The 115,343-nt window shown below is 73.4% G+C and carries 88 protein-coding genes and 1 riboswitch (2 of these 89 running past the window's edge); of the genes, 37 read left to right on the top strand and 51 right to left on the bottom strand.

Going from position 1 to position 115,343, the window contains the following annotated elements:
- Nucleotides 1-120 carry the final stretch of a DedA family protein gene (locus ABEA04_RS10795; protein WP_345458131.1) on the top strand. Its footprint begins 570 nt before the window's first position, so 120 of the gene's 690 nt are visible here — the last part of the coding sequence; the start codon falls outside the window, past its left edge; it ends in the stop codon at nucleotides 118-120.
- On the opposite strand, the gene ABEA04_RS10790 is transcribed toward ABEA04_RS10795, so the two are convergent.
- The 11 genes from ABEA04_RS10790 to ABEA04_RS10740 form a co-directional block, all read right to left on the bottom strand.
- Nucleotides 91-1,374 (bottom strand): thymidine phosphorylase, encoded by a 1,284-nt coding sequence (locus ABEA04_RS10790; RefSeq protein WP_345458129.1) that lies wholly within the window; start codon nucleotides 1,372-1,374, stop codon nucleotides 91-93. The genes ABEA04_RS10795 and ABEA04_RS10790 overlap by 30 nt on opposite strands.
- Nucleotides 1,371-1,784, bottom strand: a complete 414-nt coding sequence (locus tag ABEA04_RS10785; protein ID WP_425577006.1) for a cytidine deaminase — start codon at nucleotides 1,782-1,784, stop codon at nucleotides 1,371-1,373. The genes ABEA04_RS10790 and ABEA04_RS10785 overlap by 4 nt, the downstream gene beginning before the upstream one ends.
- Nucleotides 1,781-3,103, bottom strand: a complete 1,323-nt coding sequence (locus ABEA04_RS10780; protein ID WP_345458127.1) for an ABC transporter permease — start codon at nucleotides 3,101-3,103, stop codon at nucleotides 1,781-1,783. The genes ABEA04_RS10785 and ABEA04_RS10780 overlap by 4 nt, the downstream gene beginning before the upstream one ends.
- Nucleotides 3,100-4,395, bottom strand: a complete 1,296-nt coding sequence (locus tag ABEA04_RS10775) for an ABC transporter permease (protein ID WP_345458125.1) — start codon at nucleotides 4,393-4,395, stop codon at nucleotides 3,100-3,102. The genes ABEA04_RS10780 and ABEA04_RS10775 overlap by 4 nt, the downstream gene beginning before the upstream one ends.
- The gene (locus tag ABEA04_RS10770) at nucleotides 4,392-5,912 is read right to left on the bottom strand and encodes an ABC transporter ATP-binding protein (RefSeq protein WP_345458123.1); all 1,521 of its coding nucleotides are present in this window, start codon (nucleotides 5,910-5,912) and stop codon (nucleotides 4,392-4,394) included. Before ABEA04_RS10770 ends, ABEA04_RS10775 begins: the two co-directional genes overlap by 4 nt.
- 184 nt (nucleotides 5,913-6,096) lie before the next feature.
- Nucleotides 6,097-7,224: a BMP family lipoprotein gene (locus ABEA04_RS10765; RefSeq protein WP_345458121.1), complete on the bottom strand. Its 1,128-nt coding sequence runs from the start codon at nucleotides 7,222-7,224 to the stop codon at nucleotides 6,097-6,099.
- Nucleotides 7,225-7,390: 166 nt separating this feature from the next.
- A complete protein-coding gene (locus ABEA04_RS10760; protein ID WP_345458119.1) occupies nucleotides 7,391-8,605 on the bottom strand; it encodes an amidohydrolase in 1,215 nt (404 codons plus the stop codon).
- Nucleotides 8,606-8,722: 117 nt separating this feature from the next.
- Nucleotides 8,723-9,811 (bottom strand): ScyD/ScyE family protein, encoded by a 1,089-nt coding sequence (locus ABEA04_RS10755; protein ID WP_345458117.1) that lies wholly within the window; start codon nucleotides 9,809-9,811, stop codon nucleotides 8,723-8,725.
- Between the two features lie 180 nt (nucleotides 9,812-9,991).
- Nucleotides 9,992-10,987 (bottom strand): methylmalonyl Co-A mutase-associated GTPase MeaB, encoded by a 996-nt coding sequence (gene meaB / locus ABEA04_RS10750; protein ID WP_345458116.1) that lies wholly within the window; start codon nucleotides 10,985-10,987, stop codon nucleotides 9,992-9,994.
- Between the two features lie 129 nt (nucleotides 10,988-11,116).
- Entirely contained in the window at nucleotides 11,117-13,276 is a 2,160-nt protein-coding gene (scpA, locus tag ABEA04_RS10745; RefSeq protein ID WP_345458115.1) for a methylmalonyl-CoA mutase, read from the bottom strand.
- The gene (locus ABEA04_RS10740; protein ID WP_345458114.1) at nucleotides 13,273-15,018 is read right to left on the bottom strand and encodes a methylmalonyl-CoA mutase family protein; all 1,746 of its coding nucleotides are present in this window, start codon (nucleotides 15,016-15,018) and stop codon (nucleotides 13,273-13,275) included. The genes scpA and ABEA04_RS10740 overlap by 4 nt, the downstream gene beginning before the upstream one ends.
- A gap of 98 nt (nucleotides 15,019-15,116) precedes the next feature.
- On the opposite strand from ABEA04_RS10740, the gene ABEA04_RS10735 reads away from it, so the two are divergent.
- Nucleotides 15,117-16,994, top strand: coding sequence for a sulfatase-like hydrolase/transferase (locus ABEA04_RS10735; RefSeq protein ID WP_345458112.1), 1,878 nt, complete (start codon nucleotides 15,117-15,119; stop codon nucleotides 16,992-16,994).
- Between the two features lie 1,019 nt (nucleotides 16,995-18,013).
- Here the strand turns inward: ABEA04_RS10735 and ABEA04_RS10730 are convergent.
- A complete protein-coding gene (locus ABEA04_RS10730) occupies nucleotides 18,014-19,732 on the bottom strand; it encodes a glycoside hydrolase family 13 protein (RefSeq protein ID WP_345458110.1) in 1,719 nt (572 codons plus the stop codon).
- A gap of 87 nt (nucleotides 19,733-19,819) precedes the next feature.
- Here ABEA04_RS10730 and ABEA04_RS10725 point away from each other — a divergent pair, with 87 nt between their 5' ends.
- Together ABEA04_RS10725 and ABEA04_RS10720 are read left to right on the top strand one after the other, a co-directional pair.
- On the top strand, nucleotides 19,820-20,284 hold the full coding sequence (locus ABEA04_RS10725; RefSeq protein WP_345458108.1) for a hypothetical protein: 465 nt from the start codon (nucleotides 19,820-19,822) through the stop codon (nucleotides 20,282-20,284).
- A 74-nt stretch (nucleotides 20,285-20,358) separates the two neighbouring features.
- The gene (locus ABEA04_RS10720) at nucleotides 20,359-23,589 is read left to right on the top strand and encodes a response regulator (RefSeq protein WP_345458106.1); all 3,231 of its coding nucleotides are present in this window, start codon (nucleotides 20,359-20,361) and stop codon (nucleotides 23,587-23,589) included.
- A gap of 170 nt (nucleotides 23,590-23,759) precedes the next feature.
- On the opposite strand, the gene ABEA04_RS10715 is transcribed toward ABEA04_RS10720, so the two are convergent.
- Genes ABEA04_RS10715 through ABEA04_RS10705 form a run of 3 tightly spaced genes read right to left on the bottom strand, consistent with a single transcriptional unit; the run spans nucleotide 23,760 to nucleotide 27,241 of the window.
- Nucleotides 23,760-24,536: a succinate dehydrogenase/fumarate reductase iron-sulfur subunit gene (locus ABEA04_RS10715; RefSeq protein ID WP_345458105.1), complete on the bottom strand. Its 777-nt coding sequence runs from the start codon at nucleotides 24,534-24,536 to the stop codon at nucleotides 23,760-23,762.
- A gap of 17 nt (nucleotides 24,537-24,553) precedes the next feature.
- Complete coding sequence (locus tag ABEA04_RS10710; protein ID WP_345458103.1) at nucleotides 24,554-26,416, bottom strand: fumarate reductase/succinate dehydrogenase flavoprotein subunit; 1,863 nt, start codon at nucleotides 26,414-26,416, stop codon at nucleotides 24,554-24,556.
- Nucleotides 26,417-27,241 (bottom strand): hypothetical protein, encoded by an 825-nt coding sequence (locus ABEA04_RS10705; RefSeq protein WP_345458101.1) that lies wholly within the window; start codon nucleotides 27,239-27,241, stop codon nucleotides 26,417-26,419.
- 191 nt (nucleotides 27,242-27,432) lie between these two features.
- On the opposite strand from ABEA04_RS10705, the gene ABEA04_RS10700 reads away from it, so the two are divergent.
- The 4 genes from ABEA04_RS10700 (at nucleotide 27,433) to ABEA04_RS10685 (ending at nucleotide 32,177) form a co-directional block, all read left to right on the top strand.
- A complete protein-coding gene (locus ABEA04_RS10700) occupies nucleotides 27,433-28,509 on the top strand; it encodes a glycosyltransferase (protein WP_345458099.1) in 1,077 nt (358 codons plus the stop codon).
- A gap of 100 nt (nucleotides 28,510-28,609) precedes the next feature.
- Entirely contained in the window at nucleotides 28,610-29,332 is a 723-nt protein-coding gene (locus ABEA04_RS10695; RefSeq protein WP_345458098.1) for a succinate dehydrogenase cytochrome b subunit, read from the top strand.
- Nucleotides 29,333-29,364: 32 nt separating this feature from the next.
- Complete coding sequence (locus tag ABEA04_RS10690) at nucleotides 29,365-31,386, top strand: fumarate reductase/succinate dehydrogenase flavoprotein subunit (RefSeq protein WP_345458285.1); 2,022 nt, start codon at nucleotides 29,365-29,367, stop codon at nucleotides 31,384-31,386.
- Between the two features lie 47 nt (nucleotides 31,387-31,433).
- The gene (locus ABEA04_RS10685; protein WP_345458283.1) at nucleotides 31,434-32,177 is read left to right on the top strand and encodes a succinate dehydrogenase/fumarate reductase iron-sulfur subunit; all 744 of its coding nucleotides are present in this window, start codon (nucleotides 31,434-31,436) and stop codon (nucleotides 32,175-32,177) included.
- 549 nt (nucleotides 32,178-32,726) lie between these two features.
- Here ABEA04_RS10685 and ABEA04_RS10680 read toward each other — a convergent pair.
- The 4 genes from ABEA04_RS10680 to trpS are packed head-to-tail and all read right to left on the bottom strand — an operon-like array spanning nucleotide 32,727 to nucleotide 35,759.
- Nucleotides 32,727-32,951 (bottom strand): SCO4848 family membrane protein, encoded by a 225-nt coding sequence (locus ABEA04_RS10680; RefSeq protein WP_345458097.1) that lies wholly within the window; start codon nucleotides 32,949-32,951, stop codon nucleotides 32,727-32,729.
- Nucleotides 32,952-33,005: 54 nt separating this feature from the next.
- The gene (locus ABEA04_RS10675; protein ID WP_345458096.1) at nucleotides 33,006-34,103 is read right to left on the bottom strand and encodes a YihY/virulence factor BrkB family protein; all 1,098 of its coding nucleotides are present in this window, start codon (nucleotides 34,101-34,103) and stop codon (nucleotides 33,006-33,008) included.
- 18 nt (nucleotides 34,104-34,121) lie between these two features.
- Nucleotides 34,122-34,646, bottom strand: a complete 525-nt coding sequence (locus ABEA04_RS10670; RefSeq protein ID WP_345458095.1) for a 2'-5' RNA ligase family protein — start codon at nucleotides 34,644-34,646, stop codon at nucleotides 34,122-34,124.
- 9 nt (nucleotides 34,647-34,655) lie between these two features.
- Nucleotides 34,656-35,759, bottom strand: coding sequence for a tryptophan--tRNA ligase (gene trpS / locus ABEA04_RS10665; protein ID WP_345458092.1), 1,104 nt, complete (start codon nucleotides 35,757-35,759; stop codon nucleotides 34,656-34,658).
- A 56-nt stretch (nucleotides 35,760-35,815) separates the two neighbouring features.
- Between trpS and ABEA04_RS10660 the strand changes: the two genes are divergently transcribed.
- Both ABEA04_RS10660 and ABEA04_RS10655 read left to right on the top strand, forming a co-directional pair.
- Nucleotides 35,816-36,583, top strand: a complete 768-nt coding sequence (locus tag ABEA04_RS10660; RefSeq protein ID WP_345458089.1) for a maleylpyruvate isomerase N-terminal domain-containing protein — start codon at nucleotides 35,816-35,818, stop codon at nucleotides 36,581-36,583.
- A gap of 51 nt (nucleotides 36,584-36,634) precedes the next feature.
- A complete protein-coding gene (locus tag ABEA04_RS10655) occupies nucleotides 36,635-37,750 on the top strand; it encodes a GNAT family N-acetyltransferase (RefSeq protein WP_345458086.1) in 1,116 nt (371 codons plus the stop codon).
- On the opposite strand, the gene ABEA04_RS10650 is transcribed toward ABEA04_RS10655, so the two are convergent.
- Both ABEA04_RS10650 and ABEA04_RS10645 read right to left on the bottom strand, forming a co-directional pair.
- Nucleotides 37,711-38,970, bottom strand: coding sequence for an MFS transporter (locus ABEA04_RS10650; RefSeq protein WP_345458083.1), 1,260 nt, complete (start codon nucleotides 38,968-38,970; stop codon nucleotides 37,711-37,713). The two genes, ABEA04_RS10655 and ABEA04_RS10650, sit on opposite strands and share 40 nt — an antisense overlap.
- Before the next feature lie 143 nt (nucleotides 38,971-39,113).
- Entirely contained in the window at nucleotides 39,114-39,578 is a 465-nt protein-coding gene (locus tag ABEA04_RS10645) for an SRPBCC family protein (protein ID WP_345458080.1), read from the bottom strand.
- Nucleotides 39,579-39,871: 293 nt separating this feature from the next.
- On the opposite strand from ABEA04_RS10645, the gene ABEA04_RS10640 reads away from it, so the two are divergent.
- Nucleotides 39,872-40,843, top strand: a complete 972-nt coding sequence (locus ABEA04_RS10640) for a DUF559 domain-containing protein (protein WP_345458078.1) — start codon at nucleotides 39,872-39,874, stop codon at nucleotides 40,841-40,843.
- A gap of 106 nt (nucleotides 40,844-40,949) precedes the next feature.
- On the opposite strand, the gene ABEA04_RS10635 is transcribed toward ABEA04_RS10640, so the two are convergent.
- Complete coding sequence (locus ABEA04_RS10635) at nucleotides 40,950-44,525, bottom strand: ATP-binding cassette domain-containing protein (RefSeq protein ID WP_345458076.1); 3,576 nt, start codon at nucleotides 44,523-44,525, stop codon at nucleotides 40,950-40,952.
- 90 nt (nucleotides 44,526-44,615) lie between these two features.
- Here ABEA04_RS10635 and ABEA04_RS10630 point away from each other — a divergent pair, with 90 nt between their 5' ends.
- Nucleotides 44,616-45,248, top strand: coding sequence for a DUF402 domain-containing protein (locus tag ABEA04_RS10630; RefSeq protein ID WP_345458074.1), 633 nt, complete (start codon nucleotides 44,616-44,618; stop codon nucleotides 45,246-45,248).
- Here the strand turns inward: ABEA04_RS10630 and ABEA04_RS10625 are convergent.
- The 3 genes from ABEA04_RS10625 to ABEA04_RS10615 all read right to left on the bottom strand — a co-directional run bounded on the left by ABEA04_RS10625 (nucleotide 45,218) and on the right by ABEA04_RS10615 (nucleotide 49,256).
- Nucleotides 45,218-46,453: a hypothetical protein gene (locus tag ABEA04_RS10625; protein ID WP_345458072.1), complete on the bottom strand. Its 1,236-nt coding sequence runs from the start codon at nucleotides 46,451-46,453 to the stop codon at nucleotides 45,218-45,220. The two genes, ABEA04_RS10630 and ABEA04_RS10625, sit on opposite strands and share 31 nt — an antisense overlap.
- Entirely contained in the window at nucleotides 46,450-46,962 is a 513-nt protein-coding gene (locus ABEA04_RS10620; RefSeq protein WP_345458070.1) for a SigE family RNA polymerase sigma factor, read from the bottom strand. The genes ABEA04_RS10625 and ABEA04_RS10620 overlap by 4 nt, the downstream gene beginning before the upstream one ends.
- A 65-nt stretch (nucleotides 46,963-47,027) precedes the next feature.
- Nucleotides 47,028-49,256 carry an NADP-dependent isocitrate dehydrogenase gene (locus ABEA04_RS10615; protein WP_345458068.1) on the bottom strand — a complete coding sequence of 743 codons (2,229 nt, stop codon included), beginning with the start codon at nucleotides 49,254-49,256 and terminating at the stop codon, nucleotides 47,028-47,030.
- Nucleotides 49,257-49,438: 182 nt separating this feature from the next.
- Between ABEA04_RS10615 and ABEA04_RS10610 the strand changes: the two genes are divergently transcribed.
- Entirely contained in the window at nucleotides 49,439-50,539 is a 1,101-nt protein-coding gene (locus ABEA04_RS10610; RefSeq protein WP_345458065.1) for an MIP/aquaporin family protein, read from the top strand.
- Between the two features lie 21 nt (nucleotides 50,540-50,560).
- Here the strand turns inward: ABEA04_RS10610 and ABEA04_RS10605 are convergent, their stop codons facing one another.
- A complete protein-coding gene (locus tag ABEA04_RS10605) occupies nucleotides 50,561-51,262 on the bottom strand; it encodes a hypothetical protein (RefSeq protein ID WP_345458062.1) in 702 nt (233 codons plus the stop codon).
- Between the two features lie 121 nt (nucleotides 51,263-51,383).
- Here ABEA04_RS10605 and ABEA04_RS10600 point away from each other — a divergent pair, with 121 nt between their 5' ends.
- Together ABEA04_RS10600 and ABEA04_RS10595 are read left to right on the top strand one after the other, a co-directional pair.
- The gene (locus tag ABEA04_RS10600; protein ID WP_345458059.1) at nucleotides 51,384-52,373 is read left to right on the top strand and encodes a malate dehydrogenase; all 990 of its coding nucleotides are present in this window, start codon (nucleotides 51,384-51,386) and stop codon (nucleotides 52,371-52,373) included.
- Nucleotides 52,374-52,665: 292 nt separating this feature from the next.
- Nucleotides 52,666-56,958, top strand: a complete 4,293-nt coding sequence (locus ABEA04_RS10595) for a collagen-binding domain-containing protein (protein WP_345458056.1) — start codon at nucleotides 52,666-52,668, stop codon at nucleotides 56,956-56,958.
- Between the two features lie 1,586 nt (nucleotides 56,959-58,544).
- Here ABEA04_RS10595 and ABEA04_RS10590 read toward each other — a convergent pair.
- The 5 genes from ABEA04_RS10590 to ABEA04_RS10570 all read right to left on the bottom strand — a co-directional run bounded on the left by ABEA04_RS10590 (nucleotide 58,545) and on the right by ABEA04_RS10570 (nucleotide 63,412).
- Nucleotides 58,545-58,871 carry a DUF3017 domain-containing protein gene (locus ABEA04_RS10590; protein ID WP_345458053.1) on the bottom strand — a complete coding sequence of 109 codons (327 nt, stop codon included), beginning with the start codon at nucleotides 58,869-58,871 and terminating at the stop codon, nucleotides 58,545-58,547.
- A gap of 5 nt (nucleotides 58,872-58,876) precedes the next feature.
- Nucleotides 58,877-59,740, bottom strand: a complete 864-nt coding sequence (locus ABEA04_RS10585) for a bifunctional methylenetetrahydrofolate dehydrogenase/methenyltetrahydrofolate cyclohydrolase (protein ID WP_345458050.1) — start codon at nucleotides 59,738-59,740, stop codon at nucleotides 58,877-58,879.
- Between the two features lie 46 nt (nucleotides 59,741-59,786).
- Complete coding sequence (gene purH, locus ABEA04_RS10580) at nucleotides 59,787-61,364, bottom strand: bifunctional phosphoribosylaminoimidazolecarboxamide formyltransferase/IMP cyclohydrolase (protein ID WP_345458047.1); 1,578 nt, start codon at nucleotides 61,362-61,364, stop codon at nucleotides 59,787-59,789.
- A gap of 27 nt (nucleotides 61,365-61,391) precedes the next feature.
- Nucleotides 61,392-61,470, bottom strand: a riboswitch (ZMP/ZTP riboswitch).
- Nucleotide 61,471: 1 nt separating this feature from the next.
- Nucleotides 61,472-62,116, bottom strand: coding sequence for a phosphoribosylglycinamide formyltransferase (gene purN / locus ABEA04_RS10575; protein WP_345458044.1), 645 nt, complete (start codon nucleotides 62,114-62,116; stop codon nucleotides 61,472-61,474).
- A 21-nt stretch (nucleotides 62,117-62,137) separates the two neighbouring features.
- Nucleotides 62,138-63,412 (bottom strand): cell division protein PerM, encoded by a 1,275-nt coding sequence (locus ABEA04_RS10570; protein WP_345458041.1) that lies wholly within the window; start codon nucleotides 63,410-63,412, stop codon nucleotides 62,138-62,140.
- A 217-nt stretch (nucleotides 63,413-63,629) separates the two neighbouring features.
- Here ABEA04_RS10570 and ABEA04_RS10565 point away from each other — a divergent pair, with 217 nt between their 5' ends.
- Nucleotides 63,630-63,929: a hypothetical protein gene (locus ABEA04_RS10565; RefSeq protein WP_345458038.1), complete on the top strand. Its 300-nt coding sequence runs from the start codon at nucleotides 63,630-63,632 to the stop codon at nucleotides 63,927-63,929.
- An 18-nt stretch (nucleotides 63,930-63,947) separates the two neighbouring features.
- Here the strand turns inward: ABEA04_RS10565 and ABEA04_RS10560 are convergent, their stop codons facing one another.
- The gene (locus ABEA04_RS10560) at nucleotides 63,948-64,661 is read right to left on the bottom strand and encodes a LuxR C-terminal-related transcriptional regulator (protein ID WP_345458035.1); all 714 of its coding nucleotides are present in this window, start codon (nucleotides 64,659-64,661) and stop codon (nucleotides 63,948-63,950) included.
- Nucleotides 64,658-65,932: a sensor histidine kinase gene (locus tag ABEA04_RS10555; protein WP_345458032.1), complete on the bottom strand. Its 1,275-nt coding sequence runs from the start codon at nucleotides 65,930-65,932 to the stop codon at nucleotides 64,658-64,660. The genes ABEA04_RS10560 and ABEA04_RS10555 overlap by 4 nt, the downstream gene beginning before the upstream one ends.
- A gap of 69 nt (nucleotides 65,933-66,001) precedes the next feature.
- Here ABEA04_RS10555 and ABEA04_RS10550 point away from each other — a divergent pair, with 69 nt between their 5' ends.
- Nucleotides 66,002-67,927 carry a SigE family RNA polymerase sigma factor gene (locus ABEA04_RS10550; RefSeq protein WP_345458030.1) on the top strand — a complete coding sequence of 642 codons (1,926 nt, stop codon included), beginning with the start codon at nucleotides 66,002-66,004 and terminating at the stop codon, nucleotides 67,925-67,927.
- A 72-nt stretch (nucleotides 67,928-67,999) separates the two neighbouring features.
- Nucleotides 68,000-68,824 (top strand): hypothetical protein, encoded by an 825-nt coding sequence (locus ABEA04_RS10545; RefSeq protein WP_345458029.1) that lies wholly within the window; start codon nucleotides 68,000-68,002, stop codon nucleotides 68,822-68,824.
- A gap of 111 nt (nucleotides 68,825-68,935) precedes the next feature.
- Here ABEA04_RS10545 and sucD read toward each other — a convergent pair whose 3' ends face one another.
- Both sucD and sucC read right to left on the bottom strand, forming a co-directional pair.
- Complete coding sequence (gene sucD / locus ABEA04_RS10540) at nucleotides 68,936-69,820, bottom strand: succinate--CoA ligase subunit alpha (protein ID WP_345458028.1); 885 nt, start codon at nucleotides 69,818-69,820, stop codon at nucleotides 68,936-68,938.
- A gap of 10 nt (nucleotides 69,821-69,830) precedes the next feature.
- Complete coding sequence (sucC, locus tag ABEA04_RS10535) at nucleotides 69,831-71,009, bottom strand: ADP-forming succinate--CoA ligase subunit beta (RefSeq protein WP_345458025.1); 1,179 nt, start codon at nucleotides 71,007-71,009, stop codon at nucleotides 69,831-69,833.
- Between the two features lie 368 nt (nucleotides 71,010-71,377).
- On the opposite strand from sucC, the gene ABEA04_RS10530 reads away from it, so the two are divergent.
- Nucleotides 71,378-72,343 (top strand): M23 family metallopeptidase, encoded by a 966-nt coding sequence (locus ABEA04_RS10530; protein ID WP_345458023.1) that lies wholly within the window; start codon nucleotides 71,378-71,380, stop codon nucleotides 72,341-72,343.
- 83 nt (nucleotides 72,344-72,426) lie between these two features.
- On the opposite strand, the gene pcrA is transcribed toward ABEA04_RS10530, so the two are convergent.
- Nucleotides 72,427-74,883: a DNA helicase PcrA gene (gene pcrA / locus ABEA04_RS10525; RefSeq protein WP_345458021.1), complete on the bottom strand. Its 2,457-nt coding sequence runs from the start codon at nucleotides 74,881-74,883 to the stop codon at nucleotides 72,427-72,429.
- Nucleotides 74,884-75,178: 295 nt separating this feature from the next.
- On the opposite strand from pcrA, the gene ABEA04_RS10520 reads away from it, so the two are divergent.
- Nucleotides 75,179-75,922, top strand: a complete 744-nt coding sequence (locus tag ABEA04_RS10520; RefSeq protein WP_345458019.1) for a hypothetical protein — start codon at nucleotides 75,179-75,181, stop codon at nucleotides 75,920-75,922.
- Nucleotides 75,901-76,611 carry a sortase gene (locus ABEA04_RS10515; RefSeq protein WP_345458017.1) on the top strand — a complete coding sequence of 237 codons (711 nt, stop codon included), beginning with the start codon at nucleotides 75,901-75,903 and terminating at the stop codon, nucleotides 76,609-76,611. The genes ABEA04_RS10520 and ABEA04_RS10515 overlap by 22 nt, the downstream gene beginning before the upstream one ends.
- A gap of 10 nt (nucleotides 76,612-76,621) precedes the next feature.
- Here the strand turns inward: ABEA04_RS10515 and ABEA04_RS10510 are convergent, their stop codons facing one another.
- From ABEA04_RS10510 to ABEA04_RS10490, 5 genes are all read right to left on the bottom strand, one after another.
- The gene (locus tag ABEA04_RS10510; protein WP_345458015.1) at nucleotides 76,622-76,981 is read right to left on the bottom strand and encodes a hypothetical protein; all 360 of its coding nucleotides are present in this window, start codon (nucleotides 76,979-76,981) and stop codon (nucleotides 76,622-76,624) included.
- Nucleotides 76,982-77,765: 784 nt separating this feature from the next.
- Complete coding sequence (locus ABEA04_RS10505; protein ID WP_345458013.1) at nucleotides 77,766-78,683, bottom strand: M15 family metallopeptidase; 918 nt, start codon at nucleotides 78,681-78,683, stop codon at nucleotides 77,766-77,768.
- Nucleotides 78,684-80,087, bottom strand: coding sequence for an APC family permease (locus tag ABEA04_RS10500; RefSeq protein WP_345458010.1), 1,404 nt, complete (start codon nucleotides 80,085-80,087; stop codon nucleotides 78,684-78,686).
- A 104-nt stretch (nucleotides 80,088-80,191) separates the two neighbouring features.
- Complete coding sequence (locus tag ABEA04_RS10495) at nucleotides 80,192-80,842, bottom strand: LuxR C-terminal-related transcriptional regulator (protein ID WP_345458007.1); 651 nt, start codon at nucleotides 80,840-80,842, stop codon at nucleotides 80,192-80,194.
- Entirely contained in the window at nucleotides 80,839-82,194 is a 1,356-nt protein-coding gene (locus ABEA04_RS10490) for a PspC domain-containing protein (protein WP_345458004.1), read from the bottom strand. The genes ABEA04_RS10495 and ABEA04_RS10490 overlap by 4 nt, the downstream gene beginning before the upstream one ends.
- A 156-nt stretch (nucleotides 82,195-82,350) precedes the next feature.
- Between ABEA04_RS10490 and ABEA04_RS10485 the strand changes: the two genes are divergently transcribed.
- From ABEA04_RS10485 to ABEA04_RS10465, 5 genes are all read left to right on the top strand, one after another.
- On the top strand, nucleotides 82,351-83,601 hold the full coding sequence (locus ABEA04_RS10485) for a PspC domain-containing protein (protein ID WP_345458001.1): 1,251 nt from the start codon (nucleotides 82,351-82,353) through the stop codon (nucleotides 83,599-83,601).
- Complete coding sequence (locus tag ABEA04_RS10480) at nucleotides 83,598-83,933, top strand: hypothetical protein (protein WP_345458000.1); 336 nt, start codon at nucleotides 83,598-83,600, stop codon at nucleotides 83,931-83,933. The genes ABEA04_RS10485 and ABEA04_RS10480 overlap by 4 nt, the downstream gene beginning before the upstream one ends.
- Entirely contained in the window at nucleotides 83,930-84,478 is a 549-nt protein-coding gene (locus ABEA04_RS10475) for a YbaK/EbsC family protein (protein WP_345457998.1), read from the top strand. Before ABEA04_RS10480 ends, ABEA04_RS10475 begins: the two co-directional genes overlap by 4 nt.
- A gap of 295 nt (nucleotides 84,479-84,773) precedes the next feature.
- Nucleotides 84,774-86,504, top strand: a complete 1,731-nt coding sequence (locus tag ABEA04_RS10470) for an ABC transporter ATP-binding protein (protein ID WP_345457995.1) — start codon at nucleotides 84,774-84,776, stop codon at nucleotides 86,502-86,504.
- Entirely contained in the window at nucleotides 86,501-88,252 is a 1,752-nt protein-coding gene (locus ABEA04_RS10465; protein ID WP_345457992.1) for an ABC transporter ATP-binding protein, read from the top strand. Before ABEA04_RS10470 ends, ABEA04_RS10465 begins: the two co-directional genes overlap by 4 nt.
- A 129-nt stretch (nucleotides 88,253-88,381) precedes the next feature.
- Here the strand turns inward: ABEA04_RS10465 and npdG are convergent, their stop codons facing one another.
- Entirely contained in the window at nucleotides 88,382-89,050 is a 669-nt protein-coding gene (npdG, locus tag ABEA04_RS10460) for an NADPH-dependent F420 reductase (RefSeq protein WP_345457989.1), read from the bottom strand.
- A 24-nt stretch (nucleotides 89,051-89,074) separates the two neighbouring features.
- Between npdG and ABEA04_RS10455 the strand changes: the two genes are divergently transcribed.
- The gene (locus ABEA04_RS10455) at nucleotides 89,075-90,112 is read left to right on the top strand and encodes an LLM class F420-dependent oxidoreductase (protein WP_345457986.1); all 1,038 of its coding nucleotides are present in this window, start codon (nucleotides 89,075-89,077) and stop codon (nucleotides 90,110-90,112) included.
- Between the two features lie 110 nt (nucleotides 90,113-90,222).
- Here the strand turns inward: ABEA04_RS10455 and ABEA04_RS10450 are convergent, their stop codons facing one another.
- Nucleotides 90,223-91,176 (bottom strand): type IV toxin-antitoxin system AbiEi family antitoxin domain-containing protein, encoded by a 954-nt coding sequence (locus ABEA04_RS10450; RefSeq protein ID WP_345457983.1) that lies wholly within the window; start codon nucleotides 91,174-91,176, stop codon nucleotides 90,223-90,225.
- Nucleotides 91,177-91,474: 298 nt separating this feature from the next.
- Between ABEA04_RS10450 and ABEA04_RS10445 the strand changes: the two genes are divergently transcribed.
- Together ABEA04_RS10445 and ABEA04_RS10440 are read left to right on the top strand one after the other, a co-directional pair.
- The gene (locus ABEA04_RS10445; RefSeq protein WP_345457980.1) at nucleotides 91,475-92,623 is read left to right on the top strand and encodes an acyl-CoA dehydrogenase family protein; all 1,149 of its coding nucleotides are present in this window, start codon (nucleotides 91,475-91,477) and stop codon (nucleotides 92,621-92,623) included.
- Nucleotides 92,624-92,670: 47 nt separating this feature from the next.
- A complete protein-coding gene (locus ABEA04_RS10440) occupies nucleotides 92,671-93,501 on the top strand; it encodes a class I SAM-dependent methyltransferase (RefSeq protein ID WP_345457977.1) in 831 nt (276 codons plus the stop codon).
- Here ABEA04_RS10440 and ABEA04_RS10435 read toward each other — a convergent pair.
- The gene (locus ABEA04_RS10435; RefSeq protein ID WP_345457974.1) at nucleotides 93,488-95,035 is read right to left on the bottom strand and encodes an acyl-CoA synthetase; all 1,548 of its coding nucleotides are present in this window, start codon (nucleotides 95,033-95,035) and stop codon (nucleotides 93,488-93,490) included. The genes ABEA04_RS10440 and ABEA04_RS10435 overlap by 14 nt on opposite strands.
- Nucleotides 95,036-95,213: 178 nt before the next feature.
- On the opposite strand from ABEA04_RS10435, the gene ABEA04_RS10430 reads away from it, so the two are divergent.
- From ABEA04_RS10430 to ABEA04_RS10415, 4 genes are all read left to right on the top strand, one after another.
- The gene (locus tag ABEA04_RS10430; RefSeq protein ID WP_345457971.1) at nucleotides 95,214-97,364 is read left to right on the top strand and encodes an MMPL family transporter; all 2,151 of its coding nucleotides are present in this window, start codon (nucleotides 95,214-95,216) and stop codon (nucleotides 97,362-97,364) included.
- Nucleotides 97,365-97,587: 223 nt separating this feature from the next.
- Entirely contained in the window at nucleotides 97,588-100,110 is a 2,523-nt protein-coding gene (locus tag ABEA04_RS10425) for a bifunctional FO biosynthesis protein CofGH (protein WP_345457968.1), read from the top strand.
- 1,066 nt (nucleotides 100,111-101,176) lie between these two features.
- Complete coding sequence (locus ABEA04_RS10420) at nucleotides 101,177-101,332, top strand: GPGG-motif small membrane protein (RefSeq protein WP_345457965.1); 156 nt, start codon at nucleotides 101,177-101,179, stop codon at nucleotides 101,330-101,332.
- Between the two features lie 101 nt (nucleotides 101,333-101,433).
- Nucleotides 101,434-101,922, top strand: coding sequence for a DUF5709 domain-containing protein (locus ABEA04_RS10415; RefSeq protein ID WP_345457962.1), 489 nt, complete (start codon nucleotides 101,434-101,436; stop codon nucleotides 101,920-101,922).
- Between the two features lie 3 nt (nucleotides 101,923-101,925).
- Here the strand turns inward: ABEA04_RS10415 and ABEA04_RS10410 are convergent, their stop codons facing one another.
- A complete protein-coding gene (locus ABEA04_RS10410) occupies nucleotides 101,926-103,188 on the bottom strand; it encodes a calcium-binding protein (protein ID WP_345457959.1) in 1,263 nt (420 codons plus the stop codon).
- A gap of 165 nt (nucleotides 103,189-103,353) precedes the next feature.
- Here ABEA04_RS10410 and ABEA04_RS10405 point away from each other — a divergent pair, with 165 nt between their 5' ends.
- Nucleotides 103,354-104,703, top strand: coding sequence for a cation:proton antiporter domain-containing protein (locus tag ABEA04_RS10405; RefSeq protein ID WP_345457956.1), 1,350 nt, complete (start codon nucleotides 103,354-103,356; stop codon nucleotides 104,701-104,703).
- A 39-nt stretch (nucleotides 104,704-104,742) separates the two neighbouring features.
- Here ABEA04_RS10405 and ABEA04_RS10400 read toward each other — a convergent pair whose 3' ends face one another.
- Nucleotides 104,743-105,366 carry a superoxide dismutase gene (locus ABEA04_RS10400; RefSeq protein WP_345457953.1) on the bottom strand — a complete coding sequence of 208 codons (624 nt, stop codon included), beginning with the start codon at nucleotides 105,364-105,366 and terminating at the stop codon, nucleotides 104,743-104,745.
- 190 nt (nucleotides 105,367-105,556) lie between these two features.
- Here ABEA04_RS10400 and ABEA04_RS10395 point away from each other — a divergent pair, with 190 nt between their 5' ends.
- A complete protein-coding gene (locus tag ABEA04_RS10395) occupies nucleotides 105,557-106,372 on the top strand; it encodes a hypothetical protein (RefSeq protein WP_345457950.1) in 816 nt (271 codons plus the stop codon).
- A 42-nt stretch (nucleotides 106,373-106,414) separates the two neighbouring features.
- Here ABEA04_RS10395 and guaA read toward each other — a convergent pair whose 3' ends face one another.
- From guaA to ABEA04_RS10370, 5 genes are all read right to left on the bottom strand, one after another.
- Complete coding sequence (gene guaA, locus ABEA04_RS10390) at nucleotides 106,415-107,998, bottom strand: glutamine-hydrolyzing GMP synthase (protein WP_345457947.1); 1,584 nt, start codon at nucleotides 107,996-107,998, stop codon at nucleotides 106,415-106,417.
- Nucleotides 107,999-108,441: 443 nt separating this feature from the next.
- Nucleotides 108,442-110,211 carry a GMC oxidoreductase gene (locus ABEA04_RS10385; RefSeq protein ID WP_345457945.1) on the bottom strand — a complete coding sequence of 590 codons (1,770 nt, stop codon included), beginning with the start codon at nucleotides 110,209-110,211 and terminating at the stop codon, nucleotides 108,442-108,444.
- A 103-nt stretch (nucleotides 110,212-110,314) separates the two neighbouring features.
- Nucleotides 110,315-110,722: a hypothetical protein gene (locus tag ABEA04_RS10380; RefSeq protein ID WP_345457942.1), complete on the bottom strand. Its 408-nt coding sequence runs from the start codon at nucleotides 110,720-110,722 to the stop codon at nucleotides 110,315-110,317.
- 10 nt (nucleotides 110,723-110,732) lie between these two features.
- Entirely contained in the window at nucleotides 110,733-111,587 is an 855-nt protein-coding gene (locus ABEA04_RS10375; protein ID WP_345457939.1) for an LLM class flavin-dependent oxidoreductase, read from the bottom strand.
- Between the two features lie 54 nt (nucleotides 111,588-111,641).
- Nucleotides 111,642-112,064: a hypothetical protein gene (locus ABEA04_RS10370; protein ID WP_345457936.1), complete on the bottom strand. Its 423-nt coding sequence runs from the start codon at nucleotides 112,062-112,064 to the stop codon at nucleotides 111,642-111,644.
- 179 nt (nucleotides 112,065-112,243) lie between these two features.
- Between ABEA04_RS10370 and ABEA04_RS10365 the strand changes: the two genes are divergently transcribed.
- Together ABEA04_RS10365 and ABEA04_RS10360 are read left to right on the top strand one after the other, a co-directional pair.
- On the top strand, nucleotides 112,244-113,854 hold the full coding sequence (locus ABEA04_RS10365) for a sulfatase-like hydrolase/transferase (protein WP_345457933.1): 1,611 nt from the start codon (nucleotides 112,244-112,246) through the stop codon (nucleotides 113,852-113,854).
- A gap of 20 nt (nucleotides 113,855-113,874) precedes the next feature.
- Nucleotides 113,875-115,343, top strand: the 5' portion of a protein-coding gene (locus ABEA04_RS10360) for an acyl-CoA dehydrogenase family protein (protein ID WP_345457930.1). Its footprint extends 169 nt past the window's final position; only the first 1,469 of its 1,638 coding nucleotides appear in the window; its start codon is at nucleotides 113,875-113,877; its stop codon lies beyond the right edge, outside the window.

Genomic DNA, 115,343 nt, shown 5'->3' with positions numbered 1-115,343 from the left:
GTGATCGTCGTGGTGGTGGTCGCCGTGGCCTGGTTCGTCAGCCACCGCTGGCGCCGCTCGCACCGCGAGCGCAAGCGGCGCCGTGCCGCCTCAGCCGATGCGGTCGATGACCAGGGGTGAGTCGGGCGCCTCGTCGGCCTCGCCGATGTCGTAGCCGCCCTCGAGCGAGGCCAGCGCCCGCTCGAAGCGCGCCGGCTCGTCGGTGAGCAGGGTGAGCAGCGGCTCTCCCTCGCGCACCGGGTCGCCCGGGCGCGCGTGCCACACCACGCCGGCCCCGGCCTGCACGGGGTCCTCCTTGCGGGCCCGGCCGGCACCGAGGCGCCACGCGGCCAGGCCCACGGCCATCGCGTCGAGGCGGGTGAGCACGCCGGAGCGCGGCGCGCTGACGACGTGCGCCTCCTTGGCCTCGGGCAGCGGGGCATCGGGGTCGCCGTCCTGGGCGGAGATCATGGCCCGCCACGCGTCCATGGCCGAGCCGTCGGCCAGCTTGTCGGCGGGGTCGACGTCGTCGCGCCCCGCGCCGGCCAGCATCTCGCGGGCGAGGGCGAGGGTGAGCTCGACGACGTCGTCGGGCCCGCCGCCCTCGAGCACCCGCACCGACTCGGCCACCTCGATGGCGTTGCCGGCGGTGTAGCCGAGCGGGGTCGACATGTCGGTGAGCAGCGCGACGGTGTGCACCCCGGCGTCGGTGCCGAGGGCGACCATCGTCTCGGCGAGCTCGCGGGCGCGGTCGACGTCCTTCATGAACGCGCCGGTGCCGACCTTGACGTCGAGCACGAGCGCACCCGTGCCCTCGGCGATCTTCTTGCTCATGATCGACGACGCGATCAGCGGGATCGCCTCGACGGTGCCGGTGACGTCGCGCAGCGCGTAGAGCTTCTTGTCGGCCGGGGCGAGGCCGTCGCCGGCGGCGCAGATGACGGCGCCGACCGACTCGAGCTGGCTCATCATCTCCTCGTTCGACAGCGCCGCCCGCCAGCCGCGGATCGACTCGAGCTTGTCGAGGGTGCCGCCGGTGTGGCCGAGGCCGCGGCCCGAGAGCTGCGGGACGGCGACGCCGCACGCCGCGACGAGCGGCGCGAGCGGGAGGGTGATCTTGTCGCCCACGCCGCCGGTGGAGTGCTTGTCGGCGGTGGGCCGCGAGAGCGAGGAGAAGTCCATGCGCTCGCCCGAGGCGATCATCGCCCGGGTCCAGCGCGCGATCTCGGGCTGCTCCATGCCGTTGAGCAGGATCGCCATCGCCAGGGCCGACATCTGCTCGTCGGCGACGTCGCCCCTCGTGTAGGCGTCGACGACCCAGTCGATCTGCGAGTCGCTGAGGACGCCGCCGTCGCGCTTGGCGCTGATGACCTCGACCGCGTCGTGCCCGCTCATGCTCGCGCCCTCTCGAGGTCGTCGGGACCGAAGGCCTGCGGCAGCACCTCGGACATCGGCAGGACGCCGGCCGGCGTCTCGACCAGCAGGTTGGCGCCGCCGTTCTCCCAGAGCAGCTGCCGGCAGCGGCCGCACGGCATGATGACCTCGGCCTCGCCGTTGACGCACACGAAGTGGGTCAGCCGGCCGCCGCCCTCGGCGTGCAGCTGCGAGACCAGGCCGCACTCGGCGCACAGCGTGACGCCGTAGGCGGCGTTCTCGACGTTGCAGCCGACCACGGTGCGGCCGTCGTCGACCCGCGCGGCCGCGCCGACGCGGTAGCCGCTGTAGGGCGCGTAGGCGCGCGCGTTGATGGCCACGGCCTCGGCCCGCAGGGCCGCCCAGTCGAAGTCGTCCACGGGCCCGCTCACGACTTCACGTACGGCTCGCCGTCGGCCGCCGGGGGCCGCACGCGCCCGACGAAGCCGGCCACGGCGATGACCGTGGCGATGTAGGGCATGGCCTGGATGAAGGCCGGCGGGATGCGGTCGAGCTGGCCCAGCTGCACCTCGATGGTGAGCATGAAGCCGAAGAACAGCGCCGCCAGGGTGCCGCCGACCGGGTGCCAGCGGCCCATGATGACCGCCGCCAGCGCGATGAAGCCGTAGTTGGCGCTGACGCCGTTGTCGAAGGTGCCGTTGGAGCCGACGGTGAAGAAGGCGCCACCCAGGCCGGCGAAGACACCGCCGAGCAGCACGGCCTGCCAGCGCACCCGGTTGACCTTGATGCCCACGGTGTCGGCGGCCTTCGGGTGCTCGCCAACCGAGCGGACCCGCAGGCCCCACTTGGTCTGGTAGAGCAGGAAGGTCACCAGCCCGATGGAGACGTACATGATGTAGACCAGCAGCGTCTGGTTGAAGAACGTCAGGCCGATCACGGGGATGTCGGACAGGCCCGGGATCGCGATGCGCTCGAGGATGAGCGGCGCGTTGAGGTACTGGCGGATGTCGGGGTCGCTCGGTATCTGCTTGAGCAGGAAGCTGGTGAAGCCTGTCGCGAAGGCCACCAGCACCACGCCGAGCACGACCTGGTTCACGTGGTAGCGCATGGCGAAGACACCCAGCATGGCCGCGATGCCGACGCCGGCGATGATGCCGCCCACCAGCCCCATCTCGGCGCTGTAGGCCAGGCTCGAGGCGACGGCGGCGAAGAACGCGCCGGCGATGAACTGGCCCTCGATCGCGATGTTGATGACGCCGGCCCGCTCGCACAGCACGCCGGCGAGCGCACCGAGCACCAGCGGGGTCGAGCGCCGCATCGCCTCGGGCAGCGGGTTGAAGAACGTGCGCGCGACGGCGCCGTCCTGGTCGGTGAAGTTCCAGATGATGAAGGCCGCCAGGAACGCCACGCCGACCAGCACGAACAGCACGCCGGCCCAGGCGTTGCGGGGCACGCGGTTGACCAGGGCGAGCACCAGGGACACCACGACGACCACCAGGCAGACGATCATCATCAGCTGGGTGTCCCACGGCTGGGGCCGGTCCTCCTTCGTGATCCGCTCGGCGAGCGAGTACTGGATCTCGAAGTCGTCGATGTCGAGGTAGAAGTAGCCCACCAGCAGCGCGACGATGCCGAAGACGACGATCAGCCGTCGCTGGCGGCGCACGTCGGCGCGGTCGCGCACCTGCGGGCCGGTCCCGGACGACGGCGCCGGGCCGCCCGGCTCGGCGGTCTTGTCGAGGAGGCTCACGATCCCCATCCCTTCGCCATGACGGTGGCTCCGCCACCGGACTCCTTGACCCGCATCAGCCCCTTGACCAGGGCCGGCGCGGCCACGAACAGCACGATCAGCGCCTGCAGCACGTCGGTCAGCTCACGCGGCGTGCCGGCCGCCTCCATCGCCCCGCCGCCGACGCTCATGGCGCCGAACAGCAGTCCCGCGAGCACGGTGCCCAGCGGGGTGGCACGGCCGAGCAGCGCCACGGTGATGGCGTCGAACCCGGTGCTGCCCACGACGCTGAGGCTCAGCGAGTCGCCGCGGCCCAGGACGCCGCTCAGCGAGGCGAGGCCGGCGAGGGCGCCGGCCAGCAGCATGGCCAGCGTGTAGACCTTCGGGATGCTCATGCCGGCGGTGCGCGAGGCGTCGGCGTTGGCACCGACGGCACGCAGCTCGAAGCCGAGCGTGCTGCGCTCGAGGATCCACCACACCAGCCCGGCGGCGAGGAACGCCAGCAGCACGCCGATGTGGACGCCGAAGATCTCCGGCAGCCGTGCCGAGTCGGCGACCGGCAGCGACTGCGGGTTGTCGCTGCCCGGCCGCTGGAAGGCGTCCTTGCTCAACGCGTAGGTCAGCACCGCCACCGCGATGTAGTTGAACATGATGGTCGTGATGACCTCGTGGGCGCCGGTGCGGGCCTTGAGCAGGCCGACGATGCCGCCCCAGACGGCGCCGCCGAGGATGCCGGCCAGCGCGGCGGCCACGACGTGCACGCCGCTGGGCAGGTCCCAGGTGAAGCCGACGTAGCCGGCGCACAGCGCGCCGATCGTCAGCTGGCCCTGGCCACCGATGTTGAACAGGCCCGCGCGGAAGGCGAGGGCGACGCTGAGACCGGCGCAGATCAGCGGCGCCGAGCGCTCGAGCGTGGTCGAGATGGCGGCACCCGAGCCGACCGAGCCGCGCACCAGCGCGGAGTAGGCCGACCAGATCGCGTCGCCGGAGCGGGTGAAGAAGTCCCACGGGTAGGAGGTGAAGTACGACAGCGACTCGATGACGCCGTCGTCGCTGATCGCGATGAGGACGGCGCCGATGACGAGCGCGATGAGGATGGCGCCAGCGGTGACCTTGGCGGTGGGCAGGTAGACGCTGAGGTCGAGCGGCCCGCCCGGTCGGTCGGCCGCCGCCATCGAGGCCTGCACCTGCTTGGCCGCGTCCTCACCACCGACCGCGTCGGGGTCGAGGACGTCGACGTGCTCGGCGTCCGGGTCGTGGGGCGTCCCGCGCCGCGGCTCGCGCGGCTCGGGCCCCTTCTCGAGGTCACTCATCGGGCGGTGCTCTCCTCGTCGGTCGTGGCGCCGGCCATCAGCAGCCCGATGTCCTCACGCGGCAGGTCGGGGTCGACGGTGGCCACGATGCGGCCGTCGTACATGACCGCGATGCGGTCGGAGAGGGCGTAGACCTCGTCGAGCTCGGTGGAGACGATGATGACCGCGGTGCCCTTGTCGCGCTCGCTGACGATGCGCTTGTGGATGAACTCGATCGAGCCGACGTCGACGCCGCGGGTGGGCTGCGAGGCGATGAGCACCTTCAGTGGCCGGCTGAACTCGCGGGCCACGACGACCTTCTGCTGGTTGCCGCCCGAGAGCGCCGAGACCGGCGTCGAGGCCGACTCGGTGCGGATGTCGAACTCCGCGATGCGCGCCTCGGCGTTGGCGCGGATCTCGTCGAGCCGCAGCGCGCCGCCGCGGGAGAACTCCTCGTGGCGGTAGAGGTCGAGGATCAGGTTCTCGCGCACGCTGAAGCCGCCGACGTAGCCGTCGTGGCTGCGGTCCTCGGGGATGTAGCCGATGCCGTCCTCGAGGCTCTGACGCGGGCCGTGCCTGCTGATGTCGCGGCCCTCGAGCAGGATCTGACCGGCGTCGGGCCGCACCAGGCCGAGCAGCGACTTGATGAGCTCGGTCTGGCCGTTGCCCTGCACGCCCGCGATGCCCAGCACCTCGCCGGCGCGGGCCTCGAACGAGACGTTCTTGACGACCTGGTGGCCGCGGGGGTCGATGACGGTGACGTCGCGCACCTCGAGCACCGGCTTGCCGACCGAGGCGGCCTCCTTGGTGACCCGCAGCGAGACCTCGCGGCCGACCATCATCTCGGCCAGCTCGGCCTCGCTGGCGGTGGGCGCGGCGGTGCCGACGACCTTGCCGCGGCGGATGACGCTGATGCGGTCGCCGACCGCGCGCACCTCGCGCAGCTTGTGGGTGATGAAGATGATCGAGGTGCCCTGCGCCTTGAGCTCGCGCATGATCTCCATGAGCTCGTCGATCTCCTGCGGCGTGAGCACCGCGGTGGGCTCGTCGAGGATGAGCACCTTGGCGTCGTTCGAGAGCGCCTTGATGATCTCGACGCGCTGCTGGACGCCGACCGGGAGGTCCTCGACCATCGCGTCGGGGTCGACGGCGAGGTGGAAGCGCTCGGAGAGCTCGCGCACCAGGTGCGAGGCCTTGCGGCGGTTCAGGACGCCGAGGCCGCGGGTCTGCTCGCGGCCCAGCATCACGTTCTCGGCCACGGTGAAGACCGGCACGAGCATGAAGTGCTGGTGGACCATGCCGATGCCCGCCTCGATGGCGTCGCCCGGCGAGCTGAAGCTGACCGGGACGCCGTCGACGACGATCTCGCCCTCGGTGGGGTCGAGCAGGCCGTAGAGCATGTTCATCAGCGTCGACTTGCCGGCGCCGTTCTCACCGAGCAGGCAGTGGATCTCGCCCGGCTCGATGGTCAGGTCGATGCCGTCGTTCGCCGTGAACGACCCGAACCGCTTGGTCAGGCCTCGGATCTCGAGCTTCATCGCGCTCCCCTCGCGCAGCGCAGCGACGTGCGCCTCACATCGTGGCGGTCCCGCCCGGGCTGGCTCACGCTAACCGATCGGGCGGACCGCAGGTCCCGGTGGACGACGAGGCCGGGCGGCGTGTGCCGCCCGGCCCCGTCTGGCGTCGTCGCCGACGCCGGTCACTCTGGTGGTGCGTGGTGCGTCAGCTGGTGGTGACCTCACCGGCGATGATCTGCTGGGTCAGCTCGTCGAGCCGGTCCTTGGTCTCCTGGTCGATCTCACCGTCGAAGTCGTGGAACGGCGCGAGGCCGACACCGTCGTTCTCCAGCGTGCCGGAGTAGAGCTCGTTCGAGAACGTGCCCTCGGCCGACTCCTTGATCGCCTCGGTCACGGCCACGTCGAGGCCCTTGACGACCGAGGTCAGCAGGATGTCGCCGTACTCGGTCGACTCGTAGCCGTCGGTGTCGACCCAGATGCCGAGCGCGCCGCCGTCCTTGGCGGCCTGCAGGCCACCGAGGCCGGCCGGACCGGCCACCGGGAAGATGATGTCCGCACCCTGCTGGATGAGGTCGGCGCCGACGCTCTGGCCCTTGCCCTTGTCCTCGAAGTCCTCGGTGAACGCGCCCTCGGAGCCGTCCCAGCCGAGCAGCTGGACCTCCTCGCCGGTGTCCTCGTTGTACTGCTCCACGCCGAGGCGGAAGCCCTCCATGAAGACGGTCACGGTCGGGATGTTCAGACCGCCGAAGGTGCCGACGATGCCCGACTCCGACTGGGCCGCGGCCAGGTAGCCGGCGAGGAACGACGGCTGGTCGGTCGCGAAGACGAGGCCCTTGAGGTTCGGGGCCGGCTTCTCGTAGGCGAAGTCGACGATCGCGAAGTCGACGTCCTTGTTCTTCTTGGCGGCCGCCTCGGTGGCGTCGCCGAGCAGGAAGCCGACGGTGGTGATCTCGTTGCAGCCCTCGCCGATGAGCTGGTCGATGTTGTCGCCGTACTCGGTGTCGCTGTTCGACTCGACCTGGGCGGTCTGGACGCCGAACTGGTCGGCGGCGTCGGTCTGACCCTTGAGCGAGGTCTGGTTGAACGACTTGTCGTCGAAGCCGCCCGAGTCGGAGACCATGCAGGCCTTGAAGTCGGGGTACTGGTCGCCGGTGGGAGCCGCGGTGTCGCTCGCGCTCTCGCTGGCGGAGTCGCTGCTGCCCGGCTCGGCCGGTGCCGACGACTCGGTGTTGTCGGCGCCGGTCTCCTCGTTGTCCTCGTCACGCTCGCCGCACGCGGCCAGCGAGAGCGCCAGCAGCGTGCTGACCGCTGCAATAGTCGCCGTCTTCCTCACGGACTTCCTCCTGATGTCTGGATGTCGCACCGCCCCGCGGCACGTCGCGACACCCTAATGGGACGATTCGCCGCCCGTGGCCGGCATCGGAAGAAAAGTTGCGACTGTTACCTGCCGGTGACCTGAGCGACGCGCGGCGCGCCCGCCACCCCCCGAGGAGGGGACCTCAGTCGCGCTGGTGGGCGGTCGCGGCGGCGACCGCGAGCACCCGCGCGCCGACCCCGATCGCCCGCTCGTCGACCCGCAGGTTGCCCTGGTGGAGGTCGTAGGTGGGGCCGCCCGGCGTGCGGGTGCCGAGCCGGAACATCGCCCCCGGCACGCTCTCGAGGTACCAGCCGTAGTCCTCGCCACCGAGGCTCTGCGGCACGGTGGTGACGCCGCCGGAGCCGAGCGTGGCCCGCACCGCGGAGGCGAGCACGGCGTTGCAGCCGGGGTCGTTGACCACCGGGGGCACGCCCTGCAGGTAGTCGACGGTGGCGGTGACCCCGTAGGGCCGGACGATGTCGTGCACGGCCTCGCGGATGATCGGCTCGCAGCCGGCCCACGCCTCGGCGTCGAGGATGCGCACGGTGCCCGCAGCCAGGCCGTGGCCGGGGATGACGTTGGGGGCCGACCCGGCGCGCACCACGCCCCACACGACGCTGACGCCGGCGCGGGGGTCCATGCGGCGGCTCAGCACGGCCGGCAGCTCGCTGGTGACCTTCGCGAGGGCGAAGGTGAGGTCGCCGGTCAGGTGGGGACGCGAGGTGTGGCCGCCGGTGCCCTCGAAGCGCACCTCGATGCGGTCGGCCGCGCTGGTCAGCGAGCCCGACCGCAGCCCCACGCGGCCGACGTCGACGCCGGGGTCGCAGTGCAGCGCGAAGACCCGCTGGACGTTCGCGAGGTGGCCGTCGGCGATGAGCGCCTTGGCGCCGCCGGGCATGACCTCCTCGGCGGGCTGGAAGAACAGCCGGACGCCGCCGGGCAGCTCGCCGCGCTCGTGCAGCTCGGCCAGCGCCATCGCGGCGCCGACCAGGCAGACGGTGTGGACGTCGTGCCCGCAGGCGTGCGCGACGCCCGGCACGGTGCTCGCCCAGGCCTCGCCGGCGACGTCCTGCACCGGCAGCGCGTCCATGTCGGCGCGCAGCGCCACGAACGGCGCCTCGCCGATCTCGGCGACGACGCCGGTGGAGCCGGTGGGGCCCGGGTGGGTGACCCGCCACCCGGCCCGCTCGACCCACTGCGTCACCAGCTCGGTGGTGCGGGTCTCGGCCCACGACAGCTCGGGGTGGGCGTGCAGGTCGCGGCGCAGGTCGACCAGCTCGGCGTCGTACTTGGCCACGACGTCGGTGGCGACCGCGGCGAAGGTGTCGGTCGCGGAGGGTGGGCTGGTCTCGGACATCGCCCTCCAGGCTAGTCCCGTTCGTCGGGTGCGGCGTCCGGGCGGGGGTGGGTCCGCGGCCCGGACGCACGCTGACCCGTCCCTTGCAAGGAACGGGTCAGCGTGATGGGTGTGCGGTCAGCGCTTGATGCGGACCAGGCGGCCGCCGTTCTCCTCGTCGAGGGCCTGGTCGGTGGCGTACAGGACGCCGCCGGCGATCTCGACGTCCGCGGGCAGGGCGGTGCGGGCGAACGGCTTGGCGGTCTTCTGACCGGGCAGCGCCCGGCTGACCTGCCCGCGGAACAGCTCGGCCACGAAGATGGTGCGGTTGGCCGAGACGGCCAGGCCGGTCGGGCTGACGAGGCCGGAGACGACCTTCTTCACGCTGCGCGTGGCAGGGTCGACGCGGTAGACCGCGCCGTTGGCGCCCAGGCTGCCGTCCTCCGGGCCGCCGGGCAGCGAGGTGACGTAGAGCGCCCCGTCGGGGCCGACCTCGACGTCGGTGGGCACGCTCTCGAACCAGTACGACTTGCCGACCACGCACTGCGGCATCTGGTTCGCCTCGGCGAAGGCCTGGGTGATCTTCACCGCGGTCGGCGGGATGACGGCGACGGTGCGCACGACGCCCGGCCGCGGCACGGTGAGGATCGCGTTGCCGCCGGCGTCGGCGACGTAGGTGCGGCCACCGGCCACCTGCGCGGTGGCGTAGGGGTGGCTGAAGGCCTCGCCGGTGTAGCGGCCCGGGATGCCCTCGGGCACCTTGGCGAGGCACTGCTTGCTCGCGAAGCGGAAGCCGTAGGTGACGCGGCCGTCGGGGTTCTTGGCGAGCTCGTGGGCGCGCAGGTCGGCCAGCTGCACGGCCTTGCCGCTGTCGCCGATGCCCATGAGGACGGCGCGGTTGCGGCCGCTGACGGCGAAGCGGACGTCGCCGCGACGCACCGAGACGGCGCCGACCTCCTGGCCGCGCTTCTTTGCCTGGAAGACGACCTCGGGCTTGCCCTTGCCCTGCTGGCGCAGGAGCGAGCCGGCGAAGTTCTGCGCGACGTAGCGCGTGCCGTCGCCGGAGACGGCGAGGCTGAGCGGGGTGACGAGGCCCTGGGCCAGCACGACGGGCTTGGCCGGTGCCGGGGCGGGAGCGGCGGACGACGGCGCCAGGCCGGTGCCCGCGAGGGCGAGGCCGGCGAGGGCGGCGGAGGCCGCGGCGAGGACGAGCGGACGACGAGGCATGGTGGACACTCCGATGGGTCGTTGACGGAACGAGGACGACCTTCCGCGGCTCGGTGTCCCGGGCGCGAGGGACGTCGGTCCCCCACTGTCCGGGCGCGGGTGTCCCGCCGACATGGCCCGGTCGGGCCATCCCGCACCGCCCGGGCGGGCTCGGACCGGTCGGGCTCGGACCGGCCGGGGTCAGGCTCGGTCGCCGTCGAAGGCGGCGAGGATGCGGTCGGCCGCCACCGTGGCCGGCAGCTCGCCGGCCAGCACGGCGTCCCGGACGTCGTCGCGCACCGCCCGCACGCCGGGCGAGCGCCGCAGCCGCTCGTCGAGGGTGTCGCGCACCAGCGCCCAGGTGAAGTCGAGCTGCTGCTCGGCCCGCCGGGCGGCGAGGCCGTCGGCGCCGAGGTGGTCGCGGTGGGCGAGCACCTGCTGCCACAGCTCGGCGATGCCGACGTCGTGCAGGGCCGAGCAGGTGACCACGGGCGGCGTCCAGGCATCGTGGCCGCGCACCAGGCGCAGCGCACCGGCCAGCTCGCGGGCGGCCGCGCGCGACTCCCCCTCGTGCTCGGGGTCGGCCTTGTTGACCGCCACGACGTCGGCGATCTCGAGGATGCCCTTCTTGATGCCCTGCAGCTGGTCGCCGGTGCGCGCGAGCGTGAGCAGGCAGAACGTGTCGACCATCCCGGCCACGGTGATCTCGGACTGCCCGACCCCCACCGTCTCGACCAGCACGACGTCGTAGCCCGCGGCCTCGAGGACCGCCATCGCCTGCACCGTGGCGCGCGCGACGCCGCCGAGGGTGCCGGCCGACGGGCTGGGGCGCACGTAGGCGTGCGGGTCGGCGGCCAGCCGCGGCATCCGGGTCTTGTCGCCCAGCACCGAGCCACCGGTGCGGACGCTGGAGGGGTCGACGGTCAGGACGCCGACCCGGTGGCCCTCGGCGGTCAGCCGGGTGCCGAGCGCCTCGAGCAGCGTCGACTTGCCGACGCCGGGCACCCCCGAGACCCCCACCCGCACCGATCGCGCCCCGGACCCCGAGCCCGTCGACGGGCGGGCCAGCTCGGTGAGCAGCTCACGCGCGGCCGCGCGTCGCTCGGGCTTGCCCGACTCGACCAGCGTGATCGCCTGCGCCACCGCCGCCCGGCGTCCCTCGCGGACGCCGGCGACGAGCGCCTCGACGTCGGTCACGGGACGCTGGTCGAGGTGCGAGGCCGGCCACGGCCGAGCCTCGAGACCGCGCAGCGGCGACGCGGACGCTCCCGAGACCGGCTGCGGAGGTTTCGAGGCTCCTGCGCTCGTTCCTCGCTCCGGAGCACCTCAACCACCGTCGTGACCCAGTGCCTCGCGCAGCGCGGCCAGCAGGTCGAGGGCCGACTCGGCGATGACGGTGCCGGGCAGGAAGACCGCGGCTGCGCCCATCTCCCGCAGCCGCGGGACGTCGTCGGGCGGGATGACGCCGCCGATGACGACCATGATGTCGTCGCGGCCCTGCTCGGCCAGCGCGGCCCTGAGCGCGGGCAGCAGCGTGAGGTGGCCGGCGGCCAGCGAGCTGACCCCGACGAGGTGGACGTCGTTGTCGACCGCCTGCTGGGCGACCTCCTCGGGCGTGGAGAACAGCGGGCCGACGTCGACGTCGAAGCCCATGTCGGCGAAGGCCGAGACGATCACCTTCTGGCCGCGGTCGTGGCCGTCCTGGCCCATCTTGGCGACGAGGATGCGGGGCCGGCGTCCCTCGGCCTCCTCGAACGCCTCGGTCTCGGCGAGCACCTGGTCGACCTTCGAGCCGTCGCCGCCGGACTCGTCGCGGTACACGCCCGAGATCGTACGGATGACGGCCTGGTGGCGGCCGTAGACCTTCTCGAGCGCGCCGGAGATCTCGCCCACCGTGGCCTTGGCCCGGGCGGCGCCGACGGCGAGCTCGAGCAGGTTGCCGGTCTCGCGCTCGGCGGCACCGGTGAGGGCGTCGAGGGCGGCGGTGACGGCGTCGCCGTCCCGCTCCGCGCGCAGCCGCTCGAGCTTGGCGATCTGCTGGCGGTAGACGTCGTCGTTGTCGACGCGCAGCACGTCGAGCGGGTCCTCGGCCTCGAGCCGGTAGGTGTTCACGCCGATGACCTGCTGCACGCCGGAGTCGATGCGCGCCTGGGTGCGCGCGGCGGCCTCCTCGATGCGCATCTTGGGGATGCCCTGCTCGATGGCGGCCGCCATGCCGCCGGCCTCCTCGGCCTCCTGGATGTGGCCCCACGCCCGCTCGGCGAGGTCGTGGGTGAGCCGCTCGACGTAGTAGGAGCCGGCCCACGGGTCGATGACCTGCGTGGTGCCGCTCTCCTGCTGCAGGAGCAGCTGGGTGTTGCGGGCGATGCGGGCGCTGAAGTCGCTGGGCAGCGCGATCGCCTCGTCGAGGGCGTTGGTGTGCAGGCTCTGGGTGTGGCCCTGGGTCGCGGCCATCGCCTCGATGCAGGTGCGGCCGACGTTGTTGAACACGTCCTGCGCGGTCAGGCTCCAGCCGCTGGTCTGGCAGTGGGTGCGCAGGCTGAGCGACTTCGGGTTCTGCGGGTCGAACTGCCGCACCAGCCGGCTCCACAGCGCCCGGGCGGCGCGCAGCTTGGCGACCTCCATGAAGAAGTTCATGCCGATGGCCCAGAAGAAGCTGAGCCGGGGCGCGAACGAGTCGACGTCGAGGCCGGCGTCCAGTCCGGCGCGGAGGTACTCGACGCCGTCGGCGAGGGTGTAGGCGAGCTCGAGGTCGGCCGTCGCCCCGGCCTCCTGCATGTGGTAGCCGGAGATCGAGATCGAGTTGAACCGCGGCATCCGCTCGCTGGTGAAGGCGAAGATGTCGCTGACGATCCGCATGCTCGGCGCCGGCGGGTAGATGTAGGTGTTGCGGACCATGAACTCCTTGAGGATGTCGTTCTGGATGGTCCCCGCGAGCTGTTCCGGCTTCACCCCCTGCTCCTCGGCCGCGGCGATGTAGAGCGCGAGCACCGGCAGCACGGCGCCGTTCATGGTCATCGACACCGACATCTGGTCGAGCGGGATGCCGTCGAACAGCGTGCGGGTGTCGTAGATCGAGTCGATGGCCACGCCGGCCATGCCGACGTCGCCGCGCACGCGCGGGTGGTCGGAGTCGTAGCCGCGGTGGGTGGCGAGGTCGAAGGCGACGCTCAGGCCCTTCTGGCCCGCGGCGAGGTTGCGCCGGTAGAAGGCGTTGGACTCCTCGGCGGTCGAGAAGCCGGCGTACTGCCGGATCGTCCACGGCTGCGTGGTGTACATCGTCGGGTAGGGCCCGCGCAGGAACGGGCTGAGGCCGGGCCAGGTGTCGAGGCCGTCGAGGCCGTCGAGGTGGTGCGGGCCGTAGACCGGCGCGACCTCGATGCCTTCCGGGCTGGCCCAGGACGGACCCTGAGCCTGTCGAAGGGCCGGCGGCGCCTCCGCATGACCGCCGAGGGCGAGTCCGGCGAAGCTCTTCGGAACGCTCACGACAGCGCCTCCCGGGTGCGGGTGAGGAACGCGTGGGCGTCGACGCCCAGCGCACAGGAGTCGTCGGCCCACTCGGCGGGCTGACCGGCCACCACGACGTGGCGCACGCCCGCCTCGCGCAGGGCGGAGGCGGCCGCCTCGCCCCACTGCTCGTAGGCGGCGTCGCTGCCCGCGAGGACGGCGACCGGCTGGCCCGCGTGGACGGCGACCAGGTCGTCGGGGCCCTCGGTGACCCCGGCCGCGTCGGCGCCGATGCCGCCGGCGGCGAGCAGGTTGGCGGCGAAGGTGGCGCGCGCGGTGTGCTCGGCGACGGTGCCGAGCGTGGCGAGCAGCACCCGCTCACGTGGCGGGTCGTCACGCAGCGCCTCGAACGCGGCGCCCCAAGGGCGCACGTCGTCCCACCCGGTCGACGGGGCGCGCTCGGGCAGGGTCTCGTCGACGACGGGGAACTCGGTGAGGCCGGTGATCGGACGGCGTCGGGTGGCGATCTCGGCGGTGCGGCGCTCGACCGTCTCGGCGATGCGCGCGTCGACGGCGGCGTCGAGATCGGTGCTCTCGTCGAGCTCGCCGAACAGCCGCCACGCGGCGACGGCGAGGTCGTCGGTCAGCTTCTCGACCGCCCACGCGCCGCCCGCGGGGTCGACGACCCGGGCGAGGTGCGACTCGCTGACGAGCAGGGCGCTGGTGTTGCGCGCCAGCCGCCGACCGAGCCGCTCGGGCCGGCCGAGGGGGCTGTCGAAGGGCAGCACGGTGACGGCGTCGGCGCCGCTCACGCCCGCCGCGAACGCAGCGACCGTGGTGCGCAGCAGGTTGGTGTAGGCGTCGTAGCGGCTCATCATCGGGCGACTGGTCACCGCGTGCAGCCGCATCGGCACCTGCTCGACGCCGCTGTGCTCGAGCACGGCGTGCCACAGCCGCCGGACGGCCCGCAGCTTGGCGATCGTCGGGAACTGCTCGTCGGTGGCGGCCAGGCGGAGCTCGACCAGCGCGGCCGCGCGGGCGACGTCCACCCCGTCGGCGGCGAGGCGGCGCAGGTAGGTCGCGACCGCGGCCATGGCCCAGGCGAGCTCCTGCACGTCGGAGGCGCCCCGGTCGTGCACGCCGGTGGCGTCGACGACGAAGCCGAGCACGCCGGCGTCGGCCGCCAGCGCCGCCTGCTCGCCCGTCGCGGCGCGGGCGTCGAGGCCGAGGTTGGAGCGCGGGTGGAGCGCCTGGCCGGTCTGCTCGGCCTGCTCGAGGAAGGCCTCGGCGAGCGCGGCGTCCCCGGGCAGCACCACGGGCGCCAGGTCGAGCAGCACCCCACCGAGCACGGCCGGCCACTCGACGGCGTCCGGCTCGACGTCGTGGGCGGTCAGCCAGAGCGAGGTGACCCCGCCCTCGAGGTCGGCCAGCAGCGCCTCGTTGTCGGCGCGCGGGTCGGTGCCGAGGTCGAGGTGCGCGCGCACGTCCCACTCCCCCGGGCCGTCGGGCCGGCCAGCGGTGACGACGTCGTCGAGCAGGCCGGGGACGCCGAGCGGGGCGACCTCGACGCCGTCGAGCGTGGTGCGGGTCAGCCTCGGCCAGACCAGCGCGTCGTCGTCGTCCTCACGCAGGCGTCGGGCCTTGCGCAGCACGGCCGCCGCGGCGGACTCCCACTCGGCCTGCGTGTGCTCGTCGCCCGGCTGCACCAGGCGCAGCGCGCCCTGCTCGGGCTCGAGGCCGGTGGGCTCGTCGAGACCGCCCTCGACGCTGACGTCGGTCATGGGCCCGAGACTAGGAGCGCCGTCCGCACGCGGCCCAGGGGGTGTGAGCCGTTCGGCGTTGTCGATCATCCCAATCGTCTTTGTATAGGTTGCTGGGCATGACCTCCCCCTCCCCCCGTCCGCTCTCCCGGCGCGGCGTCCTCGCCGGCGCCTCGGCGGCCACCGCTGCCACCGGCCTCGGCCTGCTGCCCGGCGACGCGGCCGCCGCACCCGGGCGCCCCCGCGTCCGGCCCAACATCGTCTGGCTCGTCAGCGAGGACAACGTCCCCGCGCTCGGCTGCTACGGCGACGCCGTGGCGAGCACGCCGAACCTCGACGCGCTCGCCGCCGACGGCGTCCGCTTCGAGCACCACTTCTCCATGGCGCCGGTGTGCGCGCCGTCGCGCTTCGGGCTGCTGACCGGCCTGTGCCCCGAGTCGTCGGGCCCGGCGCACCAGATGCGCGCCCAGGGCGAGCCGCCGGCCGACGCCGACACGCTCCCGCAGCTGCTGCGCGAGCAGGGCTACTACTGCACCAACAACGCCAAGACCGACTACAACGCCCCCTTCGACCCGGCGGCCATCTGGAACGAGTCCTCGAACAAGGCGCACTGGCGCAACCGGCCCGACGGCGCGCCGTTCTTCGCCGTCTTCAACGACAACACCACCCACGAGTCGCAGCTGTTCGGCGCCTACGCGGGCGGGCCGACGTCGCCCGCCGACGTCGTCGTGCCGCCCTACCTGCCCGACACCGACGTCGTGCGCCGCGACCGCGCCCGTTGGTACGACAACATCGCGACGATGGACGCCAACGCCGGGGCGCGCCTGGCCGAGCTCGAGGCGGCCGGCGTCCTCGACGACACCATCGTCTTCTACTACGGCGACAACGGCGGCGTGACGCCGCGCACGAAGCGGTTCTGCCTCGACTCCGGGCTGCGGACGCCGCTGGTCGTCTGGTTCGGACGCCGGGTGCGCCACCTCTCGCCGTACCGCGCGGGCGGCACGGTGCGACGCCCGGTCATGGGGGTCGACCTGCCGGTGACCGTGGCCGCGCTGGCGGGCGCGCGGCGGCCGCGGCACACGCACGGCACCTCGGTGCTGGCCGACCGCCGTCCGGGCGGCGACCACGCGTTCGGCATGCGCAACCGCATGGACGAGACCCACGACATGCAGCGCACGGTGCGCGACGAGCGCTACCGCTACGTGCGCAACTACCACCCGCACCGCATCTACGGGCAGCACAACGCCTACCAGTTCCAGCAGGCCGGCTACCGCGACTGGCGCGACCGGTTCGTGGCCGGCGGGCTCGACGAGACCCAGAGCCGGTTCTGGGGCTACAAGCCGTTCGAGGAGCTCTACGACCTGCGGTCCGACCCCGACGAGATCAACGACCTCGCCGGCGACCCGCGCCACCGGGGCACGCTGCGCCGGCTCTCGCGGGTGCTCGACGACCACCTCGTCGAGGTCGTCGACAACGGGTTCATCCCCGAGGGGCTGCCGGTCGAGGGCTACGACGACAGCCGGGCCCGGGGCGCCTACCCGATCAAGCGGGTCGTCGAGACGGCGAACGTCGCGGCCCGCGGCGACCGGCGTGACCTGCGCCGCCTGGTCAAGGCGCTCGACGACCGCGACGAGGTGGTGCGCACCTGGGCCGCGCTCGGCTTCGCCGTCCTCGGTGCGGACGCCGCCCCCGCGCGCGACCGGCTGCGGCGGGTGCTCGACCGCGACCCGTCGGTGCACGTGCGCATCCAGGCCGCCGAGGCCCTGGCCCGGCTCGACGAGCCGGGTGCGGTGCAGGCGCTCGCGCAGGTGCTGCGCACCGACCCGGGCGAGCGCACCCGCCTCGTCGCCGCCAACGTGCTCGCCGCGCTCGGCGAACGCGCCCGGCCGGTGATCGAGGACCTCCGCGCCGCCACCGCCGACCCCGACAACTACGTCGCCACCAAGTCGACCCACGCCCTCGACGTCCTCGAGGGCCGCTACCCCGCCCTCGGCTGACCACACACCCTGAGCCTGCTGAGGGGCCGCGCCGGTGGTTGAGCAGCGAGCGTCGTCGAGACCACCGGCCCTCCACGCTGACGCCACCACGGACCCTGAGCTCGTCGAAGGGCCACCAACGGTGGTTGAGCAGCGAGCCCCAGCGAGCGTCGTCGAAACCACCGGCCCACCACGCGAACGCCACCACGGACCCTGAGCTCGTCGAAGGGCCTGGACGTCGCCCGCGAACGTTCGCGTGATCCTCGCGGGGTCTCGACGACGGCCTCGCGCAGACGCTCGGCCTGCTCGACCACCGGAACTGCCGGTGGTTGAGCACCGAGCCCCAGCGAGCGTCGTCGAAACCACCGGGCGTCCACGAGAACGTTCGCGAGCGCTGTCCCTTCGACAAGCTCAGGGTCCGTGTGGGCGCGTTCGCGTTGACCTTCCGTGGTCTCGACGACGGCCTCGCGCAGACGCTCGGCCTGCTCGACCACCGGAGGTGCCGGTGGTTGAGCAGCGAGCCCTCGGCGAGCGTCGTCGAAACCACCGGCCCTCCACGCGAACGTTTTCGCGGGGGCCCTTCGACAAGCTCAGGGTCCGTGCGGGGGCGTTCGCGTTGACCTTCCGGGGTCTCGACGACGGCCTCGCGCAGACGCTCGGCCTGCTCGACCACCGGAACTGCCGGTGGTTGAGCACCGAGCCCCAGCGAGCGTCGTCGAAACCACCGGCCCTCCACGCGACGTTCGCTCTGGGCGCCCTTCGACAAGCTCAGGGTCCGTGTGGGCGCGTTCGCGTTGACCTTCCGGGGTCTCGACGACGGCCTCGCGCAGACGCTCGGCCTGCTCGACCACCGGTGGTTGAGCAGCGAGCCCTCGTCGAGCGTCGTCGAGACCACCGGCCCTCCACGCCGACGTTCGCACGTGGCGCCCTTCGACAAGCTCAGGGTCCGTACGGGGACGTTCGCGTCGAACGTGCGAGGTCTCGAGGCTCGGCCGTGGCCGGCCTCGCACCTCGACCGCCGTGAGTCGTCGTCGCCGTCCTCAGCGGCGGATCAGGACCGCGGTCTCCCAGGGGGTGAGGGACCACGTGCCGGCGGTGGGGTGGGCGGTGGTGGCGAGGAGGGGCTCGGCGTCGTCCCAGGTGGGGTCGAACCGGGCGGTGGCGGGCTGTGACGACAGGTTCGCCACGACCAGCAGCACGACGTCGTCCAGGCGGCGCGTGAAGGCATAGACCTGGGGGTGGTCGGGCAGCAGCATCGTGAAGTCGCCGTGGGCGACGACCGGCTCGTCGTGGCGCAGCGCGATCAGCGCACGGTAGTGGTGCAGCACCGAGTCGGGGTCCTCGCGCTGGGCGGCGACGTTGACCTCGACGTGGTCGGGGTTGGCCGGCAGCCACGGGGTGCCGGTCGTGAAGCCGGCGTGCTCGTCGGCGTCCCACTGCATCGGGGTGCGGGCGTGGTCGCGACTCTTGGCGCGGATCGCCGCCATCGCCTCCTCACCGGTCGCCCCGCGGGCCAGCAGCGCCCGGTGGGCGTTGACCGACTCGATGTCGCGCAGGTCGTCGACCGTCGCCAGCGGCGCGTTCGCCATGCCGATCTCGTCGCCCTGGTAGACGTACGGCGTGCCGCGGTGCAGGTGCAGCACGGTGGCCAGCGCCTTCGCCGAGGCGGCGCGGTACTCGGGCGAGTCGTCGCCGAACCGGCTCACGCTGCGCGGCTGGTCGTGGTTGCCGAGGTAGAGGCTGTTCCAGCCGACGTCGGCCAGGCCCTCCTGCCAGCGGCCGAGCGAGGCCTTGAGGTCGAGCAGGCTCATCGGGACGACGTCCCACTTGCCGCCGGGGCCGCTGTCGAGGTCGACGTGCTCGAACTGGAAGACCATGTCGACCTCGCGCCGCTCCGGGTCGGTGTAACGACGCGCCTCCTCCACCGAGGTCGCCGGTGTCTCGCCCACCGTCAACAGCCCTGCGGGCCGGTCGGCGAAGACCTCGCGGTGCATCTCCTGCAGGAACTCGTGCACCCGTGGCCCGTTGAGCACGAACGGGCCGGGGTCGCCGTGCGTCGTGGTGTCGATCGGTCCACCCGGGCCGCCGAGCTCGCCGTCCTCGAGGCCGGCCTTGCTGATCATGTTGATGACGTCCATGCGGAAGCCGTCGACCCCGCGGTCGAGCCACCACCGCATCATCGAGTACACCGCCTCGCGCACCTCGGGGTTCTCCCAGTTGAGGTCGGGCTGGCTCGGGGCGAACAGGTGCAGGTAGTACTCGCCGCTGTCGGGGTCGTAGGTCCACGCCGGACCCGAGAACGCCGAGCCCCAGTTGGTCGGCTCGGCACCCGGCTCGCCGCCGACGTGGCCCTCGCGCGGCGGCCGCCACCAGTACCAGTCGCGCTTCGCGCTGTCGCGGCCCGACCTCGACTCCTGGAACCACGCGTGGGAGCTGCTGGTGTGGTTGACGACGAGATCCATCACGAGCCTGATGCCGCGCTCGTGGAGGTCGGCGATCAGGCCGTCGAGGTCGTCGAGGGTGCCGAAGAGCGGGTCGACGTCGTGGTAGTCGCTGATGTCGTAGCCGTTGTCGTCCATCGGCGAGCGGTAGACCGGGCTCAGCCACACGACGTCGACCCCCAGCCAGGCCAGGTGGTCGACGTGCGCCCGGATGCCGGGGATGTCGCCCACGCCGTCGCCGTCGCCGTCGGCGAAGCTGCGCGGGTAGACCTGGTAGACCACGGCCGACTTCCACCAGTCACGGGGTGTCTCGCTCACGCGGGCGACGCTACTGGTCTGGTCAGCCCGGGCCACTGCTGCCTGATCCGCGGACGACGGTCCCCGGCCCGACCTACGCTGCGCGCCGTGATGACCCGCGACGCCCACGGCCGGCGCTGGCTCGTGCACCGCCGCTGGGCCGCCTGGCGCATGCGCACGCCCGCGCTCACGCGGCTGCTGCTGGCGCTCGTGCCGTCCCTGCTGTTCGGCGTCGGCGAGGGGGTCCTGCTCGTCGTCGGCGCCGTGCTCGCCGCCCTCGCCACGGTGCCGGCCGGTCTGGCGCTCGTCGCCTTCGTGGTCGAGACGCTGCTCGTCGTGGTGGTCACCCCGTTCTCGCTGCTCGGCCGTGCGCTGCTCGGTCGGCCCTGGACGGTGCAGGTGCGGCGCGGGTTGCTCGTCATCCACTACGAGGAGCGCGTCGGCCCGTGGGCGGACGCCGGACGGCGGGTCGCCGAGCTGGCGCACGACGTCCGGCTCGGGGCGGTGCCGCCGTGCAACGTCGACCCGCCGCGGGAGCCCGCCGAGCCGGCCGCCGCTCCCGGACCGGCCTAGAGCACCGACGACGACAACCCGCCCGGACCGGCGCTTTCCGCCCACGGTCGGGGTGGCTGCGCCACGATGACCCGGTGACGACCGACGACGGTGGCATGGGGGCCGCCGACGCCACGGGGAGCGGCGACGCGTCCTCGCCGCTGCCACCCGCCTGGATCCTCGACGCGGTGCCCGACGGCCTGCTGATGATCGAGGACGACGGCCGCGTCACCTACGTGAACCAGCCGATGGCCGACCTGCTCGGCGTCTCGCGCGAGGACGCAGTCCTGTTCACCGTCTACGACGCGCTGGGCGAGGAGGGGCAGGCCGAGTTCCGGCGTCACATCGAGCGCCGCGGCTCGGTCGCCGAGGACGGACACGACCGCGCCTACCAGCTGACCCGCCCCGACGGGACGCCGCTGTGGGTGCTGGTGCGGCACTCCCCCGTCGTCGACGGCGACGGCACGCTGCGCGGCTGGCTCTACCGCGTGACCGACCACAGCGACCAGCGCGCCCTGCTCGACGACCTGCGCAGCCGCGAGGCGCAGCTCACCGAGGCCCAGGCCATCGGTCGCATCGGCAGCTGGGAGCGCGACCTGCGCACCGACGACGTCGCCTGGTCGGCCGAGGCGCTGCGGCTGTGCCGGCTCGACCCCGAGGGGCCGCCACCCGAGGCGGGCCGGTTCTCCGAGCTCGTGCACCCCGACGACCGTGCCGCGGTGCGGCAGGCGTGGGTGGCGATGGTCGAGGGCGGGCCGGGCATCGACGTCGTCGTCCGCCTCGACGACGGCCCGCCCACGCGCTGGCTGCGGGTGCGCGGCCAGGTCGCGCGCGACGACGACGGCCGGCCGCTGCGGATCGGCGGCACGCTGCAGGACGTCACCACCACCCACGAGCAGGCGCAGGGCCTGGAGTTCCTCGCCGCCATGTCGTCGGCGGCCAACGAGGCGCGCACGCTGCAGGACGTCATGGTCGCCTTCGACACCGACGTGCGGCCGTTCGCGGTGTGGCCGGGCGTCGCCGTCGCCGTGCTCCGCGCGGTCGACGGCCCGGAGACCGATCTCGTGCACCTCGACCTGACCGCCCCGGCCGACCCGGCCGACCGCTCGGTGCCGGACGCCGCCCGCGCGCTGGTCGAGCAGGCCGTCGCCGCCCGCCGTCCCGTGCTCGGCCTAGGCCCCGACGGCACCCTCCTCGTCGCCGGCCCCGCCTACGCCGACGACCGGCTCGCGTGCGTCGTCGTCTCCGACACGCTGTCGTCGGCCGAGCCCGACGAGGCCCACCTCGCGGTGTTCCGCCAGATGCTGGCGCTGCTCGGCCACGTCGCCGAGCGCGAGCGCAGCGCCCACGACCTCGCCCACGCCCGCGACGAGGCGCTGAGCGCCTCGCGGGCCAAGTCGGAGTTCCTGGCCACCATGAGCCACGAGATCCGCACACCGCTCAACGGCGTGATCGGCCTGAGCGAGCTGTTGCGGCGCACCGAGCTGAACGGGCACCAGCAGCGGCTCGCCTCGGGCATCGACCAGGCCGGGCGCACCCTGCTGTCGCTGGTCAACGACATCCTCGACCTGTCGAAGATCGAGGCCGGCCGCCTCGACCTCGAGGAGGTCGACTTCAACCCGCGGCTGATCCTCGAGCAGAGCGTCGGCCTGGTGGCCGACCAGGCCCGCGAGAAGGCGCTCGAGCTCGTCGTCTCGAGCAGCGGCGACATGCCGTTCGCGGTGCGTGGCGACCCGGTGCGCTTCGGCCAGGTGATCACCAACCTGGTCTCGAACGCGGTGAAGTTCACCGCCACCGGCGAGGTCGTCGTCCGCGCCCGCGCCGTCGAGCGGGACGACGCCGACGACCTGCGCGTGCGGATCGAGGTGCGCGACACCGGCGTCGGCATCAGCGCCGAGGCGCAGGCCCGGCTCTTCGACGCCTTCACCCAGGCCGACAGCTCGACGACCCGCGAGTACGGCGGCACCGGGCTCGGCCTGGCCATCAGCAGCCGCATCGTCGCCGCGATGGCCGGCGAGATCGGCGTCCAGAGCAGCCCCGGCGAGGGCAGCACGTTCTGGTTCGAGGTCGACCTCGCCGAGCCCGTCGGCGAGCGCTCCCCCCGCGACCTGGCCCGCGAGAACGCGGTCGGTGGGCTGCGGGTGCTGGTGGTCGACGACAACGCCACCAACCGCTACCTGCTCACCGAGCAGCTGACGGCCTGGCGGGTCAAGGTCGCCGCGGTGGCCTCGGCCTACGAGGCGCTCATGGAGCTCGACGCCGGCGTGCGGCGGGCCGCGCCCTACGAGGTCGCGCTGCTCGACTTCATGATGCCCGGCGCGGACGGCGGCCAGCTCGCCCGCATCGTGCGCGCCGAGGAGCGGCACGCCGGCACCCGGCTCGTGCTGGTCTCCTCCGGCGCCGACCCCACGCCGCAGTGGCTCCGCGAGCGCGGCCTCGACGGCTACCTCCTCAAGCCGGTGCTGCCCTCCACGCTGCTCGACACCCTCGCCACGCTGGGCGGTCGCCTCGAGGCCGCTGGTGCCGAGGCCGGTGACCGGGACGGCGAGGAGCCGGCCGTCGTCCCGCACCTGGGGCGGGTGCTCGTGGTCGAGGACAACCCCATCAACCAACTGGTGGCCGAGGGCGTGCTGACCCGGCTCGGCTACGAGGTGGTGATGGCCGACAACGGCGCCGAGGGCGTGGCGGCCGTCGCCGACGACCCCGGCGGCTTCGCGATCGTGCTCATGGACTGCCAGATGCCGGTGATGGACGGCTTCAACGCCACCCGCGCCATCCGGGCGGTGCAGACCGACGGCCCGCGCACCCCGATCATCGCGATGACCGCCGCCGCCGTCGCCGAGGAGCGCGACCGCTGCCTCGAGGCCGGCATGGACGACTTCCTCACCAAGCCCATCGACGTCGAGCTGCTGCAGCAGACGCTGGCCCGCTGGCACCCCGGCACCCCGGCGCCCCCGCCGGCCCCGGCCGTCGTCCGCTCCGGGGCCGGGGCGCGGCTCGGCGAGCTGCTCGACACCGACGGCATGGACGCCGGCCTCGTCGCCCGCATCGTGGCCCACTTCCGCGACCAGGCACCCGCGGCGCTCGCCGAGGTCGAGGACGACGTGCGCCGCGGCGACGCGGCCGGGCTCGCCGCCCACGCCCACACCCTCGGCGGCAGCGCCGCCAACCTCGGCCTCACCGTGGTCGCCTCCCGCTGCGCCGAGCTCGAGCGGACGGCGTCCACCGGCACGCTGCCGGACCAGCACCGTCTCGCCGAGCTGCGCGACGCGCTCGCGCTCGCCGACGCCGAGCTGGCGGCCTTCACCCGCGACAGGCTGGGCTGAGGTCGGAGGCCCTTCGACAGGCTCAGGGTCCGTGCGAGCGACCTGGCAACGACGGGCCGGCGGTCTCGAGGCTCGTCGCCAGGGCTCCTCGCACCTCGACCATCGTCAGGACGATCTCAACGATGGTCGAGGGGCGAGGCCGGCCACGGCCGAGCCTCGAGACCCTCGGCTCAGACCTCGGTGCGCCCGTCGTTGTCCTTGGTGCGGAGGCCGATCTTGCTGCCGAGCCACACGAGCGGGTCGAACTTGCGGTCGACCACGCGCTCCTTCATCGGGATGATCGCGTTGTCGGTGATGTGGATGCCCTCGGGGCACACCTCGGTGCAGCACTTGGTGATGTTGCACATGCCGAGGCCGGCGGCGCCCTGGGCGAGCTCGCGGCGGTCGTGGGTGTCGAGGGGGTGCATGTCGAGCTCGGCGTAGCGCAGGAAGAACCGCGGTCCGGCGAAGGCCGGCTTGTTCTCCTCGTGGTCGCGCACGACGTGGCAGACGTTCTGGCACAGGAAGCACTCGATGCACTTGCGGAACTCCTGGCCCCGCTCGACGTCCATCTGCGCCATGCGCCGCTTGCCGTCGGCGTCGCGGGCCGGCGGCGCGAACGACGGCAGCTCCTTGGCCTTCTCGTAGTTGAACGAGACGTCGGTGACCAGGTCGCGGATGATCGGGAAGGTGCGCACCGGCGTCACCGTGATCGTCTCGGCCGGGTCGAAGTCCGACAGGCGCGTCATGCACAGCAGCCGCGGCCGGCCGTTGATCTCGGCGCTGCACGAGCCGCACTTGCCGGCCTTGCAGTTCCAGCGGACGGCGAGGTCGCCGGCCTGGGTGGCCTGCACCCGGTGGATGGCGTCGAGCACCACCTCGCCCTCGGAGACCTCGACGGTGTAGTCGGCCAGGTCGCCGCCGGCGGCGTCACCGCGCCACAGGCGCATCTTCAGGTCGTAGCTCATGGGAGTAGGTCAGCCCCTCACGTGGCCTGGAAGAAGGTCTTGAGCTCGTCGGGCATGATCGGCAGCTCCTGGTGGGCGAGCGTGACCTCCCGCGTCTCGGGGTCGAGCCGCAGCACGAGGTTCTTCGCGCCCCACGAGTCGTCGGTCATCGGGAAGTCGTCGCGGGTGTGACCGCCGCGCGACTCGGTGCGCTCGAGCGCCGCCGTCGCGATGCACTCGCTGACCAGCAGCATGTTGCGCAGGTCGAGCGCGAGGTGCCAGCCGGGGTTGTACTGGCGGTGGCCCTCGACCGAGAGCCGCTCCGCGCGACTCTTGAACCCCTGCACCTCCTTCAGCGCCTGGGTCAGCTCGTCGCGGGTGCGGATGATGCCGACGAGGTCGTTCATCTGCTGCTGCAGGTCGCCCTGGATGGCGTAGGGGTTCTCGCCGCCCTCGAGCTCGAACGGCGCCAGCGCCTCGCGCTGAGCGGCCTGCACGTCGTCCTCGCTGATCGGCGTCCGCTCGGTCGTGCCGGCCGCCCGCGCGGACGCCGCGTCGCCGGCGCGTCGTCCGAAGACCAGCAGGTCGCTCAGCGAGTTGCCGCCGAGCCGGTTCGAGCCGTGCATGCCGCCCGAGCACTCGCCGACGGCGTACAGCCCCGGCACGGCGCTCTCCTGGGTGTCGGGGTCGACCTCGACCCCGCCCATGACGTAGTGGCAGGTGGGGCCGATCTCCATCGGCTCCTTGGTGATGTCGACGTCGGCCAGCTCCTTGAACTGGTGGTACATCGACGGCAGCCGCTTGCGGATGAACTCAGGACTGCGGCGCGAGGCGATGTCGAGGAAGACGCCGCCGTGCGGTGAGCCGCGACCCGCCTTGATCTCGGAGTTGATGGCCCGCGCCACCTCGTCGCGCGGCAGCAGCTCGGGCGGACGCCGGTTGTTCTTCTTGTCCTCGTACCAGGCGTCGGCCTCCTCCACCGTGTCGGCGGTCTCGGCCTTGAAGAACTCCGGGATGTAGTCGAACATGAACCGCTCGCCCTCGGAGTTCTTCAGGATGCCGCCGTCGCCGCGCACCGACTCGGTCACCAGCAGCCCCTTCACCGACGGCGGCCACACCATGCCGGTCGGGTGGAACTGCACGAACTCCATGTTGATCAGGCTCGCCCCGGCCCGCAGCGCCAGCGCGTGCCCGTCGCCGGTGTACTCCCAGGAGTTCGAGGTGACCTTGAACGACTTGCCGATGCCGCCGGTGGCGAGGACGACGCTCGGGGCCTCGAAGACCACGAACCGTCCGGTCTCGCGCCAGTAGCCGAACGCGCCGCTCACCGGCGCCGGGCCCTCGCCCGTGGCCGGACCCTGCAGCAGCTCGGTGATCGTGCACTCCATGAACACGTCGATGCCGAGCGCGACGGCGCGCTGCTGCAGCGTGCGGATCATCTCCAGCCCCGTCCGGTCGCCGACGTGCGCGAGGCGGGCGTACTTGTGGCCGCCGAAGTCGCGCTGGCTGATCAGCCCGTCGTCGGTGCGGTCGAACAGCGCGCCCCAGTCCTCGAGCTCCATGACCCGCTCGGGCGCCTCCTGGGCGTGCAGCTGCGCCATCCGCCAGTTGTTGAGCATCTTCCCGCCGCGCATGGTGTCGCGGAAGTGGACCTCCCAGTTGTCCTCGGGCCACCGGTTGCCCATGGCGGCCGCGATGCCCCCCTCGGCCATCACCGTGTGGGCCTTGCCGAGCAGCGACTTGCACACGATGGCGGTGCGCGCGCCGGCGTCGTGGGCCGCGATCGCGGCCCGCAGCCCGGCGCCGCCGGCGCCGACCACGACCACGTCGTAGGAGTGGCGCTCGAGGCCGCCGGACGCGGCGCCCGACATCTCGTTGCCGGTCATCTCGTGACGGGACATCTAGAAGAACCTCAGGTCGTCGATGGTGTGGGTGGCGAGCAGCAGCACGTAGAGGTCGACCGCGGCCACCGAGAACAGCGAGTACCAGGCGAAGCGCCCGTGGTGCTGGTTCAGCCTCGAGACCCAGGTCCAGAGCCGGTATCGCACCGGGTGCTTGGAGAAGTGCCGCAGCCGGCCGCCCACCGCGTGCCGGCAGGAGTGGCACGAGAGCGTGTAGAGCCAGATGAAGACGATGTTGACGACCATCAGCAGCGTGCCGAGACCCATGTGGACGCCGCCGCCGGAGTCGCCGTCGCCCAGCGCGTACTCGTCGGGCATCGCCCGGAAGGCCAGCACCGTGTCGAAGGTGAGCACGAGGCCCACGACGATGGCGGCGTACCAGAAGTAGCGGTGCGCGTTCTGCACGATCAGCGGGAAGCGCGACTCGCCGCTGTACTTCTGGTGCGGCTCGGCGACACCGCACGCCGGCGGGCTCAGCCAGAAGGCCCGGTAGTAGGCCTTGCGGTAGTAGTAGCAGGTCATCCGGAAGCCCAACGGGAAGATCAGGATGATCAGCGCCGCCGACAGCGGCCACCAGCTGAACGGCTGCCCGAAGTCCGACGCGCCCTCGACGCAGTCGCCGAGGCACGGCGAGTAGAACGGCGAGAGGTAGGGCTTGGCGTAGTAGGCGGTGTCGCTGAAGGCCCGCACCGTCGCGTAGACGACGAACGAGGCGAAGACCACGAACGTGGTCAGCGGGGGCAGCCACCACCGGTCCTGCCGCAGCGTCCGCGCCGTGATCCGTGCTCGCGAGGGGCTGCGCACCCCGGTCTGCGTGTCCGTCATCCGCGCTCTCGCACCTCTCGCTGGCCGGTCGACACCCGGCGGCGAGCACCCGTGCGCGCCGTCGTCGGGCCGAGTCTGCACATTCGCGGCGCGATGAGGAAGGGGTCGGCCCGTCCAACGTTCACGTCGTGGTCACCGAGGGTAGGCCCGCCGCTGGGCCCGCCGTCGGACGACGCCGCGAGTGTCGGGGCGTGCGGATCGCACTGGTGACCGAGACCTTCTACCCCGCGGTGGACGGCACCACGACCACGCTCAAGGCCGTCGCCGACCGGCTCGTCGACCTCGGCCACACGGTGCGGATCGTGGCCCCGGGGCCCGGGCTGCCGACGTACCGCACCTGCACCGTGGTGCGCGTGCGGCCGCTCGAGCCGGCCGGCCCGCAGGTGCGCGCGGCCCTCGACTCCTTCCGGCCCGACCTCGTGCAGGTCGCCAGCCCCGGCCACCTCGGGCGCAAGGCCCTCAAGCACACCCGGCGCACGGGCGTCCCGTCGTTGGTGGTCGAGCAGTCGGCCGTGCTCGACCACAGCGCCGACTACTGGCGCTCGCGGGTGGCCGACCGCACCGACCGCGTGCTGGTCACCTCGACCTGGATGGTCGCGCGGCTCGCCGAGTTCGGGGTGGACGCCGCCCTCTGGCGTCCCGGCGTGGACGCCGCCGCCTTCACCCCGGCGCTGCGCGACCAGTGGCTGCACGCGTCGTGGTCGCGCGCCCGGGCCGCGGCCAGCGCGGGCGTCGCCCCGTCGGTGGTCGTCGGCTTCGTCGGCGCCCTGCACCGCCGCCACGGCGTCCGACGTCTCGCCGAGCTCACCCGGGTGCCCGGCGTCCGGCTCGTCGTCGTCGGGGAGGGGCCGCAGCGCGGCTGGCTCGAGGCGCGGCTGCCGGGGGCGCGCTTCACCGGTCCCCTGCGCACCGGCGACCTCACCGTCGCGATGCCGAGCCTCGACCTCCTCGTCCACCCCGGCGAGCACGAGACCTGCGCGCACACGCTGCGCGAGGCCTCGGCCGCCGGGGTGCCCGTCGTGGCGCCGCGCTCGGGCGGCGCCACGGACGTGGTGCGTCACCTCGAGACGGGCCTGCTCTACGACCCGGCCGACCCGCGCGGGCTGGCACGGTCGGTCGAGGCCCTCGCCGCCGACCGCCACCGCGGCCTGCTGGGCGCCCGCGGCCGCGAGGTCGCCGGCGTCCGCGGGTGGAGCCAGGCGGTCGACGAGCTGGCCGCCGTGCACGCCACCCTCGTGCCCGCCGCGGCCGGCGCCCCTTCGCCGTAGCGCATCGCTGCCCCGGCCGCAGAGTCACCCGGGCGAGGTTTCTCACACCCCGAGTGGGTGAGCCCGGGCGTGTCGCGGGACGTAGGGTTCCATCGTGACGATGACGTCCCGACCCGCCCGCCCCTCGTTGGTCAAGGGTTCGCGCGCGGCACGATCGACCATCGCCCTGAAGATGCTCATGGCAGTCAGCGGCGCGCTGTTCATCGCGTTCGTGCTGGCCCACATGTACGGCAACCTGAAGGCCTTCGGCGGCCAGGATGCGTTCAACGGCTACGCCGAGCACCTGCGCGAGCTCGGCGAGCCGCTGTTGCCGCACGAGGGCTTCCTCTGGCTCTCGCGCGCCGGCCTGCTGCTGGCCCTCGTCGTGCACGTCTCGGCCGCCGTCGCGCTGTGGCGCCGTGCCGGCAAGGCGCGCTCGACGCAGTACGTCGTGAAGAAGAACAAGCACTCGAGCGTCTCGTCGCACTGGATGCGCTGGGGCGGCGTCACGCTGCTGCTGTTCATCGTGTGGCACCTGCTGAACTTCAGCTTCGGCAAGGTCAACGTGCAGACGGGCGAGGTCGGCAGCGCGGCCGGCGACCCCTACACGCTGCTCGTCGACAGCTTCCAGGTCTGGTGGCTGACGGCGATCTACCTGCTGGCGATGGTGGCGCTCGCCCTGCACCTGCACCACGGCACCTGGAGCGCCGCCCAGACGCTGGGACTCACCAACAACGCCCGGGCCCGGCGCAACGCCAAGGCGCTCGGCCTGGTCATCGCCACGGTCGTGGCCGGCGGGTTCTCGCTCGTGCCGGTCTTCGTCCTCGCCGGCGTCATCGACTGAACGACACGAAGGAGCACCGCGCCGTGACCGACATGCCGGACACCACCAACACCTTCGACGCCTCCCACACGATCAGCCACGAGGAGGAGTACGACGACGCCGCCGGCTACTACGTCCAGGGCGACCCCGTCCGGGACACCAAGGCGCCGGGCGGTCCCCTCGACGAGCGCTGGAACACCCGGCAGTTCGAGGCCCGCATCGCCAACCCGGCCAACCGCCGTCGTCTCTCGGTGATCGTCGTCGGCACCGGCCTGGCCGGCGCCTCGGCGGCCGCCACGCTCGGCGAGGCCGGCTACGTCGTCAAGGCGTTCTGCTACCAGGACTCCCCGCGCCGCGCCCACTCGATCGCCGCCCAGGGCGGCATCAACGCGGCCAAGAACTACAAGGGCGACGGCGACTCGGTCTACCGGCTCTTCTACGACACCATCAAGGGCGGCGACTACCGCTCGCGCGAGTCGAACGTCTACCGCCTGGCGCAGGTGAGCACCAGCATCATCGACCAGTGCGTGGCCCAGGGCGTGCCCTTCGCCCGCGAGTACGGTGGCCTGCTCGACAACCGCAGCTTCGGCGGCGTCCAGGTCTCGCGCACCTTCTACGCCCGCGGCCAGACCGGCCAGCAGCTGCTCATCGGCGCCTACCAGGCGCTCGAGCGCCAGGTCGCCGCCGGCACGGTGCGCTGCTACACCCGCCACGAGATGGTCGAGCTGATCGTCGTCGACGGCCGCGCCCGCGGCATCATCGTGCGCGACCTGGTCACCGGCGAGATCGAGACCTACTTCGCCGACGTCGTCGTGCTCGCCTCCGGCGGCTACGGCAACGTCTTCTACCTCTCCACCAACGCCATGGGCTGCAACGTCACGGCCACCTGGCGTGCGCACCGCAAGGGCGCGCTGATGGCGAACCCCTGCTACACGCAGATCCACCCCACCTGCATCCCGGTCTCGGGCGCGCACCAGTCGAAGCTGACGCTGATGTCGGAGTCGCTGCGCAACGACGGCCGCATCTGGGTGCCGAAGAGCGACGCCGACTGCACCAAGGACCCGCGCGAGATCCCCGAGGAGGACCGCGACTACTACCTCGAGCGCATCTACCCCGCGTTCGGCAACCTGGTCCCCCGCGACATCGCCTCCCGCCAGGCCAAGAACGTCTGCGACGAGGGCCGTGGCGTCGGCCCCGAGGTCGAGGGCGTCCGCCGCGGCGTCTACCTCGACTTCGCCGAGGCCATCGACCGGCTGGGCCGCCCCGCCATCGAGGCCAAGTACGGCAACCTGTTCGACATGTACGCCCGCATCACGGGCGAGGACCCCTACGAGGTGCCGATGCGCATCTACCCGGCGGTCCACTACGTGATGGGCGGCCTGTGGGTCGACTACGACCTGCAGTCGACGATCCCGGGCCTGTTCGTCACCGGCGAGGCCAACTTCTCCGACCACGGCGCCAACCGCCTCGGCGCGTCCGCGCTGATGCAGGGCCTGGCCGACGGCTACTTCGTGCTGCCGAACACCATCCGCGACTACCTCGCCGAGGGTCCCTTCGACAAGATCGCCGAGGACGACCCCGCCGTCGTCGAGGCGCAGCAGTCGGTCAAGGACCGCATCGCCCGGTTCATGTCCACCGGCGGCACCCGCAGCGTCGACTCCTACCACCGCGAGCTCGGCAACATCATGTGGGAGTACTGCGGCATGGAGCGCACCGAGGAGGGGCTGCGCAAGGCCATCGACCTCATCCGCGGCCTGCGCGACGACTTCTGGCGCAACGTGCGGGTGCTCGGCAGCGCCGAGGGCATGAACCAGTCGCTCGAGAAGGCCGGCCGCGTGGCCGACTTCTTCGAGCTCGGCGAGCTGATGTGCATCGACGCGCTCAACCGTCGCGAGTCGTGCGGGGGCCACTTCCGCACCGAGTCGCAGACCGAGGACGGCGAGGCGCTGCGCCACGACGACCAGTACGCCTACGTCGCCGCCTGGGAATGGGGCGGTGACGACGAGCGGCCCATCCTGCACAAGGAGGCGCTCGACTACGAGTTCACCGAGATGAAGCAGCGGAGCTACAAGTGACCCAGACGAGGGACAGCGAGACCGCAGCCGGCACGCCGAAGCGGGAGATGCGGCTGACGCTGAAGATCTGGCGCCAGCCCAACCACGACGCGCCCGGCAAGATCCACACCTACGAGGTCGACGACATCTCCGAGGACATGAGCTTCCTCGAGATGCTCGACGTCCTCAACGAGCAGCTCAACGCCGCCGGCGAGGAGCCGATCGCCTTCGACTCCGACTGCCGCGAGGGCATCTGCGGCCAGTGCGGCCTCATGATCGACGGCGAGGCGCACGGCCCCGAGGTCACCACGACCTGCCAGCTGCACATGCGCTCGTTCAAGGACGGCGACACCATCACCGTCGAGCCGTGGCGTGCCGACGCGTTCCCGGTCGTCAAGGACCTCGTCGTCGACCGCGGCGCCTTCGACCGCATCATCCAGCAGGGCGGCTACGTCTCGGTCAACACCGGCGCCGCCCCCGACGCCCACGCCACCCCCGTGCCGAAGGACAAGGCCGACCGCGCCTTCGACGTCGCCACCTGCATCGGCTGCGGCGCCTGCGTCGCCGCCTGCCCCAACGGCTCGGCGTCGCTGTTCCTCGGCGCCAAGATCACCCACCTCGGCGAGCTGCCGCAGGGCCAGGCCGAGCGCGACACCCGCGTCGTCAACATGATCGGCCAGCACGACCACGAGGGCTTCGGCGGCTGCACCAACATCGGCGAGTGCACCGCCGCCTGCCCCAAGGGCATCCCGCTCGACGTGATCTCCCGCCTCAACTGGGACCTCCACGCCGCGCTGCGCCACGGCCACTAGTTTTGTCTGGTCGGCTGCGGCTTCGCCGCGGCTGCCCTCGGCCGTCATCGTTGCTCGCTGCCGCCGGCTCGGGCTCGGCCGGGTCCAGCCGCCGGGCTTCGCCTCCGCCTCCTGCGCCCTGTGGTCCGGCCTGCTGTGGTCGGGGCGCCTTCCAGGGGTGAGGGACGGTGGTCGCCTCCGAGGCCGACCCGACGTCACGGACCCTGAGCCCGTCGAAGGGCCTGCCCTCCACGATGGTCGAGGTGCGAGGAGCCCCAGCGACGAACCCCGAGGCCGTCGAAGGGCCACCTGACGATGGTCGAGGTGCGAGGAGCCCCGGCGACGAGCCTCGAGACCACCGGCCCACCACGGCCCACCCCACCCCACGGACCCTGAGCCCGTCGAAGGGCCCTGCGGCACGGCCCGGTTGCGGGTTCGTGCAACGGTGGTCGATCGAGCCTGCTTCAAGGTCTCGGTCGGCGAGGAGGGCACGCCCCAGCAGACCTACTCGGTCAGCGCGAGCGGCTACTACGAGTGGCCGCCCCGCAGGCCCGCCGGTGTCGTCGAACCTCAGTCGCGGGTGGCGCGCCAGGCCTTCCAGCCCAGCGCTCCGAGCACGGCCGCGATGGCGACGTTGACGACCACGAGCACCGAGTGGGCCACCCAGTAGCCGGTGGCACGCTCCTCCCCCGACTGCGCGGCCGAGACCAGGTTGCGGGCGAAGTTGCCGAAGGTCACCACGTTCCAGACCGCCACGGCGAGCAGCAGGACGGCGTGCTTGCGCTCGAATCTCACGTCCCGATCCTCTCAAGCAGGCGGTGAGGTCGGCCCAGGAGGTCGGTCGCCGGGTCAGCGGCGGCGGCGCAGCAGCGCGACGAGGCCGAGGGTGACGGCACTGCCGGCGGCGAACGGCTTGGCCCACCACTGCCCGCCCGTCGCCTCGGTGACCTTGGCCAGGCTGGTCGCGGGCTCGGCGGGCGCCGTGGCGACCGCTGCCCCCCGACCGGCGCCGGCGGGCAGGTGCGTCAGGTCGGGGGTGGCCGGGCCCTGCACCGGCTCGGCCGGGTCGCCCTGGCGCATCGCCCGGGCCTCGGGCGAGGTGTAGGCCCAGGCGGCGGCGTACATCACCAGCCGCGAGAAGTAGTTGATCCAGACCACGAGGATCAGCGCGATGCCGAAGGCCTGGAAGGCGGGCTGCCCCTGGGTGGAGGCGAGCAGCAGGCTGGAGAGCTGCTTGAGGATCTCGAAGCCGACCGCCCCGAGGATCGCGCCCGACCACAGCGAGCGGCTGGGCGCGGGCGGCTCGGCGAGCAGCCGGAACAGCGCGAAGAACAGCACCGCGTTGGCCGCGAGTCCGAGCGCGATCGCCAGCAGCTTGACCAGCCACGACAGCTCGGAGCCCAGGCCGACCAGGTCGAGCACCTCGCTGGAGAAGCCGGAGACGAAGCTGGCGACGGCGACCGCGACGATGAGGACGGAGCCGATGACGGCGAGCGCGAGCAGGTCACGCAGCTTGCCCTTCACGAAGCTCGGCTGCTCGAGCGCCGGGGTCTCGAAGACCACGACGAGCGCCTCGCGCAGCGCCGAGACCCAGCCCAGGCCGGCGTACAGGACGCCGAGCACACCGATGATGCCGGCGAGCCCGGAGAACTCCTGGACGTCGTCGAGCGAGAGCTGGTTCTCGCCGCTGCCGATGATGCCGGGCAGCACCGAGTCGATCGCGGTGGTCAGGTTCTCGTTGGCGTCGGGGTAGAGGTTGGCGACCAGGCCGACGACGAAGAAGGCCAGTGCCAGCACCGGGAAGAACGACAGGAACGCGAAGTAGGTGACCGCGCCCGCCTGCTGGTTGGCCTTGACCTGGCCGTAGTGCTCCTGCATGCGCAGCACGTGGTCGAGCGCCGGTCGCTTGCGTCGCGCGCCGTCGAGTCGCTGCTTGAACGAGGCCATACCGGTCTCCCGCCGTGCCTAGCCGACGCGCAGTCGGGGTTTCAGCGCGAAGTCGCGCGAGGCACGCCATCCGTGCTGGTCGTCGTGGACGTAGAGGTGGAAGCTGTCGACGGCGAAGCGGCAGTCGAAGTCGGCGAGCTCGTCGAAGGCCCGGTCGAGACGCTCGTCGTCGAGGTGGTGCGCGACCGTCACGTGTGGGTGGTACGGGTAGTCGAGGACGACGTCCAGGGGGCCGGAGCGCACCGCCGCGGCCAGCTGCTCGCACTGCGAGATGCCCTCGACGAGGTTGACGAAGACGACCGGCGAGACCGGCCGGAAGGTGCCGGTGCCCCGCAGGTGCACCTCGAACGGCGCCACCCGGGTGGCCGCCGCGGCCAGGTGCCGCTCGACGTCGCCGAGGTCGTCGGCGACCTCGGTGGGCGGCACCAGCGTGATGTGCGTCGGGATGGTGGCCGCCATGACGTCGCCGACCGACGTCCGGTAGTCCTGCAGCTCGGTGGCCCAGGGCTCCGGAATCGCGACGGCGACTCCGATCGTCGGCATCCCCCGACCCTACTGCCCCACGGGTCCGCCGGCCCGCCCTGCGGGGTGGGCGGCGGCGACGAACCCGACGCGGCGGTAGACGTCTGCGAGCGTGGCCTGCGCGACGGCGCGCGCCTGCTCGGCGCCCTGCGCGAGGACATCGGTGAGGTGCTGCTGGTCGTCGAGCAGCTCGAGCGTGCGGTCGCGGAACGGCGTCACCAGGTCGACCACGATGTCGGCGAGCTCCTTCTTGAGGTCGCCGTAGCCGCGGCCGGCGTACTGCTCCTCGAGGTCGCCGATCGCGGTGCCGGTGAGCGCGGAGTGGATGGTGAGCAGGTTGCTGACGCCCGGCTTGGTCTCGGGGTCGTAGCGGATCTCGGTGTCGGAGTCGGTGACCGCCGAGCGGATCTTCTTCGCGCTCGCGGCGGGCGGGTCGAGCATCTCGACGATGCCCGAGGGCGAGGACGCCGACTTCGACATCTTCGCCGTCGGCTCCTGCAGGTCGCCGATCTTCGCCGTCGCCTTGAGGATGTAGGGCTCGGGCAGCCGGAAGGTCTTCTTGAAGCGGTGGTTGAACCGCTGCGCGAGGTCGCGGGTGAGCTCGAGGTGCTGGCGCTGGTCCTCGCCGACCGGCACGTAGTGCGGGCGGTAGAGCAGGATGTCGGCCGCCTGCAGGATCGGGTAGGTGAACAGGCCGACGCTGGCCGCGCCCTCGCCGCCCTTGGCCGACTTGTCCTTGAACTGCGTCATGCGGCGGGCCTCGCCGAACCCGGTGAGGCACTGCAGCACCCACGAGAGCTGCGAGTGCTCGGGCACGTGGCTCTGCACGAAGACCGCCGAGCGCGCCGGGTCGACGCCGGCCGCGAGCAGCTGGGCCACGCAGCGCAGGGTGCGCTCGCGCAGCAGCTTCGGGTCGTGCTCGACGGTGATCGCGTGCTGGTCGGCGATGAAGAAGAAGGGCTGGTGCTCGCGCTGCAGGTCGACCCACTGGCGCAGCGCGCCGAGGAAGTTGCCGAGGTGGAAGGAGTCGGCGGTGGGCTGGATCCCCGAGAGCACGCGCGGCCGGGCGCCGCCACTGGGCGCGTCGGGCACCGCCACCTCGGGCTGCGGCGTCGCGGCCGTCGAAGCAGACATGCCCGGCATTGTTCCGCACGGCTCGCCCGACCCGTGCACCTGTCACGATGAGGCCCGTGCCGACCAGCCTCACCCTCGAGCAGCACCTGGCCGGGCTGCACGCCGCGATGCTCGCCTTCGCCCGCCACGCCGGCGCGGCGGGGCTCGACGTCCCCGTGCCGACCTGTCCGGAGTGGACCGTGCGGCGGCTGGTCGGGCACCAGGGCGCCGTCCACCGGTGGGCGGCCGGGGCGTTGCGCGGCGAGGATCTCGACTGGGCGCCGGTCGAGAAGGCCGGGCGGTCGAGCGCCGATCCGGTCGACTGGCTGCGCGACGGTGCGATCGCGCTGGTGCGCGCGCTCGTCGAGGCGGACGACGACACCCCCGCGCCGGTCTTCCTGGCCGACCCACCGGCCTCGCCCCGGCGGTTCTGGGCGCGGCGGCTGTGCCACGAGACGACCATCCACGGCGTCGACGCGCTGGCCGCCGACCTGGGCCGGCTCCCCCGCGCCGAGGAGACGTGGATCGAGCGCGACCTGGCGCTCGACGGGCTCGACGAGCTGCTGCTCGGGTTCGTGCCGCGCGAGCGGTCGCGGCTGCGCACCGAGCCGGGCGAGGCGCCGGTGACGCTGGTCGTGCGGCCCACCGACGCCGACCACGCCTACACGGTGCGGGTCTCGGACGACGTGCCGGTGACGGTGCGCCACGACGACGGCGCCGCGGCCGCCGGCGACCGCGAGGTGACCGGCAACGCCGTCCAGCTCTACCTCGCGCTGTGGCACCGCAGCGACGAGCTCGCTGCGTCGGACGTGTGGCCGCTGTGGCACCACGCCGCCGTGCGGTGAGCGGCCGATAACCCGTCGAGGCCGCCGACGCGGCCGTGACAGGGTCGAGCCATGCGCCCGCCGAGCCCGCCCCGCCCCGACGTCCCGACCCTGACCGACGGCAGCGTGACGCTGCGGGCCCTGGCCGAGCGCGACGTGCAGGGTTGCTGGGAGCAGTGCGTCGACCCGCTCTCGATCCGCTGGACGCAGGTGCCGGTGCCCTACAGCCACCACGACGCCCGCGAGTTCTGCCTCGACTACGCACCCGCGGCGTGGGCCGACGGCTCGCAATGGATCCTCGCCGTCGAGCGCGACGGGCGCTACTGCGGCAACATCGCGCTGCGCGACGAGGGCCACGGCCGCGCCGAGATCGCCTACGGCGCCCACCCCGACGCCCGCGGCACCGGCGCGATGGAGGCCGGGCTGCGGCTCGTGCTCGAGTGGGGCTTCGGCACCGTCGGCGTGCAGACGATCGTGTGGCGCGCCGAGGTGGGCAACTGGGCCTCGCGGCACCTGGCCTGGCGGCTCGGCTTCACCGTGGACGGCGTGCTGCGACGCTCGCACGTCTCGCGGGGCGAGCTCGTCGACGCGTGGGTCGGCACCCTGCTGGCCGGTGAGCCCCGTGAGCCGTCGGGGCGCTGGCTCAAGCCGGTGCCGCTCGAGGGCGACGGCGTGCTGCTGCGCCCCCTCGACGTGGACGACGTCCCCCGGATCGTCGAGGCCTGCGGTGACGGGCGCACCCACCACTGGCTCGGCCGGATGCCGTCGCCGTACACCGAGGACGACGCGCTGCGGTGGCTCGGGGCCAACCAGGAGCAGATGGCGACCGGCGGCGGCGTGACGTGGGCGGTGGCCGACCCGTCGTCCGGGCGGATGCTGGCCTCGATCAACCTGTTCCACCTCGACGAGGTGGAGGCCGAGATCGGCTACTGGACCCACCCCGACGCCCGCGGCCGTGGTGCCATGACCGAGGCGGTGCGCGTGGTCACCGACTGGGCGTTCGCCGAGCTGGGGCTGCGGATCGTGCGGTGCGCCGCGGCCGTCGAGAACAAGGCGTCACGGCACGTGATGGAGGCCAACGGCTTCCGGCTCGGCGGCCACGACCGGCTCGCCACGACGCTCGACACCGGCCGCGCCGACATCGCGTTCTACGACGTGACGGCCGAGGAGTGGGCCGCCGGGCGCTGAGCGGTCCGGGCGGCGTGGGCCGCCTGCATCCGGTTCGCCACCAGGACGACGAGCACGCCCGCCACCGAGAGGCCGACGCCCACCAGCGCCGGGGCGCGGTAGCCGGCCCCGGCGGCGATCACGAGACCGCCGAGCCAGGCGCCGAGGGCGTTGGCGACGTTGAGCGAGGCGTGGTTGAGGGCGGCGCCGAGGGTCTGGGCGTCACCCGCGACGTCCATGAGGCGCAGCTGCAGGTTGACCACCAGCACCGAGCCGAGCGTGGTGACCGTGAACGCCACCGGCAGCAGGCCCCACCCGGTGGGCGAGAGCAGCCAGAACGCCAGCAGGGCCAAGCCCATGCCGAACGCACCGATGACCAGCGAGTGGCTGACCGACCAGTCGGCGAGGCGGCCGGCGGCCCAGGTGCCGGCGACCATGCCGAGGCCGAAGGCGAGCAGGAAGACGGGGACGGCGCCGTCGCCGAGGCCGCCGACGCGGGTGACGGTGGGCGCGACGTAGGAGAAGACGGCGAACATGCCGCCGAAGCCGATGGCGCCGGCCAGCAGGGTCACCCACACGCGGGGGTTGGCGAACGCGGCGAGCTCGCGGCGTCCGGTGGCCTCGGCGTCACCGGGGCACGACGGCACGCAGGCCACGATGAGCGCGACGGTGAGCAGCGAGAGCAGCGCGACGGCCCAGTAGGCCGCCCGCCAGCCGAGGTGCTGGCCGAGCCAGGTGGCGGCGGGGACGCCGACCACGTTGGCCACCGACAGGCCGAGCATGACGGCGGCGACCGCGCGTCCCTTGCGACCCTCGGGCACCAGGCTCGCGGCGACCAGCGAGGCGACGCCGAAGTAGGCGCCGTGCGGCAGCCCGTCGAGGAACCGGGCCACGACCAGCATCTCGAAGCTGGTGGCCAGCGCGGTGGCGACGTTGAACAGCGCGAAGACGAGCATGAGGACGACGAGCAGCGCCCGCCGCGGCCAGCGCGCCCCGAAGTAGGCCAGCACGGGCGCGCCCACGACCACGCCGACGGCGTAGGCCGAGATGACGTGGCCGGCACTCGGGATCGAGACCCCCACGCCGTCCGCCATCTCGCGGATCAGGCCCATCGTCACGAACTCGGTGGTGCCGATCGCGAAGCCGCCCATCGCCAGCGCCAGCACCGCGAGCGTGACGCGCCGCGACGAGCGCGGGGCGTCGTCGGCGGCCTGGTGCGCGGCGGTGGTGACGGTCGACACGGGAGGGGCCTCGCTGGCTTCGATCGGGGTCGGGGGGACGTCGTCCATCCTCCAACCGCCCGTCGCGCGCGACCTATTCCACGCCGGTGTGACGCTGACCCGTCAGACATGTCTGACGGGTCAGCGTGGGGATCAGCGCCGGATCAGCCGGAGACGGCCTCGGCGAGCTTGCCGAGGGAGGACTCGAGCGCCTCCTGCGGCACGAGCGGGAAGGTGATCTTCTTCAGCAGGTCGGGGTCGGTGACCTCGCTCCAGTCGTAGACCACGGTGACGTCGGTGGCGTCGGCGCCGTTGGCGGTCAGCTGCCAGACCCACTCCCAGCCCGGAGGCTCCTGACCGGCGGGCGCGGTGCGCCAGGCGAGCAGGTGGTTCTGGTCGTAGCCGGTGACCACGTTGTCGGTCTGGTACTCCCCGCCCATGTGCGGGCCCTGCATGTTCATGCGGAACGTCTGCCCCACCGCGGTGATCCGGTCGGTCTTCTCGTCGCTGATCACGAACCCCGAGCCGTCGAGCTCGGCGTGCCGCGCCGGGTTGGAGAGCACGTCGAAGACCGCCGTCGTCGGCGCCTCGATGGTGCGGGTGGCCTGGATGCGCTGGTCGTCTGCCATGCCCTCCACCCTGCGTCCGGCATCGGGAGCACCCAAGACCCCGTCGGGGTGGTCGGGTGCGCCGCCGTCCCCGGGGGGCGTCATACGAGGTGGGTGGTGGGGCAGCCGGCTCGTATGACGTCCTGAGGCCGCCTGCTGGCGTCATACGACCTGGTCGCCGGGGCAGCCGACTCGTATGACGCCCCGCCACGGAATGACCAGGAAACGTCCACAGGCGCGATCCGCGTCGGGTTTCTCCACAGCGCGTTCGCCGGTCCTGTTCGTCCCGGCCGGACGGCGCGAGCCTCGACGCCATGAGTCGAGCTCGTGATGCGCAAGGTCTCGCCGCACACCGCCGCGAGCGTCGCCGGGCCGTGGTCGACCGGCTGGTGATGGGCCAGGCCGGCATCGCCTCCCGGCGTGATCTCTACTCCCTCGGCATCACCCGGGGTGAGGTGCGGGCCCAGGTGCGGGCACGACGGTGGCGCCGCTGCGGCACGCATGCGATCGCGACCTTCACCGGTCCGCTCGACCAGACCGCTCGGTGGTGGGTGGCACTCGTCGAAGGTGGGCCGCGGGCCATGCTCGACGGTGAGACGTCCCTGCTGGTGGCTGGTCTGCAGCGCTATCGACCCGGCGCCGTCCGGGTCACCGTGCCGCGCGGCGCCCGGATCCGACATCGGGGCACCTCGGTCGACATCCGTCAGACCCGCCGGTGGACGTCGTCCGACCTCGAACCGAGCTCTGCACTCCGGCGCACGCGAACGCCGGTGGCAGCAGTACGCGCCTTCATCTGGGCAGCGAGCCAACGCCAGGGCACGTTGCTGCTGACCATGGCGGTGCAGCAGCATCTCGTCACGGTCGAACAGCTTGCGATCGAGGCTCTGCGCATCCGTTTCGACAAGCGACGCGTCGCACTGCACGCGGTGATCCTCGACCTGGCGGGTGGGGTGCAGTCGCTCGCCGAGATCGACGTCCTGGCCGGGTGCCGACGCAGGGGCATGCCGGAGCCGGACGTGCAGGCGGTGCGCCGCACCGAGCACGGCACCTACTTCCTCGACTTCCGGTGGTCGGCGCTCGGCGTCGTGTTGGAGGTCGACGGCATCCAGCACCTGTGGGCCGAGCAGATCGTCGCCGACGCGTTGCGGCACAACGAGATCGCCCTGACCGGTGACGTGGTGCTGCGGTTGCCGGTGCTCGGCCTCCGTCTCGCACCCGACGCGTTCTTCCACCAGCTCGCCGAGGCCCTCCGCGCTGCCGGCTGGACCCCCGAGCGTGCCGCCTGAGCGCGGCGGTCGACCCGAGACGGCGGCCGGGCGTCATACGAACCGGCGGTCCGGACGACCACCACGTATGACGCCCCGGCCACCCCGGTCGCCCCGGTCGCCCCCGTCAGCCGGCGAGGTGGGCCCAGGCGGAGCCGATCTCGCGCCAGGGACCGGTGGCGGCGACGCGGCCGTCGACGAGGACGACGACGCGGTCGGCCTGCTCGAGGGCGGCGCGCTTCGACGTGGCGCCGATGACGGTGCTGCCGCGGCTGCGCAGGGCGGCCCAGAGCTCGACCTCGGTGGCGGCGTCGAGTGCGCTGGAGACGTCGTCGGCGAGGAGCAGCTCGGTGTCGGCGGCCAGCGCCCGGGCGAGCGCGAGACGCTGCACCTGGCCGCCGGAGAGCCGGACGCCGCGGTGGCCGACCATCGCGTGCGGGCCACCGGCGTCGGAGACGTCGTCGCCGAGGCGGGCGTCGGCGATGGCGCGCTCGAGGCCGCGCTCGTGGCCGAGCACGACGTTGTCGGCGAAGGTGCCCGACAGCACCCGCGGCACCTGCGCCACGTGGGCCACCTGGCCGGGACGCAGGAAGACCTGGGCGTCCTCGACCTCGACGCCGTTCCAGCGGACCGAGCCGGTGTGCTCGACGAGCCCGGCGAGCGCCGAGAGCAGGCTCGACTTGCCCGAGCCGACCTGCCCGAGGAGGAGCACCAGCTCGCCGGCCCTCACGGTGAGGTCGACGCCGTCGACGCCCCGCGTGCCGTCGTCGTGCACGGCGGCGACGTCGTGCAGCGTCAGCTCGACCAGCGGCGTGCGCGGCACCACCGGCGGGGCCGGCGCGGTGCCCTCGACCAGGTCGACACCCGGACGCTGCGAGACCAGGTCGACGCCGCCGCCCAGCTGGCTCGAGGCCTGCTGCCAGGCCCGGACGCCGGGCGCCTCGGTGACGACGGCGCCCGCGACCCGGCCGAACCAGTCGAAGCCGTTGACCGCGCCGGAGACGAGGATGGCGGTGGCGAGGTCCCAGCCGCCGAGGAAGTAGGTGCCCCAGGCCGCGACGACGCCGCACTGCACCATGACGACCGGGACGCCGTCGAGCACGGCCTGCACCCGGTGCTCGAAGACGGCGGCCTCGACCCGGCCGTCGTCGACCTCACGCAGGTGGGCGTGCACCGCCGGCGTGGCCGCGGCGAGCTTGACCGTGCGGGCGGCGTCGAGCGCCGAGACCAGCGAGCGGCCGAACCGGGCGCGGGCGGCCGACGACTCCGCCGCCGAGCGGCCCGCGATGGGGCGACCCAGGGACGACGCCGCCGCCGAGCCGACCATCACGCCGAGCAGCACGCCGCCGGCCAGCAGGCTGCCGCCGGCGATGGTGGTGACCACGACGATGGCGAGACCGTTGACGAAGTCGACCCAGCGGTCGGCGTAGCGGGCGTAGCGGTCGGCGTCCATGGAGCGGGCGACGACCTCGCCGGGCGGAGTGCGGGTGAGCCGGTGCTGCTCGGTCTGGCCGGTCAGCATCGACATGCGCACCCGCAGCATGACCTCGACCCACCACCGCGGGTAGCGGCGGATGGCCGAGAACAGCACGAGCGGCGCGGCCATCACGCTGGCCGCCACGACCGCCGTGAGCAGCCAGGTGGTGGTGTCACCGCCCTCACCGGCCTGCAGTCGCTGCACGAGCGTGCCCCAGGCCCAGCCGGTGACGGCGCCGAACGCGCCGACCAGCGCCGCGACCAGGAACAGGAACGCCGCCCAGGCGCCCCACCACGGCCGGATCAGCAGGGCGTGGGCGATGCCGCGGGCCAGGCTCGGGCCGGTGCCGACCTCGGGCAGCGGCGGCGGCTCGCCGGTGCGGCGGGCGCCGCCGACGGCCGTGCTGGTCTCGGGCGCCTCGGTCTCCGGTGCGTCGTCGGGTGCGTCCCCGGCGCCGGACGCGGTGGCCGATGCGGCGGCCTCGAACCCGTCGAGGTCGTCGCCGTGGCTCGCCTCGAGCAGCCGACGGAACGGCCCGGGCCGCGTGGCCAGCTCGTCGCGCGGACCCACCTGCGAGACGCGGCCGGCGTCGAGCACCGCGACGAGGTCGGCGCGCGCGACGGTGGAGAGCCGGTGCGCGACGAGCAGGCCGGTGCGGCCGCGCAGCAGGCGGTCGGAGGCCTGCACCACGAGGGACTCGGTGAGGGGGTCCATGCGGGCGGTGGCCTCGTCGAGGACGACGACCTTCACGTCGCGCACCAGCAGGCGCGCGAAGGCGACCAGCTGCTCCTCACCGGCGGAGAGCGCGGTGCCGCCGGGGCCGAGCGTGGTGTCGAGGCCCTCGGGCAGCCCGGCCACCCACGTGTCGAGGCCGAGCTCGACGACGGCCGCCTCGATGCGCTCGCGCGGGACGTCGGTGAACAGCGCGACGTTCTCGGCGAGCGTGCCGGCCAGGATCTCGGTGCGCTGGGTGACCACGCCGACGGCGGCGCGCAGCTGCTGCAGGTCGAGGTCGAGGACGTCGACGCCGCCGACGAGCAGCGTGCCGGGCTCGGGGTCGACGGCGCGCGAGACCAGCGAGGCCAGCGTGGACTTGCCCGACCCCGTGCGGCCGACGAGCGCGATCGTGCGGCCGGCGGGCACGTAGAGGTCGACGTCCTGCAGGGCGAAGGTGCCCTCGGCATAGGCGAAGTGCAGCCCCCTGACCTCGACGTCGAGCGCGTGGTCGGGCACCGGCGCGCCGCCGACGGGCTCGGGCTCGGTCTCGAGCACCTGCCGCAGCCGGACGACGGCGCCGAGCCCGGCCTGCAGGTCGGGCAGGTGCCGCGCCATCTGGTCGACCTGGCCCACGAAGGTGCTCGTGACGAGGAACAGCGTGACCAGGCGGCCCGTGGACAGGTCGCCGTCGACGGCCAGCGCGACGCCCGCGACCACGATGCCGGTGAGCAGGGCGTGCAGCAGGATGCCGGTGCGCAGCGTGATCTTGGTCTGCGTGCGCAGCAGCACCTCGAAGCGCCGGTGCACCTCGCTGGACAGCTGCGCGAGCCGCCGGACGACGTGCGCCTGGCCGAGGCTGGTGCGCAGGTCGTCGCGGCCGGAGACGCCCTCCTCCATCGCGGCGGCGTGGTCGGTCCAGGCCATCTCCTCCTCGATCGTGCGCCGCTTGACCTCGGGCAGCAGCGGTCGCATGACCAGGAACGCGCCGTAACCGAACAGCGGGAACAGCACCCACGCCGGCCACCACGTCAGACCGGCGACCACCCACATCGGCAGCGCGGCGAACACGGTGCGCAGCGCGTCCCACACCTGGCGGCGCAGCAGCGCGCCCACCTCGTGGGTGTCGTCGTCGACGCGGTCGAGCACCTCGCCGACCGCCTGCTCGTGCAGCTCGACCAGGGGCTGGTGCAGCGCCGCGTCGAGGACGTCGCCACGCAGCCGCCCCTCGGCCCGGTCGACCACCGCGGCCCACACCGTGCGGCCGAACGTGTCGAGCACCGCTCCGCCGACCACGGCCAGCGCGAGCAGCCACACCAGCATGCGCGTGGGACCCTCGGCGAGCGCACCGGCGACCACCGTGCCCAGCGTCTTGCCGAGCGCGCCGAGGAACGAGGCACCCAGCGCCCAGGCGACCGCGGTCTGCCGCAGCCGCCGCAGGTCGACCGTGCGTTCGGGAGGATGCGCGGTCGGCGTCTCGGGGGCGCTCGCGCGCAGCATCGTCTGGGTCATGACGGGACGACGCTACGCGCCGCCACCGACAGCCTCACCTGCTTATCCCCCGCCCCCGTCACCCGCTCGCCGGACGTATCCTGCGGAGGCGTGGACGACGTGCGCTGGCGCCCCGGGACCCGCATCACGACCCGCTGGGGCGACGTCTCCGGACCCCACTGGGCGGAGACCGTGACCGTCGTCCGCGACGACCCCGACGTGCTCGCCGTGTGGCTCGCCGCGGGCACGCCGGTGCTGCGCAAGGCGCGCGCCGACGGCCTCGGCCGACGCGAGGGCCTGACCACGATGTTCACCGCTGACGCGGTGCAGGCGGTCGCGACCTGGACCGGCTACGACGTGCTGCGCGTCTGGCCGGTCGGACGCCGCTGGTCGGTGTGGACCTTCTTCGAGGAGGGCACCCGCAGCTTCGCGGGCTGGTACGTGAACCTCGAGAGCCGCCACCGCCGCGACGCCGACACCCACTACGCCTGGGACGACGTCCTCGACGTGTGGGTCGACCCCGACCGCACCCACGGCCGCAAGGACGAGGACGAGCTCGGGCAGGCCGTCGTCCAGGGTCGGTACACCCGCGCCGAGGCCGACGCCATCACCGCCGTCGCCGACGAGGTCGAGACGGTGATCGAGGCGTGGGGGCCGCCGTTCTGCGACGGGTGGGAGCGCTTCGTCCCCGACCCGGCCTGGACCGTGCCGGATCAGCCACCGCCGACCGTCAGCATTCCTTGAATCCAAGCGGGCATCCCGGTCCTCGGGTAGCACCGCCAGCCTCGGAGGTCACCCATGTAACGCGGTCTGACGCCAGGAGTGCCGGCGGCCTCGACCTCGTCACCGGCCGCGCCCACCACCGCACCGCTCGGGTCGCGCAGGGTCAGCTGGTCCCCGGTGACCTCTGCGCTCCATCCCGGTGGCCAGATCGCGATCTTCCCACCGACGACGACGCACCCGCGCTCGTCGACCCCGAGTAGACCCGCGATCCTGGCAGTGAAGACCACCTTCGACTCAGCAGGCGCCACCAGGAGCGGCCCGGACGGGTCGACGTCAGCGCCTGTCACGACCTCCACCTCGGACTGCACCGTGAACACTTCGGTGGCGCCGTCCACACAGCCAGCCGCCGTTCCCTCCGGTGCAAACCCGAAGCCGCCGCCGAGCCTCAGACGGTCACCCCCGGTTGCCACCGCGACGCCCGCGGGGTCACGCAGGAGCAGGACGCCATCGGCTGTCCGCTGGGCTGTGAAGTCGGCCGGCCAGAGGACGGGGGTGCCGCCCACGGTCACGCAGCCGCCGTCGTCGCTCAGCGCACCCTGGTGCTCAGCGAGCTGGGCGCGCTGGCCGGGCCGCCACCCGCTGGTCGCCAGCTCGAGGCCCGTCGCGCCTTCGAAGTCGACCTCGGACTGAAGGTGCGGCACCTCGGTGACGTCGGCGGGCGCGCAGGGGGCCTCGCCCAACTGCTGCTCGAGCGGCACGTACCCACCCGATGCCGTGACCATGTCGCCCTCGTGCGCCACGACCTCGCCCGTGCCGTCGCGCAGCTCGAGCCGGCCGCCGTCGACCTCGGCCGACCAACCGTAGGGCCACACCGCGGTTCGACCGGTGCCCAACGCGTCGGCCAGCACGACGCAGCCGCGGTCGTCAGCCTCGAGGCGCCCGCTCACCAGAGCCTGCATGCTGACGACCACGCCGTCGGCAGGTCGATTGGCGGTGAGGAGCGCCGCCGTCACAACCGGCTCGTCGGCGGCCGGGGATTGCGACGGTTCGGTCGTTCCGGTCCCGCCTCCGAGCAGGGCCGCTCCCCCGACCACCGCCGCCACGGCGGTCACCGCCACGGCCATCACGACCGGCACCCGCGACCGGCTCCGGACGACCGGGGCCGGTCCGACCTCGACGCGTGCGGCGCTCTCGTCGAGCATCCGGCGCAGCTGCTCGTGGCTCATGACTCCTCCTGGACGACGTCGCGCAGCGACTCGTCGGCGGCCAGCGCCGCCAGGGCCCGCGACGTCCGGCTCTTGATCGTGCCGAGCGCGACGCCCAGCGCGGTGGCGGTCTGCTGCTCGGTGAGGTCGGCGTAGAAGCGCAGCACGACGACCTCGCGCTGCCCGAGCGGCAGACGCAGCAGCGCGCCCCGCATCGCGTCGGACTCGGCCACGGCACCCGCGACGTCGTCCACCGAACGGCCCGCCTCGGGCAGCGCCTCGGTCGGTGTCTCGCCCCACCACCGCCGCCGGCGGCTGTCGAGCAGGGTGTTGATGAGCACCCGGTGCACGTAGGCGTCGACGTCGTCGGCCCGCGTCACGCGCGTCCAGCGACGGTGGCACTTGGCCAGTGCGACCTGGACGACGTCCTCGGCGGCGTGCACGTCGGCCCCGAGCAGCACGGCCGAGCGCACCAACCGGGTCCAACGCGCGGCGACGAACTCGTCGAAGCCGTGCGCGGACCCGGTCATGGGCACGAGACGTGCCGGGGCGCTCGGATGGTTCCGCGACGCCGCTCGGTCGACCAGTCAGCCGCTCAGAGCGAGGCGAGCGCCTCGTTGAACGTGGCGGACGGGCGCATCACGGCCGCCGCCTTCTCGGGGTCGGGGCGGTAGTAGCCGCCGATGTCGGCGGGGCTGCCCTGGACGGCGTTCAGCTCGTCGACGATCGTCTGCTCCTCGGCGGCGAGGCGCTCGGCGAGCGGCGCGAACCGGGCGGCGAGGTCGGCGTCGTCGGTCTGGTTCGCGAGCTCCTGGGCCCAGTAGAGCGCCAGGAAGAAGTGCGAGCCGCGGTTGTCGATGCCGCCCACGCGGCGGGTGGGCGACTTGTCCTCGTTGAGGAAGGTCTCGGTGGCGCGGTCGAGGGCACCCGCGAGCACGGTGGCGCCGGCGCGGCCGGACTGCTCGGCGTACAGCTCGAGCGAGGGCACGAGGGCGAAGAACTCGCCCAGGCTGTCCCAGCGCAGGTAGTTCTCCTTGACCAGCTGCTGCACGTGCTTGGGGGCCGAGCCGCCCGCGCCGGTCTCGAACAGGCCGCCGCCGTTCATCAGCGGGACGACGGAGAGCATCTTGGCCGAGGTGCCGAGCTCGAGGATCGGGAACAGGTCGGTGTTGTAGTCGCGCAGCACGTTGCCGGTGACCGAGATGGTGTCCTCACCGCGGCGCAGGCGCTCGAGCGAGTAGGCGCAGGCCTCGGCCGGCGCCAGGATCTCGATGGTCAGCCCGTCCGTGTCGTGCTCGGGCAGGTACTCCTTCACCTTCGCGATCACGTTGGCGTCGTGGGCCCGGGTCTCGTCGAGCCAGAACACCGCGGGCGAGCCGGAGGCGCGGGCGCGGCTGACGGCCAGCTTGACCCAGTCGCGGATCGGCTCGTCCTTGGTCTGGCAGGCACGCCACACGTCACCGGGCTGCACGTCGTGCTCGATCAGCGTCTCGCCGGCGGAGGAGACGACGCGGATCGTGCCGGCGGACGGCGCCTCGAACGTCTTGTCGTGCGAGCCGTACTCCTCGGCCGCCTTGGCCATCAGGCCGACGTTGGGCACCGAGCCCATCGTGGCCGGGTCGAACGCGCCGTGGGCGCGGCAGTCGTCGATGACGGTCTGGTAGACGCCGGCGTAGGACGAGTCGGGGATGACGGCCAGCGTGTCGGCCTCCTCGCCGTCGGGGCCCCACATGTGCCCCGAGGTGCGGATCATCGCCGGCATCGAGGCGTCGATGATGACGTCGCTCGGCACGTGCAGGTTGGTGATGCCGCGGTCGGAGTCGACCATCGCGAGCTTCGGCCCGTCGGCCAGACCCTGCTGGACGGCGGCCTTGATCGCCTCGCCCTCGGGCAGGGAGTCGACGGCCGAGAGCAGTGCTCCGAGCCCGTCGTTGGGGCTGATGCCGGCGGCGGCGAGCTGCTCGCCGTACTGCTCGAACAGCGTCGGGAAGAACGCCTGGACGACGTGGCCGAAGATGATCGGGTCGCTGACCTTCATCATCGTGGCCTTCAGGTGCGCCGAGAACAGGACGTCGTCGGCCTTGGCCCTCGCGACCTGCTCGGTCAGGAAGCGGCGCAGCGCGGCGACGTCCATGTAGGTGGCGTCGACGACCTCGCCGGCCAGCACCTTCACCTGCTCCTTGAGCACCGTGGTGGTGCCGTCGGCGGCGACGTGCTCGATGCGCAGCGTGTCGTCGGCGTCGAGGACGACCGACTTCTCGTTGGAGCGGAAGTCGTGCTCGCCCATCGTGGCCACGTTGGTCCTGGAGTCGGACGACCAGGCGCCCATGCGGTGCGGGTGCGCCTTGGCGTAGTTCTTCACCGACGCCGGCGCGCGGCGGTCGGAGTTGCCCTCGCGCAGCACCGGGTTCACCGCGGAGCCCTTGACCTTGTCGTAGCGGGCGCGGACGTCGCGCTCCTCGTCGGTGCTCGGCGACTCGGGGTAGTCGGGCAGGTCGTAGCCCTGGTCGCGCAGCTCCTTGACGGCCGCCTTGAGCTGCGGCACCGAGGCGGAGATGTTGGGCAGCTTGATGATGTTGGCCTCGGGCCGGGTGGCCAGGTCGCCGAGCTCGGCGAGGTGGTCGCCGATGCGCTGCTCGTCGGTGAGGCGCTCGGGGAACTGGCTGAGGATGCGTCCGGCCAGCGAGATGTCGCGGGACTCGACGTCGACGCCGGCCGCGGCCGCGTAGGCCTCGACGATCGGCAGGAACGAGTAGGTCGCCAGCAGCGGCGCCTCGTCGGTGTAGGTGTAGACGATCGTCGCGTTCGTCGAGTGCTCGGCCATGGGTGGTGTCAGCTCCTGTGCCGCGTCGGTGGGTTTCTCGACGTCAAGATACCTGACGCCGGGGACGTCGCCAGCGTCGCACCCCCTCGGCCCGCGAGCCACCCGAGCGGGGGTCCCGCGCGCCACTAGAGTTCGGGCGTCCCCCACGTTTCCGGCATCCGTACGAAGGGCAGGCCCGCGCCATGACCGCCACCCCAGACGCAGCTCCCCCCGCCGCCGAGCACCCGCAGCACACGCAGCTGCAGAAGCTGATGGCCGAGGCCCTCGGCACGTTCGTGCTCGTCGTCCTCGGTGTCGGCGCCGCAGCCCTGCCCGCGCTCGGCCTCGGCGCCTCGGGCAGCGAGCTCGCCGCCCTCAGCACGACCTCGATCGGCCTGGCCTTCGGCATCGCGATCGTCGCGATGGTCTACGCCTTCGGCCGGGTCTCGGGCGGGCACTTCAACCCGGCCGTCTCGGTCGGCGCCGCCATCGGCGGCCGCATCAGCTGGCGCGAGGCGGGTCTCTACAGCGCCGCGCAGGTCGGCGGCGCGATCGTCGGCGGCATCGTGCTGCTGCTCGTCGCGCTCAGCGCCGACGTCGGCTACGAGTTCGGCGACGACAACCTCGGCGCCAACGGCTTCGGCGACCGGGGTGGGGCGGCCCTGATCGCCGTCCTGCTCGTCGAGATCGTGCTGACCTTCGTCTTCCTCACCGTCATCTTCGCCACCACCGACGAGCGCAACGACCACCCGGGTCTGGCCCCGCTGGCCATCGGTCTGACGCTGGCCGCGATCCACTTCGTGGCCATCCCGCTCGACGGCACCTCGGTCAACCCGGCCCGCTCGCTCTCGACGGTGTTCTTCTCCGGCGGCGACGCGATCGTGCAGATCTGGGTCTTCATCCTCGCGCCGCTGGTGGGCGCCGCGCTGGCCGGCCTGGCCTACCCGGCGATCTTCGGCCACGCCACCGGCCCCGTGCCCGGCTCGGGCTTCACCTTCGGCTCCGGCGGCGCGCCGGTCGGCTACACCGACCAGTACCAGCAGCAGTGGAGCCAGGGCGGGCAGGCCGGCGCCTACGGCGGCTACGACCAGCCGGCGCAGGGCGGCTACCAGCAGGGCTACCAGCAGCCGGGCCAGCCGGGCGGCTACCAGGCACCGGGCCAGGCCGCGCAGCAGCCGCCGGCCGAGCAGCCGATCATCCAGGACGGCTGGCAGTGGGACCCGCAGTCGCAGCAGTGGATCCCGGCCCAGCAGCAGCCGGGCCAGGGCGGCGACTCCACGCAGGTCCGCCCGCAGGACTACTGAGCGACCGACCGACCGCTCGGGTCAGCCGGGGGTGCGCGTCAGCGCCGCGACGCCCCCGGCCGACTCGAGCAGCACCAGCCCGACGTCGCGTGAGTAGAGCGCGTTGACCATCGACCCCGCGGGTCCGTAGAGGTCGGTCAGCTCGAGCACCACCACGTCGTCGTACTCCGTCGCGGTGCCGTCGACGTCGAGGGTCACGGTCTCGTCGACCCCCGCCACCGTGACGCGCGGGTCGTCGTCACCGGGCAGGTCGGCAGCCAGGTAGCCGTCGCCGACGCGTGGCGTGCGCGTGACCAGCAGGCCCGCGCGGACGTCGTCCTCCCCCGTCAGCCACGTCGCGGAGCCGGTGCCGTCGGCGTCCTCGCTCTCGCGGCCGAGCCACCACACGTTGCCCTCGTCGTCCTCGGCGAGCAGATCGGTCGTGCCGTCGAGGCTCACGGCCGTCGTCGTGACGCCCGCGACCTCGGGCCCGGGCGCCACCGTGCGCTCGACGCTGGTGCCGTCGACGGTCCGGTAGGACGCCGCGAGGTCGAGCGCGAGCCACGGGCTCTCGACCGGGCCGCCGGTGAAGTCGGCCGCGTCGGGGGCCTCGGTGGGCACCTCGAGCTCGTCGACGCCCGACGGCGGGCTCGGCTCGGCGGCGCTGCCGCACGCGGCCAGCCCGGCGCCGAGCCCGAGGACGGCCACGACCGCGACGGCGGGGCGGGCGATCGGACGGCGCACGCCGTCATCCTCGCCTACGCCGCCCGCCGCGCCGGGGGCGGCTGCGCCGCTGCTAGTTTCGGCAGCGCCCCACCGGCACCGACCGGTCCTCCACCCCTCGACACCGTTCCGGGAGTCCCCGTTGAGCACTGAGAAGCCCCTCAAGGTCGCCGTCACCGGCGCCGCCGGCCAGATCGGCTACAGCCTGCTGTTCCGCCTCGCGAGCGGCGCCCTCACCGGCGACCGGCCCGTCGAGCTGCGGCTGCTGGAGATCGAGCCCGCGCTCAAGACGCTCGAGGGCGTCGTGATGGAGCTCGACGACTGCGCGTTCCCGGGGCTGGCCGGCATCGAGATCGGCTCCGAGGCCGAGACCATCTTCGACGGCGTCAACCTCGCCCTGCTCGTCGGCGCGCGCCCCCGCGGCCCCGGCATGGAGCGCGGCGACCTGCTCGAGGCCAACGGCGCGATCTTCACCGCCCAGGGCAAGGCGCTCAACAGCGTCGCGGCCGACGACGTCCGCATCGGCGTCACCGGCAACCCCGCCAACACCAACGCGCTGATCGCGCTCAAGAACGCCCCCGACATCCCGGCCGAGCGGTTCTCGGCGCTGACCCGCCTCGACCACAACCGCGCCATCTCGCAGCTGGCCGCGAAGACCGGCGCCCCGGTCACCGACATCACGAAGATGACGATCTGGGGCAACCACTCCGCCACGCAGTACCCCGACCTCTTCCGCGCCGAGGTCGGCGGCCGCAACGCCGCCGAGGTCGTCGGCGACCAGGAGTGGCTCGAGAACACCTTCATCCCCACCGTCGCCAAGCGCGGCGCGGCCATCATCGAGGCGCGTGGCTCCTCCTCGGCCGCCTCGGCGGCCTCGGCCACCATCGACGCCGCCCGCGACTGGCTCTACGGCTCCGCCGCGGGCGACTGGGTCTCGATGGCGGTCGTCTCCGACGGCTCGTACGGCGTGCCCGAGGGCCTGGTCTCCTCCTTCCCCGTCACCACCCGCGACGGCGACTGGACGATCGTCGAGGGCCTCGAGATCGACGACTTCTCCCGCGGGCGCATCGACGCCTCGACGGCCGAGCTCGCCGACGAGCGGGACGCCGTCACCCAGCTCGGCCTGATCTGAGCGACCGGCCGACCCCGTAGGTCTCGGGGCTCGGCCGTGGCCGGCCTCGCACCTCGACCATCGTGCACGCGTGACGATGGTCGAGGTGCGAGGAGCCCTGGCGACCCTCGAGACCACCCTCGAGACCCACGTCCGCGCGGGGTGCACGCGAGCCGCCACGCCGGACCGTCACCACAAGATCGCCGCAAGACCTGGCCACGCGCCGGACACCCTTCGTCCACGTTTCAACCACAGTCCTGCAGGGGCCGCGGATAACGCCGTGGCGGTCCGGAACGGTCCCTAACTTGGCTAGGTGAAGCCGTTCCCCCACACCCCGACCAGCCGCACCACGAGGCTCTCCGCAGCCGGCCTGCTGGTCACCCTGGCGGTCGTCGTCCCGGTCGCCGTCACGACCTCCCTGGCCCCGTCGGCCTCCGCCGCGACGCCGACGCTGCCGCTCAACCCGATCAGCGTCCAGATCGACGGGCACCCCGCCAACAGCGGCTTCCTCGCCTTCGTCGAGGGCGACATGACCGTGCGCAGCGGTGAGTCGGAGGGCACCGTCGCGATGGGCGGCGACCTGCACGTGCGGGGCAACTACAACGTCGCCGGCGCGGGCACCACCGACCCGACCTACACCGCGCCGGGCGACGCGCGCCCGACCTACCTGCACGTCGGCGGCGGGGTCTCGTGGGAGAACGGCGGCGCCGACGTCTACGTGCAGCGCGAGGGCTTCACCAAGATCGCGCGCACCGCGACCTACAGCGCCTACAACCGCGACAGCAACAACGCCCAGGTCAACTACAAGGTCGTCAAGCCCGGCGCGCGCTACGAGTCGCAGCCGAAGATCGAGGGCCGCACCAACCTGCAGACGCCCGCCTCGATCGGCACCGTCCCGCCGAGCAGCCTGATCGACATCCCCGCCGCCTTCGCGGCCTACCGGTCGATCTCGAGCCAGCTGGCCGGCTGCCCGAGCACCGTCGAGCTGCTCGACCGTGACCAGGGGATGGCGCCGCTGCCGCGGCCGATCAAGCCCGGGGCGAAGGGCGTGCTGCAGCTCGTCCCCGGCCGCACCAACGTGCTGAGCCTGACCACCGACGAGCTGCGCAACCTCTCCGAGATCACGTTCGCCGACAAGCCGACGGCGTCCACGCCGCTGCTCGTGAACGTCACCGGGACGACGTTCGACGGCAACACGCCCAACCTGGCCGGCATCGGCGGCGTCGACGCCCCCTACATCCTGTGGAACTTCCCTACGGCTACGTCGATCCGGGTCGTGGGCGGCGCGACGATCGAGGGCACCATCTACGCCCCGAACGCCGCGATCGACTGGCAGACCAGCAACAACATCGAGGGCAACGTCATCTCGGCCCGGCTCGACCACGGCCAGGGCGAGCTGCACGACTTCCCCTTCGACGCGGTGCTCGACTGCTCCCCCGCGCCGGAGAAGCCGACGCTGACCCTGGTCAAGCAGGTCGTCAACGACGACGGCGGCACCGCCGTCCCCACCGACTGGACGCTGTTCGCCGACGGCGGCGCGGTGGGCTCGATCAGCGGCGCCACCGGCGACCCGGCCGTCACCGGCGCCGAGGTCGAGCCGGGCACCTACGCGCTGTCCGAGAGCGGCCCTGGGGGCTACGACGCCGGTGAGTGGACCTGCGACGGCGGCACGCTGGCCGGCGCCGAGGTCACCCTCGCCGACGGCGACGACGTCACCTGCACCATCGTCAACGACGACACCCCGGCACCGCCCGCGCACCTCACGCTGGTCAAGCAGGTGGTCAACGACGACGGCGGCACCGCCGCGGCCACCGACTGGACGCTGTCCGCCGACGGCGGCGCGCTCGGCTCCATCAGCGGCGCCACTGGCGACGACGCCGTCACCTTCGCCGAGGTCGCCGCCGGCACCTACACGCTCGGCGAGACCGGCCCCGACGGCTACGCCTCGCTCGGCTGGGAGTGCGCGTGGGGCCCGCCGCCGCTGCGCGCCGGCCGGGCGTCGCGGGTGGTCGCCGACCCCGTCAGCACCGTGACGCTGGCGCCCGGTGACGTCGTCACCTGCACCGTCACCAACGACGACCTGCCGCTCGGTCCCCCGACCCGCCTGACCCTGGTCAAGCAGGTCGTCAACGACGACGGTGGCACCGCCGTGGCCACCGACTGGACGCTCACCGCCGACGGCGGCGCCGTCGGCACGATCAGCGGCCCCACCGGCGACCCCTCGGTCACCGGCGTCCAGGTCGCCCCCGGCACCTACGCGCTCACCGAGACCGGCCCCGACGGCTACGAGTCGCTCGGCTGGTCGTGCGTCGGCCTCGGGGTGCGCCCGGGCGACGGGTCGCGCGTCGTCCGGGACGCCGTCGTGCTCGCGCCCGGTGACGACGTCACCTGCACCGTGGTCAACGACGACGTGCCTCCCCTGCCGACCACCCGCCTGACGCTGGTCAAGCAGGTCGTCAACGACGACGGCGGCACCGCCGTCCCCACCGACTGGACCCTCACCGCCGACGGCGGCGCGCTCGGCACGATCAGCGGCCCCACCGGCGACGCCTCGGTCACCGCGGCCGAGGTGCAGCCGGGCAGCTACACCCTCGGCGAGACCGGCCCCGACGGCTACGAGGCGCTCGGCTGGACCTGCGTCGACGCGCCGCCGGTGCCCGTGCTGGTGCGCGGCGCCCGCGTGGCGGTGGCCGACGACCAGGTCACGCTCGAGGCCGGCGACGACGTCACCTGCACGATCGTCAACGACGACCGCAAGACCGTCGTGCTCGGCGACACGCAGCTGACGCTGGTCAAGCAGGTCGTCAACGACGACGGCGGCACCGCCGTCCCCACCGACTGGACGCTCACCGCCGACGGCGCGGACGACGACCTCAGCGGCCCCACGGGCACGCCCGAGGTCACCGGCCGGCTGGTCGCGGCCGGCACCTACCAGCTCGGCGAGTCCGGCGGCCCCGACGGCTACGACGCCGGCGAGTGGACGTGCGACGGCGGCGTCGTCGGCGCGGCGTCGGTGACCCTCGCCGAGGGCGACAAGGTCACCTGCACCATCGTCAACGACGACCGACCCGCCCGCCTGACACTCGTCAAGGTCGTCGTCAACGACGACGGCGGCACCGCCGACGCGGGCCTGTGGCAGCTCACCGCCGAACAGCAGGTCGACGACGGCGTGCGCCTCGACGGCTTCACCGGCGACGCCGAGGTCACCGACGTCCCGGTGCCGGCCGGCACCTACGCCCTGAGTGAGGACGGCCCCACCGGCTACGCCTCGCTCGGCTGGGACTGCGTCCCGACCGGGCCGGTCGGTGTGCGCGGGGCCGGTGACGCGCCGGTGGTGGGCGAGGACGACACGGTCGAGCTCGGCGTCGGCGACGACGTCACCTGCACCGTCACCAACGACGACGTCGCGCCCCGCCTGACCCTGGTCAAGGACGTCGTCAACGACGACGGCGGCACCGCCGTGCCCACCGACTGGACGCTCTCGGCCGACGGCCCGACGCCGATCACCGGCCTCACCGGCGACGCCGAGGTCACCGGCGCCGTGGTGCTGCCCGGCGACTACGACCTCACCGAGGCCGACGGCCCCGACGGCTACGCCGCCGCCGGCTGGACCTGCGTCTACGAGAACGCGCAGCCCGTGCGGCCCGCCCGGGACGCCGCGCTCCCGACCGACGGCGAGGTGACGATCCGGGTCGGCGACGTGGTCACCTGCACGGTCGTCAACGACGACGTCGCGCCGCACCTGACGCTCGTCAAGCGCGTCGTCAACGACGACGAGGGCACCGCCGTCCCCACCGACTGGACGCTCGCCGCCGACGGCCCCGTCGAGCTCAGCGGCGTCACGGGCGACGCGACCGTCACCGGCGCCGAGGTCGAGGCCGGCGACTACTCGCTCACCGAGTCGGGCGGACCCGGCGAGTACGACGCCCTCGGCTGGGTGTGCTCCACCGGCACGGTCTCCGTCGGCGGTGGCGTCGTGTCGGCGTCGTGGAGCCTGGACGACGGCGCGCTCACCCTCGCGCCCGGCGAGAACGTGACCTGCACGATCACCAACGACGACCGGCCCACCGCCGTCCTCTCCGACACCCGGCTGACGCTGGTCAAGGTGGTCGTCAACGACGACGGCGGCACCGCGGTGCCCACCGACTGGACGCTCTCGGCCGACGGCCCGACCGCCATCGCGGGCGTCACCGGCTCGGACGACGTCACCGACGTCGCGGTCGAGCCCGGCGACTACACGCTGGCCGAGTCCGGCGGCCCCGAGGAGTACCGCGCCGAGGACGGCTGGAGCTGCGACGGCGGCACCGTCACCGGCGACGTCGTCACCATCGCCGAGAGCGACCACGTCACCTGCACGATCGTCAACGACGACCGGCTCGCGGTGCTGCCCAGCGGCGAGACCGAGACGCCGACCTCGACGATGGCGGTCACCGTGCCCCCGTCGGTCACCCCGACCGACGACGGCTACGACAACGGCACCGGCAGCCTCCCGAACGCCGGCGGCCCGCCCCTCGGCCTCCTCACCCTCGCCGCCGGCCTCCTCCTCGCCGGCACCGCCTTCCTCGTCGGCTCCCGCCGCCGACCCAAGGGCCACTACCAGCGCTGACCCCGTGCCTGGCACCTCGACCACCGCACGGTGGTCGAGGTGCAAGGCCGGCCACGGCCGAGCCTCGAGGCCACCGACTCTCCATGCCCGGGCCACCGCACGGACCCTGAGCTCGTCGAAGGGCGGCCGGGTTCGGCGGCGCTGGCCACGAGCGGCGGCGCCATCAAACACAGGCGGCTGGTCGTCCCACCTGCCGCGGCCCTTGACCGGCAGGGGCCAACGACCAAGCTCAGGGTCTGTGTGGGGGCGTTCGCATCGACCGTGCGAGGTCTCGAGGCTCGTCGCCAGGGCTCCTCGCACCTCGACCATCGTGGGGGCGGGCCGACCACAGACCCGTTCGCGGCGCGCGACCTGGTGAGCGACGAGCACGGAGGGCGCAGCGAGGAACGAGCGAGCCCTCCGCGCGCAGGAGCGAACCAGGTCGCACGAAGGCGCCGCGAACACGCGCCGAAGCGAGGAACGAGCGGAGGCGCCAAACAACACAGGCGGCAGGTCGTCCCGTCCGCCGCGGCCCTTGACCGGCAGGGCCCTTCGACAAGCTCAGGGTCCGTGGTGGGACCTGGGCGCGGGGGGCCAGGGGTCTCGAGGCTCGTCGCCAGGGCTCCTCACACCTCGACCACCGTGGGGGCGGGCCGACCCCAGACCCGTTCGCGGCGCGCGACCGTGTAACCGACGAGCACGCAAGGGCGCAGCGAGGAACGAGCGAGCCCTTGCGCGCGCAGGAGGGCACACGGTCGCCGATGGCGCCGCGAACACGCGCCGAAGCGAGGAACGAGCGGAGGCGCCATCAAACACCGGCGGATGGTCGTCCCACCTGCCGCGGCCGTTGACCGGCAGGGGCCCTTCGACAAGCTCAGGGTCCGTGTGGGGGACGTTCGCATCGACCGTGCGAGGTCTCGAGGCTCGTCGCCAGGGCTCCTCGCACCTCGACCACCGTCAGGCGGGCCGACCACAGACCCGTTCGCGGCGCGCGACCTGGTGAGTGACGAGCACGGAGGGCGCAGCGAGGAACGAGCGAGCCCTCCGCGCGCAGGAGCGAACCGGGTCGCACGAAGGCGCCGCGAACACGCGCCGAAGCGAGGAACGAGCGGAGGCGCAATCAAACACAGGCGGCTGGTCGTCCCACCTCGCGTGGCCGTTGACCGACCGTGCCCTTCGACAAGCTCAGGGTCCGTGGACGGGACCTAGGCACGGAGGGCCAGAGGTCTCGAGGCTCGTCGCCAGGGCTCCTCACACCTCGACCACCGTGGGGGCGGGCCGACCCCAGACCCGTTCGCGGCGCGCGACCGTGTAACCGACGAGCACGCAAGGGCGCAGCGAGGTACGAGCGAGCCCTTGCGCGCGCAGGAGGGCACACGGTCGCCGATGGCGCCGCGAACACGCGCCGAAGCGAGGAACGAGCGGAGGCGCCAAACAACACCGGCGGATGGTCGTCCCACCTGCCGCGGCCCTTGACCGGCAGGGGCCAACGACCAAGCTCAGGGTCCGTGGGGGGACGTTCGCATCGACCGTGCAAGGTCTCGAGGCTCGTCGCCAGGGCTCCTCGCACCTCGACCATCGTGGGGTGGTGGTGACACCGGAGCCGACTACGTCGGCTGGTCCGGGATGGAGCCGGCGAGGAGGTAGAAGGCGACGGCGACGCCGATGAGGAGGGTGGTGTCGACGAGGCGGTGGCGGACGGCGAGCATGCCGGCGTCCCGCTGGGGCAGCAGCAGGCGGAGGACGCCGGCGGCGACGAGGCCGGCGGAGAGCACGCGCAGGCCGGCGCGCCAGTCACCGGTGGTGACGATGCCGATCGCGACGCCTGCGGTGATGAGCACGCACAGGTAGAACGCACCGCCCACGGTGGAGGGGTAGCGACGGGGCTGCTCGGGCGGGTCGGGCGTCTCGAGGCCCTCGGGCGGGTCGCTCACCGTGGTCAGGACACCACCTCGGCGACGCCGGCGGTCTGCTCGGCCCGCGCGACGACGTTGGTGAGCAGCATCGCGCGGGTCATCGGCCCGACGCCGCCGGGGTTGGGCGAGACCCAGCCCGCGACGTCCCAGACGTCGGGGGCGAGGTCGCCGGCGACCTTGCCGTCGACGCGCGAGACGCCGACGTCGAGCAGCGCGGCGCCCGGCTTGACCATGTCGGCGGTCACCAGGCCCGGGACGCCGGCGGCCGCGACGACGACGTCGGCGGTGCGCACGTGCGCGGCGAGGTCGCGGGTGCCGGTGTGGCAGAGCGTGGTGGTGGCGTTCTCGCTGCGCCGGGTGAGCAGCAGCCCCAGGGGCCGGCCGACGGTGAGCCCGCGTCCGATCACGACGACCTCGGCGCCGGCCAGCTCGATGCCGTGGCGGCGGAGCAGCTCGATGCAGCCGATCGGCGTGCACGGCAGCGGACCGGGCTCGCCGAGCACCAGCTTGCCGAGGTTCACCGGGTGCAGGCCGTCGACGTCCTTGTCGGGATCGACGCGCGAGAGCAGGGCGAACTCGTCGAGGCCGGTGGGCTGCTGCACCAGGAACCCGGTGCAGGCGGGGTCGGCGTTGAGGTCGTCGATGACGGCCTCCACCTCGGCCTGCGTGGCGGTGGCCGGCAGGTCGCGGCGCAGCGACTCGATGCCGATCTCGGCGCAGTCCTTGTGCTTGGCGCCGACGTACCAGTGCGACCCGGGGTCGTCGCCGACGAGCACGGTGCCGAGCCCGGGGACGACGCCCCGCTCGCGCAGGCGGGCGACCCGCTCGGTGAGCTCGGCCTTGATCGTCTTCAGCGTGGCGGTGCCGTCGAGGCGCTGTGCGGTCATCGGGTCCATCCTGTCAGGCGAGCGGGGTCGTGGTGGCCGGACCTCGTCAGTGGGCGAAGTGCCGCGTGCCGGTGAAGTACATCGTCACGCCGGCGGCCTCGGCGGCGGTGACCGTCAGCTCGTCGCGCATCGAGCCGCCGGGCTGCACGATCGCCGTCACGCCGGCGTCGATGAGGATCTGCGGGCCGTCCTCGAAGGGGAAGAACGCGTCGGAGGCCGCCACGGAGCCGGCCGCGCGGTCGCCGGCGCGGGTGACCGCGAGCCGGCAGGAGTCGACCCGGTTGACCTGCCCCATGCCGATGCCGACCGAGGCGCCGTCGCGGGCCAGCAGGATGGCGTTCGACTTCACCGCGCGGCAGGCCCGCCACGCGAAGGCGAGGTCGGCCAGCGTGGCCTCGTCGGCGGCGGTGCCGGTGGCGAGGGTCCAGGACGCCGGGTCGTCGCCGGGGGCGTCGACGGCGTCGCGGTGCTGCACGAGCAGCCCGCCCGAGATCGGGCGGGTCTCGACGCCGCCGCGGGCCGGCGGGTCGCAGCGCAGGATGCGCAGGTTCTTCTTGGCCTGCAGCACCTCGAGCGCGTCGTCGTCGAAGGCCGGGGCCACGACGACCTCGGTGAAGACGTCGGCGACCTGGGCGGCCATCGCGGCGGTGACGGGGCGGTTGGCGGCGATGACGCCGCCGAAGGCCGAGACCGGGTCGCAGGCGTGCGCGCGGGCGTGGGCGTCGGCGACGTCGGTGCCGGTGGCGATGCCGCACGGGTTGGCGTGCTTGATGATCGCGACGGCGGGGGCGTCGAAGTCGTGGGCGGCGCGCCAGGCGGCGTCGGTGTCGACGTAGTTGTTGTAGGACATCTCCTTGCCGTGCAGCTGCTCGGCCTGCGCCAGCCCGGTGCCGGCCCCGCTCGTGTAGAGCGCGGCGGCCTGGTGGGGGTTCTCCCCGTAGCGCAGCGTGGCCGCGCGGTCCCAGGTGGCGCCGACCCAGGCCGGGAACCCGGCGTCGGAGCCGGTGTCGGTGTCGGTGTCGGAGGTGTCGGTGAGCACGTTGCCCATCCACGAGGCCACGTGGACGTCGTAGGTGGCGGTGTGCACGAACGCCTCGGCGGCCAGCCGCTGCCGCTGGGCGAGGGTGAAGCCGCCGCCGGCGAGGGCGGCCAGCACGTCGTCGTACCGCTCGGGCGAGGTGACCACGGCGACCGACGGGTGGTTCTTGGCGGCCGCCCGCACCATCGACGGGCCGCCGATGTCGATCTGCTCGACGCACTCGTCGGGCGTGGCGCCCGACGACGCGGTCTCGGTGAACGGGTACAGGTTGCTGACGACGAGGTCGAACGGCTCGACCCCGAGCTCGGCGAGCTGCGTCACGTGGGTCTCGAGGCGCCGGTCGGCCAGGATGCCGGCGTGCACCATCGGGTGCAGCGTCTTGACCCGGCCGTCGAGGCACTCGGGGAAGCCGGTGAGCTGCTCGACGCGGGTCACCGGCAGGCCGAGCGACTCGATGCGTGCGGCCGACCCGCCGGTGGAGACGAGCGCGACGCCCGCCTCGTGCAGGCCGCGGACGAGGTCGTCGAGGCCGGTCTTGTCGTAGACCGAGACCAGGGCTCGGCGGATCGGGATCTGGTCGGGCACGGGCGCTCCTGGGTCGTGTGGGCTCGGGCGGGCCACCCAGGCGGTCGACGGCCCGCGACTCACACTCCCCGGTGGTTGCCCACCTGCGCCAGTCGTGTGACGCCAGGCTAGCGAGAGGGGGGCCCGAGGCGCACCTTGCGGCCCTCGACGGCGAAGCCCTCGCGCGCCATCCGGCCGACGGCCTCGACGAGCATGGCCCGCTCGGCGACCTTGATCCGCTCGTGCAGGGAGGCGACGTCGTCGTCCGGCTCGACCGGCACGGCGGCCTGCGCCACGATCGGGCCGGTGTCGACGCCGGCGTCGACGACGAACAGGGTGCAGCCGGTGACCTTGACCCCGTAGTCGAGCGCGTCGGCCGGCCCCTGCATGCCCGGGAAGGACGGCGAGAGCGCCGGGTGGGTGTTGACGGTGCGGCCGCCGTGGGCGGCGAGGAAGGCCGGGCCGACGAGCTTCATGAACCCGGCGAGGACGACGAGGTCGGGGTGGTGGTCGCCCACCGTGCGCGCCAGGTCGTCGTCCCACTGCTCGCGGCTCGCCGCGTCGGCGACCCGCAGCACGAAGGTCGGGACGCCGGACCGCTCGGCCCGGGCCAGTCCCTCGATGTCGCCGCGGTCGGCCCCGACGGCCACCACCTCGGCGCCGTAGCCGGGGTCGGCGCAGGCGTCGAGCAGGGCCTGCAGGTTGCTGCCGGACCCCGAGACGAGGACGACGAGCCGGGCCGGACGCGGGGGCTCGTGCGGGGACGACGTCACGCGCCGCAGCCTAGAACGGCCTCAGTCGAGCTCGACGTCGACCGGCAGCCGCCGGCGCTGCCACCAGCAGACGAGCAGCCCGCCGAGCAGGCCACCGAAGCCGAAGGCGGTCACGGCGTGCAGCAGGGTGTCGAAGACGATCGGCCCGACGTCGCGCATGCGACCCGGCCCGACCGCGCCGCCCGCCAGCGAGGCGAGCAGCCCCACCAGGACGCCGGCGCCGATGCCTCCGGCCACGCCGCGCACGGCCGCCTCGACGTAGTAGGGCGTGGGCCAGGCGCGCTGGCTCCACGCGGCGGCGAGGAAGGCGACCAGCAGCGGCAGCACGGCCAGCCAGCGGGTCCAGCCGGGGGCGACGCCCTCGTCGGGCAGGGCGGCGAGCATGGGGAAGGCCGGCAGCGGCCCCAGCACGGCCGAGGCCGGCGTGACCAGGGTGCCCGCGCCGACGGTGAAGCCGGGGCCGAGCAGGTAGGAGCCGGCGAAGGCGCCGGCGTTGGGCAGCAGCGCGACGCCGAGCACGACCATCACCGCGATGGCGCCGCCGCCCCCGCCGAGCTGGGTCATCACGTTGGCGGCGGTCGACAGGTCGACCGCGAGCGCCACGAGGAACGCCACCACGCCCACCAGCAGCCACAGCGTGATCGTGCGGCGGGCCACGACGGCGCCCGCCCGCAGCGTGGCCGGCAGGGACGCCGTCCAGATCGCGGCGCGGCCGGCGCCGACGGCGATGGCCGGGACGCCGGCCAGCAGGCACACCGCGAGCGCCCACAGCACGAGGCGGCGTCCGTCGGGGTCGGTCTGCGGGGTGGCGGTGAGGCTGAAGGTGGCCCACGCGACGGCGAGGTAGCCGGCCGCGAACAGCGCTCCGGCCAGCGGGACGACGAGGTCGCGCTGGCCGTCGAGGATGCCGTCGGCGTCGGGGCCGTGCCCGCTCACCGCCGTCCCGACCCGGTGACCGAGCCGCCAGGCCGCCCACGCGCAGGCCAGGGTGAGCCCGAGCGGCACCGCGGTGATCGCGACGCCGTCGATCGAGAAGCCCGAGCCGTGCGCGGTCAGCCACGACAGCGCGCCGATGCGCAGCCCGTCGCGGGGGGTGCCGTGGCTGCCGCCGTCGGTGAGGAACCAGCCGGTGACGCCCAGCGCCAGGCACACCAGCAGCGGTGCGGCGGCCGCGCCGAGGCCGCCGGCGAGCGCCACCAGCGCGAGCGGACGCCGGGCGGCGAGGTCGCGCCGGGTCTGGCCGGCCGTGGGGCTCGGACGACGGGTGCGGGCGTCGGGCGGCAGCAGGGAGGTCATGGCCGTTCCATCGTGAACCCCGCCGGGCGCGGCGCGCGGCAGCCACGCCGTCCCGATCCTCGGCCGGGTGCGAGGTGCCTCACCCGCTGTTCCGCGGATTCCGTGGTGTCCCGACGGACGCCGGCTGCCTAGCGTGGCCGCGCCGCCCGACCCGTGCGCCCGCACGGGGTCGCAGCGGCTCTCCCCATCCCCGTCCGAACCCTCCGGAGGACTCCCCGTGAAGAAGATCCTGGCCGCCACCGTGGCCGCCGCCACCCTCGGCCTGACCACCGTCACCGTCAGCCCCGCCGACGCCGCGCCGAGCAAGGGCTGCGTGACCCGCGCCGAGTACAAGAAGGTCAAGAAGGGCATGACGAAGGCGCGGGTGCACTCGATCTTCGGCACGAGCGGCCAGCGGGTCACCATGAGCGGCGGCGTCGAGGGACGCGGCTACAAGGTGTGCACCTCGAAGACCGGCGCCGTCGGCGTGGCCTACTCGAAGGGCAAGCTGGCCAGCAAGGCCGTCACCTGGCGCTGACCCGTTCGCCCCGGCCGCTCAGCGCAGCCGCCACCAGGACGCCGACCGGTCACCCGACCGGTCGGCGTCCTGCTGCTCGGCGCCGGGCCAGAAGTCGAGCAGGTCGCCCTCGCCGAGGCCGAGGGCGCGCTCGATGTCGGCCGGCGCCGTCTCCTGCAGGTAGCGCGAGACGGTGTGGGTCAGGTCGCGCCAGTGACCGCGCAGTGTCGACTCCGACAGGAACAGCGTGCGGCTCAGCTCGGCGTAGGTCAGGCCACGGGCCCGCCCGGCCAGCACCTCGCGCTGCCGCTCGCTGAGGATCGTCAGCCGGTCGCGCCGCACCAGCACCTCCATCAGCCCGATCAGGGGCTGCGGGACGACGACCTGCCCCTCGGCCACCTCGAGGAACCGGGTCTGCGCCGCCTCGATCGACTCCGCCTTCGACACCACGCCGGTGGCGCCGGCGGCCAGGCACGCCGCGAGCACGAAGCGCCGCTCCTCGTGGCTGTAGACGCACACCCGGTAGCCGGCCGCCACCACGGCGCGCACCGCGGCGACGCCCTGCCGCGCGGTCGGCTGGGCGGTGTTCGCCAGGTGCAGGTCGAGCACCGCCAGCGAGGCCGACGGCCGCTCCTCGAGCAGCGTCTCGACCCGCGCGAAGGTGCCCACGACCTCGAGGGAGGGCAGCAGCACCGGCATCGCCTGCCGGATCGCGGTGGCGTCGTCGACGACGACGGCGGTGGGTCGCGTCACCGGCGCGACCGCCGTCCGCGCGCCGGGGCCGGGTCGACGGCCGGCTCGTCGGGGGCCATGGCGGCCGGGCCGGTCAGCGTGACCGTCGTCCCCGACCCGGCGGCCGAGGTCAGGCGCACCTCGAGGCCGTGGCGGCCCAGCTCGCCGTGCACGACCTCGCGCAGGCCCACCCCGGGCTCGACGGCCTCGGGGTCGAAGCCGCGGCCGTCGTCGTGCAGCACCAGCTCCCACGCCACCGGCGGCTGCTCGTCGCCGGCGTCGAGGTGGACGACGACCAGCCGTGCGTCGGCGTGGCGGCGCACGTTGAGCAGCAGGCTGGTCAGGGCGTTGCCGACGGCCTCGGCCACCGCGGGCTCGACGGCGACGTCGCCGCCGAGGTCGAGGGCCAGCTCGACCGGCAGGTCGTCGAAGCCGGCCACCGCGCGCCGCACGACCGCCGCGAGCGCGACCGGCCGCCCGCCGTCGTCGGCACCCGGCGTGGCCGGACCGCCGCGCAGGTAGGCGCGCATGCGCGTGGCCTCGTGGCGGGCCTGCTCGATGAGCCGGTCGCGGGCGCGGTCGTCGAGCGAGGGGTCGCCGAGCAGGTGCATCAGGGCCGCGCCGTTGTGGATGGCGAGCTGGGCCCGCCGCTCCTCCTCCAGCCGCGCCAGCTCGCTGGCCCGCGCCCGGGCGTCGTCGGCCTCCTGCGCGATCGAGAACAGGTAGCGGTAGGCCGCCCGGGCCACGAGTCCCAGCAGCACGACGGTCAGCAGGTCGCCGACGGTCGTGGTGAGCGTGTCGGCCTCGACCGCACCGGCCACGTAGACCACCTGGGCGGCCACCACCGCGGCCAGCCCCACGAGCCAGACCCGGGTGCTCGCGATGACCCCCACCGAGAGCGCCACGGCGACGGCGTAGCCGGGCTGCCAGCCCTCCCACGAGCCGATGCGGTACTCGGGCGAGACCACCCACGGTCCCGCCAGCAGCAGCGCGGCGGTGGCGGCGAGGTCGAGCGCCTGCAGCCGGTCGGGCAGCGGGCGGCCGCGGCGCAGCGAGCCCACGCTGACCCCGACGGCGGCGACGATCGCGACGGCCCACGACGCGGCGTAGCCGGCCGGGGCGGGCGAGTGCGAGAGGCCGTTGACGATCGAGGGCAGGCCCTGCACCAGCATGCCGAGCCGGGTGCCCACGACGAGCAGGACGACGACGCTCTCGGCGCCGGCGAGCGTGGTGGGCGGTCGCCCACCGCCCAGCCAGCCGTAGGTGGTGGCGACGTCGGGTCGTCGTCTCACGTCGCGTCATTGTGCCCGACCGGCCTCGAATCGGGGTTGGCGCGGCCCCTTGGCTACCGTGGAGCGGCCATGAAGCAGCCCGACGAGTTCGACGCCTTCTACAAGGAGTCCCGCGACCGGTTGCTCGCCCAGACCTACGCCCTGACCGGAGACCTCGTCGCCTCCCGCCGGGCCGTGCGCGACGCCTTCGTGGTGGCCTGGCACCGCTGGCGCAAGCTCGCGCGCCTCGACGGGCGGGCCGAGGCCGAGGCGGTCGTGCGCCCCCACGCCTGGCGCCTGGCGCAGCGGCACCACACCGCCCGCGTCCTGCGCCGCGACCGCGACCTCGACCCGCGTGTCGCCGCCACCCTCGAGGCGCTCGGCAAGCTGTCGGTCGCCCAGCGCAAGGCCCTGGTGCTCACCCAGCTGGCCGCCGTCTCGATGCCGCAGATGGGCCGCGAGGTCGGCCTGCCGCTCGAGGACGCCGAGCGCGAGCTGCAGTCGGGCGCCGCCGCGCTCGCCCTCGCCCTCGACGTCGAGACCGCCGAGCTGCGCATGCGCTTCGAGGAGGTCGCGGCCGCCGCCGTCGCCCAGAGCCGCTGGCCGCGCGCCACCATCGTGCGCCGCGCCGGCGCCTCCCGGCGTCGCGCCCACACCCTCGTCGGGGTCGTCGGCGCGGTCGCCGCGGTCGTGGTCACCGGTGCGCTGGTCACCGACGCCGCCGGCGTGCGGCCCCAGCCCTACGTCGCGCCCCAGGAGCCCGGCGCCACGCCGACGCGGCCGGCCGGACCGCCGTCCGAGCAGATCGACGTCGGCGAGGGCGCCATCGCGCTCACCGACGCCGCGCTGCTTGACGTGCCCACGGTCGCGCCGACGCTGCGGCGCTCGCTCGGCGATCGCGCCTGGACGGTCGCGCGCACCACCGACAACAGCGCCGGCAACGGCCGGGTCATGCCGTGCCAGCTCGAGCGCTACGCCGACCCGCGTGGCGAGGCCGCGCTGGTGCGGGTGCTCTCCGCCGCCGAGGGACGCCGCCTGCCCGCGGCCGGCGTCGTCCAGCTGGCCGAGGCGTCGTCGAGCACGCGGGCCGCCCAGCGCACCTACCGCACCATGGTGGGCTGGTTCGCCGGCTGCACCGAGCCGCGCGTGCAGCTGCTCGGCACCCGCACCCCGCAGGGCCTGGGCGACGAGTCGGTGCAGCTGGTGCTGCGCTCGTGGGCCGACCCGGTCACCACCTGGGTCGTCGGGGTGGCCCGCACCGGTGTCTTCACCACCACCACCTTCCTGCGCGTCGGCGACGACGAGACCCCCGACCGCGAGGCCGCCGCCACGGTGCTCGGTGCCGCCGTCGACGAGCTGTGCGCGCTCCCGGACGGCGGCGGCTGCGGCCCCGCCGGTGCGCCCGAGCTGGTCGACCGCACGCCGCTGCCCGCCGGACCCGCGCCGGCCCTGGTCGGCGAGCTCGACCTGCCGCCGCTCTCCCGGTTCGACGAGCCGTGGGTCGGCACCGAGGCCCGCCGTCCCACCACCAACCCGGCCGCCACCAGCTGCGACGAGACCGCGTTCACCGGCGAGGTGCGCGGCGCCTCGTTCGACCGCGCCGCCACCCGCACCTTCCTGCTGCCCGAGTCGGGGCTGCCGCAGGAGTTCGGGCTCAGCGAGACCGTGGGCGCACTGCCGCCCCGCGCGGCCGCCGCCTTCGTCGACCGGGTGCGCGAGCGCCTGGAGAGCTGCGCCGACCGCGACCTCAACACCGACGTCGAGTCGCTCGGCACCCGCGACGTCGGGCCGCGCGGCGCCGAGGAGACCGTGACGCTCTCCGCCTGGCGCCTCGAGGTCGCGGTCGACGACGAGCGCGACCTGGTCTTCCTGATGGCGGTACTGCGCAACGGGACGGCGGTCGGCCAGCTCGGCTACGTGCCGGCCGACGGCGCGCGGCTCGAGGCCGAGGTCTTCCTCGACCTCGCCGAGCGGGCGCGCGACCGGCTCGAAGCGCTGCCGCCGCCGCGGGACTGAGCCGGCGGCAACTTCGCGCCGTCCGGTCGCGTCTCCCGAGGACCCCTCCCCCGACCCCGAGGAGTCCGCGTCATGCCGACCGACCACGCCCGCGCCCGTCTGCGCCGCGCCGCCGCCACGGCCGCTGTGCTTCCCCTCGTCCTGCTCGCCGCGGCCTGCGGCACCGAGGCCGGCGCCGACGCCGGCCCCGACGCCGGCCCCGACGCCGGCACCGACCCGGGCGAGGCGGCCACGAGCCCGTCGTCCCCGACGACGTCGAGCGCCGCGCCCACCGAGGCCTCCCCGAACGAGCCCACCGACCAGACCACCGACCAGCCCGCGGCCGCGGTCCGCGTGCCGGCCGACTTCCCGCTCGCCGACGGTCTGCCCGACCGGAACGGCGACGGCACGCCCGTGGAGGTCAGCGCGAAGGCGCCGTTCGACGACTTCGAGCTGTGCGGCGAGACCGCGTGGTCGACGACGGGCGAGCACCCGGTCGCCGACGCCGCCGGGGCGGCCTACGCCGGCGAGGCGGAGGACTTCCGCAGCCGCACCCTGGCCCTCTACCCCGACGCCGACGCGGCGGCCGCGGCGCTCGACACGCTGGTGACGGCGCTGGAGGAGTGCGACGACGCCGAGGTCGGCGGCACCGTGCAGGCCTACGACGAGGTCGACATCCCGTTGCCCGAGGGCGTCGAGGACGGCGCCACGATCCAGCACCGGTTCGCCGGCGAGCAGGGCGGCTTCGACGTCGGCCTCGAGGTGCTCGAGCTGTTCCGGGTCGGTAATGCCCTCTACCTCGCCTCCTACTACGGCGAGGCCAACGGCAGCCCCCGGACCGTGCGCGGCTACCTCGACTTCGTGACCGAGTCGTCAGCGCCCGTCGTCCGCGCGATGCGGGCCTTCACGGAGGCGTGAGGCAGGCGGTCAGGCGGGCGGTCAGGCGGGCGGTCAGGCGGGCAGGAAGACAGCGGCCGCGGGGCCGTCCGCACGTGGCGGACGGCCCCGCGGCCGCGTCGGTGCCCGGGCTCAGCCCTGGGCGGAGAGGATCTCGCGCATCAGCGCGGCCGTCTCGGACGGCGTCTTGCCCACCTTGACGCCGACGGCCTCGAGGGCCTCCTTCTTGGCCGAGGCGGTGCCGGAGGAGCCGGAGACGATGGCGCCGGCGTGGCCCATCGTCTTGCCCTCGGGCGCGGTGAACCCGGCCACGTAGCCGACGACCGGCTTGGTGACGTGGTCCTTGATGTAGGCCGCCGCGCGCTCCTCGGCGTCACCGCCGATCTCGCCGATCATGACGATCGCCTTCGTGTCGGGGTCGGCCTCGAACGCCTCGAGCGCGTCGATGTGGGTGGTGCCGACGATCGGGTCGCCGCCGATGCCGATGGCGGTCGAGAAGCCGAAGTCCCGCAGCTCGTACATCATCTGGTAGGTCAGCGTGCCCGACTTCGAGACCAGCCCGATCGGGCCGGTGCCGGCGATGGTGTGCGGCGTGATGCCGGCCAGCGACTCGCCCGGCGTGATGATGCCGGGGCAGTTCGGGCCGATCATCCGGGTCTGCTTGCCCTCGAGGTAGGCGAAGACCTCGGCGGTGTCCTGCACCGGCACGCCCTCGGTGATGACCACCAGCAGGCCGATGCCGGCGTCGATCGCCTCGATGCAGGCGTCCTTGGTGAAGGCCGGCGGCACGAAGACGACCGAGACGTCGGCGCCGGTCTCCTTCATGGCCTCCTCGACCGAGCCGAACACCGGCTGGGTCGTGCCGGCCAGCTCGACGGTGGTGCCGGCCTTGCGGGCGTTGACGCCGCCGACGATGGTCGAGCCGGACTCGATCATCAGCGTCGTGTGCTTGGAGCCCATGCCGCCGGTGATGCCCTGGACGATGATCTTGGAGTCCTGGTTCAGGTAGATGCTCATGCGGGGCCCCTCAGCCGTTCTGGTTGGCGTTCGCCAGCTCGGCGGCCTTGTCGGCCGCGCCGTCCATGGTGTCGACCTGCGTGACGAGCGGGTGGTCCAGCTCGTCGAGGATCGCGCGGCCCTTCTCGACGTTGTTGCCGTCGAGGCGGACGACGAGCGGCTTGGTGGCCTCGTCGCCGAGGATCTCCAGGGCACCCTTGATGCCGTTGGCGACCTCGTCGCAGGCGGTGATGCCGCCGAAGACGTTGACGAAGACGCTCTTGACCTGCGGGTCGTTGACGATCACGTCGAGCCCGTCGGCCATCACCTGGGCGTTCGCGCCGCCGCCGATGTCGAGGAAGTTGGCGGGCTTCACGCCGCCATGGCGCTCGCCGGCATAGGCGACGACGTCCAAGGTCGACATGACCAGGCCCGCGCCGTTGCCGATGATGCCGACCTCGCCGTCGAGCTTGACGTAGTTGAGGTGCTTGTCCTTCGCCTTGGCCTCGAGCGGGTCCTCCTCGTCACGGATGACGAAGTCGGCGTGCTCGGGGTGGCGCACCTCGGAGGCGTTGTCGTCGAGCGAGACCTTGCCGTCGAGCGCCTCGAGGACGTCGCCCTCGAGCCGCGCCAGCGGGTTCACCTCGACCAGCGTGGCGTCCTCCTCGACGAAGACCGTCCAGAGCGCCTGCACCATGGTCACGGCCTGGTCGACCAGCGCCTCGGGGAAGCCGGCCTCCGCGACGATCTCGCGGGCCTTCGCCTCGTCGACGCCGGTGCCCGGGTCGACCGGGATCTGCTTGACGGCGTCGGGGTTGGTCTTGGCGACCTCCTCGATCTCGACGCCGCCCTCAACCGAGGCGATGCACAGGTAGCGGCGGTTCGAGCGGTCGAGCAGGAAGGAGAAGTAGTACTCCTCCTGCGGCGGCGTCGCCGGCGTGACGAGCACGCGGTTGACCGGCAGGTCCTTGATGGTGAGCGCGAGGATGCTGGTCGCGTGCTCGAAGGCCTCGTCGGGCGTCTTGGCGAGCTTGACGCCGCCGGCCTTGCCGCGGCCGCCCGCCTTCACCTGGGCCTTGATGACCGTCACGCCGCCGAGCTCCTCGGCCGCGGACCGGGCGTCCTCGGGCGTCTCGACGACGCGACCGAGCGTCGTCCTCACGCCGTGCTTGGCGAAGAGCTCCTTCGCTTGGTACTCCATCAGGTCCACGGGTCCACCACTCTTCTCTGGGTTCTGTGACCGCAGCAGCCGGCGACTGACCGTCGCCGCTGCTGCTCCCTCGGCACCCTAGTCCCGCCGCCGGTGGCCGCCGCCAGCAGTCCCGTGCGGCTTTCGGTGCCGTTTCGCTGCGGGAGGCGGCCGCCGTCGTCCACCATCGTGGTCGGCGGGATTTCGGAGCGCCCTGCACGTCCGTTATGGTCGTGGCCGCGTTCGCTTCCTGCCCCTTTCGGGTGTGGCACGCACCTGACCAATCAGTCGAGACGACCAGCGGAGCCACCTGACTCATGGGCCATCACCGAGCGGAACGCCGCGGCCCGCGCCGCCGACCCTCGGGACCCCGGCCCGATCCCGGCTACGTGGGGCGTCGCATCGCGACGTCCGAGTCGTCGCTCGAGTCCCCGGTCGCGCCGGTCGTCCCGGTCGTGGCCCTCGAGTCGCTCGCCGCCGTCGACTTCGACGCCGCGACCGCCGAGATCCCGGTCACCTCCGCCGCGGCCCGTCCGGCGTCGCAGCCCGGGCAGCCCGGGCAGCCCGGACGCCGCCGCGCGGTCAAGCACGCCGGCTCCCGCGGTCCGCTGTTCAAGGTGGTGCCGCCCACCCCGGTGCTGCTCGGGGTGGCGACCCTCGCCGTCGCCGTCGGTGGCGCCGTCACGGCCGCCGGCCCGGCCCACGAGACCGCCGCCTCGCTCAGCAGCGCCCCGCCCGACCGTCCGCCGGCCGCCAGCGCGCTGTCCGGCAACGGGGGCGTCGGCCGCGTCGACGGACTGCGCTCGGCCACGCTGAGCCGCTCCTCCGACCGCGACACCCTCGCCCAGAGCACCGACTCCGAGCTGCAGGCCGCCGCCGAGGCGCAGGCCGAGGAGCGCAACGCCGCGCTCGGCCAGCTCGCCGTCCAGGCCGAGCAGCAGGCCCGCAAGATCGAGGAGAACCAGTGGGTGCTCCCGCTGAACCCCTCGATCATCACCGCCACGTTCGGCGAGTACGGCCTGTGGTCGAGCTACCACACCGGCCTCGACTTCAACGGTGAGACCGGTGACCCGATCCACGCGATCGCCAACGGCACCGTCACCTTCACCGGCTACGACGGCGCCTACGGCAACAAGACCGTCGTGACCCTCGAGGACGGCACCGAGCTCTGGTACTGCCACCAGACCACCATCGGCGTCTCCGAGGGCGACGTCGTCACCGGCGGTGAGGTCATCGGCACCGTCGGCACCACCGGCAACGTCACCGGCTCCCACCTCCACGTCGAGGTCCGCCCCGGCGGCGGCGACCCGGTCGACCCCTACGCCGCCTTCGTCGTCCACGGCGTCACGCCGTAACACCTGCGCCGCCGCTCCTTCGTCGCTTCGGCGCGTGTTGCGCCCGACGATGGTCGAGCGCAGGGTCCGCCTGCTTCCGGCCCCTAGAGCTTCTCGACGGGGGCGTAGCGGAGGAGGAGGCGCTTGACGCCGTCGGAGCCGAAGTCGATGGAGGCGACGCTCTTCTCGCCGGCGCCCTCGACGGCGACGACGGTGCCGAGGCCGAAGCTGTCGTGCTGGACGCGGTCGCCGGGCTCGAGGCTGGGGATGTCGCGGGCGGGCTTGGCCTTCGCGGCGGCGTCGGCGCGGGCGGCGGCGGCGCTGAAGTTGCGGCGTCCGGCGGCGGTGGGCTCGCCGTAGCCGCGGGCGGCCGGGGACCCGGAGGCGAGGTCGGGGCGGCCCCAGCGGGTCTGCGAGGCCTCGGTGCGACGCCAGTCGACGAGGTCGACGGGCAGCTCGTCGAGGAAGCGGCTGGCCGGGTTGTGCGCGGGCGCGCCCCACGAGGAGCGCACGACCGAGCGTGAGATGTAGAGGCGCTCGCGGGCGCGGGTGATGCCGACGTAGGCGAGCCGCCGCTCCTCCTCCAGCTCGGGCCGGTCGCCGAGGGAGCGGGAGTGGGGGAAGACGCCGTCCTCCATGCCGGTGAGGAAGACCGTGGGGAACTCCAGGCCCTTGGCGGTGTGGAGGGTCATCAGCGTGACCACGCCGGTGTGGTGCGGGTCGTTCGGGTCGTCGTCGGGGATCTGGTCGGTGTCGGCCACCAGCGCCACCCGCTCGAGGAAGTCGGCCAGGCCGGGGGTGACCAGGTCGGCGTCGACGTCGGCGGGGTCGGCGCTCGGCCCGGCGACGGGGTCGTCGGAGAACTCGCGCGCCACGGCGACCAGCTCGCCGAGGTTCTCGACCCGCGTGGCGTCCTGCGGGTCGTCGGAGTCCTCGAGCTCGGCGAGGTAGCCGGTCTTGTCGAGCACCGACTCGAGGACGACGTCCGACCGCTCCCCCGCGGCGACCATCGACTGCAGCTCCTCGACGAGCGCGACGAAGCCCTGGATGTTGCTCAGCGAGCGGGTGGCCAGGCCGGGCGCCTCCTCGGCGCGGCGCAGCGCCTCCCAGAACGTGACGCGCTCGCGCTCGCCCAGCTCGTTGACGCAGGCGACGGCGCGGTCGCCGATGCCGCGCTTGGGCACGTTGAGCACGCGCCGCAGCGAGACGGAGTCATCGGGGTTGACCAGCATGCGCAGGTAGGCCAGCGCGTCGCGCACCTCGCGCCGCTCGTAGAACCGCACCCCGCCGACCACCTTGTAGGGCATGCCGGTGCGGATGAAGACCTCCTCGAAGACCCGCGACTGCGCGTTGGTGCGGTAGAAGACCGCGACGTCGCCGGCTCGGGCGCCCGCGTCGGTGAGCTTGTCGATCTCGTCGCTGACGAAGCGCGCCTCGTCGTGCTCGTCGTCGGCGACGTAGCCCACGATGCGCTCGCCGTCGCCGGCGTCGGACCACAGCCGCTTCGCCTTGCGCCCCTGGTTGTGGCCGATGACGGCGTTGGCCGCGGTGAGGATGGTCTGGGTGGAGCGGTAGTTCTGCTCGAGCAGGATCGAGGTGGCGTCGGGGAAGTCCTCCTCGAAGTCGAGGATGTTGCGGATGTCGGCGCCGCGGAAGCGGTAGATGGACTGGTCGGCGTCGCCCACCACCATCAGCTCGGCCGGCTCGACCCGCTCGGCCGGCTGCCCGCCCGCGTCGACCTGCTCCTCGAAGGACGACGCGCACAGCTGGGTGATGAGGGCGTACTGCGCGTGGTTGGTGTCCTGGTACTCGTCGACCAGCACGTGGCGGAACCGCCGTCGGTAGGTCTCACGGATCTCGGGATAGGTCTGCATCAGGCGGACCGTCATCATGATGAGGTCGTCGAAGTCGAGCGCGTGCGCCTCGCGCAGCCGCCGCTGGTAGAGCGTGTAGGCCTTCGCGTAGGCCTCCTCGACCCCGTTCTGGGTGTCGGCGGCGACCTCGTCGGCGTCGCGCAGCTCGTTCTTGTGGTTGCTCACCCAGTGCAGCACCGGGCCGGGCTGGAACCGGCGCGGGTCGAGGTCGAGGTCCTTGATGACCAGCGTCATCAGGCGCTTCTGGTCCTGCGCGTCGTAGATCGAGAAGTTGCTCTTGTAGCCGAGGACGCCGATCTCCTTGCGCAGGATGCGCACGCACGCGGAGTGGAAGGTGCTCACCCACATCAGGCGCGCCCGCTTGCCGACCAGGTGCTCGACCCGCTCCTTCATCTCGGCGGCGGCCTTGTTGGTGAACGTGATGGCCAGGACCGAGCCGGGGTGCGCCCCGCGCTGCGAGATCAGCCAGGCGATGCGCCGCGTCAGCACCCGGGTCTTGCCCGACCCGGCGCCGGCCACCACCAGCAGGGGCGCGCCCGCGTGCCGGACGGCGGCCTGCTGCGGCTCGTTGAGGCCGGCCAGCAGCTCGTCGGCGGTCGGGCCGCCGCGGGTGGTGCGGGCCTCCTCGGGAGCCACACCCTCGACCCCGAGTCCGGCCAGGCCGTCGAGCGGTGTCTGTGCGGTCATCGTCGTCCCAGCCTACGGCCCGGGTCGGACAGTGCCGGGCCCGGCCGGACGGCGTCCACGCGCTGGTGTGACGGGACCGACCCGACTTTTTACTTGACCACTTGTGACACACGCCGTGGAGGGGTCGTGGGCGGTGAACACCCGTTCACCCGCGGCTGGGTCGCGACGTCTCGCCCGGGGCCGGGCCGGCCCACCCGCCGCCCGGGCCGAGGATGACCGAAGTTGACTCGATGCCCAGGTGAGAGGGCACCCGCACGGGGCATAGTCCGCGCCCGATCGGGCCATACTCGAAAGCGTGAGACGTCGATCCCTCCCACTCGCGTGCGCCCTCGCGGGCTTCGTCGCGACCAGCATCGGGCTGGTCGGTCTCGCCTCCGCCAACGCGAACGCGCCCACCGCCTCCGCCACCGGTACCTGTGACGGCCTGACCATGAAGGCCAGCGGGTTCGACGGTGACAAGGACAACCGCTGGCTCGCGATCGTCAACGGCGTGCCCTACCAGGGCTCGTTCGGCGCCTCGGCGACCAAGACGATCCCGGTGCTGCCCGCGGCCGAGAACCAGGTGGTCTTCTGGACCGCGCAGGTCTACGCCCCGAACCGACCTGCCGACGCCACCTTCGAGGTGAGCGGCAAGGTCGGTCCGTGCGCGAAGGAGGCGGCGCCGACGACCGCCCCGGCCCAGCCGACGCCGCCGCCGTCCAGCAGCACCCCGACGCGCGAGCCCTCGAGCGCCCCGGCCCCGTCGAACCAACCGTCGAGCCAGCCGTCGACGTCGTCGAGCCCGTCGCCGTCCGCGAGCCCGAGCGCGTCGCCGTCCGAGAGCGGGACGCCGTCCGCCGCCCCCTCGAGCGAGGGACCCGGCTCGGGCAGCGGCCGCGGTGACGGCAACGGCCCGCCGTCCACGTTGCCCGACACCGGTGCCCCGTCGCCGAGCGCGCTGATCCCCGGCGCGTCCACGGCCAGCTCCGTGGCCGCGCTGATGATCGGCCTCGGCCTCCTCCTCTACTCCTGGGTCCTGTGGCGCCGCGAGTCGGCCTGATCGCGGGCGCCCTGGTCCTCGCCGCCGCCGGGGCCTCGGTCGCAGGGGCCTCGACGGGCGGCGGGTCGGAGCGCTCGGCCAGCGCCTTCGACTCCCCCGCGCCCGACCCGGTCACGGGCGAGCAGCCGCTCGGCGCCGGCAGTGATCCCGCCGGCGCGGGCGAGGGCGCCGAGCAGGCCGACGACGGCGTCCCGCCCGGTTACGAGTCGGGCGACCCCGACGAGCAGGTCGTCGAGCCCGCCTACCGCGCGGGCGGCACCCGGCTGCGGATCCCCAAGCTGGGCCTCGACGTGCCGATCGTGGAGGGCACGGGCCAGCGCGCCCTGGCCCGCGGCGTCGGCCGCTGGCAGAACGACACGCTCCCGGGCGACCGCGGCAACTACGTGCTCGCCGGCCACCGGGTCACCAACGGCGAGCCGTTCGCCGAGCTGCCCCGGCTGCGGCCCGGCGACGAGGTCATCGTGATCGACGGCGCCTACCGCTACGTGTACGAGCTCGACACCCGCGGCGACGAGTACCGCGTCGACGACCGCGAGCTGTGGCCGGTCAAGCCGGTGCCCAAGCCGATGCGCGGCGGGCCCAGCCGGATCCTGACGCTCATCACCTGCGCCGAGACCTTCTACACCGAGGACCGCTTCATCGCCTTCGGCCACCTCGTGCAGGTGACCATGGCGCCCAAGGACGCCTGAGCGGCGCGGCTCACGCGGCGTGCGCCGGGCTCCACAGGACGGCGACGCACACGTTCGCGACGGCGAGCACGAGCAGGCCGGCCCACAGCCCCTGCGGGATGCGGCTCTTGCGGGAGTTGGCCATCACCAGCACCAGTAGCACCAGGCCGATCACCGTCTTCACGGCGATCTTGGCGTAGTCGACCTCGACGTCGAGTCCCTCGAGGACGCCGACCAGCGCGACGCCGGCGACGAAGGCCGTGCCGGTGCCGTCGCGCATCGCGGCGTTGACCTCCTTCTCACCCCGCCCGGCCTGGGCGAGCAGGCCGCCGATCAGCGCGGCGAAGCCGAGGATGTGGACGATCAGCAGCAGCAGCCGCACGGTCTCCATGGCGCGCAGGCTAGCCGTGGCCAGACCCGGCACGATGGTCGAGGTGCTAGGCCGGCCACCGCCGTCCCGACCCCACGGACCCTGAGCCTGTCGAAGAGCACCTTCCGGGGGCCGGTGGTCTCGACGACGCTCGCCGGGGCTCGCTGCTCGACCACCGGTGGTCGAGCAGGCCGAGCGTCTGCGCGAGGCCCTCGTCGAGACCCGAGAAGGTCCACGCCAAGGCGCCCGCACGGACCCTGAGCTTGTCGAAGGGCAGCCCCACGCGAACGTTCACGTGAGGGCCGCTGGTTTCGACGACGCTCGTTCCTCGCTGCTCAACCACCGGAGTCCCCGGTGGTCGAGCAGGCCGAGCGTCTGCGCGAGGCCGTCGTCGAGGCCCCGGGGACCGTCAACGCCACCCCGACCCCACGGACCCTGAGCCTGTCGAAGGGCAACCCCACGCGAACGTTCACGTGAGGGCCGCTGGTTTCGACGACGCTCGTTCCTCGCTGCTCAACCACCGGAGTCCACCGATGGTCGAGCAGGCCGAGCGCCTGCGCGAGGCCGTCGTCGAGACCCCGGGACCGTCAACGCCACCCCGACCCCACGGACCCTGAGCCTGTCGAAGGGCAACCCCACGCGAACGTTCCCGAGGTAGGGCCGGTGGTTTCGACGACGCTCGCCGGGGCTCGCTGCTCAACCACCGGTGGTCGAGCAGGCGACGGACCCTGAGCCTGTCGAAGGGCACCTCACGCGAACGTTCGCGTGCACGGCCGGGGGTCTTGAGGCACGGTCCGCGACGGCGTCAGCGGCCGGTGGCCGTGAAGTGCTGGTAGTCGAGCAGGGTCTGGAAGTCGCCGCCCCACGACCAGCCGATGCGGGCGAACTCGCGCACCGCGAGGCTGTCCGGCTGCACCATGCCGGGGCGGTCGTCGTCCCGGTCGAGGTAGCTGGAGGCCAGCTCGGGCAGCACCAGCCCGTCCTTGAGGTAGGGGTTCATGAACGGGTTCAGGTCGAGCGCGAGGCCGTAGGCGTGCGCGGAGAACCCGCTGGTCTGGCCGGTCGTCGGGCGGCACACGTAGGCCGCGGTGTTGTTGCCGTCGCCGGTCGGCGGGGCGGTCAGCTCGGCCGGCTCGGGCAGGCGCATCTCCTCGATCGGGAAGTCGGCGGCGAAGAGCGCCTCGAAGACCGAGAGCACGTCGTCGGCCTCGGACGCCGCCACCACCAGCTCGCCGGTGTGCGCCTCCCCGTCGAACCCCCGGAACGACAGGGTCAGGTAGCGCAGGTCGGCCAGCGCGACCGGGCAGCCGGGCGACCACGTGAGCCGCGCGGCGACGTCCGGGGTGACCGGTGCGACGGTGGAGCGCCACGCGCCGTCCGGCGGGGGCGGCAGGACGTCGCGGGTCGGGTAGCGCCGCTCGCGCAGCGTGGGCGGTGTCGGCCGCACCTCGCCGTAGCCGTCCGGGCGCAGCGGCAGCGGCCGGGTGCCGAGCGGGTAGGTCGAGAACCGCTCGGCCGGCTCCGTCGGCTCCGTCGGAGTATGCGGCTCGCGGGTGGACGGCTGCTCGGTCGGCTCCGGGGTCGTCGCGGGTGCGCTGGACGTCGTCCCGGCCGCGGACGACGACGAGTCCGGGCGGGGCGGCGCCTCGGCGTCCGACCCGCACCCGGCCGTCGTGGTCGCGAGGGCCGCGAGCAGGACGGCGGCCACCAGGCGCGGGCGCACCTAGAGGAGGGCCTCGCCGCCGTCGCGCTTGCCGAAGATCTTCTCGACGATGAACAGCGCCAGGCCGATGGCGAGCAGCGCCGCGCACCACAGCAGCGAGCGCCAGTCGTCGTAGATGCTGTAGGCGAAGATCGCCACGTTGCCGAGCAGGCCGAGCACCAGCAGCGCGCGCGGGGCGCGGAAGGTCTCCTCGGTCTCGTCGCGGCCCGACAGGCGCAGCGCCGCGATGATCACCAGCGTGTAGATGAACAGCAGGAACAGCACCGTCACCGAGGCCAGGCGCGAGACCAGGTCGACCGAGAGGCCGAGCTGGCCGAGCACCGAGCCCGCCACCAGGAGGCCGATGACGACGGCGGCGCAGAACAGCAGGCCGGCGACGGGGCTGCGGCGCTTGGAGTGCAGCTTGGCGAACACGCCGGGGACGACGTCCTCGCGCGCCATGCCGTAGAGGATGCGCGGCTGCGTGACGATGCCGACGAGCGTGGTGTTGGTGATCGCCACCAGCGCGATCGCGGCGAACAGCAGCACCGGGATCGAGATGACGTCGGCCTTGATCACCTCGAGCAGCGCGGCGTTGGTGCCGGTGCCCTCGGCGCTCTTGCCGAGCGTCTCGGTGTCGACGACGAGCGCGGCCGACATCGCGACCAGCACGTAGATGACGCCGGCGGCGAGCATGCCGCCGATGAGGGCGCGGGGGTAGCACTTGGCCGGCTCGATGGTCTCCTCGGCCACGTTGGCGGTGTTCTCGAAGCCGGTCATGGCGAAGAAGGCGAGCGAGACGCCGGCCACGACGGCGAGCACCGGGCTGTCGGGCGAGTCGAACTCGACCAGCGTGCCGAAGTCGGCGTCGCCCCGCAGCACGAAGACGATGCCGATGACCACCACGAGCACCAGGCCCGCGACCTCGATGAAGGTCATCACCATGTTGGCCACGACCGACTCGGTGATGCCGATGAAGTTGACCACCGTGAGCAGCAGGATGAACACGATCGTCACCAGCAGCGCCGGCGGCCAGTCCCAGATGGGGGCGAAGTAGGTGGCGAAGCCCGAGGCGAGCGAGCCGGACGCCGCGAACAGCGCCGAGAGGATGCAGACGGTCACGAAGAACGTCAGCGCCGGGCTGCCGAAGGCCTTGTTGATGAACAGCGAGGCACCTGCGGCGCGCGGGTACTTCGTCACGAGCTCGGCGTAGGCGAGGCCGGTGACGGTGGCGACCGCCATCCCGGAGGCGAACGCCATCCAGAACGCGCCGCCGACCTCGCCTGCGACCGCCCCGATGAGCACGTAGATGCCCGAGCCGAGCACGTCGCCGAGCACGTAGAAGAACAGCAGCCGTCCGGTGATGGTCCGCTTGAGACCACCCTCGTCCGATGCGGCGACCTCCGCGGAGGCTTGAGTGGCCATCGGCGGACCGTAGCGTCACACGCGTCACGCGGGCCTCACCCGACCAGGGGTGGCAGGCCCTTCGACAGGCTCAGGGTCCGTGGGTCAGAACGGCGGGGCGAGGGTCAGAGCAGGCGGCGGTCGGAGGCCCACCGGGTGAGCTCGTGGCGCGAGCTGAGCTGCAGCTTGCGCAGCACCGAGCTCATGTGGGTCTCGACGGTCTTGATCGAGATGAACAGCTCCTTCGCGACCTCCTTGTAGGCGTAGCCGCGGGCGATCAGGCGCATCACCTCCCGCTCGCGCTCGGTGAGCCGGTCGAGGTCCTCGTCGACCGCGGCGACGTCGATCGAGCCGGCGAACGCGTCGAGCACGAAGCCGGCGAGCCGGGGCGAGAATACGGCGTCCCCCTCGCTGACCCGGCGGATGGCGGCCACCAGCTCGGGCCCGGTGATGGTCTTGGTGACGTAGCCGCGGGCGCCGCCGCGGATGGTGCCGATGACGTCCTCCGCCGCGTCGCTGACCGAGAGCGCCAGGAACCGCGTCTCGGTGCCGGCCGAGCGCCTCATCACCTCCGCCCCTCCCCCGCCGGGCAGGTGCACGTCGAGCAGGACGACGTCGGGCCGGTGCTCGGCGACCGCGCGCACCGCCTCGTCGACGTCGGCCGCCTCGGCGCGGACGTCGACCACCCCGGCGCCGGCCGAGTCGAGCTCGGCGCGCACCCCCCGCCGGAACATCGCGTGGTCGTCGACGACGACGACCGTGATGGGCTCGCTCATGCCGTTCCCCCTCCGTGCTGGTCTCTCGGCTGGTCTCTCGGCTGGTCTCTCGGCTGGTCTCTCGGCTGCTCGCGGGGCAGGTGCAGGCGCACCTCGGTGCCCTCGCCGGGCGCCGACCGCACGCGACCCTCGCCGCCGTGGCGGGCCATGCGGTCGACGATGCTGTGGCGCACGCCGTGGCGGTCGCCGGGCACCGCGTCGGGGTCGAAGCCCGCGCCGCGGTCGCGCACGAACACCTCGGCCCCCGACCCGGTGATCTCGGCATAGACGTCGACCCGGCCCACGCCGGCGTGCTTGGCCGCGTTGACGAGCGCCTCGCGGGTCGCGGCCACCACCGGGCGCAGCGGGTCGTCGAGCGCGGCGTCGCCGACGGTGACCACGTCGACGCTGATGCCGTGCGCGTCCTCCACCTCGGCGGCGACGCCGCGCAGCGCGCTGGCCAGCGTGGAGTCGTCCTGCGCCTCGGCGGCGTAGAGCCAGGCCCGCAGGTCGCGCTCCTGGGCGCGGGCGAGTCGCGCGACGGTGGCGCCGTCGTCCGCGCTCTTCTGGATCAGCGCGAGGGTCTGCAGCACCGAGTCGTGCAGGTGGGCGGCGAGGTCGGCGCGCTCCTGGGTGCGCACCCGCTCGGCCCGCTCGTCGGACAGCTCGGTGGCCAGCCGCCAGACCCACGGACCGACCACGATGGCCAGGCCGACGAGACCGAGGGCCCCGACGATGACGGCCGCGCGCGCCTCGCGCAGCGACCCGTCGTCGAAGCCGAGCACGAACAGCGCCACGAGCAGCAGGCCGACGCCCGCGGCCACCCGGGCGTAGCCGGCCCAGCCGCCGGAGCCGAAGACGATGCGCACCGGGTTGATGCGGCCGCTGGTGTCGAACCAGCGCTCGCGCTGCGCCTCGTCGGCCTGGCGCCACAGCAGCGCGACGCCGACCACCGCGATCGCGAGCGGCCAGAACACCGCCGCCTCGCCGAAGATCGCCTGCACGGTGAAGACCGCACCGACGCCGAGGACGCCGAGCACGGCCACCGGGCCGACGTCGGTGAGCCGGCGACGGCGTCCGGGACGACGTCCACCCCGGCTGGCGCTCTCCAGACCGGGGGCTGTGGGCTCCTCGAAGCCGCTGCGCGCCGGCAACGCGATCCAGAAGCCGCCGTAGAGCGCGAGCCCGAGGCCGCTGAGCGCCGTGGCGAGCACGAAGCCGAGCCGCACCCAGAGCACCGGCCAGCCGAGGTGCTCGGCGAGCCCGGCCGCGACACCGCCGGCGACGGCCTCGTCGAGGTCGCGGGTCGCCTTGCGCGGCGCGTCGCGCCGGGCCGGGGCCGGCGGCGCGGGAGGGCTGGGGGCGCTGGTCATGGCCTCGTCATCGTCACACAGCGAGCGACCGCTCCCCATGAGGAACGACCCCGGCTCGACCCTGAGGCGCCGTCGGGGTGCGGGTGCCGTCGACGGCGCCGAGATCAGGGGCGTCCCCGATGGTGGCGCGGTCCCGCGGACAGCAGGCTGGTGCCCATGACCACGACCCCGCCGCCCCAGGCCCCACCCGGCCCGACGGCGCCCCCGCCGCCCGGCCCCGGACCGCGCCGCGACGAGCTCCGCGACCTCGGCCGGCTGCGCCGCAGCCGCGGCGACCGCCACGTCGCCGGCGTCGCGGGCGGCCTGGCCCGCCACTTCGACGTCGACCCGGTGATCCCGCGGGTGACGCTCGCCGTGCTCGTCTTCTTCGGCGGGGCCGGCCTGCTCGTCTACGTCGCGATCTGGCTGCTCGTGCCCTACGACGACCGCGACGAGGCCACCCTGCGCCTTGACGAGCGCAACCGCGGCGTGGCGCTGGCGCTGGTCGCCGTGCTCGCGGCGCTCGCGCTGCTCGGCGACAGCCTCGGCGGGTGGGGCCCGCCGTGGCCGCTCGTGCTCGTCGGCGCGGTCGTGCTCGTCGTCCTGCTGGCCCGCGACCGCGGACGGCGGCGCGAGCACGACTGGGGCCCCGCCGTCCCGGCCTCCACGTACCCCTCCGCCTACCCCTCCGCCTATCCCTCCGGCCACCCCGGCCATCCCCACGCCCCCGCGCCCTCGACGCTCGACGACGTCCACCGTCTCGACGCCGAGGCAGCGCGGGCCCAGGCCCGCAGCGTCGCCCCGCCGCGGCGTCCGCGACGCACCGGACCGGTGCTGTTCTGGTACGCGGTCGCGCTGATCACCGCCGGGCTCGGTGCGCTGGGCAGCGCCGACCTCGCCGGCGCCGACGTCGCGCCGTCGGCCTACCCGGCGCTCGCCCTCGGCGTCACCGCGGGGCTGCTCGTGCTCGGCGCGTTCTGGGGCCGGCCGGGCGGGCTCATCCTGCTCGGCCTGGTCGCCAGCGTCGCCACCGCCGGCGCGACGGTCGCCCACGAGGTCGACGCCGGCCGGCTGGAGGCGACGCCCGCCACGGCGGCGGCGGTCGAGGACCGCTACGCCCTCACCGTCGGCGAGATCGACCTCGACCTCAGCCGCGTCGTCGACCCCGAGAACCTCGACGGCCGCACCGTCGAGGTCGACCTCGACTTCGCCGGCCGCATCGAGGTCACCGTGCCGCCCGACGTCGACGTCGTCGTCCGCTCCGACCTGCAGGCCGGCCAGCGCACCGTCTTCGGCACCCGCTACGACGAGTCCGGCCTGTCGACCGTCACCGACGACGCCGGACCCGACGCCCCCGAGCTGACCCTCGACGTCTCGCTGGACCTCGGCGAGATCGTCGTCCTGCGTGGAGAGGACACCCCGCGATGAGCGAGCCCACCCAGCCCCTCGGCAGCCCCGGCGCCCCCGGCGCCCCCGAGGAGACCGCCGTCCTGCCCGAGGCGGACGCCGCCCGCCCCGGCCACCGCCACCCGCTCAGCATCGGGCACCTGGTGATGGGGGTCGCCTTCGCCGGCCTCGTGGTCACCTGGGCGCTGATCGTGGGTGACGTCGTCGAGGGCGGCGACATCCGGTGGCTGCTGCCGGTGCCGTGGGTGCTGGCCGGCGTCGCGGGCCTGGTCGGGCTGATCGCCCGCGACCGGCGCCACGTCGGCACCCGGCAGGTCGGCTGGCAGGGCGAGGAGAGCACGATGGGGCGGTGAGCGCCCCGACCCCGTCCCTCGGCCGGATCACCACCGTCCCGGCCCTCGACCGCCCCGACCTGCTCGCCCCCGCCGTCGCCACCGCGCTGGCCGGGTGGCCGCACGCCGGGGCGGTCGGCGTCGTCGAGATCGACCCCGAGGTCGCCGACACCGCCGCGATGGCCGAGGCCTACGACCTCGGCATGGACACCGGCGCCAACTGCGTCGTCGTCTCCGGACGCCGCGACGGCGAGGAGCGGGTCGCCGCGTGCCTGGTGCGGGCCGACACCCGCGCCGACGTCAACAACCGGGTCAAGCGGCTGCTCGACGTCCGCAAGTGCTCGTTCCTGCCCGTCGACCGCGCCGTCGAGGACTCCGGCATGGAGCACGGCGGCATCACCCCCGTCGGGCTGCCCGCCGGCTGGCGACTGCTGCTCGACGACCGCGTCGTCGCCATGGACGTCGCCGTCATCGGCTCCGGCGTGCGCCGCTCGAAGCTGCTGGTCGCCGGTGCCCTCCTCGCCGACCTCCCCGGCGCCGAGGTGGTCGCCGGCCTCGCCGGCTGAGCCCTGACCTCCCGCGGTCTCGAGGCTCGGCCGTGGCCGGCCTCGCACCTCGACCATCGTCACCTCGCGACGCTGGTCGAGGTGCGAGGAGCCCTGGCGACGAGCCTCGGGACCGCCGGCCCTCCGACGCCGACGTCCCCACACGGACCCTGAGCTTGTCGAAGGGGTCGTCGAAACCACCGGCCCTCCCCGCGAACGTTCGCCTGGGGGGTGCCCCTCGACAGGCTCAGGGTCCGTGGGGTCGGTGGCCGATAACGAATGGATCAACCGCCGGTCGCGTCCGTAGCCTCGAGCGGTGAAGCGGCTGCCCCTCGACCACCCCGGGACCGCCGACCACCGCTCCCCGCTGCGGTTCATCTGGTGGCTGGCGAAGGGGCAGTGGCGCACGCTGCTGGGCGGGATGGCGTTCGGCATCGTCTGGATGAGCAGCCAGGCCGTGATGCCGGCGGTGATCGGGCGCGCCATCGACGACGGCGTCGCCGCCCGCGACGGGTCGGTCCTGCTGTGGCTGGCCGGGCTGATGCTGGCCATCGGCCTCACCCAGGCGTTCAGCGGCATCATGCGGCACCGCTTCGCCGTGACGAACTGGCTGACCGCCGCCTACCGCACCGTGCAGCTGACCGGCCGGCACACCGTCCACCTCGGCGGCACGCTGCCGCGCAAGGTCTCGACCGGCGAGGTCGTGGCGATCGGCAGCAGCGACATCTCCCACCTCGGCCAGGTCATGGACGTCTCGGCCCGCTTCAGCGGCGCGGTCGTCTCGTTCGTGCTGGTCGCGGTGATCCTGCTGCAGACCTCGGTGACCCTGGGGTTGGTCGTGCTGCTCGGCGTCCCCGGACTGATGCTGCTCATCGGCCCGCTGCTCTCGCCGCTGCAGAAGCGCAGCGCCGACCAGCGCCACCTCATGGGCCAGCTGTCCAACACCGCCACCGACATCGTCGGCGGCCTGCGGGTGCTGCGCGGCATCGGCGGCGAGCAGGTCTTCCTGGGCCGCTACCGCCGCGAGTCGCAGGCCACCCGCCGCGCCGGCGTCGAGGTCGCGCGCGTGCAGTCGCTGCTCGACGCCCTGCAGGTCTTCCTGCCCGGGCTGTTCGTCGTCGTGGTGGTCTGGCTCGGCGCGCGCTACGCCGTCGAGGGCCGGATCACCCCCGGCGAGCTCGTCGCGTTCTACGGCTACTCGGCGTTCCTGATGATCCCGCTGCGCACCGCCACCGAGTACGCCAACAAGTTCATCCGCGCCCGGGTCTCCGCGGCCCGGGTCTGCCGCCTGCTGGTCCTCGAGCCGGACGTCGTGGAGCCCGCCACCCCGGTCGACCCGCCGCCCCCGCTCACCGAGCTCGCCGACGCCCGGTCGGGCCTGCGGGTGCGCCCCGGCTGCCTCACGGCGGTCGTGAGCGAGCCGGCCGAGGAGTCCGCCCTGCTGGCCGACCGGCTCGGCCTCACCGCCCCCGAGCCCGACGACGACGTGACGCTGGGCGGCGTTCCCCTCACGGCGCTGCCGCGCGAGGAGGTGCGTCGCCGCATCCTCGTGTCCGACACCGGCGCCACGCTGTTCTCGGGTCGGCTCGCCGACCGCCTCGACACGACCGGCGCGGGCTCGGGCGGTCGCCTGGACCGGGCGCTCGGGACGGCGTCGGCCGACGACATCCTCGACGCCCTCCCCGACGGCCTCGAGACCGTCGTCACCGAACGCGGCCGCAGCTTCTCGGGGGGCCAGCGCCAGCGGCTCGTGCTCGCCCGGGCGCTGACGGCCGACCCGGAGGTCCTGGTGCTGGTCGAGCCCACCTCGGCGGTCGACGCGCACACCGAGGCCCGCATCGCGGCCCGGCTGCGCGCCCACCGCGCCGGCCGCACGACCGTCGTCACCACGAGCAGCCCGCTGCTGCTCGACGCCGTCGACGAGGTCGCGTTCGTGCGGGAGGGCCGGGTCGTGGCGGTGGGAACCCACGCCGACCTGCTGCGCGAGGTGCCGGCCTACCGCGCCGTCGTGACCCGCGAGGACCGCGAGGAGGTGTCAGCGCGATGAGTGCGACCACCGCCCTCCCCGTCGCCGACGGTCCCTCCCTGCGCCGGTACGCCGTCGGGCTGCTCCGGCGGCACCCGCGGCTGGTCGTCAGTGCCCTCGGGCTGCACGTGCTGGCCGCCGTGGCCGGCCTGGCCGCCCCGCGGTTGCTCGGCGGGCTCGTGGAGGCGGTCGAGGAGGGGACGACGCTCGGTGCCGTCGACCGCACGATCCTGCTGCTCGCGGGCTTCCTGGTCGCCCAGACCGTGCTCACCCGCTACGCCCGGCTCGTCAGCCAGGTGCTCGGCGAGCAGGTGCTGGCCGAGCTGCGCGAGGACTTCGTCGCCAACGCCCTCGACCTGCCCGTCGGCGTGGTCGAGTCGGCCGGCTCCGGTGACCTGCTGACCCGCACCAACCGCGACGTCGAGCAGCTCGGCTGGTCGGTGCGCTGGGCCCTGCCGGAGTGGACGATCGCGGTGGTCACCGCCGTCCTCACCCTGGCCGCGGCGGTCAGCGTCGGCTGGTGGGTGGCGCTGCCGGTGCTCGTCGGCGTCCCCCCGCTGGTGGTCGGGCTGCGCTGGTACCTCGCCCGCGCCAAGGCCGGCTACCTGCGGGAGTCGGCGTCGTACTCACGCATCAACGCCACGCTCACCGAGACCGTCGAGGGCGCCCGCACGGTGGAGGCGCTCGGCCTCGGCGACGAGCGCGTGCGCGCGATCGACGACGACATCGTCGAGTCCTACGAGGCCGAGCGCTACACGCTGCACCTGCGCACCGTGTTCTTCCCGAGCATGGAGATCGCCTACCTGGTGCCGACCGTGCTGACCCTGCTGTTCGGCGGCTACCTGTACATGCAGGGCTCGGTCTCGCTCGGCGACGTCACCGCCGCCGTGCTCTACGTGCAGATGCTCATCGACCCGGTCGACCGCATCGTCTCGATCCTCGACGAGCTGCAGCAGGGCGCGGCGTCGCTGGCGCGTCTGCTCGGCGTCGCCCAGGTGCCCGACGACCGCGAGGCCACCGGGCGCGAGCCGGTGGGCGAGGACCTCGCCGCGGACGACGTCCGCTTCGCCTACGTGCCGGGTCGCGACGTGCTGCACGGCGTCGACCTCGAGGTGGCCGCGGGCGAGCGGGTCGCGATGGTCGGACCGTCGGGCGCCGGAAAGTCGACGCTCGGCCGCCTGCTGGCCGGCATCCACCCGCCGCGCACCGGGTCGGTCACCGTCGGCGGCGTCGGCCTGGTCGAGCTGCCGCTCGGCGACCTGCGCGGCCACGTCGCCCTCGTCACCCAGGAGCACCACGTCTTCGTCGGCACCCTGCGCGAGAACCTGATCCTCGCCGCGCCCGAGGACGCCGGGGACGCCGAGGTGCGCGCCGCCCTCGACGCCGTCGACGCCCTGGAGTGGGTCGACGCCCTGCCCGAGGGGCTCGACTCCGTCGTCGGGTCGGGCGGCCGCGTGCTCGGCGCCGCGCAGGCGCAGCAGATCGCCCTGGCCCGGCTGGTGCTGGCCGACCCGCACACCCTCGTCCTCGACGAGGCGACGTCGCTGATCGATCCCCGCGCCGCGCGGCACCTCGAGCGCTCGCTCGCCGCCGTGCTCGAGGGCCGTACCGTCATCGCGATCGCCCACCGGCTGTTCTCCGCCCACGACGCCGACCGGGTCGCCGTCGTCGAGGACGGCGTCATCAGCGAGCTGGGCTCGCACGACGAGCTGGTCGCCGCCGGCGGCTCCTACGCCGCGCTGTGGCGGTCGTGGCACGGGGACGCGTAGCGAGCGCTCGTCGGAGGGCGGCCCTTCGACAGGCTCAGGGTCCGTGGCGCCCAGGGTCCGTCTGGCGGCGTCCACGGTGGTCGAGGTGCGGGGCCGGCCACGGCCGAGCCTCGAGACCTCGAGCCGAGGTCAGTGGTCGAGCCCGGAGATCCGGACGCCGGAGTGGGTCTTGTAGCGCTTGTTGATCGAGATCAGCACGGCCGTGAGCGGCTCGAGCTGGCGAGCCAGGCGCAGCCGGCCGGCGTCCACGCCGTCGCGGCCGGTGACGCTGCGGGCGAGCTCGATGACGACGTCCTTGGCCTCGCGGTCGTCACCGCAGACCAGCACGTCCTCCTCGTCGAGGTAGTCCTGCTCGCCGAACAGGGTGACCGCCGAGACGTGGTGGAAGGCCCCGACGACGCGGGCGCCCGGGGCGAGGCGCTGTGCGGACTCGGCCGCCGACCCCTCGCCGCCGTCGACCACGCGGCCGTGCGGACCCGCCTTGTCGAACGCGAGCGGGTTGACGCACGAGACGACGATGATGCCGTCGAGACCGTCCGCGAGGGAGGCGACGAGCTCGTCGTGACCGTCGTAGGGGACGGCGAGCAGCGCGATGTCGGCGTCCTGCAGCGCGGTGGCGTTGTCGGCGCCGGAGACCGTGGGCTCGTCGAGCCGCTCGTTGATCTCGGCGGCGACGGCCTCGGCCCGCTCGGCCGACCTCGAACCCAGCACCACGGTGTGGCCGTGGCGGGCGAAGCGGTAGCCGAGACCCTTGCCCTGGGGGCCTGTGCCGCCGATCACAGCGATGCGATGCGTCATGGCGGTGACGCTAGCGTGCGCCACGTGAAGCTCTCGACGATGCTCATGTACGACGGCAACCCGCGCGCCGCGGCCGACCAGGTGACCGACCTGGAGCGCGCCGGGCTCGACCTGGTGTGGGTCGCCGAGGCCTACGGCTTCGACTCCCCCACGCTGATGGGCTACCTGGCGGCCAAGACCGAGACGGTGCAGATCGGCGCCGGCATCCTCAACGTCTTCTCCCGCACCCCGGGTGCCCTGCTGCAGACCGCCGCCGGCCTCGACAACGTCTCGGCCGGCCGCGCCGTCCTCGGCCTGGGCGCCTCCGGACCGCAGGTGATCGAGGGCTTCCACGGTCTGCCCTACGAGCGGCCGCTCGGTCGCACCCGCGAGGTCATCGACATCGTCCGCCAGGGGATGCGTCGTGAGCCGCTCGAGCACAGCGGCCGCAGCTTCACCCTCCCGCTGCCGGAGGACCAGGGCCTCGGGCTGGGCAAGCCGCTCAAGCTGCTCACCCGTCCCGAGCGCGCGTCGGTCCCGATCTGGGTCGCGGCCCTCGGCGAGGCCAACGTGGCCATGACCGCCGAGCTCGCCGACGGCTGGATCCCCCACCTGTTCCACCCCGAGAAGGCCGCCTCGGTCTGGGGCGACGCGCTCGCCAAGGGCCGCGCCAAGCGCTCCCCCGACCTCGAGCCGCTGCAGGCCACCGCCGGCGGCATGCTCGCCATCGGCGAGGGCGAGGAGACCAAGGCGCTGCTCGACTTCGCCCGCCCGCTCTACGCCCTCTACGTCGGCGGCATGGGCGCCCGGGGCAAGAACTTCTACAACGACCTCGCCTGCCACTACGGCTACGAGCAGGAGGCCAAGGAGATCCAGGACCTCTACCTCTCGGGCAAGAAGCGCGAGGCCGAGGCGCTCGTGCCGCGGGAGTGGCTCGAGGCCGGCAACCTCGTCGGGCCGGAGTCCTACGTCAAGGAGCGGATCGAGGCCTTCCGCGAGGCCGGGATCACCCACCTCCAGGTCATGCCCGCCTCCGACGACCCCGCCGCCACCGTGGCCCAGGTCAAGGAGTGGCTCGGCTGACGGGCACGGCCGCAGTTTCACCACTTAAGTGGTGAAACTCCCGGTTCTCCGACGAACCTTCGTCGCAGAACCCGCAGTTTCGTCGGGACGACGACGCCAGCCCTGAACGGTCAGGCGGCGAGGCCGGCCATCGCCCGTCGGATGCGATTGGCCAGGTGCACCGGGTGGTCCAGGTCGTTCCACACCACGCGGACGACGGTCCAACCGGTGAGCCGACGGATGAGGTCCTCGCGGGCCTTCTCCCGCATCACCATCTCCTCGAGAGTCTCGTTCTGCTTGCGGAAGCGGTGGTACTTCTCGCGGCCGTCGAACTCGACGATGACGCCGCGATGCGGCCACGCGAAGTCGACGCGAGCGGCGACGGTCCCGTCGGGGTAGATCACCTCGAACTGCGGCTCGGGTCGCGAGAGTCCTTGGGCGAAGAAGGCGTAACTGCAGCGAGACTCCCCCACTGACTCGACCTTGGGCTCGGCGAGCAGCAGCACCGGGTGCTGCCGCAGCGAGTTGGGCCAGAACGTCTGCGTCTCGAAGCACTGCCGGAGGTGGTCGAGCGTCGTCTCCTCGGCGTGGAGGAAGTGGTTCGCCTGCACGAGCGAGGCCTCAACGCCGTCCGACGTCGCGACCTCCAGCACGGCGCGCGCGGGCGTGGTGAGCCAGTGCCCGTGCTGCCGTCTGAGGTCGTTCACGCGGCACTCGCCGAGATGATGTCGCAACCGGAGGGTCGGCCGCCCGCCACCAGTGAGGTGGGTGATGTGGGCACGGCCGAGGTCGAGGCCGTACTCGGGTCCGCCCTGGACGACGCACGAGCTGGCGTGCGACAACGCGACGTGGTCGGCGTACTGCTTCATCACGGCCCGGCACAGCAGCCGGTGTCGCTCGGCGCGGTCGGCGGCGAGGTAGACCGCACGCAGGCAGTAGGCACCGTGCCGCAGCTTGACGAGCACTCCGGCGTCGACCAGTCGCGCGAGTGCCTTGTCGTCGACGCCGCACAGCACGGCATCGCGTCGCAGCAGGACGCCGTACGAGTCGCACAGGTGGGTGACCGAGGTGGCTGGAAGGTTCATGCGGCAGACCGTTGCCGTGTGCGGGTGCTCGTTACCCAGGCGGCGCTGCGGCTGTGGAGAACCGCGACGCGAGGCCGGCCTGTGAACGGTTGCGCGACATTTGGCCACCCGAATTCCGACTAACGGGGAGCCGGCACCGAGCTCCTCACGACGAAACTGCGGGTTGTTCGACGAACCTTCGTCGCAGAACCGGGAGTTTCACCACTTAAGTGGTGAAACTGCCGACCACGCGACAACCGTGACAGTAGTAGTGTCATGGTCGACCGACCGACCCACGAGCCCACCAGCGGAGGACGACGTGCCGCAATCCCCGTCGATCTACGAGCAGGAGCACGAGGACTTCCGGGCGAGCGCCCGCGCCTTCTTGGACAAGGAGGTCGTGCCGCATCACGAGCAGTGGGAGAAGGACGGACAGGTCAGCCGGGAGGTCTGGCGCAGGGCGGGCGAGGTGGGACTGCTCTGCTTCGACGTCGACGAGGCCTACGGCGGGGCCGGCATGAAGGACTTCCGCTACAACATGGTGCTGGCCGAGGAGATCTCGAAGGTCGGCGCGAGCGGGCTCGGGTTCCCCGTGCACAACGACGTCATCGTCCCCTACATCAGCCAGCTCGGCACCGAGGAGCAGAAGCAGCGCTGGCTGCCCGGGCTGGTGAGCGGCGAGCTGATCTCGGCGATCGCCATGACCGAGCCGGGGGCCGGGTCCGACCTGCAGGGCATCCGCACCAGCGCGGTCGACAAGGGCGACCACTACGTGCTGAACGGGTCGAAGACGTTCATCTCCAACGGGATCATGAGCGACCTCGTCATCGTCGTGTGCCGCACCGACCCCGACGCCGGGCACCAGGGCATCAGCCTGGTCGTGGTCGAGCGCGGGATGCCGGGCTTCGAGCGGGGCCGCAACCTCGACAAGGTCGGCATGAAGGCCCAGGACACCGCCGAGCTGTTCTTCGACAACGTCGAGGTGCCCAAGGAGAACCTCTTGGGCGAGGAGGGCAGCGGGTTCATCAGCCTGATGGTCAACCTGCCGCAGGAGCGCATCAGCATCGCCGCCATCGCCGTCGCCGCGATGGAGCACGTGCTGCAGCTGTGCCTTGACTACGCCAAGGAGCGGCAGGCGTTCGGCCGGCCGATCAGCAAGTTCCAGCACAACCGGTTCCTGCTCGCCGAGATGGCCACCGAGGTGCACATCGCGCGCGTCTTCGTCAACGACTGCGTGACGAGGCTGAACGCGGGCGAGGCCGACACCCAGCTGGCCTCGATGGCGAAGTGGTGGACGACCGAGCTGCAGACCAAGGTGGTCGACCGCGGCGTCCAGCTGTTCGGCGGGTACGGCTACATGAACGAGTACCCGATCGCCAAGGCGTTCGTCGACTCGCGCATCCAGACGATCTACGGCGGCACGACCGAGATCCAGAAGGAGATCATCGGCCGCACCCTCGGCCTCTGACACCCGGACCTGAGCCCGTCGAAGGGCCCGCCGCTAGCCTCGCCGCCATGTCCGAGGAGTACCTGCAGCTCAACCGCGCCACCTGGGACGAGCGGGCGCCGGCCCACGCCGCGTCGCCCGACTACGCGCTGGAGCGGTTCCACACCGACCCCGGCTTCCTCTCCGACGTCGTGCGCTTCGACCTGCCCCGGCTCGGCGAGGTGGGCGGGCTGCGCGGCGTCCACCTGCAGTGCCACATCGGCACCGACACGATCTCGCTGGCCCGGCTCGGCGCCCGGATGACCGGCCTCGACTTCAGCGGGGCCTCGGTCGAGCGGGCCCGAGAGCTCGCCGCGGCCAGCGGGGCGGACGTCGACTTCGTCGAGGCCGACGTGTACGACGCCGCCGACGTGCTGCCGGAGGGTTCGTTCGACCTCGTCTACACCGGCATCGGCGCGCTCTGCTGGCTGCCGAGCGTGGACCGCTGGGCGGCCACGGTGGCGCGGCTGCTCAAGCCGGGCGGGCGGCTGTTCATCCGCGAGGGCCACCCGGTGCTGTGGTCGCTCGGCGACGCCCGTCCCGACGGCCTCGTCACCGTCGAGCACCCCTACGTCGAGCGCGCCGAGCCGACGGTCTGGCAGGAGGGCGGCACCTACGTCGAGACCGACGTCGAGTTCGAGCACGTCACCACCCACGAGTGGAACCACGGCGTCGGGCAGATCCTGACCGCCGTCCTCGACCACGGGATGACGATCACCGGGTTCGCCGAGCACGACAGCGCGCCGTGGGACGCGCTGCCCGGCTACACCGAGAAGCTGGACGGCGGCGAGTGGCGGCTGGCCGACCGGCCGTGGCGGGTGCCATTCACCTACACGCTGCAGGCGGTCAGGACGCCGTAGCGCCGCCCGCGTACTCCTCCCGCAGCCGGCCCTTGACCATCTTGCCGGTGGGGGTGCGGGGCAGCTCGTCGCGCCAGACGAACTCGCGCGGCACCTTGAAGCGGGCGATCCGCTCGCGGGCGTAGGCGGTCAGCTCGGCCGCGAGGGCGTCGTCGGCCACCACGCCGTCGGCCGGGCGCACGAAGGCGACGACCCGCTCCCCCATGTCGTCGTCCGGCACCCCGAGCACGGCGATGTCGGCGACGGCCGGGTGCAGCGCGAAGAGGTCCTCGATCTCCTGCGGGTAGATGTTCACCCCGCCGCTGATGATCATGAACGCCTTGCGGTCGGTCAGGTAGAGGTAGCCCTCGTCGTCGAGGTAGCCGACGTCGCCGATCGTCGTCCAGCTCGGGTGCCGCGGGTGCTGCGTGGCCGCCGTCCGCTCGGGGTCGTTGTGGTAGGCGAACGGGGCGCCGTCGAACTCGGCGCGCTCGAAGTAGAGGGTGCCGACCTCGCCGGCCGGCAGCTCGGTGCCGTCGTCGGCACAGACGTGGGGCGTCCCGATCAGCGGCAGACCCACCGAGCCGGGGTGCTCGAGCCACTGCTCCGCCGAGATCATCGTGGCCCCGTTGGCCTCGGTGGAGGCGTAGTACTCGTGCACGATCGGCCCGAGCCAGTCGATCATCCGCTGCTTGACCGCCACCGGGCACGGCGCGGCCGCGTGCACCACGCAGCGCAGCGAGGAGAGGTCGTGCCGCTCGCGGACGTCGTCGGCGAGCTTGAGCATCCGCACGAACATCGTCGGCACCAGCTGCGTGTGGGTGACGCCGTGCCGCTCGACGGCGGCGAGGAAGGCCTCGGCGTCGAAGCGCTCCATCATCACCAGGGTGCCGCCGAGGGCGTGGACGACGCCGCCGAAGCGCAGCGGGGCCGCGTGGTAGGCGGGCGCCGGTGAGAGGTAGACGGTCGCGTCGTCGAAGCCGTAGAGCCCGCCGAAGATCGTGACGTACTTGTAGCCCGGCTGGTCGACGTCGAAGTCGGGCAGCGGCTGCTTGACGCCCTTGGGCCGCCCGGTCGTGCCCGAGGAGTAGAGGAGGTCGTCGCCGTGGGGCTGCTCCGGCAGCGGGTCGGCGCCGGCCGCGGCCAGGGCCGTCTCGTAGTCGTCGTACCCCTCGACGGCGCCGCCCAGGGCGAGCCGCTCCTCGACGTCGACGTCGAGGCCCGCCACGAGGTCGCGCTTGTCGGCGGAGACGACCAGCGCCCGGGCGCCGCAGTCGCGCACGATGAACGACGCCTCGGCCGCGCCGAGGTTGTGGTTGACCGCCGTCACGTAGAGCCCCGAGCGCAGGGCCGCCCAGTAGACCTCGTAGACCTCCGGCGTGTTCGGGACGATCATCGCCACGACGTCGCCGCGGCGCAGGCCCGCCTGCCGCAGCCGGTTGGCCAGCCGCAGGCTGCGCTCGTCCAGCTGCGCGTAGGTCAGGGTGCGGCCGGACCCGGCCATCACCAGTGCGGGCTTGTCGGGGGACGTCGCGGCCCAGGTGCCGGGGAACATGGCCGCACTGTGGCACCGCGCGCGGCCCCCCACCAGCCCCGGGGCGCACGGTTCAGACCCCTCCGACGGGCGCCGGACCAGACCACCGCCCGCTCCGCGATGAGTTCGGGGACGTCCGGGGGTCGGTCGGGGGAAACCCGGATGCCGGGCACACCCCCACCACGGAAGAGTCACCGCCATGCACCGTCAGCTCGCCGGCTCGCTCGCCGGACCCCGCGTGAAGTGGATCGTCGTCGTGTTCTGGGTCGTCGCGCTCGGCGTCTTCGGTGCGCTCAGCTCAAAGCTCGTCGACGTCCAGAACAACGAGGCCTCCTCGTGGCTGCCCGAGTCGGCCGAGTCGACCCGGGTGCTCGAGGAGCTCTCCGACACCGTCGACCCCAACGACATCCCCACCCTGGTCGTCTACGAGCGCGCCGGCGGCCTCACCGACGACGACCTCGCGGCCATGGACGAGCAGGCCGGGCGGATCGCACAGATCGACGGAGTGACCGACGCCGGCGCGCTCTCGCCGAACCTCGCCCGCCAGCAGGGCCTGCCCTTCCAGCTGGTCTCCGACGACGGCAAGGCCGCCTACACCTACCTCACCTTCAACTTCGGCGAGAACGGCTGGAACGACATCCCCGAGGCCGCCGACGAGGTGCGCGACATCGCGCAGCTGGACGGCGTCACGGTGCACCTGGCCGGCTTCGGCGGCCAGGCCGCCGACACCGCCGAGGCGTTCGAGGGCATCGACACCAACCTCATCCTGATCACGCTCCTGGTGGTCATCGTCATCCTGCTGCTCACCTACCGCAGCCCGGTGCTGTGGCTGCTGCCGATCATCAGCGCGGTGGTCGCCTACAGCGTCTCGGGCGGCGTGGTCTACCTGCTGGCGAAGTACGCCGGGCTCACGGTCAACGGCCAGAGCCAGGCCATCCTCGGCATCCTGGTCATCGGCGCCGGCACCGACTACGCGCTGCTGCTCACCGCGCGCTACCGCGAGGAGCTGCGCCGCCACGACGACCGGCACGAGGCGATGGCGGTGGCGCTGCACCGAGCGGCGCCCGCCATCCTGGCCAGCGCGGCCACCGTCGTCGTCGGCATGCTCTGCCTGGTCTTCGCCGAGCTCAACTCGACCGCCGGCCTCGGCCCCGTGAACGCGGTCGGCATCGGCGTCACCTACCTGGTGATGGTCACCCTGCTGCCGGCGCTGCTGGTGGTGTGCGGCCGCTGGGTCTTCTGGCCGAAGCGTCCGGTCTTCGGCTCCGAGGAGCCCACCGAGAGCGGCTTCTGGGCCCGGGTCGGACGCCGCATCGCCCCCCGCCCGCGCGCGGTGTGGGTGGTCACGGCCGGCCTGCTGCTGCTGGCCTGCCTCGGCCTGACCCAGCTCAGCGCCAGCGGCCTGTCGACCGAGGACACGTACACAAAGGAGTTCGACTCGATCAAGGGCCAGCGGATCCTCGAGGAGCACGGCCTGGGCGACAACTCCAACACCGTGCAGGTCGTCGCCGACACCGCCGCCATCGGCCGCGTCAGCGACGCGCTCACCGGCGTCGACGGGCTCGGGGCGCCGCAGCCGCCGCAGGAGATCGGCGGCGGGCGCTCCTACGTCGAGGCGGTCATCGCGGACGACGTCTCCTCCCCCGCGGCGTTCGAGACCGTCGAGGCCGCCCGCGACGCCGTCGACGAGGTCGACGGCGCCGACGCCCTGGTCGGCGGCGGGTCGGCGTTCTACCTCGACACCAAGATCGCCGCCAACCGCGACAACGTCGTGATCATCCCGATCGTGCTGATCGTGGTCTTCCTGATCCTGGTCGGCCTGCTGCGCGCGTTCGTGGCCCCGCTGCTGCTGATGGGCACCGTCGTGCTCTCCTTCGGCGCCGCGCTGGGCATCTCGGCGCTGCTGTTCGAGTACGTCTTCGGCTTCGCCGGCTCCGACCCGGGGTTCCCGCTGTTCGCGTTCGTCTTCCTGGTCGCCCTGGGCATCGACTACAACATCTTCCTGATGACCCGGGTGCGCGAGGAGACGGTCAACCACGGCACCCGGCGCGGCTCGCTGGTGGCGCTGTCGTCCACGGGCGGGGTCATCACCTCGGCCGGTCTCGTGCTCGCCGCGACCTTCCTGGTGCTCGGCAGCCTGCCGGTCGTCTTCCTGGCCGAGCTGGGCGTCGCGGTGGCGCTCGGCGTCCTGCTCGACACGATGATCGTGCGGTCGGTGCTGGTCACCGCGCTCAACGTCGACCTCGGCGGCAAGGTCTGGTGGCCGAGCCGCCTGGACGCCGAGAACCGGCCGCTCGAGCCCGACGACCCCACCGACGACCCGGCGCGCCGCACCCCCGTCCCCGCGTAGCGGGCGGTCGTCTGACGGTGGTCGAGGTGCGAGACCGGTCACGGCCGAGCCTCGAGACCGCGTGAGCACCACGCAGATGCGGCCACACGGACCCTGAGCCTGTCGAAGGGCCCTTCGACGAGCCCAGGGTCCGTGGCCGACGACCCCGGGACCTGTCGCGGCAGCGGTCGAGGGGTGGGCCGACCGACGTCCACCACCCCGGCCGCGGCTACCGTGGCACGCGATGAGCACGCAGGTGGAGGAGCCCACGCCCACACCCCAGCAGGTGCGACGGTCGCTGGCCCGCGCCGAGCGGGGGGCGCGGCTCGACGTCGAGGAGGCCGCCGTCCTGCTCGCCGCGGTCGGTGACGACCTCGACCGGCTGTGCGCCGCCGCCGCGAAGGTGCGCGACGCCGGCCTGACCGCCGCCGGCCGGCCGGGCGTGGTGACCTACTCGCCGAAGGTGTTCATCCCGGTGACGCGGCTGTGCCGCGACCGCTGCCACTACTGCACCTTCGTCGAGACGCCGGCCCAGGCGCGACGCGAGGGCCGCGAGCCGTTCATGTCGCCCGACGAGATCCTCGACGTCGCCCGCCGCGGCGCCGAGCTCGGCTGCCTCGAGGCGCTGTTCACCCTCGGCGACCGCCCCGAGGACCGCTGGCCCGAGGCCCGCGCGTGGCTCGACGAGCGCGGCTACGACTCCACGCTCGCCTACGTGCGCGCCATGGCCGTGCGGGTGCTGGAGGAGACCGGCCTGCTCCCCCACCTCAACCCCGGCGTCCTGAGCTGGGAGGAGCTCAACCGGCTCAAGCCCGTCTCGCCGTCGATGGGCATGATGCTCGAGACGACGTCCCGGCGGCTGTTCGAGACCCGCGGCGAGGCCCACTTCGGCTCCCCCGACAAGGACCCCGCGGTGCGGCTGCGCACCCTCGAGGACGCCGGGCGGCTCGCCGTCCCCTTCACCACCGGGCTGCTCGTGGGCATCGGCGAGACCCGCCTCGAGCGCGCCGAGACCGTCTTCGCCCTGCGCCGCGTCGCCCAGCAGTACGGCGGCCTGCAGGAGGTGATCGTCCAGAACTTCCGCGCCAAGCCCGACACCGCGATGCGCCACGCCGACGACCTCGGCCTCGACGAGTACCGCGCGGCCATCGCCGTCACCCGGCTCGTGCTCGGTCCGCGGATGCGGGTGCAGGCCCCGCCGAACCTCGTCGACCTCGCCGAGTGCCGCGCGCTGCTCGGCGCGGGTGTCGACGACTGGGGCGGCGTCTCGCCGCTCACGCCCGACCACGTCAACCCCGAGCGACCGTGGCCCTCGCTGGAGCGGCTGCGGGGCATCACCGCCGAGTGCGGCTTCGAGCTGCGCCCGCGCCTGACCGTGCACCCTGAGTACGTGCGCGCCGGCGAGCCGTGGCTCGACCCCCGCGTCTCGGGCCACGTGGCGGCGCTGGCCACCGACGACGGTCTCGCGACGCCCGACGTCCGGCCCGTCGGGCTGCCCTGGCAGGAGCCGGACGGTGGGTTCGCCGCCGTCGGCCGCACCGACCTGCACGCCGCGGTCGACACCGAGGGCCGCACCGAGGACCGGCGCTCCGACTTCGCCGACGTCTACGGCGACTGGGACGCCGTCCGCGACGCCGCCAGCACCACCGGCGTCCCCGCGGTGCTGCACGCCGAGGGCCGCGACGCGCTGGCCGCCGCCGAGCGCGACCCGGGTGCGCTGAGCGACGAGCACGCGCTCACCCTGATGACCGCCGAGGGCGACCTGCTCGAGCAGGTGTGCGGACTGGCCGACGACCTGCGCCGCGAGGTCGTCGGCGACGACGTCACCTACGTGGTCAACCGGAACATCAACTTCACCAACGTCTGCTACGTCGGCTGCCGGTTCTGCGCCTTCGCTCAGCGGCGCACGGACGCCGACGCCTACTCGCTCTCGCTCGACCAGGTCGCCGACCGGGCCGAGGAGGCCGCGCGGCTGGGCGCCACCGAGGTCTGCATGCAGGGCGGCATCGACCCCGAGCTGCCCGCCGACGCCTACTTCGACCTCGTCACCGCGGTCAAGCAGCGCGTGCCCGACCTGCACGTGCACGCCTTCAGCCCCATGGAGGTCGTCAACGGCACCGCGCGCACCGGCCTGTCGATCGAGGACTTCCTCATCAAGGCCCGCGAGGCCGGCCTCGGCTCGCTGCCGGGCACGGCGGCGGAGATCCTGGACGACGAGGTCCGCTGGGTGCTGACCAAGGGCAAGCTGCCCACCCGCACCTGGGTCGACGTCGTCTCGACCGCGCACCGCGTCGGCCTGCCCACGACGTCGACGATGATGTACGGCCACGTCGACCACCCGCGGCACTGGGTGGGCCACCTGCGGCTGCTCGCCGGCGTGCAGGACGCCGCCCGCGAGCACGGCGCGGCCGCGTTCACCGAGTTCGTGCCGCTGCCGTTCGTGCACACCTCCGCGCCGATCTACCTGGCCGGCGTGGCCCGGCCCGGCCCGAGCGAGCGCGACAACCGCGCGGTGCACGCGATGGCGCGGATCATGCTGCACGGGCGCATCGACAACATCCAGACCTCGTGGGTCAAGCTCGGCGTCGACGGCACCCGCCTGATGCTGCGCTCGGGCGCCAACGACCTCGGCGGCACGCTGATGGAGGAGACCATCTCGCGCATGGCCGGCTCCGAGCACGGCTCGGCCAAGACCGTCGAGGAGCTGGTCGAGATCGGCGCCGGCATCGGCCGCCCCGTCCGCGAGCGCACCACCCTCTACGCCTGACCCGACGACCAGCCGCGGGGACGTCCGCCTCCTCGACCACCGGGGGTCTCCGGTGGTCGAGCAGCGAGGAACGAGCGCCGTCGAGACCACCGGCCCTCCACGCGGACGTTCGCGCGGGGTGCCCTTCGACAAGTTCAGGGTCCGTGCGGGTCGGGTTCGCGTGGACGGTGCGGGGTCTCGACGACGGCCTCGCGCAGACGCTCAGGCCTGCTCGACCACCGGAGGACGGCGGCCCAGTGGTTGAGCAGCGAGGAACGAGCGTCGTCGAGACCACCGGCCCTCCACGCGGACGTTGGCGCGGGGTGCCCTTCGACAAGCTCAGGGTCCGTGCGGGTCGGGTTCGCGTGGACGGTGCGGGGTCTCGACGACGGCCTCGCGCAGACGCTCAGCCTGCTCGACCACCGGAGGACGGCGACCCCGGTGGTTGAGCAGCGAGGAACGAGCGTCGTCGAAACCACCGGCCCTCCACGCGGACGTTCACGCGCGGCTGCCCTTCGACAAGCTCAGGGTCCGTGGAGTCGGGTTGGCGTTGACGCTCCGGGGTCTCGACGACGGCCTCGCGCAGACGCTCAGGCCTGCTCGACCACCGGAGGACGGCGACCCAGTGGTTGAGCAGCGAGGAACGAGCGTCGTCGAAACCACCGGCCCTCCACGCGGACGTTCGCGCGGGGTGCCCTTCGACAAGCTCAGGGTCCGTGCGGGTCGGGTTCGCGTGGACGTTCCGGGGTCTCGACGACGGCCTCGCGCAGACGCTCGGCCTGCTCGACCACCGGGGGTCTCCGGTGGTCGAGCAGCGAGGAACGAGGGCCGTCGAGACCACCGGCCCTCCACGCGGACGTTCGCGCGGGGTGCCCTTCGACAAGCTCAGGGTCCGTGCGGGTCGGGTTGGCGTTGACGTTCCGGGGTCTCGACGACGGCCTCGCGCAGACGCTCGGCCTGCTCGACCAAGGGGGTGGGGGGCTTCCCACCTGCGGGTGTGGTGACCCGAAGGTGAGCAGCGGGACGGTGGACCGCCCCCAGCACCGCTCCCCGGGGGCGTCACCCCCAACCCAGAAGGAGCCGTCCCATGGCTTTCATCCTGTGGATCCTGGCCGTCGCCCTGGTCATCTTCGGCATCGTGCAGCTGTTCCAGGAGCAGCTGCTCCTCGGCATCGTGTGCATCGTCGTCGGCCTGCTCATCGGGCCCGGCGGCTACAGCATCTTCAACCGCTCCAAGGCCTGAGACCAGGCGCCGGCCCGGCCCGTCCCTGGTGGTCGGCGGGCGGGCCGGCGTCCACCCTCGGGTGGTCTCGCAGCACCACCTCACCGACCTACGCTGGCAAGGTGAGCGAGTACGGCACCTACAGCACCGACGACGAGGACCAGATGCCCGCCGAGGACACCCTCGGCACGGACGGCGGGCCGGGTGACGTCGACGACGAGCTCGACCGCGGCTACTCCCCTCCGGAGCGCTGGTCGGCCGCGCAGGGCTTCGGCAACACGCCCTACGAGGAGGCCACCGGCGAGACCCTCGAGCAGCGGCTCGCCCAGGAGCAGCCCGAGCCCGACGAGCTCGGCGCCGCCGAGGCCGAGCTCGACGAGGTGCGGGCGCACCCCGGCACCGCCGCCGACACGGCCCTGCTGACCGGCATCGACGAGCAGGACGAGCTGCGCGAGGTCGGCGACGAGCGCGCCGGCCGCCTCGTGGCGCCCGACCAGGGCCTCACCGAGGACACCGAGAAGGACCTCGTGGGCGACGACGTCGGCATCGACGGCGCCGCAGCGTCGGCCGAGGAGGCCGCCGTCCACGTCATCCCCGACGACGAGGTCTGAGGCTCAGAACAGGCGGAGCGCCCCCAGCCCGGACGGCGTCGCCCTCCGCGGCGCGGGCGCCCCGGTCGGCAGCGGCAGGTGCTCGCCGGTGTCGGGGTAGACCATGCTCGGGTCGTCGAGGAACTGCTGCGAGGTCATGACCTCGACCTGCACGTCCTGCGGTCCGCCGCGGGGGCCGCAGTTGCGGATCTCGTCGCGCTGGTCGCGGCCGCCCACGTAGACGATGCGGTCGCCCGACGAGAGCGGGACGCCGCTGTCGGTGCAGAACAGCCGGTCGTAGACGCCGTCGTCGACCGCGACGATGGTGTCGGCGCCCTCCTCGCCGAAGACGTTGTCGACGCCGGGCCCGGGATAGATGACGTCGTCACCCGCGTCGCCGGTGATGTTGATGCCGCCGCCCGTGGCCGGGAAGCTGGTGCAGACGTTGTCGACGCCGGGGCCGAGACCGGGGCACGACTCGTCGCCCGCGCCGCCGTCGATGAAGTCGTCGCCCTCGTCGCCGTCGAGCTGGTCGCCACCGTCTCCCCCGTAGACCCGGTCGAGCCCGGGGCCGCCCTGCACGTAGTCGTTGCCCTCGGAGCCGAAGACGCGGTCGTTGCCGCTCGAGCCCTGGATCTCGTCGTTGCCGCCGCCGCCATCGATGCGGTCGTTGCCGGCGTCGCCGCGCAGCACGCGGTCGCCGTCGTCGCCGCCGTTGATGGTGTCGTTGCCGCCGAGGCCCAGCGCGTCGTCGCTGCCGGGGCCGCCGATGATCGTGTCGTTGCCGTTGCCGGCGTTCAGGGTGTCGTCGCTCGCGGCGCCGTCGAGGCGGTCCTCGCCCTCGCCGCCCTCGAGGGTGTCGTTGCCGGCTCCGCCGCTGAGGCTGTCGTCGCCGGCCAGACCGGTCAGGCGGTCGAGGCCGTCGCCGCCGATCAGGCGGTCGTTGCCGAGCCCGCCGCTGACGGTGTCGTTGCCGGGGCCGCCATCGGCCTTGTCGTTGCCGGCCACCAGGTCGATGCGGTCGTTGCCACCGCCGCCGTAGACGGTGTCGTTGCCCTCGCCGGCGTTGATCGTGTCGATGCCGCCGTTGCCGTAGATCGTGTCGTTGCCGGCCAGCCCGGTGATGGTGTCGGCCTGCGGCGTGCCGTTGATGCGGTCGGCGCCCGGCGTCCCCTTGATGCTGCGCGCCTCGGCGACCACGGGGGCCAGGGCGAGCGAGGCGACCGCGACGATCGCGGCGGAGCGGAGGATTCGGGCGCGCTGGGGTGGCGCGGGGACTGGGCGCATGCCGTCACGGTAGTCACATTCGTTCCCCTACGCGGGTGATTGTGGCCCTCAGGACGCCGTCCCACCCGGTCGGTCGGCGCGGGCGGCAGGCGCGACCCCCCACGATCGACCCATGAGCACCCCGTCGCGGCCTGCCGTCGCGCCCGACCGCACCCCCGGCCCCAGGTGAGCGCCGAGGGTCACTTCCTGCTCGCCGGTGTCGCGCTGCTGCTCGCCGTGGTGCTGCCGACCCTGCTGCGTCGGGTGGCGGTCTCGCCGGCGCTGGTGCTGCTGCTGGTCGGAGTCGTGGTCGGGCTGACGCCGCTCGGGGAGGGACTGGTCGTCGACGTCGCGCGCGAGCAGGACCGCGCGCTGGTCGAGCACGTCACCGAGCTGACGGTCATCGTGGCGCTGATGGGCGTCGGGCTGGCCATCGACCGGCCGCTCGACCTGCTGCGTCCCTCGACCTGGCGGTCGTGGTCGCCCACCTGGCGCCTGCTCCTGGTCGCGATGCCGGTCTCGATCGGGCTGGTGGCGCTGCTGGGGTGGGCGGCCCTCGGGCTCGCGCCGGCGTCCGCACTGCTGCTCGGAGCGGTGCTCTCGCCGACCGACCCGGTGCTGGCCTCCGACGTGCGCGTCGGTGGACCCGGGTCGTCGATCGCCGACGACGCACCCGACGAGGTGCCCTACGCGCGCGACGCGACCGTCTCGACCGACTCCGACGAGGTGCGCTTCGCCCTGACCACCGAGGCCGGCCTGAACGACGGCCTCGCCTTCCCGTTCGTGCACCTCTCCCTGATCGTGCTGGCGGGCGGGTCGTTCGTCAGCGGCGCGGTCGAGTTCGTCGGGCTCTACCTCGTGGTCGAGATCGTGGTCGGCGTGCTCGTCGGGGTCGTCGTGGGCCGGGGGCTCGGGGCGCTGATGTTCCGGGCGCGGGCCGAGTCGCTGCGCTTCGCCGAGCAGGGTGAGCCCCTGGTCGCGCTCGCCGCGCTCCTGACGGCGTACGGCGCCGCCGAGCTGGCCCACGGGTTCGGCTTCCTGGCCGTCTTCGCCTGCGGGATGGCGGTCCGCGCGGCCGAGCACCGCCACGACTACCACCGCGACATGCACGACGTCGTCCAGCGGCTCGAGCGGCTGCTGACGCTGGTGGTGCTGCTGCTGCTCGGCGTCTCGCTGTCGTCGGGGCTGCTCGCCGCCCTCGACGTGCGCGGCGTGGCCGTGGCGCTGGCGTTGGTGGTCGTCGTCCGGCCGCTGGCGGGGTGGGTGGCGCTGGCGGTGCGGCCGCGCCGCGCCCCCGAGCCGGGTGGGCTCGACGCGCGCGGCCGGCTCGCGACGGCGTTCTTCGGCGTGCGCGGCGTCGGCAGCCTCTACTACCTCGCGTGGGCCACCGGCGAGACCGACGTGCCCGACGCCGCCTGGCTCTGGTCGACCGTCGGCTTCACGATCGCGCTGTCGGTCGTCGTCCACGGCATCGCGTCGACGCCGGTGATGGCGCGGCTGCGCAGCGAGCCACGACGCGAGACGGCACCCGCCTGAGGCCAGGCGGGCGCCGTCCGGGACGCGGGGGGCGGGTCGTCAGGGGACGATGAGGCCCTGGGTCTGCGACTGGGCGCGGCCGAAGCGCTGCTGCACGTCGTCCCAGTTGACGACGTTCCACCAGTTCTTGACGTAGGTCGCCTTGTCGTTCTTGTGCTGCAGGTAGTAGGCGTGCTCCCACATGTCGAGCATGAGCAGCGGGACCAGCGCCAGCGGGACGTTGCCCTGCTGGTCGTAGAGCTGCACGATCGCGAGCTTCTTGCCGATGCTGTCGTAGGTCAGGATCGACCAGCCGGACCCCTGGACGGCGAGCGCGTTGGCCTCGAAGTGGGCGCGGAAGGCGTCGAAGGAGCCGAACTGGTCGTCGATGGCGGCCTGCAGCTCGCCGGTGGGCTTGTCGCCGCCGTCGGGGCTCATGTTGGGCCAGAAGACCGAGTGGTTCAGGTGCCCGCCGAGGTGGAAGGCGAGGTTCTTCTCCAGGGTGCCGATCGCGCCGAACGACTCGTTCTCACGCGCCTCGGCGAACTGCTCGAAGGCGGTGTTCGCGCCCTTGACGTAGGTCGCGTGGTGCTTGCTGTGGTGCAGCTCCATGATCTCGCCCGAGATGTGGGGCTCGAGCGCGGAGTAGTCGTACGGGAGGTCCGGGAGGGTGTACTCAGCCATGTCGCCACACTTGCGCGCCACCCGGCGCCACACAAGACCCACCGAGGGGTATCCCGGTCACACGCCTGAGAAAGCGCCGAGAGTTTCGCCGAGATCGGCCACCGGCTGTAACGGATCCGCGTCGGGCTGCGTCTCCTACCTCGGGGAGCGATCGTCTCGGACCGCTCCCGACCCGAACCAGGAGGACCACATGACCCGCTCCGCCCGCTCCACCCGCACCCTCGCCGCCGCCGCGCTCGCCGGCGTCGCGCTGACCGGCGCCCTCGCCGCCGCCCCGGCCGCGACCGCCGCGCCGGCGTCCGGCACCACGGCGTCCCCGGCGTCGGCGTCCGCCCGCGCCGACCAGCCCGTCGAGCACCAGCGGTTCAGCTACGCCCGGCTGCGGGCGCCCGGCTGGACGGCGGTGCGTGGCGACGGCCCGTCCGACGGCAGCGTGGCCTACCGCAACGGCGCCGACACCGTGACGCTCGCCTGGCACCCGCGGGGCACCGAGCGGGGGCCGTACACGATCGGCGAGCGCTCGGGCGCCACCACCATGGACGGCGACCGCTCGCCGATCTACGTCTTCCAGGGCCTGCCGACCGCCGTCGGCCCGTGGGTCAACGACCACTTCCTCACCCTCGGCTCGACCACGCTCGACGAGAACCAGCTCGCCGACCTCGCCGGCCAGGTGAGCCGCACCGCCTACGCCACGCTCGAGGCCGACGGCTGGGTCGCCCCGGTCGGCAACAAGCCCGCCGACGAGAAGCTGTACTACGTCGGCCCCGACGGTGCCGCGCTCAGCCTCAACTGGCGCCCGGCCGACGACTTCGGCCCCAAGTGGACCCGGGGCGACCGGGTCGGCACGACCACCCTCGACGGCGACCGCGCCGTGATCTTCAAGGAGGGCGGCGGCGTCTTCACCGTGGTCGCCCGGCCCCGCGACGGCCGGTTCCTGACGCTCAGCACCACCGGCGTGAGCCTGCGCGACCTGCGCACGGTCGCGCCCGGCGTCCACCGGCGCTGACCGCGCGCACCACCACCGCTCACCGGCCGAGCCGGCCCGGCGTCACTCCCACTCGATGGTGCCGGGCGGCTTGCTGGTGATGTCGACGGTGACCCGGTTGACGTCGGCGACCTCGTTGGTGATGCGGGTCGAGATCCGCTCCATCAGGTCGTAGGGCAACCGGGCCCAGTCGGCGGTCATGGCGTCCTCGGAGGTCACCGGCCGCAGCACGACGGGGTGGCCGTAGGTGCGGCCGTCGCCCTGCACCCCGACCGAGCGGACGTCGGCGAGCAGCACCACCGGCATCTGCCAGATGTCGCGGTCGAGGCCGGCGCGGGTGAGCTCCTCGCGGGCGATGGCGTCGGCGCGGCGCAGCACGTCGAGGCGGTGGCGGGTGACCTCGCCGATGATGCGGATGCCGAGGCCCGGCCCCGGGAACGGCTGGCGCCACACCATGGACGACGGCAGCCCCAGCTGCTCGCCGACCGCGCGCACCTCGTCCTTGAACAGGGTGCGCAGCGGCTCGATCAGCTCGAAGGTGAGGTCGTCGGGCAGCCCGCCCACGTTGTGGTGGCTCTTGATGTTGCTGGTGCCGGCCCCGCCGCCGGACTCCACGACGTCCGGGTAGAGCGTGCCCTGCACCAAGAATGCGGTGTCGCCGGCGCCCTCGTCGACGACCTCGCCGAAGACCCGCACCTGGGCGGCCTCGAAGGTGCGGATGAACTCGCGGCCGATGACCTTGCGCTTCTCCTCGGGGTCGCGCACCCCCTCGAGCGCGCCGAGGAACTGGTCGGCGGCGTCGACGACGTCGAGGACGTCGAAGACCTCCTCGAAGTCGTGGCGCACCTGCTCGGTCTCGCCCTCGCGCATCATCCCGTGGTCGACGTAGACGCAGGTGAGACGGTCGCCGATGGCGCGCTGCACGATGGCCGCGGCGACGGCGGAGTCGACCCCGCCCGAGAGCGCGCAGATGGCGCGCCCGTCGCCGACCTGCGCGCGGATCGCCTCGACCTGCTCCTCGACGATGTTGAGCATCGTCCAGGTCTGGCGGCAGCCGGCGATGTCGTGCAGGAAGTGCTCGAGCACCTGCTGGCCGTGCTCGGTGTGCAGCACCTCGGGGTGCCACTGGACGCCGGCCATGCGCCGCTCGAGCGACTCGAACGCCGCCACCGGGGTCTGGGCCGTCGCGGCGAGCACGTCGAAGCCGGCCGGGGCCGCGGTGACCGAGTCGCCGTGCGACATCCACACCGTGTGCTGCGCCGGGACGTCGGCCAGCAGCGTCCCCTGCTCGGCCACCGTGACGGCGGTGCGGCCGTACTCGCGCGCCCCCGTGGCCGCGACCTCGCCGCCCAGGCCCTGCGCCATGAGCTGGAAGCCGTAGCACATGCCGAAGACGGGCACGTCGGCCTCGAAGACGGCCTCGTCGATGCCGGGGGCGTCGTCGGCGTACACGCTCGACGGACCGCCGGACAGGATGATCGCCTTCGGCTCCCGGGCCAGGATCTCGGCCATCGGCAGGGTGTGCGGCACGATCTCGGAGTAGACCCGCGCCTCCCGCACCCGCCGCGCGATCAGCTGCGCGTACTGGGCCCCGAAGTCGACCACCAGGACCAGGTCGTGCTCGCCGGGGACCGCCTGGTTCGCCATGCCCGCAGACTATCGGCGGTCTGCGGGGTGGAGCTGGGCGGCGGTGGGCTGGTTACCGTTCCGGCCGCGCGTTCGGTAGCTGGGGCACCGCTCCCGTGGGGCGGGTCGGGGCGGCGGTGAGCTGGTCACCGTTCCAGCCCGGCATTCGGTCACCCACGCACCGCTCCCCCGCCCCGACCCCGCCGGCGGTGCCCCAGCCACCCTTCGCGGACGCCTGACCGTGGCCCACGCACCGCCCACCGGCCGAGCACCGGCCGAAGCGGCCCCAGGACAGGCCGGAGGGCCCCGCCGGGAGGGAGGGTGGCGGGGCCCTCGGTGGCCCTGCGGCGGACGACCGCCGCACGACCCTCGGAGAACCCGGCCCTTCGCGAGGGAGCAGAACGCGCCGGGTTCGACCGTGCAACGAGGCCGCGGCGCGTGGGGTTACGGCCTCGTCGCGAGTTTCAGCTGACGCCGACGATCGGCAGCCGCAGCGCGCCGGGGGCGTGGTCGGGGACGACGGGGGCGCGGGGCGCCACGGGGTCGAGGCGCTCGTAGGCGGCGCCGAGGGGCGGGCGCGGGTCGCGCTCGCCCTTGTTGGGCCACAGCGCCATCGCCCGCTCGGCCTGGGCGGTGATCGTCAGCGACGGGTTGACGCCGAGGTTGGCCGAGATCGCCGACCCGTCGGCGACGTGCAGGCCCGGGTGACCGAAGACCCGCTGGTAGCCGTCGACGACGCCGTCGTCCGGGGTGGCGCCGATGGCGCAGCCGCCGATGAAGTGGGCGGTCAGCGGCATGTTGAACGGCTCACCGATGTTGCCGCCCGGGATGCCGCCGATCGTGCCGGCGATGCGGCGCACCGCCTCGTTGGCGGCCGGGATCCAGGTGGGGTTGGGGGCGCCGTGGCCCTGGCGCGACGTCATCCGCCACCGGCCGGTGACCTTGCCGCGCTTGCCGTAGGTGGTGATGGAGTTGTCGAGGCTCTGCATCACCAGGGCGATGACGGTGCGCTCCGACCAGTGGGTGAAGTCGTAGAGCTCGCGGATGTCGCGGCGGCGCAGCCACATCTGCTTCAGCCACGTCTGCCAGCGCGGCACCTCGCCGTCGCCGTCGGTGAGCACCGTCTGCAGCATCGCCATCGTGTTGAAGCCCTTGCCGTAGCGGCACGGCTCGATGTGGGTGTGCTCGTCGGGGTGCCAGCTGGAGGTGATGGCGACGCCGTAGGAGTAGTCGGTGGGGTCGGTGCGCGGCGCGATCGCGCCGAGGATCGACTCGGAGTTGGTGCGCGAGAGGAAGCCGAGCCGCGACGAGAGCCGCGGCAGGTGCCCCTCGTCCTTCATGCGGTGCAGCAGCTTCTGCGTGCCGAGCGAGGCCGCCGCCATGACCACGTGCTGTGCGGTGATGGTGCGTGTCGAGCGCGCCGTGCGGCGCTTGGCCTTGGTGTAGCGGACCTCGACCTCGTAGCCGCCGCCCGCGTCGTCCGCCCGCGGCCGCACCCGGGTCACGGTGGTCAGCGGCAGCACCGTGGCGCCGTTCTGCTCGGCGAGGTAGAGGTAGTTCTTGACCAGCGTGTTCTTCGCGTTGTGCCGGCACCCGCTCATGCACTCGCCGCAGTTGCGGCAGGTGTTGCGGGCCGGGCCGGCGCCGCCGAAGTAGGGGTCCTCGACCCGCTCGCCCTCGGCCTGGCCGGGGCCGCCGAAGAAGACGCCGACCGGCGTGGGGTGGAAGGTGTCGGCCGCGCCCATGTCGGTGGCGACCTTCTCCATGACGTCGTCGGCCGGGGTGCGCACCGGGTTGTCGACGACGCCGAGCATCCGCTTGGCCTGGTCGTAGTAGGGCGCGAGCTCGCTGCGCCAGTCGGTGATGTGGCTCCACTGCGGGTCGCGGTAGAACTGCTCGAGCGGCTCGTAGAGCGTGTTGGCGTAGACCAGCGAGCCGCCCCCGACGCCCGCGCCGGCCACGATCATCGTGTCGCGGACGGCGTCGATGCGCTGGATGCCGTAGCAGCCCAGCCACGGCGCCCACAGGTAGCGGGTCAGGTCGAAGGTGCCCTTCGCGAAGTCGCCGTCCTCGAAGCGGGGACCCGCCTCGACGACGGCCACGCGGTAGCCCTTCTCGGTCAGCCGCAGGGCCGCGACCGAGCCGCCGAAGCCGCTGCCGACGACCAGGACGTCGACGTCGAACGGCCCCTCGCCGCTCGCGCCGGCCGCCCGCTCCGGTGTCTGTGACGTCATGTCACGACACTAACGCCGCGAGGACGCCGTGGGTATGGCGTTCCGCACAGGTCGCCCGGGGCGGACAGGGCGGCCCTGGCCTGGGCGTCGCGGGCGCATGCCGTCAGCAGGAGACGGCGACCGCCCTGCTGACCTCGAGGTCGTGCGGACCGTGACGCTCGACCAGCACGACGCTGTGCCGGCCCGCCGAGGGGCGGAAGTAGCGGTCGGTGACCGCGACCCGCTCCACCGTCCTGCCGCCGTCTGCGACCACCCACTGGAAGCCCGCGCCGAGGGTGCGGCGGGTGCTGACCACGCAGCCGTCGGGGCCGACCTCCACCCGTCTGGTGGGGACCACCTCGAGCCGGAGGTCCCCCGGCTCGAACCGCCCCACCGCGACCAGCTCGCCGACGAGGCCGTGGCTCGTGAGCGCCGGGCGGTCACGCAGGCCGGGCAGCGCCAGCGCCGACCAGGCGAGGCACACGACGAGCAGGCCCACGCCGAGGGCGACGAGCGGGCGAACCGGCGGCACGGGAGGAAACCTAGCCGTCCGCGCCACCGGCGACGGCCGATCGGCGCGGGTCGTGCCCGTCGGCCGCGAGCGCGGTGAGGGCGTCGAGCAGCGGCCGCGGGTCGGGGGCGTCGCCGTCGGACTGCAGGACGACGGTGTCGCCACCGGCGTCGGCGAACGTCCGCACACGCTCGCCGACCCGCTCGGCGCTCACCTCGGCGGCGCCCACCTGCACGTAGCACGTCACGTGGGTCGCGCCGGGGCGGCCGGCGTCGTCGCGCCCGGCCTGCACGGTCGCGCGGGCCTCGCGCACGGCGTCCGGCTCGGCGCACGCCTGCGCGTCGAGCACGACGCCGTCGGCGAGCTCGCCGGCCAGCCGCAGCGTGCGGGGACCGCGGGCGCCGAGCAGCAGCGTCGGTGGTGCGGCGGGCGGCCAGTCGAGCGCGACGCCGTCGAGGCGCACGTGGTCGCCGTCCGCGTCGACCCGCTCGCCCGCGAGCAGGTCGCGAACCGCCGTCGTGTGCTCGCGCAGCAGCGCCATCGGCGAGGCGGGGCGGGCGCCGACCTGCGCCATCCAGTCCTGGACGCCGTGCCCGAGCGTCAGCACGAGGCGGCCGGGGAACGCGCGGGCCAGCGTGGCCGCCTCCATCGCGACGACGGCCGGGTTGCGCAGCGGCACCGGCAGCAGCCCGATGCCCACGCGCAGCCGGCTCGACCAGGCGAGCGCGAGGGCGGCCTGGGTGAGTCCGCCCTCGAGGAAGCAGTCCTCCCAGAACCACAGCTCGTCGACGGCGCCCGCCGCGGCCGCCGCGTCGGCGGCCTCCACGACGGCGCGCAGCTGCTCGGGGGGCGACTGCGGACGGAAGACGACGCCGAGGGAGGTCACCGCCCCATCCTCGGCGCCGTCCAGCCGGTCGGTCGAGCCGGTCGGTCGAGCCGGTCAGTCGAGCCCGGCGACCTCCACCACGCGCAGCCGGTCGCCGACCCGCTTCACCACGAGGACGGCGACCTGGTGCGGCACCGGGTCGGTGCGGGTCGACATCGGGGTCAGGCAGTGCCAGGCGCCGTCGCGGCGGCGGCAGCGCTCGGGCCGGTCCCAGCGGAAGCCCTGCGAGCGCAGGTCGAACATGCGGCGCTGGGCGGCCGGCGTCGTGAAGCGTGACGCGATGCCGCGTCGGTCGTGGTTGACCGCGCGCCCGGCGCGGTAGGCCGTCTGCGCGGGGGTCAGCCGGTCGGGGGCGGCGGTCGGCGCGGGCGCCGGCTCCACCCGCGCGTGGGCCGGGCCGGGCACGGCGAGGGAGGCGAGGCCGACGCCCAGCAGGAGCACGAAGGTCGCGGCCAGGCCGCGCAGGAGGGGTCTCATGCACGTCAGATGCCGTCGACCGGGATTCGGTTGCAGCGGGGCCCGCGGCGTCCCGGACGACGACCCGCGAGGGCCGCGGACGCCGTCCCGTTACCCCGCCGACGCCGGTCGAGGCAACCTCGCGCGGCCTCACGTCGTCGAATGAATGTGGTGACCGCCCGGATGCTTGACTCTCTCCCGTGAGCGATCACGAGCCTGCCCAGCGGCACCGCGCGCTGTGGTCGACGCTCCTGGTCGTCGCGGCCCTCGTGGTGGCCGGACTGGCCGCCAACGGCGCGCGCTCCGACGGCTCCGGCGGGGCCGACGACGTCACCACCGGACGGGGCCCGACGGGCGACCGGTCCGCCGGGCCCGCGGTGGTCACGGGCCACGACGACGGTTACCTCGGCACCGGCGAGAGCGACGACGTCTCGGTGCGCAACGCCATCGTCTTCCTGGTCGACGACATGAGCGACTTCGCGTGCGACCAGACGCCGGCCTACCTGCCCCGCAGCAGCCGCTGGCTCTACGAGCAGGGCACCTGCTACACCAACGCCACCGTGGCGACGCCGGTCTGCTGCCCGGCACGGGCGCAGATCCAGACCGGCCAGCTGGCCCACAACAACGGCGTCCGCAGCCAGATCGGCGCCCGCAACCTCGACGGCGACCAGACCGTGCAGCACGACCTCGGCGAGGCCGGTATGAGCACCTACGGCGTCGGCAAGTTCCTCAACGGCCTCGCCAGCACCGACCTGTACGGGCCGACCCGCATGACGACCGGCTTCGAGCACGCCGACTTCTGGGCCTCCTACAAGATGCGCGCCGGCCAGTTCGACCTCTTCGGCCGCAACGGCGGCCGGTACCGCCCCACCACCGGCCTGTCGAGCACCCAGACCAGCGCCCGCTACCTCGACCGCTACCTCGACCGCGTGCTCGACGGCGACGAGCCGTTCTACGCCTACAGCGCCTTCTTCGCGCCCCACAAGCAGAGCACGCGCAAGAACGACGCCTCGCTGCCCGTGCCCTCGCCGGAGAACGCCGACAAGCCGGTGCCGCCGTTCTCGTTCTGGCCCGAGCGCGCGTCCGACGACAAGCTGCCGATGTTCGACTACCCGCCGCCGGCGCCGCGCTCGTACTACGAGAAGCTCTGGGCCGCGCGCATCCGCTCGCTCTACGACGTCGACGAGGTGATGGCCTCGGTCTTCGAGCGGCTCGAGACGCGCGGGATGCTCGACGAGACCGCGGTCATCTTCACCAGCGACAACGGCTACAGCGACCGCGGCCAGTTCAACTGGGACGGCAAGTCGGCGCCCTACCCCGCGGCCACCAACATCCCGATGCTCGCCTGGTACCCCGGCCGCGACCGCGCGCTCGACACCCGCCCGGTGAGCCTGATCGACGTCGCCCCGACCCTCTACGACCTGCTGGACGTCGAGCCGGGCCACCTCGTCGACGGCCACTCGCTGCTCGGCGACCACGAGCGCGAGGTCGTCTACGGCGAGTTCTTCCACGAGAGCAACGCCATCGTGGGGGCCGAGTCGGGCCGGGCGGCGCGCTCGCTGCCGTCGTGGCGGCTGGTCACGCGCGGCGTCGAGGCCTACGTCGAGTGGTACTGGCCCGACGGGTCCGTGCGGCAGAGCGAGTACTACCTCGACCCCGGCATGACCGAGAACCTGCTCTACCGCGGCCCGGGCTACCGCGACGGCCCCGTCGCCGACCCCGAGCGGGTGGCCGAGATGCGCGACCTGATGGCCCGCTACGCCGTGTGCGCCGGCACCGAGGAGCAGGGCAGCCCGCGCCCCTGCACCTGATCGCTCCGTACGATGCGGCCGTGGGCCGGGCGACGCACGACGTGACCAACCAGGTGCCGCCGCTGGTCGGCCACGACACCTCCGACGACCCGGCGCTGCTGGCCGCGCTCGAGCGCGAGGGCGCCAGGTGGGCCGTGGACGACGTCCGCGCGCTCGGGCGGCTCGCCGGCGGCGAGCAGGCGCAGGAGTGGGCCAGGCTGGCCGAGCGTCACCCGCCGACCCTGGTCACCCACGACCGGTCCGGCCACCGCGTCGACGAGGTCGAGTACGACCCGGCCTACCACCACCTGATGGCCACCGCGGTCGGACACGGCCTGCACGCGGCGCCGTGGGCCGACGACCGGCCGGGGGCGCACGTGGCCCGGGCGGCGAAGTTCCTGGTCTGGAACGTCGACGCCGGCCACGGCTGCCCGGTCTCGATGACCTACGCCGTGGTGCCCGCGCTGCGCGCCGCGCCCGAGCTGGCCGCCGTCCACGAGCCGCTGCTGACCTCGACCGTCTACGACCCGGGGCTGCGGACGCCGTCGTCCAAGGCGGGGCTGGTCGCGGGCATGTCGATGACCGAGAAGCAGGGCGGCTCCGACGTGCGCGCGAACACCACGCGCGCCGAGCCGCAGGTCGACGGCTCCTACCGGCTCACCGGCCACAAGTGGTTCACCTCCGCCCCGATGAGCGACCTGTTCCTCGCGCTCGCGCAGGCCCCCGGCGGCCTCACCTGCTTCCTGGTGCCCCGGGTGCTGCCCGACGGCACCCGCAACGCGATGCACCTGATGCGCCTGAAGGACAAGCTGGGCAACCGGTCGAACGCCTCCTCCGAGATCGAGTACGACGACGCCGTCGCCTGGCGGGTCGGCGACGAGGGCCGCGGGGTGCGCACCATCGTCGAGATGGTCAACCTGACCCGGCTCGACTGCACCCTCGGGACGGCGTCCGGCATGCGCACCGCCACGGTGGCCGCCGTGCACCACGCCCGGCACCGCTCGGCGTTCGGGCGGAGGCTGGTCGAGCAGCCGCTGATGCGCAACGTGCTGGCCGACCTCGTCGTGGAGTCGGAGGCCGCGACGACCGTGGCGCTGCGGCTGGCCGGCGCCACCGACCGCGCCGCCCGCGGCGACGAGGGCGAGGCCGCCTTCCGGCGCCTGGCCCTCGCGGTGTCGAAGTACTGGGTGTGCAAGCGCGGCCCGGCCGTGGCCGGCGAGGCGCTGGAGTGCCTCGGCGGCAACGGCTACGTCGAGGAGTCGGGGATGCCGCGCATCTACCGCGAGCTGCCGCTGCTGTCGATCTGGGAGGGCTCAGGCAACGTGGCCGCCCTCGACGCGCTGCGGGCGATGGGCCGCGAGCCGGCGTCGGTCGAGGCGTTCTTCACCGAGGTCGAGAGCGCCGCCGGCGCCGACCGCCACCTCGACGACGCGGTCGCGCTGGTGAGGAAGGAGCTCGCGGCCGACCCGGCCGACCTCGAGGTGCGCGCCCGGCGCGTGGTCGAGCAGCT

The sequence above is a fragment of the Nocardioides marinquilinus genome (genome assembly GCF_039543705.1).
Lineage (GTDB): Bacteria > Actinomycetota > Actinomycetes > Propionibacteriales > Nocardioidaceae > Nocardioides > Nocardioides marinquilinus.
The sequence above is the reverse complement of the archived record's forward strand: the minus strand, read 5'-3'. Positions and strand labels throughout refer to the sequence as shown.

Bases quoted from the DNA above. Each gene is read 5' to 3' on its own strand.
- ABEA04_RS10790 (WP_345458129.1), bottom strand. From the start codon at position 1,374: ATGAGCGGGCACGACGCGGTCGAGGTCATCAGCGCCAAGCGCGACGGC.
- ABEA04_RS10775 (WP_345458125.1), bottom strand. From the start codon at position 4,395: ATGAGTGACCTCGAGAAGGGGCCCGAGCCGCGCGAGCCGCGGCGCGGG.
- ABEA04_RS10770 (WP_345458123.1), bottom strand. From the start codon at position 5,912: ATGAAGCTCGAGATCCGAGGCCTGACCAAGCGGTTCGGGTCGTTCACG.
- ABEA04_RS10760 (WP_345458119.1), bottom strand. From the start codon at position 8,605: ATGTCCGAGACCAGCCCACCCTCCGCGACCGACACCTTCGCCGCGGTC.
- ABEA04_RS10755 (WP_345458117.1), bottom strand. From the start codon at position 9,811: ATGCCTCGTCGTCCGCTCGTCCTCGCCGCGGCCTCCGCCGCCCTCGCC.
- ABEA04_RS10740 (WP_345458114.1), bottom strand. From the start codon at position 15,018: ATGACCGACGTCAGCGTCGAGGGCGGTCTCGACGAGCCCACCGGCCTC.
- ABEA04_RS10735 (WP_345458112.1), top strand. From the start codon at position 15,117: ATGACCTCCCCCTCCCCCCGTCCGCTCTCCCGGCGCGGCGTCCTCGCC.
- ABEA04_RS10715 (WP_345458105.1), bottom strand. From the start codon at position 24,536: ATGAGCTACGACCTGAAGATGCGCCTGTGGCGCGGTGACGCCGCCGGC.
- ABEA04_RS10710 (WP_345458103.1), bottom strand. From the start codon at position 26,416: ATGTCCCGTCACGAGATGACCGGCAACGAGATGTCGGGCGCCGCGTCC.
- ABEA04_RS10705 (WP_345458101.1), bottom strand. From the start codon at position 27,241: ATGACGGACACGCAGACCGGGGTGCGCAGCCCCTCGCGAGCACGGATC.
- ABEA04_RS10695 (WP_345458098.1), top strand. From the start codon at position 28,610: ATGACGTCCCGACCCGCCCGCCCCTCGTTGGTCAAGGGTTCGCGCGCG.
- ABEA04_RS10690 (WP_345458285.1), top strand. From the start codon at position 29,365: ATGCCGGACACCACCAACACCTTCGACGCCTCCCACACGATCAGCCAC.
- ABEA04_RS10685 (WP_345458283.1), top strand. From the start codon at position 31,434: ATGCGGCTGACGCTGAAGATCTGGCGCCAGCCCAACCACGACGCGCCC.
- ABEA04_RS10675 (WP_345458096.1), bottom strand. From the start codon at position 34,103: ATGGCCTCGTTCAAGCAGCGACTCGACGGCGCGCGACGCAAGCGACCG.
- ABEA04_RS10670 (WP_345458095.1), bottom strand. From the start codon at position 34,646: ATGCCGACGATCGGAGTCGCCGTCGCGATTCCGGAGCCCTGGGCCACC.
- trpS (WP_345458092.1), bottom strand. From the start codon at position 35,759: ATGTCTGCTTCGACGGCCGCGACGCCGCAGCCCGAGGTGGCGGTGCCC.
- ABEA04_RS10655 (WP_345458086.1), top strand. From the start codon at position 36,635: ATGCGCCCGCCGAGCCCGCCCCGCCCCGACGTCCCGACCCTGACCGAC.
- ABEA04_RS10645 (WP_345458080.1), bottom strand. From the start codon at position 39,578: ATGGCAGACGACCAGCGCATCCAGGCCACCCGCACCATCGAGGCGCCG.
- ABEA04_RS10640 (WP_345458078.1), top strand. From the start codon at position 39,872: ATGAGTCGAGCTCGTGATGCGCAAGGTCTCGCCGCACACCGCCGCGAG.
- ABEA04_RS10635 (WP_345458076.1), bottom strand. From the start codon at position 44,525: ATGACCCAGACGATGCTGCGCGCGAGCGCCCCCGAGACGCCGACCGCG.
- ABEA04_RS10625 (WP_345458072.1), bottom strand. From the start codon at position 46,453: ATGAGCCACGAGCAGCTGCGCCGGATGCTCGACGAGAGCGCCGCACGC.
- ABEA04_RS10620 (WP_345458070.1), bottom strand. From the start codon at position 46,962: ATGACCGGGTCCGCGCACGGCTTCGACGAGTTCGTCGCCGCGCGTTGG.
- ABEA04_RS10615 (WP_345458068.1), bottom strand. From the start codon at position 49,256: ATGGCCGAGCACTCGACGAACGCGACGATCGTCTACACCTACACCGAC.
- ABEA04_RS10610 (WP_345458065.1), top strand. From the start codon at position 49,439: ATGACCGCCACCCCAGACGCAGCTCCCCCCGCCGCCGAGCACCCGCAG.
- ABEA04_RS10585 (WP_345458050.1), bottom strand. From the start codon at position 59,740: ATGACCGCACAGCGCCTCGACGGCACCGCCACGCTGAAGACGATCAAG.
- ABEA04_RS10570 (WP_345458041.1), bottom strand. From the start codon at position 63,412: ATGACCTCCCTGCTGCCGCCCGACGCCCGCACCCGTCGTCCGAGCCCC.
- ABEA04_RS10550 (WP_345458030.1), top strand. From the start codon at position 66,002: ATGAAGCAGCCCGACGAGTTCGACGCCTTCTACAAGGAGTCCCGCGAC.
- ABEA04_RS10545 (WP_345458029.1), top strand. From the start codon at position 68,000: ATGCCGACCGACCACGCCCGCGCCCGTCTGCGCCGCGCCGCCGCCACG.
- sucD (WP_345458028.1), bottom strand. From the start codon at position 69,820: ATGAGCATCTACCTGAACCAGGACTCCAAGATCATCGTCCAGGGCATC.
- pcrA (WP_345458021.1), bottom strand. From the start codon at position 74,883: ATGACCGCACAGACACCGCTCGACGGCCTGGCCGGACTCGGGGTCGAG.
- ABEA04_RS10510 (WP_345458015.1), bottom strand. From the start codon at position 76,981: ATGGAGACCGTGCGGCTGCTGCTGCTGATCGTCCACATCCTCGGCTTC.
- ABEA04_RS10500 (WP_345458010.1), bottom strand. From the start codon at position 80,087: ATGGCCACTCAAGCCTCCGCGGAGGTCGCCGCATCGGACGAGGGTGGT.
- ABEA04_RS10495 (WP_345458007.1), bottom strand. From the start codon at position 80,842: ATGAGCGAGCCCATCACGGTCGTCGTCGTCGACGACCACGCGATGTTC.
- ABEA04_RS10490 (WP_345458004.1), bottom strand. From the start codon at position 82,194: ATGACCAGCGCCCCCAGCCCTCCCGCGCCGCCGGCCCCGGCCCGGCGC.
- ABEA04_RS10485 (WP_345458001.1), top strand. From the start codon at position 82,351: ATGACCACGACCCCGCCGCCCCAGGCCCCACCCGGCCCGACGGCGCCC.
- ABEA04_RS10480 (WP_345458000.1), top strand. From the start codon at position 83,598: ATGAGCGAGCCCACCCAGCCCCTCGGCAGCCCCGGCGCCCCCGGCGCC.
- ABEA04_RS10465 (WP_345457992.1), top strand. From the start codon at position 86,501: ATGAGTGCGACCACCGCCCTCCCCGTCGCCGACGGTCCCTCCCTGCGC.
- npdG (WP_345457989.1), bottom strand. From the start codon at position 89,050: ATGACGCATCGCATCGCTGTGATCGGCGGCACAGGCCCCCAGGGCAAG.
- ABEA04_RS10450 (WP_345457983.1), bottom strand. From the start codon at position 91,176: ATGAACCTTCCAGCCACCTCGGTCACCCACCTGTGCGACTCGTACGGC.
- ABEA04_RS10440 (WP_345457977.1), top strand. From the start codon at position 92,671: ATGTCCGAGGAGTACCTGCAGCTCAACCGCGCCACCTGGGACGAGCGG.
- ABEA04_RS10435 (WP_345457974.1), bottom strand. From the start codon at position 95,035: ATGTTCCCCGGCACCTGGGCCGCGACGTCCCCCGACAAGCCCGCACTG.
- ABEA04_RS10430 (WP_345457971.1), top strand. From the start codon at position 95,214: ATGCACCGTCAGCTCGCCGGCTCGCTCGCCGGACCCCGCGTGAAGTGG.
- ABEA04_RS10425 (WP_345457968.1), top strand. From the start codon at position 97,588: ATGAGCACGCAGGTGGAGGAGCCCACGCCCACACCCCAGCAGGTGCGA.
- ABEA04_RS10420 (WP_345457965.1), top strand. From the start codon at position 101,177: ATGGCTTTCATCCTGTGGATCCTGGCCGTCGCCCTGGTCATCTTCGGC.
- ABEA04_RS10410 (WP_345457959.1), bottom strand. From the start codon at position 103,188: ATGCGCCCAGTCCCCGCGCCACCCCAGCGCGCCCGAATCCTCCGCTCC.
- ABEA04_RS10400 (WP_345457953.1), bottom strand. From the start codon at position 105,366: ATGGCTGAGTACACCCTCCCGGACCTCCCGTACGACTACTCCGCGCTC.
- ABEA04_RS10395 (WP_345457950.1), top strand. From the start codon at position 105,557: ATGACCCGCTCCGCCCGCTCCACCCGCACCCTCGCCGCCGCCGCGCTC.
- guaA (WP_345457947.1), bottom strand. From the start codon at position 107,998: ATGGCGAACCAGGCGGTCCCCGGCGAGCACGACCTGGTCCTGGTGGTC.
- ABEA04_RS10385 (WP_345457945.1), bottom strand. From the start codon at position 110,211: ATGACGTCACAGACACCGGAGCGGGCGGCCGGCGCGAGCGGCGAGGGG.
- ABEA04_RS10370 (WP_345457936.1), bottom strand. From the start codon at position 112,064: ATGAGACCCCTCCTGCGCGGCCTGGCCGCGACCTTCGTGCTCCTGCTG.